The organism is Pseudoflavonifractor sp. BSD2780061688st1 E11 (genome assembly GCF_005844125.1).
Lineage (GTDB): Bacteria > Bacillota > Clostridia > Lachnospirales > Lachnospiraceae > Sellimonas > Sellimonas catena.
Window position 1 is genome coordinate 57,672 of record NZ_SPHM01000004.1, and the last position, 91,653, is coordinate 149,324.

The window sequence follows — 91,653 nt, forward strand, 5'->3', positions numbered from 1 at the left end:
AAAAGATTGTCCAATTTTTTGTCCACTTGGAAAATCTATAGAAAGAACAGAATAAACATGCTACAATAAATTTGTCTAAAGGGAGAGAGGGAGTTAGTGATTAATAATAGTGTATACCGCAGAAATGTGGTATGATGAAAACGAATCTGGCAACAAGATTCGTTTTTTGTTGTCTGTAAATATGGAGGTAGCGATGGAAATAATTATCAGAAATGCAAAAAGAGAGGAAGCGGAAATTCTCGCTCAGATAGAAAGGGAATGTTTCCCGGAGGCGGAAGCGGCGACGGAGAAAGATATTGCGGAACGGATGGATGCGTTCCTGGACTGCTTTTTCGTGGCAGAGGCAGACGGAAAGGTAGTTGGATTTATTAATGGAGCTGTGGCAAAAGAGCCGCATCTGCCGGATGAAATGTACCATGACACCGGTCTTCATGATCCGGATGGAGACTATCAGACGGTGTTTGGCCTTGATGTGCTGCCGGAGTACCGGAGACAGGGAATTGCAGGCCGTCTTCTTGAGAGGATGATTGAACATGCGCGAGAGTGCGGCAGAAAAGGTGTCGTGCTGACATGTAAAGATCATCTGGTACATTATTATGCGGGATTTGGATTTGAAGATCACGGAGTGGCAGATTCCAGCCACGGCGGAGCCAAATGGAATGATATGCAGCTGAAATTCTGATGATGGATCAGAAGCAGAAGCGATGGAAATTTCCGGACATTTAAAGAATCCGGGAAGTGTGCTATAATCAAGGTGCCTGATAAATGCAGGATTTTTGATGAAAGGGAATGGATATGGTTTACACATGGGCGGCTGACACCGCTTTGCTGATGGATGAAAAACAGTATGAGGCTTATTACCGGCAGATTCCGAAATGGAGACAGGAAAAGGCGGACCGGATCCGGATGAAGGAAGACCGGGCGCTAAGTGTCGGTGTCTGGGCATTGTATCAGAAAGCACTTCGGGAAAGCGGGCTTTCAGAAAAAATGGTCTTTAATCTGTCTCATTCCGGACATTACGTGTTGTGTTCGATTGCGGATACGGAAACGGCGAGGACCGGATGCGATCTGGAAAAGACAGGGATTCCAAGACTGAAAGTGGCCAGGAGGTTTTTCTGCCGCTCTGAATGGGATTATATTCAGAAAAAGGCGTCTGAAGATGAGAGGAAGGAAGCGTTTTATCGTTACTGGGTTTTGAAAGAAAGCTTTATGAAGGCGACGAGACTTGGAATGAAGCTTCCTCTGGATGCATTTGCAATCCGCCTGAGTGAAGGGGAAGATCCGGTGTTGACAAAAAAGCCGGATACGATAGAAGGACGGTTTTATTTCCGGGAATATCCGGAACCGGAGAGAGGATTTTTTGCTGCTGTGTGTTCGGAAGATCCGGATATGGCAGAAAATCTGAGGTGGATGACACTGTGACAGAAAGACAGAAAGGACTGCAGAATGAAAGATCAGACAAAAGAGAAGATAAGAAAACTGGAACTTCTGATACGTTACCGGATCAGGAAGATGCGCCATCCGGGAAAAGTATTTCTCGTTTCCTGTGTGTCGGTTCTTGTGGCGGGATTCTTAGGCGGGGTGGCGCTCGGACGCTATGTAGAAAGCCGGCAGGCAGCAGAGACGGTGCAGAAGAAAGACAACCAGTATGAATCCCTTGAGAAGGAATATAATTCTGTAAAGGAGCAGGCCGAGGCTCAGAATGAAGAGACAAGGCCGTGGTACCTGATGCTTGTAAATCAGTCTCATCCGATGGAAGACGGATACGTTCCTGAACTTGCCAATATTGATGATGCCCACCAGGTTGACGCAAGAGTACTGGAGCCTTTGCAGAACATGTTGAAGGCCGCCAGTGATGAAGGGTACAGCCTTTATGTCTGCTCGGCGTACCGCTCTGTAGACAGGCAGAAAGAGCTGTTTAACGAATCAATGATTGATTATGTGAATCAGGGAATGACCTACTACGAGGCAGCTATTGAGACGGCGAAGTCGATTGCGTGGCCGGGAGAGAGTGAACATGCGACAGGTCTTGCAATGGATATTGTATCTTCGGATTATGCAGGACTGGACGAAAAGCAGGGAGAGACCGATGACCAGAAGTGGCTGATGGAGCACTGCTACGAATACGGGTTTATCCTGAGATATCCGAAAGACAAGTCGGAAGACACCGGGATCATTTATGAGCCGTGGCATTACCGCTATGTCGGAGTGGAGGCGGCACTGGCGATCCGGGATCAGGGCGTGACGCTGGAAGAATATCTGAATGAAGAATATTAAAAGATGACAGTTCTCTTGGACAGGAGGAATGCCGGATGGAATGGAGCAGACTGTTGTCCCCGAAGCGGCAGCGGACAGGGAGAAAACATAAGGAGAAAAACAGAACAGATTTAAGAAGCAGTTTTGAGAAGGATTATCACAGAATTATCGGGAGCGCCTCATTTCGGCGGCTCCAGGATAAAACACAGGTATTCCCGCTTGACCGGAGTGACTTTGTGAGAACAAGACTGACCCATTCTCTGGAAGTCTCATCTTTTGGGAAATCACTTGGACAGAATATCGGGGAGTATATCCTCGCTTACGGGAAAGATCCGGAATTTACTCCTCAGATGAAAGAGGACATCTGTAATATACTTTTATGTGCCGGACTGATCCACGATATCGGGAATCCGCCGTTCGGCCATTTTGGGGAAACGACAATCCGGGAATGGTTTGAGGAGCATCTCTCAGGGATTACATACGGCGGGAAGCCTCTGACGCAAGTTCTGACTCCAAGAATGCTGGCTGATTTTTACTACTTCGAAGGAAATGCCCAGGCGTTCCGTCTCGTGACGAAGCTCCATTATCTTGTGGATGAAACCGGAATGAATCTGACCTTTGCGCTGTTAAACACGATTGTCAAGTATCCGGTTGATTCTCTGCATGTGGATCCGTACAGTGAGAAAATCCAGCAGAAAAAGCTGGGATATTATCTGGCGGATGAAGAACTGTTTTTTAAGATCAGCAGTGAGACAGGAACCGGAAACAACCGGCACCCTCTGACTTTTATTCTGGAGGCAGCCGATGATATTGCGTACAAAACAGCGGATATCGAAGACGCTTATGTGAAAGGTTTTCTGCCGTTTTCAGCTCTTTCCAGAGAACTGGAAAAGATAGATACCGGCGAGACATTTCAGGCTTATGGACACCTGATGGATCTTTACCGCGGTGCTGTCGAAAGGCAGGAAGAAGAGCCGGAAGCCTATGCGGTCAAAAACTGGATTGTGCGGGTGCAGTCGTTCCTGATCGCCTGCGCGACAGAAGGATTCACAGAGAATTACGAGGCGATCATGTGCGGAGAGTATCAGAAGGATCTGTTTGCAGGGACGAAGGCGGAAGAGCTGATGGATGTACTCGGGCATGTTGCAGAAAAATATGTGTTTATGACCGATGAAATCTATAAAATGGAAGTGGCTGAATCGAGAATTCTTTCCTTCCTGATGGAAAAATTTGTGATGGCAGCTGTCCGGTACAGTGATCCAAAGCAGAAGATGGATTCGATTGACAGGCGGATGCTTGCTTTCATTTCGGATAATTATAAGAAAGCATATCAGCATCAGTCTCAGGGAAAAGGAGATATTGAGAAGCTGTATCTTCGGATTCTGCTTGTAACGGACTACATCTGCGGAATGACGGACAGCTACGCAAAAAGGCTGTATCAGGAGTTGACAGCGAAGATATAAAAAGAAAACACGACATAAACTGACAGGGAGGGACTGCATACGGTCTCTCCTTTTTTGAGTTCGTTTCTGGTTTCCGGTTCTTTCTCTGAAAGGACGGGCATAGTATGGAAAGGAAAAGGAAACAGGCGGGAAGCAGATTTATGAAGCGTTTTATCTGTTATCTTTATGAGTATCAGGAAGGAAGACGGATCAGAAATATCGGATTTTGTAAAGTGGAATCATCGGAGGATGGATGCACGGTCAGTATTCACGGGAAAGGCTGGGGGATGAACAGTCCGAAAAAGCTGTCACTGTATCTGTTCTGGAGAGAGAATGGAAAGTGCCTTGGGGTGTATCAGGGAGAACTTGGGAATGTCAGTCCGGCACTGAATTACAGGCTTTCCTATACGGAAGAAGATGTAGGAAGCAAAGCACGGTATGACCGCGTGGAGGGAATCATTTTATGCGGAGAGAACGGGCCGCGGTATGCTGCGGTCTGGACCGATGAGGCGGTGGATATCAGCCGGATGGAGCCGGCCGGAAAAGAAGAGATGACAGAAGAAAAGGAAGAACAGCCGGAAGAACCGGAAGAGCCGAACGAGGAAGAGCCGGTGCCGGAGGAAAATGAGATGCCGGATGAACAGGAAGAACCGGCAGGTGTTTCCTATGATGTGAGGGAGATTTTGCCTGAGGAGAGCCGGGAAATGGAAGAAAAGGAGCCGGAACCGTTCTATTTTGACGAGGAAGAGGAGGATTCGAAGCCTGAGATTGCGGAACAGGAGTGTCAGACAACGTGCCGGTTTCGCTGCACCAAAATCCAGAGACAGGATCTCTCAAGACTCATCCGAAGAGAATGGCAGCTGGCAAACAACAGCTTTCTCCTGCACGGTTATTATAATTATCATCATCTTGCTTTTTTGCAGGAGGGAGAGAACCTCTACCTCGGAGTACCGGGAGTCTACAGCGAAAAAGAACGAAGAGCTGCACAGGCCTTCGGATTTCCTGGATTTGTAAATTATGAGGAGGAGATGCTGGATCTGCCGGAGGGAGAAAAAGAGGACCGGGCAGATTTCGGGTATTGGTGTCGACAGGTTCATCAAATTAGAGTATAATGAATAAGAAATTGCCGTGTTTTGGAGGACTTTCGATGAAAACGGCACAGAAGAATTTCAGTAAAAGACACAGGAGTATCGAAGATGGGACGCAGACGTTCAAAAGAAGAGAAAGAACAGGAAGAGAAACTTCAAAAAGAGCTTCAGGAAAAGCAGGATATCAAATACATGAAAGAAGCGGTGAAGCAGGCGAAGAAGGCTTATGCCCTGGGTGAGGTCCCGATCGGATGTGTCATCGTATATGAAGATAAGATTATCGGACGGGGATACAACCGCCGGACGATTGATAAAAATACACTGGCCCACGCGGAGCTTCAGGCGATCCGCAAGGCGAGCCGGAAGATGAATGACTGGAGACTTGAGGACTGTACGCTGTATGTCACCCTGGAACCGTGCCAGATGTGTTCCGGGGCGATTGTGCAGGCGCGGATCAGGCGGGTAGTCGTCGGATGCATGAATCCAAAGGCGGGCTGTGCAGGATCGATCATGAATCTTCTGCAGGTGCCGCAGTTTAATCATCAGGTGGAACTTACGACGGGGATCATGGGCGAAGAGTGCAGCCGGATGATGAAGACATTTTTTAAAGAATTAAGGCAAAAAAAATAGAGCAGTCATCTGCTCTTTTTTGTGCGCTGTGCGTCGAACGCATCTCCCAAGCGTTACTCTGGCAGTTAACTCAACCCAGGCACCCTCGCGGCACACGGGAGGTTCCGCTTAGTGCTGCTTCGTTCCCGACCTGACACGGTTCACGGAGTCCAGTTGCGCGAGACCCGAAGTATCAACGCCACTTTCCAGAGGCAGCCTCACAAGAATACGCCCTCGGCACAGCATCACCCCTACTATAGCGGATTGTAGGTACAGGGTACCGCTAACACCCCGGCTGCACGTTTCATAAGTTTACAGTGTTTTTGGGGAAATGTCAATAAAATCGGCAAAATAAAAAGGAGAAAATTACGTATGAAAACCATTCTCGCGGCAGTGAATGCCAAATATATCCATTCCAATCTGGCTGTCTATTCTCTAAGGGCTTATGCAAAAGACTATCTGAGTGAGACGAAGATTGCGGAATATACGATCAACCAGCAGATTGATGAGATCCTGATGGATCTGTACCGGGAGCAGCCGGAACTTCTGTGCTTTTCCTGCTATATCTGGAATCTGGATTATGTGGAGGAGCTGGTGCGGGAGATCAAAAAGATCCTGCCGGAGACGATCATCTGGCTTGGCGGTCCGGAAGTCTCCTACGATGCGAAAGAGGTGCTTCTCAGACTGCCGGAGGTTACCGGAGTGATGAAAGGGGAGGGCGAGCAGACGTTTGCCGCGCTTCTGGACTTTTATCACGGGAAAATAGAAAGGCTGGATGAGACTGCCGGAATCACGTTCCGGAAAGAGGACGGTGAGATCCGGGAGAATACATGGCGGGAAGTCATGGATTTAAGTCTTGTGCCGTTTGTATATGAGGACCTGAGCCTGTTTGAGCACAAAATTATTTATTATGAGACAAGCAGGGGATGTCCGTTCCGGTGCAGCTACTGTCTGTCCTCGGTTGATAAATGTCTCAGATTCCGGGATCTGGATCTGGTAAAACGGGAGCTTCAGTATTTCATGGATCAGAAAGTTCCGCAGGTAAAATTTGTGGATCGGACGTTTAACTGCCGCCACGGCCATGCGAAGGAAATCTGGAAGTATCTTCTGGAACATGATAATGGAATCACAAATTTTCATTTCGAGGTTTCGGCGGATCTTCTGGATGAGGAGGAACTGGAACTGATTTCTAGGATGCGTCCGGGACTGATTCAGCTGGAGATCGGAGTGCAGTCGACCAATCCGGATACGATCCGGGAAATTAAAAGGACGATGAATTTTGAACGGCTTTCGGAAGTGGTAAAAAGGATCAAGACAATGGGAAATACACACCAGCATCTGGATTTGATTGCGGGGCTTCCATATGAAGGATATGAGAGTTTTGGACAGTCATTTGACGATGTCTACGGCCTGATGCCGGATCAGCTGCAGCTTGGATTTCTGAAAGTGCTGAAGGGTTCTTATATGCAGGAGCATGCGGAGGAATACGGACTGGTATATAAAGGAAAACCGCCGTACGAAGTGCTTGGGACAAGCTGGCTTTCCTACGGAGAGATTGCACAGCTTAAAAAGATCGAAGAGATGGTGGAGATCTATTATAACAGCGGACAGTTTGCGAATACACTGCGCTTTCTGGTAAAGGAATTTGCATCGCCGTTTCGGATGTACGAGAAACTGAGCGGCTACTATGAGGAGAAAGGACTGTTTGGCCGGAGCCACACAAGAACCGCAAGATACAAGATTCTGCTTGACTTTATCGGGGAAAACGTAAAAGGAAAGACAGAATTTTACCGGGAACTTCTGGTGTATGATCTGTATCTGCGGGAAAATATCAAGAGCCGTCCGGAATTTGCAGGGGAGTCTCTGGCGGACAAGGAGTTTTTGAAAGCATTTTACGACAGGGAAGAAAAGGAGCCGGTATATCTGAAATCCTATGAAAAGGCGGATAGCCGGAAACTCCGGAAGATGACCCATATCGAAGTATTTGAGTTTCAGGTGGACCGGGATATGGAGCCGGGGAAAACCGTGCTGCTGTTTGACTATCAGAACCGGAATCCATTAAATTATGAAGCGGCGGTGTTCCGGATCGGAGAAAAAGAGGAGTAAGAAAAATGAAGAAACGGACAAAGGAGATTCTGGATATTCTGGATCAGCAGTTTGGAACAGAATATAAATGTTATCTGAATTATGAGACGCCGTGGCAGCTTCTGGCGGCCACCATGCTGAGCGCGCAGTGTACGGACGCGCGGGTCAATATCGTGACGAAAGATCTGTTTCAGAAGTACACATCACCGGGAGACATTGCGGCAGCGGATTTAAAAGAACTGGAAGAAGATATCCGGCCTACCGGATTTTACCATAACAAGGCGAAAAACCTGATTGCGTGCATGAAGGACATTCACGAAAAGTATCACGATGAGGTACCGTCCACGCTGGAGGAGCTGACGTCGCTTGCGGGAGTAGGGCGGAAAACCGCCAATGTGATACGGGGCAATATTTACCACGATCCAAGTGTTGTGGTAGATACCCACGTGAAACGGATTTCAAGGAGACTTGGATTTACGACAAATGAGGATCCGGAGAAGATTGAGCAGGATCTGATGAAAGAACTGCCAAAAGACCACTGGATTCTCTACAACATCCAGATTATTCAGTTTGGAAGGACGATCTGCACGGCAAGAAGTCCAAAGTGCGGGGAATGTTCCTTGCAAAAATACTGTGAAGAGTATAAAATAAAAGGAAAAGTCTGACAGGAGAAAGGATGATGGGATGAATTTCCATGATAAAAAGACACGAAGACTTGTGGCAATTGTGATTATACTGGTGATTATAGCAATGGTAGCAACGTCTATTATACCTTATCTGATTTAGGAGAAATGGTGGGAGCGCCTATGGGAGAACGGAAGAAAGAAAATCCAAAACACACGCAGAGGAGAATGAGTGCAGCACAGAAAAGAAAGTTCATAGCCCTTGCCGGGCTGGCTTTTCTATGTGCTCTTTTTGTCATTGGCATTTTTTATTCTTCTGTCTACCGTTATGTACACAGAATGGATCGGGAGCAGATTGAGCAGAATGTATTTGTTCAGGGAGTAGATGTTTCCGGTATGACAGAAAAGGAGGCGCTTGAAAAGTTAGAGGACCGGTGGACGGTTATGAAACATACGCCGGTTACACTGAAAGCAGACGGAAAGACGGCACAGGTGACAGTCTCCGAGCTTGGAATCCGGCAGGGTGATTTGGAGAGTCTTGTAAAAGAGGCGTCCGAATACGGGAAGCACGGAAATCTGTATCAGCGATACAGGAAAATACGGCAGGCAAAGAAAGAGAAAGTAGAATACGCAGACGATTATCAGATCGATGAGGAAACAGCGGAAAAAGTGCTGGAAGAGAAAACAGCAGACTTCTTTGAAGAGGCAGTGAACGCAAAGATTACAAGGGTCGGAGGCGTATTTCAGATCACCGATGAAAAAGACGGAGAGAAAGCGGCAGTTCAGGATGTTCTGGATGAGATCGTTGACAGGCTGGGCGATCTTGAGAAAGGAAAAGATGTGGAAATTGAGGTGAAATCCGAAAAGGATGAGCCGAATATCAGCCGGGACGACCTGGAAGCGGTTCAGGACGAGCTTGGCAGTGCATCTGTAGAGATCCGGAATGATGAGACGCGCCAGGAGCTTCTGACGTTGACCGGAGATCTGAACGGACAGATTGTGATGCCGGAAAAGGAACTTTCCCTTCAGAAAGTGCTGGAAGAGCATTCCGGGGAGGAGATGTCTCAGGAAGCGCTGGATCTGATGGCTACCAGCCTCTATGATGCTGCCCTGTATGCAGAGACCGGGATTTCCGAACGACATGAATCAGAAACGCTTCCGGAATATGTAGACGCGGGAATGGAAGCGGTTCTCTCGGAAGAGAAGGATCTGAAAATAGAAAATACAACAGAGTCGCCTCTTTATATTGAAGCCTATATCAATGGAGATGAAGAGCTTGTCTGTACCATTTACGGGGAAGAAACCCGTGAGAAAGAGAGAAGCATTTCTTTCAAAACCGAGACGGAAGAGAAAGAGGACTCTGAGGTGGCGACTGTCTATGAGGAGGACGCTGCGCTTGCAGCCGGAAAAACCGAAGTAAAGGAGAGCGGATCGCCGGAAAGCACAGTGACTCTTTTGAAGATTGTAAAAGAAGACGGTGAAAAATCCGATGAAGAGGAAGTCGGTGCATCCGAATACGAGGCGGTCAGCAGGATTGTGAGCGTCGGCATAAAGACAGACGATGAAAAAACAAAAGAAGCACTGAAAGAGGCGGTTGCCACACAGGATCAGGAGACCATCGAAAGGGCGGTCGAACAGGCAAGGAACAGTAAAGGACAGGAAAGATGAGAAAAGGGATTTTGACACAGGCTGCATATCAGCGGTCTGTATATAGAAAATTAAAAGATGATCATCCGGCACTTTCGCCGTACAGCTGGAAACGCTGTACGAAAATACCGCTTGGTGCCAAAGAACTGGTGGTTTCGGAGATTCTCATGACCGGAAGGGAGAAGGATCTTTTTGTCTATGCCGCGGCCAGGGCGGTGACGGCTGTCGCCGCGGAGGGCGGGCATCCGTTTGGGGTAAGGGTGTCCGTCCTCGTGCCGGAGCAGACAGAGGAAGACTCCATAAAGGAAATGTCGGAGATTCTAAAAGAAACGGCAAAAGAGCAGGGATTTCAGATTCTGAATATATTTACCGAAGTATATCCTGATGCAGATGTATTTACCGTGTCGGTTACCGGATTCGGTACATGTGAAAGTACGGACGAAGAACCGGAAAAGGGATACGACGGAAAGGATCTGGTTCTTGTCAATCCGGTTGCACTCGAAGGGAGCCTTCGGGTTCTGCACGAAAAAGAGGTGGAAATCCGGGAGCGGTTTGTGCCGGTATTTTTGCAGAAACTTCTGGATTCCAGAGGGACTCTGTTTGCAGAAAAAGCAGTCAGAAAAGCAGAAGAATATCATGCGGATTTTATCAAGCCGGTGACAGACGGCGGAGTATTTGGAGCTCTGTGGGAACTGGCGGAAGAGACGAAAACGGGATACGAGGTGGATCTGAAAACATTTCCGGTCCGCCAGGATATCATCGAGATCTGCGAGCTTTTCAGACTGAATCCATATCAGATGGCATCGGGAGGATGTCTGCTTATGATCCTTGAAGATGGACGTGGTTTTGTTGAGGCTTGTAAACGGGACCAGATAATGGCGTCCGTCATCGGAAAGATGAAAGCAGGAAAGGATAAAATCATTCTCAATGGGGAGGAGAGACGGTGTACGGACCGTCCGGCTGAGGATGAGTGGTTTCGGATCTGTAAAGGAGGAAAATAAGATGAATATGAGAACGGAAATATTGCGTTACCTGGAAAAGAACAGCCGTGTGGATTTAGGGGAGCTGGCAGTGCTTCTCGGAACAGACGAGGCAACGATCGCAAATGAGATCGCGGACATGGAGAAAGAAAAGATTATCTGCGGCTACCATACATTGATTGACTGGGACAAGACAGGGGAAGAGTCTGTGACAGCCCTGATTGAAGTCCGGGTGACACCGCAGAGAGATCTGGGATTTGACCGGATTGCGGAGCGGATCTACAATTTCCCGGAAGTTACAGCGGTCTATCTTATTTCAGGAGCATATGATTTTCTGATTATTCTGGAAGGGAAGACACTCAAGGAGGTATCCCGGTTTGTTTCAGAGAAACTTTCCCCGATCGAACCGGTGCTTTCCACGGCAACCCATTTCATTTTAAAGAAATATAAGGACCACGGAACGATTCTTGCGCCTCAGAAGAAGGCAGAAAGGATGCTGGTGATGCCGTAATGAGAAATCCATTATCCGATAAGATTGTAAATATACAGCCGTCCGGTATCCGGAAGTTTTTTGATATTGTAAATGAGATGAAAGACGCGATTTCCCTGGGAGTGGGTGAGCCGGATTTTGATACTCCGTGGAGAATCCGTGAAGAGGGAATCTACTCTCTGGAAAGAGGACGGACATTCTATACATCCAATGCGGGGCTGAAAGAATTAAAAGACGAAATTTCAAAATATCTGGAGCGGAAGATTCAGGTTTCCTACGATCCGGCATCCGAGATCGTTGTGACGGTCGGAGGAAGTGAAGGAATCGACATCGCCATGCGTGCCATGCTGAATCCGGGGGATGAGGTACTGATCCCGCAGCCAAGCTATGTCTCCTATCTGCCGTGTGCGGTGCTGGCGGACGGAGTACCGGTAGTGATTCCGCTGCAGGAGAAGAACAAATTCAAACTGACAAGAGACGAGCTGGAAGAAAAGATTACGGACAGAACGAAGATTCTTGTACTTCCATTTCCAAATAATCCGACAGGATCTATCATGACGAAGGAGGATCTTGAGCCGATTGCAGAAGCAGTCGTGGAGCATGATCTCTTTGTAATCTCCGATGAGATTTATTCGGAGCTGACTTATGGAACGGAGCATGTCTCTATCGCATCATTTCCTGGAATGAGAGAGAGAACGATTGTGATTAATGGTTTCTCCAAAGGATTTGCCATGACCGGATGGCGGCTTGGATATGCGTGCGGACCGGCTCCGATTCTGGAACAGATGTTAAAGATCCATCAGTATGCCATCATGTGCGCACCGACCAACAGCCAGTATGCGGCTGTGGAGGGACTGAGAAACTGCGAGGATGAAGTCCAGGAGATGAGAAAGGCGTATAATCAGAGAAGACGATACCTTCTGCATGAGTTTCAGCGGATGGGGCTGCAATGCTTTGAGCCGGAGGGAGCGTTCTACATGTTCCCGGGCATTCAGGAGTTCGGAATGACCTCGGAAGAATTCGCGACACGCTTTCTGGAGGAAGAGAAGGTGGCTGTCGTGCCGGGGACGGCATTTGGAGACTGCGGGGAAGGCTTCCTGCGTATTTCCTATGCGTATTCGCTGGATGACCTGAAAGTTGCGATCGGGCGTCTGGAAAACTTTATTACAAAGCTTAGAAATCAAAAGAAAGCATGATGCTGTCATATCAGGACAGCGTGTGCGGGGGAGGAATCACATGCTGAATATTGTGCTGCATGAGCCGGAAATTCCGGCAAACACCGGAAATATAGGGCGCACCTGTGTGGCGGCGGGCGCGAGGCTTCATCTGATTGAGCCTCTTGGTTTCCGCCTGACAGAGAAAAACTTAAAACGGGCCGGGATGGACTACTGGGATCAGCTGGATGTCCGGACTTATATTGATTTTCAGGATTTTCTGGAGCAGAATCCTGGAGCCAAAATCTATATGGCCACGACGAAAGCGCACCAGATTTACACGGATGTCCGCTATGAGCCGGACTGTTACATTATGTTCGGAAAAGAAAGCGCGGGAATTCCGGAGGAAATCCTTGTCGATTATGAGGATACCTGCATCCGGATTCCCATGATCGGGGATATCCGTTCCCTGAATCTTGGTAATTCGGCGGCGATTGTTCTGTACGAAGCGCTCCGCCAGAACGGATTTGCGGGAATGAACCTGGAAGGACATCTGCACAGGCTGGACTGGAAAGAATAAACAAAAGATATCTTATTTCCGCAAAGGCGGTTCTGTCTGATACAGACTGCTTTTGCGGAATTCTAATGACACATCATGTTACAGAGGGAAAATTCTCTTTCACAAAGAACTCCAAAACAGGATAAAATTTCTGAAAATGCATATTTATAGACTAAAGTACGAAAAAAACGGTACTCTTTGAGAAAAAAATAACAATTTTGAAATAGTTTTTTTCTATTATAGACAAAATATTTAGATACAGGATGTTTCAAAAGATTCATCAATAAGTAAAATATCAGCCGAAAAAGTTACGAATCGTTTCATTTGTGCAAATTGCATTATAATAAGAAGAGAAGGAACTTTTTCATTATCGGAATTGCACATTGAAAAAATTGCAGTTTAAAATATTTTATGCTAAGATAAATCTATATGGGGCAGAGATTTATAGACAAAGGTGGTGAGAAGGTGATACAGAAAACAATTCAGGCTGTACAGGAGGCGGAAGCGAAAGCAGCTGATACCTTGAAGCAGGCCGATGACAAAGCGTCTGAGGTGCTCGCCAAAGCAAATCAGAAAGCCGGTGAATTGAAAGAGGCTGTTGTCAATGAGGCACAGGAAAGAGCAGAGAAGAGGATGGAAACATTGAAAGTAAAATTGAAAGAAGAAGAAGGGGCTTTCGATGCGGATACTCAGAAAGAAGTGGATGCCTTAAGGGCAATAGCAGATCAAAGGGAAGCGCAGGCAGTGGAGATGATTCTCAGAGAGCTGTCATGACGCTTTGCAACAAGAAAGGAGGAGTTTCCATATGTCAGTATTGCAGATGCAGCGAATCAGTATCTGCGCGTTGAAAAAAGACCGGAAGGCAATACTGGAAGAACTTCAGGAACTGGGAGTACTGGAGATCGAGACTTCCAAAGTGACGGCGGACGGACTGGACAGACCGGATACAGCTGAAGAGAAACAGAGATCTGAGAAGCAGGCTCTGATGCTGGATCAGGCGCTGGATGCACTGCAGGAATATGCTCCGGAAAAAACTTCGATTTTTGCCTCCCTGGAGGGGAAGAAACTGGTGGCAAGAGACAGCTTTTTGGCTGCTGTCAAAGAGAGAGAAGCGATTCTTGAGTCTGCCGGGAAAATTCTTTCTTTAAAGAAAAAGGAGGCGGAAAACAAAGCCGAGATCGTGAAACTGCAGACACAGAAGGAAGCGCTCACACCGTGGCTGGCACTGGATATTCCGATGAACTGTGAGGGGACTAAAAAGACCAGAATTTTTATCGGCAGTATCGGAAGTGTTATGACGCAGGAGGAGATCCTGACCAGAATTGCACAGACGGCACCTGATCTGTCTGCGGTAGATGTCGAGATTATTTCTGCAGACAAAGATCAGACCTGCCTGACGGCGGTATGTCTGAGAACCGAAGCCGACAGACTGGAAGAAGCACTCAGAGCTTTCGGCTTTTCCAGACCGGCACAGTCCTGGGAGAAGATTCCGGCACAGGAGCTGGAAGAAATCGAAAAGAAAATGGAGAAGGTCCGGAGTAATATCGCGGGGATCCAGGAAGAGATCAGATCGATGGCGGATCTCAGAGAGAACCTGAAGATGCTTTCGGATTATTGCAGGACAAGAGCACAGAGATATGAAGCTCTTGCAAAGATTCCGCAGACACAGAAGACATTTCTTGTCAGCGGATATGTGGCAGCCAAGAATGCGAAAAAGCTGGCGCAGAGACTGGAGCGTCAATTTACGCTCTCTGTAGAGATTGAGGAGCTTGCAGAGGATGAAGAGGCGCCTGTACAGCTGGAAAACGGAAAGGCGGCAGCTTCGGTGGAAGGTGTTCTCGAGGCATTTGGACTTCCGGGAAAGGGAGAAGTGGATCCGACCAGAATTATGTTTGTGTTTTATGTGTTTCTGTTTGGAATGATGCTTTCCGACGCGGCGTATGGGCTGATTGTGTTCGTAGCCTGTGCGGTTCTTTTAAAGAAGTTTCCAAGAATGTCCGAAAGTATGGCGAAATCACTCAGAATGTTTATGTACTGTGGAATTTCTACAATCGTATGGGGCGTTCTGTTTGGAGGATATTTTGGAAATATTGTAGATATTGTATCTGAAAAGTTTTTTGGAGTAACAGTGACGGTACCGGCGGTATGGTTCATGCCGCTGAATGATCCGATGAAACTGCTTGTATTCTCCATGTTGTTTGGGTTGATTCATCTGTTTACAGGTCTTGGAATTAAAGGATACATGTGTCTGAGGGACAAGCGCTACATGGACTTTTTCTGTGATGTGGTTTTGTGGTACTGCCTGCTTGTCGGACTGATTTTGATGTTGCTTCCAAGCAGTATTTTTGCATCCATTGCACAGGCGCATATTGTACTGCCGGAGCCGGTGAATCTGCTTGCAAAAGTACTTGCCATTGCCGGAGCGGCAGGAATCGTACTGATGTCCGGGCGCGGAAGAAAGAATCCTGCGCTTCGGCTGGCACTTGGAGCCTATGATCTGTACAACATTACAGGGTGGCTCAGTGATGTTTTATCCTATTCCCGTCTGCTGGCACTGGGACTTGCCACGGGAGTTATTGCTTCTGTTGTAAACCAGATGGCGGGCATGCTTGGAAACGGCATTATCGGAATTATCGGATTTATTTTAATTTTTATCGTAGGTCATACGTTAAATCTTGGGATTAATCTTCTGGGTGCGTATGTGCATACAAACAGGCTGCAGTTCGTAGAGTTCTTCGGGAAGTTTTATGACGGCGGCGGAAGAGCATTTGCACCGTTTCATTCAGACACAAAATATATGGATATTATGAAGGAGGAAGAATTGTAATGAGTATTTTTGAAAATTTAGGGCTTGTTTATGCGTTATTAGGTGCTGCGCTGGCAGTTATTTTAGCAGGTATGGGTTCTGCGTATGGAGTAGGTATTGCCGGACAGGCAGCGTCCGGAGTTGTGACGGAAGATCCGTCAAAGTTCGCAAAGGTTCTGATTATTCAGCTTCTGCCTGGTACACAGGGAATTTACGGTCTGCTTGTTGCGTTCATTACACTTTCCAAGATCGGTCTTCTCGGAGGAAGTCCGGCAGATCTTGATGTGAGAACAGGGCTGCTGATTCTGATTGCCTGCCTGCCGGTTGCGCTCGTCGGACTTGTTTCCGCAAAACATCAGGGAAGAACTGCAGTGGCTGCAATCGGAATTGTGGCAAAGAAACCGGAGCAGTTCGGTAAAGCCATGCTGTTCCCGGCAATGGTTGAGACTTACGCGATCCTTTCACTTTTGATTTCCATCCTTGCTGTTACAGCAATTCAGGTATAGTATCAGGACAAAATCTAAAAGTAAAGGAGAGCTTAAGAATGACTGGATTAGATAAAATGATCAGCCAGATTCTGGAAGAAGCGGATGCCGCAGCATCACAGAAAGAAGCGGACGCCGCATCACGTGCTGAAGCGATCCTTTCGGAAGCAGAAAAAGAGGCGGAGATCCTGAAGACGGAGATTGAAGAAAAATCTGAAAAAGAACTTGCAGGATATGAGAGCCGCCACCGCCTGGCCGATGAGCAGAAGAGGCGAACAGCCCTTCTTTTGGCGAAGCAGGAGATTATTTCCGATACAATCGAAAAGGCATATCAGACATTCTGCTCGATGGAGACAGAAGCCTATTTTGAAGTGATTGCAAAAATGATTAGAAAATTTGCGCTTCCGAAGGAAGGAGAGATACTGTTTTCCGAAAAAGACCTTGGAAGGATGCCGGAAGGATTTCGGGCGGAAATCGCCCGGGCAGCAAAAGAAAAGGGCGGCAGTCTTACTGTTTCCGGTGAGACAAGACGGATGGAAGGCGGTTTTGTCCTTGTATATGGAGGAGTTGAGGAAAACTGCTCTTTCAGGGCGCTTTTTGATTCCAGAAAGGATGAGCTGCAGGATAAGGTTAATAGATTATTATTTTTTTAGACAGCGCAATTCCGCGAGAAGGAGGATTTAACCAATGGCAAAAAATCAATACACCTATGCGGTTGCGCGGATCAGGTCAATGGAAGTATCGCTGTTTTCCCAGGCGGATATTGAACAGCTCCTTGCGTGCAGGGATGAAAAACAATGTCTGCAGCTTCTTCAGGAGAAGGGGTGGGGAAATGCGGACACACCATCTGATGCTGAAGCGATATTGACATGTGAACGGGAAAAGACCTGGGCGGAAGTCGGCGGTATGATCGATGATATGTCCGTGTTTGACGTACTGTCTTACCCGGATCTTTTTCACAATCTGAAGGCTGCGATTAAAATGGTAGCTTCCGGAACAGAGATTCCGGGTATTTTCATCAGCGGGACGAGAATTCCTGCCAGAGAGATACTGGACAGTGTAAAAAACAAAGAATTCGAAAAGCTGCCCGATTACATGGCGGGGGCTGCCAGAGAAGCGTATGAGACACTTCTGCATACGCAGGATGGACAGCTTTGTGACATCATGATTGACAGGGCGGCTCTTGAGGCTGTCTATCAGGCAGGGAAAAACGCAGAGGATGACATTATCCGGGAATATGCCGAGTCCACTGTCGCGGTGGCGGATATTAAAATCGCGGTACGTTCACAGAAAACCGCAAAAAGTCTGGAATTTATGAAAAATGCGATGGCAGAGTGCGGAAGTCTGGATGTCGATGCGCTCTGCAGGGCAGCGCTTGGCGGAGTAGATACAATTGCAGAATATCTGGAAGGCACAGCATATAAAGGAGGGGCGCAGGCACTGAGAGAGTCGGCTTCCGCTTTTGAATGCTGGTGCGACAACCGGATTATCGAAACGATCCGCCCGCAGTTATACAACCCGTTTACAATCGGACCGGTTGTTGCGTATGTGCTTGCGCGGGAAAATGAAATAAAAACGGTGAGGATCATACTGACCGGAAAGCAAAATGAACTTCCGGAAGAATCCATCCGGGAAAGGGTAAGGGAGATGTATGTATAAGATAGCAGTATTAGGCGATTATGACAGCATTTACGGTTTTGCGGCCCTGGGTCTTGACATCTGTCCCGTAAACAGCCCGGAGGAGGCAAAGAAGACATTTGTACAGCTGGCGGAGGCAAAGACAGGTATCATCTATGTGACCGAAGCTCTGGCGGCTGTCTTGAAACACGAAATAGACAGATATAAGGACGCAATTGTGCCGACTGTGATCCAGATTCCTGGAATCAGCGGAAACACGGGCGCCGGAATCGAAGGGGTAAAGAAGTCTGTAGAGCAGGCCGTAGGCTCCGATATTCTGTTTGGTGGTAATTAGGAAAGCAGGTGATTGTCGAAATGAGTAAGGGAACGATAAAGAAAGTGGCAGGGCCGCTGGTTATCGCTGAAGGAATGCGTGACGCCAACATGTTTGACGTGGTTCGTGTAAGTGATCAGCGATTAATCGGAGAGATCATCGAAATCCACGGTGATCAGGCCTCTGTACAGGTTTATGAAGAAACGGCGGGACTGAAACCGGGCGAACCGGTAGAGTCCATGGATGTGCCGATGTCCGTAGAGCTTGGACCTGGACTGATCACAAGCATCTACGACGGTATCCAGCGTCCGCTTGATGATATTATGAAAGTGACAGGCGGAAACAGCCTGAAACGCGGAGTCGAAGTCCCATCCCTGAAACGGGACAAGAAATGGGAGTTCGTTCCGGTAGCTAAAGTAGGAGACGAAGTTGAGGGCGGAGACGTGCTCGGAACTGTTCAGGAGACCATTGTCGTACAGCAGAAAATCATGGTACCTCCGAATGTAAAAGGAACAGTAAAAGAGATCCGTTCCGGTTCTTTCACTGTCGAAGAAGTGGTTGCGGTACTTTCCACTCCGGAAGGAGACAAAGAGCTTACCATGATGCAGAAATGGCCGGTAAGACGTGGACGTCCGTATCAGAAGAAACTTGCTCCTGAGATGCCGCTGATCACAGGACAGCGTGTTATTGATACATTCTTCCCGATTGCAAAAGGCGGTGTGGCTGCGGTTCCGGGACCATTCGGAAGTGGAAAAACAGTTATTCAGCATCAGCTTGCAAAATGGGCGGAAGCAGATATTGTCGTATATATCGGATGTGGAGAGCGTGGAAACGAGATGACCGACGTTCTGAACGAATTCCCGGAACTGAAGGACCCGAAGACAGGCGAGTCCCTGATGGAGAGAACCGTTCTGATCGCCAATACATCGGATATGCCGGTTGCAGCGCGTGAGGCATCCATTTATACAGGAATTACGATCGCGGAATATTTCCGCGATATGGGATATTCCGTAGCTTTGATGGCAGACTCCACATCCCGGTGGGCAGAGGCGCTCCGTGAGATGTCCGGACGTCTGGAAGAAATGCCTGGTGAAGAAGGATATCCGGCTTACCTCGGAAGCCGTCTGGCGCAGTTCTATGAGCGTGCAGGCCATGTGGTTTCTCTTGGAAAAGACGGACGAGAGGGGGCTCTTTCCGTAATCGGAGCTGTATCTCCTCCGGGTGGTGATATTTCCGAACCGGTATCCCAGGCAACCCTTCGTATCGTAAAGGTATTCTGGGGGCTGGATTCCAACCTGGCTTACAAGAGACATTTCCCGGCGATCAACTGGCTGACCAGTTATTCGCTGTATCTGCAGGATATGGAAAAATGGTTCAACGAAGAAGTAGCTGCGGACTGGATGGATAACCGTCAGAAGATGATGGGACTCCTTCAGGATGAGGCAGAACTTGACGAAATCGTTAAGATGGTAGGTATGGATGCACTGTCACCGTCCGACCGTCTGAAGATGGAGGCCGCACGGTCCATCCGTGAGGACTTCCTGCACCAGAACTCCTTCCATGAGATTGACACTTATTCTTCTTTGAAGAAGCAGTATCTCATGATGAAACTTGTGCTTGCGTTCTACGAAGAGTCTTCCAGGGCTCTTTCCGAGGGAGCATCCATGAACAAGCTGATCGGCATGCCGGTACGTGAGCAGATCGGACGTTTTAAATATACTCACGAAGATGAGCTGGATGATGCTTATCAGAAAGTGACAGAAGAGCTTACGGCAGAAGTAGCGGACACATTCGGAAAGGAGGACTTCTAAATGCCAAAAGAATATAGAACAATTCAGGAAGTTGCCGGACCGCTTATGATGGTCCGCGGGGTAGAAGGCGTTGCATACGACGAACTGGGCGAGATCGAACTTGTAAACGGCGAAACCCGCCGGTGTAAAGTTCTGGAAGTAGATGGAGATACCGTACTTGTACAGCTGTTTGAAAGCGCAACAGGAATCAACCTTTCCAACAGCAAGGTACGTTTCCTTGGAAGAAGCATGGAGCTTGGCGTATCGGAAGATATGCTCGGCCGTGTCTTTGACGGACTGGGGCGTCCGATCGACGGCGGACCGGAAATCCTTCCGGATGATAGACTGGATGTTAACGGTCTCCCGATGAACCCGGCGGCGAGAAGTTATCCGGAAGAGTTTATCCAGACAGGAGTTTCTGCAATTGATGGATTGAACACTCTTGTCCGCGGACAGAAACTTCCAATTTTCTCAGCATCCGGACTTCCGCACGCGCAGCTTGCCGCACAGATTGCAAGACAGGCAAAAGTGCGGGGCACCGATGAACCGTTCGCCGTTGTATTCGCGGCAATGGGTATCACATTCGAAGAATCCAACTTCTTTGTGGAAAGCTTCCGGGAGACAGGAGCTCTGGACCGTACGGTTCTGTTCGTCAACCTTGCAAATGACCCGGCTATCGAACGTATTTCCACGCCGAAGATGGCGCTGACAGCAGCAGAGTACCTTGCGTTTGAGAAAAACATGCACGTACTTGTTATTCTGACGGATATCACAAACTACGCGGACGCGCTCCGTGAAGTATCTGCAGCCCGTAAAGAAGTTCCGGGCCGCCGTGGCTATCCGGGATATATGTATACAGACCTTGCATCCATGTATGAAAGAGCAGGACGTCAGAAAGGAAAGAGCGGAAGTATCACGATGATTCCGATCCTGACCATGCCGGAAGATGACAAGACCCATCCAATCCCGGACCTTACCGGATATATTACAGAGGGCCAGATCATCCTGAGTCGTGATCTTTATCGTAAGGGCGTTCAGCCGCCGATCGATGTACTGCCGTCTCTGTCCCGTCTGAAAGACAAGGGAATCGGTGAAGGAAAAACCCGTGCGGATCATTCCAACACGATGAACCAGCTCTTTGCGGCGTATGCACGTGGAAAAGAAGCGAAAGAACTCATGGTCATCCTCGGTGAAGCAGCGCTGACGGAAATTGACCTGATCTACGCAAAGTTTGCAGATGCATTTGAGAAGGAATACGTTTCCCAGGGATACGGAACAGACCGTTCTATCGAGGAGACACTGGAAATCGGATGGAAGCTTCTCTCTATTTTACCGAGAAGCGAGCTGAAACGTATCGATGATAAATATCTGGATCAGTATTATGGCAAATAGAAATGGGGGTGAACTGGCTTGGCATCTACACAGGTAACACCAACCCGTATGGAACTGACGAGGCTGAAGAAAAAGCTGGTAACTGCGACAAGAGGCCATAAGCTCTTGAAAGATAAACGTGATGAGCTGATGCGCCAGTTCCTTGATCTGGTCAGGGAAAATATGGCGCTTAGAGAAAAAGTGGAAGCCGGAATCAAGGCGGCAAACAAAAACTTTGTAATCGCAAGAGCCGGTATGTCCGGCGAGGTTCTGAAAACTGCTTTGATGATGCCGAAACAGTCGGTGGAACTTCAGGTGGGAGAGAGGAACGTCATGAGTGTGGACATCCCTGTTTTTGAAACAAAGACAAGGACCGCCGATGCAAATGATATCTACTCATACGGCTTTGCCTTTACGTCCGGCGATCTGGACGGAGCTGTAAAGTCACTTGCCGATATTCTTCCGGATATGTTAAAGCTGGCAGAAACCGAAAAGGCATGCCAGCTGATGGCATCGGAGATTGAGAAGACAAGACGGCGTGTCAATGCGCTGGAACATGTCATCATTCCGGAGACACAGGACAATATCCGTTATATCACGATGAAGCTGGATGAAAATGAGAGAAGTTCTCAGATCCGGCTGATGAAAGTAAAAGACATGATGCTGGAAGATGCGCATCATTATAAAGAGCGCCAGGCATAGACGGCGTGATAATGTATCAGGCAGATGAAGGAAACTGTTTCTTGACAACATTTCCGCATCTGCCTGTACTGTTTTGGACAGATATTTGGATCTTCCTAAAAGGCCAGATAGAGAACAAGAAGGAAGAAAAGATTACAGATGGTAAAGATCATGATATATTTTCCTTTTTGCTCCGGATATCCGGATGAAATCTGCCGGTAGGAAATCAGACTGGCCATGGAGGCAATCAATGTGCCAAGGCCGCCAAGATTCGTTCCGATGATCAGCTCGGAAATACGGGATGTGTAATTCGAGAGCAGCATGGCAGCCGGAACATTGCTGATGACCTGGCTTGCGAGAATGCTGACCGGCCGTTCGTGATTCTCGAGCACAGAGCGGATAAAGATGCGCAGACTTTCAAAATGATCGATATTTCCCACAAAAATAAAAAAGAATACAAAAGTCAAAAGCAGCGCATAATCAATTTTTGCAAACAAGATCCTCTTTCGAAAGAAAAGAGGGACGGCAACAAGAATCAGAAGTGCCCGGTCTGGCAGAAAGCCGGCGACAGAACACAGGCAGAAAAGGAAAAGGATCCCGAAAAACAGAAGATCTTTTCTGCTGGGAAACGAGGACTTTCCGACCTGAATACTAATTGATCCGCGTTCTGTTCCAAAGAAGGAAAAGAGAGCCAGAAGCACGGCCGCAAGTGCGGTAAAAGGCAGCATCAGCCATAAAAATTCCGGAAGACTCATTCCGGAAAGGGAATACAGGTAGAGGTTTTGCGGATTTCCGATCGGGGTGAACATGCTTCCCAGATTTGCAGCGATTGTCATCAGGACAGTCAGATAACAGATCCTGGATTCCATCTGGCCCATTTTCAGGATCAGAATACCGAACGGGACGAACGTAATCAAGGATACATCGTTGGTAATGAACATGCTGCTCAGAAAGCATAAAAATACGAGGGTAAGCGCGAGCCCTCTCCTGGAAGAAGTCCTGTTTAAAAGCAGCCCTCCGATATAGAGGAAAAAGCCTGCTTCCCTTAAACCTTCCACAATCAGCATCAGGCAGAAAAGTAAAATCAAAGTATGAAAATCGATATAGCCAAGATATGCAGGCCCGGGAGGCGTGATCAGGCAGGACAGAAGAGCCAGACACAGAGATACCAGTAGAACAATATCATTTTTAAATAAACAGATGATTTTTCTTATCATTTCTCAACATTCCTTTCGTGCGTTTTTTGCACCATTGAGATTATAGCAGAAGTGAGTCGAAACGTCACCATTTTTGCAAGGAAACTGGACGGATTTGAAAAAATAAAAGAAAACAAGGAGGCAAGCTGCAAAATTCCAGTTTTTGCATATGGTAAAGTAGATTATATCAGACAGGAAGTGCGAAAAATATGGAACATAAACTACCTTATTATATGGCCTATCCGATGGATTTAAAGGAATACGGTGAGGAAAAAAGAGACCGTCGTGATGTGGAATACATGAAGAGCATGTATCCGATGTCCGCAAAGAAAATCCTGCCGTATGTGGAAGAAGAGTGTGACCGGATGGAATATGAGGGAAGTATGATCTATGACGAATACCCGGACCGTCTGCTTCTCTATCTGATGGCAGGCCGGATTTATGACAGAATGAAAGAAGTGGAGAAGAAGGAAATTGCCATGGAGATTGAAAAAGAGCAGGTGGAAACACAGGAGCTTAAACGGAAGAAAAAGGACAGGGAAGAGACTCTCATGGATCTGGTCCAGATTCTTCTGTATCAGGAAATTGTGCAAAGAAGATGTAGGCATCGCAGAAATTGCAGGCATTATTATTAAATTTTTCGTCAGGATACAGGGTTTACGCAAAGTTTAAACCATGATAAAATATGAATGGAAATACAAATCGATACCGTTTTTTCTAAAAATGAAGAATGCGGCACGAGAAGAGAGGAAGGCAGATGAAGAAAAATCTCATTTTCATAGGTATGCCGGCATCTGGAAAAAGTACGATCGGTGTTGTGACAGCAAAGCGTCTGGGATATCGGTTTATCGATACAGATCTTATGATACAGGAGCAGGAAGGGAAGCTGCTCAGGGAGATTATTGAAGAAAGAGGAACGGATGGATTTCTGGAGATCGAAAATCAGGTTAATGCGTCTGTGCAGGCAGAAAAAGCGGTGATCGCACCGGGCGGGAGTGTCGTGTACTGCGAAAACGCGATGGAGCATTACAAAGAGATCGGGACGATTGTGTATCTGCACGTTCCGTATACAGAGATCGAGGCACGGATCCAAAATGCAAGAAACCGCGGTGTTGTGCTGAAGGAAGGACAGACGCTGCGGGAACTGTACGATGAACGCTGCAGACTTTTTGAACAGTATGCAGATGTCCGTATCAATGAAGACGGTTTATCGATGGGAGAGACGGTTGAAAAAGTACTTGCTGTTCTCAGTGATATCAGGGGAGAAAACTGAGGATAAATAGTCCGGTCTGTCTGCATCTCCGGCAGTCGGCACAAAAAGGAACGAGAAATAAAAGTTTTACAAACAGAAAATTTGTGCTATACTAATCCGGTAAGAGTGTTCTTTGTTAAATTTATATGAACATTAGTTAAAATTTAGATAGATCAGGACGAAATTACGGATACGATTAAATAGTAGTCGAGGTGTGATATGGAGCAGTATATTATTAAGGGAGGGACTCCTCTTGTTGGCGAAGTTGTCATAGGGGGAGCCAAAAACGCGGCGCTTGCAATTCTTGCAGCTGCAATTATGACGGATGAGACAGTACACATTGATAATCTTCCGGATGTGAATGATATCAATGTTTTATTAGAAGCAATGGAAGGTATCGGTGCGCAGATCAAGAGAATTGACCGTCATACGGTACAGATCAGCGGTGGAGCGGTGCATGATTTTAATATTGATTATGACTATATCAAGAAGATTCGAGCTTCCTATTATCTTTTAGGAGCCCTTCTCGGTAAGTATAAGCACGCGGAAGTGGCACTTCCGGGCGGGTGCAATATCGGAAGCAGACCGATCGATCAGCATTTGAAGGGATTCCGTGCCCTTGGAGCGGAAGTGGAGATTGAGCACGGAAAGATTCTTGCCGATGCGGACAGACTTGTGGGAAGCCATATTTATTTTGACGTTGTCAGCGTAGGAGCTACGATCAATGTGATGATGGCAGCTTCGATGGCAGAGGGTATGACGATTCTTGAAAATGTGGCAAAAGAGCCGCATGTAGTAGATGTTGCCAACTTCCTGAACAGCATGGGAGCTAATATCAGAGGCGCAGGTACGGATGTGATCAAGATCAAAGGTGTAAGCAGACTTCACGGGGCGGAGTATTCTATTATTCCGGATCAGATTGAGGCAGGTACCTTTATGTTTGGAGCAGCCGTGACAAAGGGCGACGTGACAGTACTCAATGTGATTCCGAAGCATCTGGAAGCGACCATTGCAAAGCTTGTAGAGATCGGATGCGAAGTGGAAGAGTTTGATGACGCTGTGCGTGTAGTTTCAAAAGGGAAACTGCGTCATACACAGGTGAAGACCCTTCCTTATCCGGGATTCCCGACAGACATGCAGCCGCAGATGGGAGTTGCGCTGGCATTGTGCGAAGGAACAAGTACGATTACAGAAAGCATTTTTGAAAACCGGTTTAAATATCTGGATGAGCTTGCGCGCATGGGAGCGGTTTCCAAGATTGAGGGAAATTCAGCGACAATCGAGGGCGTGGAGCGGTTCTCCGGAGCCAGAGTGAGCGCGCCGGATCTGAGAGCCGGAGCTGCGCTGGTGCTTGCAGGACTGGCTGCGGACGGTATTACGATTGTGGATGATATTGTCTACATTCAGCGTGGATATGAACGGTTTGAAGAGAAATTAAGAGAGCTCGGCGCTGAAATTGAGAAGGTTTCAAGCGAAAAAGAGATCCAGAAATTTAAACTGAAAGTCAGCTGAAAACAGTACGTGAGGAGTGGGGTGCGGAGATACCGTATCCCTGCTTTTGTTAAAAAACTCTTGACAGGATTATATGATGGTGATATGATTCCGTACAGTGACAAGTAAATCAAGTTATATTTTCTCTTATTCAGAGTGGTGGAGATACATAGGATCTGAGAAGCCACGGCAACCCCGGTCACGGAAGGTGCCAGCCTGAGCGAGTAATCGAACAATAAGAGGATTGATATATGATGTATATATAACAGTCCGCTTATGGTGGGCTGCTTTTTATTTCGCATTAATATGTTTTAGTGCAGCAGAAAAGCCCGCCAGAGAAAACAGACAGTATATGAGAGAAAAGGAAAGGCAGGAAAAGATGGAAAAATTATTATTTACTTCTGAATCAGTAACAGAAGGTCATCCGGACAAAGTCTGTGACGCGATTTCTGACGCGATTCTGGATGCTTTGATGGAGCAGGATCCGATGAGCCGTGTGGCATGTGAGACATGTACAACGACAGGTCTTGTAATGGTTATGGGTGAGATTACAACCAACGGATATGTAGATATCCAGAAGATCGTGCGCGACACGGTAAGAGAGATCGGATATACAAGAGGAAAATTCGGATTTGACGCGGACACATGCGGTGTTCTGGTAGCTATTGATGAGCAGTCATCCGATATTGCAATGGGCGTTGATAAAGCGCTGGAAGCAAAAGAAAACAAGATGTCCGATGAGGAGATCGAAGCGATCGGTGCCGGTGATCAGGGTATGATGTTCGGATATGCGTCCAATGAGACAGAAGAGTATATGCCGTATCCGATTTCCCTTGCGCACAAGCTTACAAAGCAGCTTGCAAAGGTAAGAAAAGACGGGACACTCCCGTATCTCCGCCCGGATGGAAAATCTCAGGTGACGGTAGAGTATAATGAAGAAGGAAAACCGGGACGTCTGGAGGCAGTGGTACTGTCCACACAGCATGATCCTGCAGTCACACAGGAGCAGATCCATGAAGATATCAAAAAACATGTATTTGATCCGATTCTCGATGAAAAGATGATCGATGAGAATACGAAGTTCTTCATCAATCCGACAGGACGTTTCGTTATCGGCGGACCGCACGGTGACAGTGGATTGACAGGACGTAAGATCATCGTAGACAGCTATGGCGGAATGGCACGTCACGGCGGCGGCGCATTCTCGGGAAAGGACTGCACAAAGGTAGACCGTTCGGGAGCATATGCTGCCCGCTATGTAGCAAAGAATATTGTGGCAGCAGGTCTTGCAGACAAATGTGAAGTACAGCTTTCCTATGCAATCGGAGTAGCTCAGCCGACTTCTGTTTGGGTAGATACCTTTGGTACAGGAAAGCTTTCCGATGAAGAACTGGTGAAAATCATCCGTGAAAACTTCGATTTAAGACCGGCAGGAATCATCAAAATGCTGGATCTCAGAAGACCGATCTACAAACAGACAGCAGCATACGGACACTTCGGACGTAACGATCTGGATCTTCCTTGGGAGAAGCTTGATAAGGTGGAAACACTGAAAAAGTATTTATAAAAACTTTAGAAAATTTTAGGGGCGCCTATAGTGGAGGCGCCCTTTTTCGTGATATACTGTACCTGTGATCAGAGCAGAGAAAGCAGAGAGGAAGAACTGTTTTGAAATTGAAGACAAAATTGATTATTTCATTCGTAATCATTACGATTCTGCCGGCGGTTTTGACCGGCTTTGCTGTATGGGGTGTGGCGAACTATCATATTAAAGCCATCGAACGTACCTATGGGATTTCAGGTGAGGAGTACCGGGACTTTAAGCAGTCGATCGGTACATTGAATCAAATTCCGGAAGTTCACGAATTTCTCAGCACCATGATCATTGGTGTGATCCTGATTCTTGCCCTTACGGCAATGCTGATGATTCTCTGGATTTACGGCAGCCTTCTGCGGCCGATTGAGAAGATGGAGATCGCGGTAAAGAGCATCACGGAAGGAGAGCTGGATTTTGAGCTTCATCCAGAAAAAGACGACGAGATCGGGCAGCTGTGCAAGGACATTGAGGAAATGCGAAAAAGGCTGAAGGAGAACGCGGAAGAAAAGCTGAAAAATGATAAAGACAACAAAGAATTGATCAGTAATATTTCCCATGACCTGAAGACACCGATTACAGCAATCAAAGGATATGTGGAAGGGATTATGGATGGAGTGGCAGATACGCCGGAGAAAATGGACCGTTATATCAAAACGATCTACAACAAGGCAAATGAGATGAACACACTGATTAACGAGCTGACGTTCTACACAAAGATTGATACAAACCGGATTCCATACAATTTCGCCCCCGTCCGGGTCAATGACTATTTTAATGACTGTGCGGAGAATCTGTCTTCCGAACTCACAAATCAGGGCGTGGAATTTGGATATTTTAATTATGTTGAAGACGATGTCAAGATTATTGTGGATGCCGAGCAGCTGATGCGTGTTGTCAATAATATTATCAGTAATTCCCTGAAATATATGGACAAACAGCAGCCGCGGATCAACCTGAGGGTCAAAGATGTGGGCGACTTTATCCAGGTGGAGCTGGAGGATAACGGAAAAGGAATCGACGCGAAGGATCTGCCATATATTTTTGACCGCTTTTACCGGACGGATGCTTCCAGAAATTCATCCAAAGGCGGGAGCGGAATCGGGCTTTCCATTGTAAAAAAAATTATTGAAGAACACGGCGGAAAAATCTGGGCCACAAGCAGACCGGGCACAGGGACGGTAATGTACTTTGTCATCCGAAAATATCAGGAGGTACCAATTTATGAGTAAGATTTTTATTATAGAAGATGAAGAAGCGATCGCGGATCTGGAGAAAGACTATCTGGAACTCAGTGGATTTGAGGTAGAGGTGGAAAATGACGGAAACGCAGGACTGAAAAAGGCACTGGAAGAAGACTTTGATCTTCTGATTCTGGATCTCATGCTTCCAGGAGTAGACGGATTTGAGATCTGCAGGAAAGTACGGGACGAAAAAGATGTGCCGATTATCATGGTATCCGCAAAGAAAGATGATATTGATAAAATCAGAGGACTCGGTCTTGGGGCAGATGACTATATGACCAAACCATTCAGCCCGAGCGAACTGGTGGCCAGAGTCAAGGCACACCTCGCAAGATACGAACGCCTGATTGGAAGCCACGCGGAAGAAAATAAAATCATCGAAATCCGTGGACTGAAGATTGACACCACAGCAAGACGCGTGTGGGTTAACGGAGAAGAAAAAGCATTTACAACAAAAGAATTCGATCTCCTCGCATTCCTGGCGAGCCATCCAAACCATGTATACACCAAGGATGAGCTGTTCAGTGAAATCTGGGATATGGAATCGATCGGAGACATTGCGACCGTTACAGTACATATCAAAAAAATCCGCGAAAAGATCGAGTACGACACATCCAAGCCACAGTATATTGAAACCATCTGGGGAGTTGGGTATCGCTTTAAAGTATAGTGAATTGTTTCTAAATTTTTGGGGACGTGTTCCGATGCAACGGAACACGTCCCCAAAATCGTGCAGACTTCCGGAAATTCACGGAAAACGGGGGTTGACAGGGTGTTTCGATTATAATACTCTTAAAGCTGATAATAAAATTTTTATAAATTTCAGGTTAAATAATTAATATAGTAAGGGGATCATATGAGCGGAAAGAAAAGGAAACGCAGAAGGAGAAGAACGGGGAGACTGGCGCTTGGAATCGGATGTATGCTTTTGTCGGCAGGTGCGTTTGCTGCGGTGATCTATTTTAGTAATGCCGGGCGTGATGAGGCGGAGCAGGAGGGTGCTTCGCAGCAGACAAAAGAAGATTCGGCTACACGGGAAGAAGAGACAAAGACACAGGAAAGTGAGATTGATCAGAAGCTGGAGGGGCTGACGCTGCAGGAGAAGATTGCGCAGATGTTTATGATCACACCGGATGCTCTGACAGGTGTTCAGGGAACATGGAATCCGGGAGAGGTGACGGAAACAGCCTATAAGGAGCGGCCGGTGGGCGGTCTGATCATGATGGAAAATAATCTGGTCTCTCAGGATCAGATCAAGACGTGGAATGATACGATTACAGGATTTTCCAAAGAGGTGGTCGGAGTGGAGCCGTTCCTTTCCGTGGATGAAGAGGGCGGAACAGTAGCACGGATTGCGGGAAATGCGGCTCTTGGCATTGAGAATGTAGGAAATATGTCAGAGATTGGTGCATCCGGGGACAGTCAGAAGGCGTATGATGCGGGCGAGACGATCGGAACGTATCTGAAAGAGCTTGGCTTTAATATGGATTTTGCTCCGATGGCGGATGTCTGGACAAACCAGGAGAATACGGTTGCGCAGTACCGGGCATTCGGATCGGATCCTGAGACAGTGTCAGAGATGGTATCCGAGGCGATAAAGGGATTCCACAGCCAGGGAATTTATACAGTGGCCAAGCATTTTCCGGGACACGGAGGAACGAGCGGGGATTCCCATGAGGGAACTGTATACTTAAACAGCACGAAGGAAGAGCTGGAATCATGTGAATTTCTTCCATTTCAGGCTGCGATTGATGCGGACACGGAGTTTGTGATGGTTGGACATATTTCGCTTCCGAATATTCTGGAGGATGATACTCCGGCTTCCCTGTCTGAGGAAGTAGTGACAGAGATGTTGCGTAATGATCTGGGATTTGACGGGATCGTAATTACAGACGCTATGAATATGGGAGCAATTACAAATAATTATACATCTGCTGAGGCAGCGGTACAGGCTGTTCAGGCGGGAGTTGACATGATTTTAATGCCGCAGGATTTTGAGGATGCATATCAGGGAATTTTGAGCGCGGTAAATTCCGGCACAATATCGGAAGACCGGATCGATGAATCCGTAAGACGGATTCTGGAAGTGAAAATGGGAGAATCAGGAGAGAGCGCGTCATGATTACAAGTACAGCAAATCAGAAAATCAAGCGGATACTGAAGCTGCAGAAAAAGGCAAAAGCAAGAAATGAGGAAGGAATCTTTATCGTAGAGGGGCTCCGGATGATGAAGGAAGCGCCGGAAAGCCGGATCAAAGAGCTGTATATTTCAGAGACATTTCTGCAAAAGTATCCGGATCTGCCGGAACATCTCAGAAAGAGAGCGGAGATGGTAAGTGATCCGGTATTTGCCCACATGTCGGATACAAAAACGCCGCAGGGAATTCTTGGGGTGATTCAGAGAAAGTCCTGGACGATGGACGAGCTTCTTCACGGAGAAGACGGAAAGGCACCTTTTCTGATGGTGCTGGATCATCTGCAGGACCCGGGAAATCTGGGAACGATTTTTCGGACGGCGGAGGGTGCCGGGGTGACAGGAGTGATCCTTGGTTCGAACTGCGCGGATCTTTATCAGCCCAAAGTCATCCGGTCCACGATGGGATCGATTTACCGGATGAGAGCAGTTTGTGTAGATGACATGAAAGAGACTGTTCGCCTTCTAAAACAACATGGAATTCACACGTATGCGGCACATCTGGATGACAGCCGTTTCTATGATGAGGAAGATTATACAAAACCGACGGCATTTCTTATTGGAAATGAGGGAAATGGTCTTCCGGAAGAGATCTGTGCTGAGGCGGAGCATAAAATCAAGATTCCGATGCATGGTCAGGTAGAGTCTTTAAATGCGGCCATGGCAGCGGGAATTCTGATGTATGAGGTCTGCAGGCAGAGAAGAAAATAGGACAGACAGGGAAAGAAGACAGACGATCGGCGGGTGAGAGTTTTCGGTTTGATTATGAGGAGGAGCAGGATTTTGGGCCCTGCTTCTTGATGTTGAGCGTATTGACAATGTAAATACAAAAATGTAAAATAGAATACGGGAGGTGCAGAACAATGGCGAAGACATTTTTACAGGTACGGACAGATGAGAGAGACAAAGAGCAGGCCAGCGTGATTCTGGAAGAGCTCGGAACGAATCTGTCTTCTGTAGTGAATATGCTGTTGAAACAGATCATCATGACAAAAAGTATTCCGTTTGAAGTAAAAATGCCGCAGGCCTACACAGAACAGGAAAAGGCGGAAGAAGTCAAAGCCTCCATGGAGATGGAGAGGCTGACGTTGACAGAAGAAGACCTGAAACTGTTGAACAAGTACCGGAAAGCGGCAGATAAAGACAAATTCAGGGAGGAGATCCTGGCAGAATACGCGGAGGCATAAATGAGTGATACGATTTACTGTTATCCGGATTCGGACGTACTGATCAACAAGATGGACATCCGGGATCAGGCGAAACTGGAAGAGGCTGAGAGACGGCTAACAATGTTTCGCATGAGCGATTTGCTGGATGTTCCCGTGAAAGGTGATTTTGATTTGGATCACCTAAAGAGCATTCACAGATACCTGTTCCAGGATCTCTATTCCTGGGCAGGGGAGATCCGTACGGTTGATATTTCCAAATCGGCCGTCTTTTGCAAAGCACGTTTTATTGAGGGGCAGGCCGATGAACTGTTCGGAAAATTGAAAGAGGAGCATTACCTTGCAGGGCTTCCGAAAGAGAGGCTTGTCAGACGTCTTGCCTATTATTTTTCCGAAATCAATGCCCTGCACCCGTTTCGGGAAGGCAATGGAAGGACACAGAGAGAGTTTATCCGGGAGCTTGCGCTGAAAAGAGGTTATGTAATCCGGTTTGCGCGGGTTTCCAGAGATGAGATGATGGAGGCGAGCAAGGAGTCTTTCCTGTGCAGATATGAAAAAATGGAGGCACTGTTCTGGAAGGCAGTGCAGTAAATGATAAAGGTAAAAAGGACTGCCCGGCAGAGAGAAAGATATTTCTGCCGGGCGGTCTTTTTGCAGTTATAGTTTTTTCGACAGATATAGTATGAGATCATCGTCGTTACAGCAGTCTGTATAAGGTTCACAGATATGATCTCCATACCAGACGCCGCTTCCGTCCGGAATGTATCCGCGTTTGATGTACATTCTCTGGGCGCTTCCATAGCCGCTGTGAAGCCCGACACCAAGATAGACTGTATCGGCAAATCCGGTAGCAATCTGTTCTGCGGTATCCATCAGAAGAGAGCCGATCCCATGGTTCCGGTATTTTTTCAGGACACCAAAATCAACCAGTTCCGGCAGCCCTTTTCCTGCAAAGGCGCCCCGGTCAGAATCCGGGTAGATGCTGATATAACCGGCTGTCTGCCCCTGGTATTCGGCAGCCAGTGCCACGGCTTTTCCCTCTGCCTGATCCTGAAGACGCATGTCATATTTTTCGCGGGTCACATGGTCGCCCTGGAGCTGTTCTTCCTCTGCAAGAATCTGCGCATCATCCGGGGCCAGCGTCCGGATCAGGATGATGCCGTCATCATAATAAATCATAATACTCCTCCCTGTGCGTTTGATAATCCAATTTTATCATACTATTGTGAGTTTATCACTGAAAAATCTGAAAAATATGTTATGATAATAATAAATAAAGAGGACAAACAAAAAGGAGGCGTATGATATGAAACTGAAAGATAAAGTTGCATTGATTACCGGAGGGAGCCGCGGAATCGGATTTGCTACGGCAAAACGGTTTCTGGAAGAAGGGGCAAAAGTAATTGTAGCCGCCAGCAGGCAGGAGACGGCGGATAAAGCAGTTGCCAGGTTAAAAGAGAGCATTCCGGGGGTTTCCGTGGAGGGAATCTGTCCGGATCTTTCCAGTCTGGAATCTGTACGGGAAGCTGTAAAAGGCATACATGACACATACGGACGAATCGATATTCTTGTCAATAATGCGGGAGTTTCGGACAGCGTACCGTTTACAGAATATACGGAAGACTTGTTCGACAAGGTTATGAATCTGAACGTGAAGGGCGTGTTTAATGCATCCAGAGCAGTTGTGGATTATATGGTGGAGCAGGGCGAAGGAGTGATATTATCCACCTCATCGATGGTAAGTATCTCCGGACAGGCAGCAGGAGTAGCCTATCCGACTTCCAAGTTTGCGGTAAATGGGATGACGATTTCACTGGCACGGGAACTTGGACCGAAAGGAATCCGTGTCAATGCAGTGGCACCGGGAATTACGGAGACGGATATGATGAAAGCGGTACCGAAAGAAGTGATTGAGCCACTAATTGCACAGATTCCGCTCCGCCGCCTCGGGCAGCCGGAAGATATCGCCAACGCATTTGTATTTCTGGCATCAGAAGAAGCATCCTACATCACAGGCGTTATTCTGAGTGTAGACGGCATGAGCAGGGCTTAGAAATACTGTTCTTGAAAAAACGATTGTTTTAAATCAAAGGGGCTGTCGGGAAACGAAATTCCCGGCGGCTTTGTCTGCGCATTTGCCGAAGAATGCGGATGAAAAGAGGAATTGCAGATTGTGAAAAAAAGCTGGATTTTTTTATCGATATGGATTATACTGAAAACAGTAATTATTATTTTTATCAGGCATAACCGGAGGTTAGAGAATGAAAGCACTGAAATTAAGGGAGAACTTTTACTGGACAGGGATTGTAGATGCCGATCTGCGTGTATTTGACATTATCATGTATACAGAATTCGGAACGACATACAATTCTTACGTTCTGAAAACAGGGGACAAGACCATCCTCTTCGAAACTGCAAAAGAGAAATTTTTCGATGATTATCTGGAAAAACTCAAAGAAATTACCGATGTGGAGAGCATTGACTATCTTGTTGTAGAGCACACCGAGCCAGACCATGCAGGCAGTGTGGAGCGGCTTCTGGATCTGAACCCGGGCATGAAAATCATCGCTACAGGCTGTGCCCTCGGATTTCTGAAAGAGATTGTAAACAGAGACTTTACCGGAATTCCGGCAAGAGACAACATGACAATGAAGATCGGAGACCGCACACTGCGCTTCCTCTTTGTACCGAACCTGCACTGGCCGGATACGATGTATACTTATATTGAAGAAGATCAGATTCTTGTTACCTGCGATTCCTTTGGATCACATTATGGATTTGACGATGTCCTGCTGAGTAAGGTGACAGACTGGGAAGGCTATATGAGAGCCACGAAGTATTATTACGATAATATTATCGGGCCGTTCAAGCCGTTCATGTTAAAAGCACTGGAAAGAGTGCGCGAGCTGGATATTTCCATGATCTGCACCGGACACGGACCGGTTATCGATGATAAGATTGACTTTATTTTGAATACCTACGAAGAGTGGAGCACAGTAGTCAATCCAAATCCGAAGAAAACGGTGATCATGCCATATGTCAGCGCCTACGGATATACCAAATCCCTGGCGGAAAAGATTGCAGAAGGAATCCGTGCAAGCGGGGATATCGATGTGCGGGCCTATGATATGGTAGAGGCTGATCAGGCAAAAGTACTTGAAGAGCTTGGATTTGCGGACGGTATTCTGTTCGGGTCACCAACAATTGTCGGAGAAGCCCTGAAACCGATCTGGGATCTTACAACTTCCATCTTTGCGGGAACACACGGCGGAAAACTCGCCAGCGCATTCGGAAGCTATGGATGGAGCGGAGAGGCCGTGCCGCATCTGATCGAAAGACTGAAACAGCTGAATATGAAGGTTACAGAAGGATTCCGTGTACGGTTTAAACCAGACGAAAATCAGCTTCAGGATGCCTTTGATTACGGATTTAACTTCGGATGTCTTCTTCAGGAAAAAGAGAATCCAAAGAAGAAAAAAGGAGCAAGGACACTGGTAAAATGTCTTGTCTGCGGCGCTGTTTTTGATTCCTCCATTGACATCTGCCCGGTTTGCGGAGTAGGACCGGAGAACTTTGTGGAAGTGGAGGCGGAAGAGAACGAATTTTCCAATGATACAAAGAATTTTTACGTGATTCTTGGAAATGGAGCAGCAGGACATTATGCGGCAGAAGCAATCCGGAAAAGAGACCGTACCGGAACCATTACGATGATTTCCAATGAACCTTACCGGACATACAACCGTCCGATGCTGACCAAATCCATCATGGCAGGTCTGAATGAAGAACAGATCGCAGTGGAAGACGCATCCTGGTACGAAGAAAATCATATTTACCAGATTCTTGGACACGAAGTAGTCAAAATCGATCCGGAAGCAAAAGAAGTACATCTGGATGACGGAAGCAAATATCATTATACAAAACTGATTTATGCACTGGGATCCGAATGTTTCATTCCGCCGATCAAAGGAGCGGACAAAGACGGAGTCATTGCAATCCGGAGGCTTTCCGATACAAAGAAAGTAGCAGAGAAATTAAAAGAGACAAAACACGCAGTTGTCATCGGCGGAGGCGTTCTCGGCCTGGAGGCAGCATGGGAACTCAAAAAATCCAGATGCGAAGTGACAGTGCTGGAACTGGCACCGGTACTGATGGGACGCCAGCTTGATAAAACGGCAGGAGAAATGCTCAAGAAGATCAGCGAAGGACAGGGAATCCAGATCCACACCGGCGTACAGATCGAAGCCATCGAAGGCGGCGAAAAAGCAGAAGGCGTACGCCTCGCTGACGGCACCGTGATCCCGGCTGAACTCGTTATCGTATCCTGCGGCGTAAGAGCAAACACCGCACTTGCAAAAGAAGCAGGCATTGAGACAGACCGAGCAGTGATTGTCAACGAGAAGATGGAAACAAACATTCCGGATATCTACGCATGCGGAGACTGCGCACAGTACGAAGGCATCAATTACGCCATCTGGCCGCAGGCAGTAGAAGAAGGAAAAACAGCCGGAGCACAGGCGGCAGGAGACGACAACACCTACAGCACCGTACCGGCAGCATTAAGCTTCCACGGTATGAACACCGCCCTCTTCGCAGCAGGCGATAACGGACAAAATCCGGACCTCATCTACAAAACCGTAGAATACAAAGACGAAGGAAAAAAACAGTACCAGAAATACTACTTCCTCAACAACCGCCTCTGCGGCGTCATCCTCATCGGAGACACCAGCCGCATGGCAGAAATGACCGAAGCATTAGAACATCACAGACAGTATAAAGAAATAATTAAATAATGCTAATATTGGGGACGTGTTCCGATGCACCGGAACACGTCCCCGAAACGTAAAAAAGGCCTGAAAGCCGCATAAAATAAGGGTAAACTCAAATTATCAGATTTTTTTCATTGGGGACAGGTTCCGAAACGCCGGAACACGTCCCCAAAAAATTAACCAAAAAAACATCAAATCAGCTTCTTCTTTTTGAATATAATGATGCATAGTATGATGATGAGAATGCAGAGTATGACGACGTTTCCATAGCCGTTGTCGAGCCCCGGCATGTTTTTGAAGTTCATTCCAAACCATCCGGTGATGAGGGTGAGCGGGAAGAAGATGGTGGAAATTACGGTCAGGAACTGCATGTTGTTGTTCTGCCGGGCATCGATCTGGGACTGGTAGGCTTCTTTAATCTGCTGTGCGTAATCTAACAGATGGTTTGTTTTACTCAGCAGCCGGTCGGCCCGGTCTCCGATCGTGCCAAAATACTTGAGATGCTTCTTGATAAAAAAGCCATTTTCATTCTCTTCAAGTGCGCGTCCAAGATCCATGATTTCATCATAATAGCTGCGGAATGTGAGCAGTTCGCGCCGCAGGGGAATCAGTTCGTGCTGAAAGTTTTTTACTTTTTCCTGTATGACATCCTCTTCCATTTGAAACAGTCGTTTTTCATAATTGCTCAGAATTTCCGGATCCAGACTGATAAACTCAGAAATATAATTATAGAGGAACCGTTCTTTTGTCTCCCCCTGATGTGCTTTCTTCTGCTGTATTCGATATATCAGCCGGTCGGAGAATCCATCATCATCTACGATTACGATATTATGACGATTGACAAAGAGGTAAATGCGGTATCTGCTTCCGAGGACATCTGCCAGTTTGGGAATGCAGAAAGTGCTTACGAGACATTCCTGCTGGGTTTCCAGTTTGCAGAACCGGATTTTGGATAAGGAAATTTCATTTTCATATATGATATTTGCCTGCTCCAGAATATCCGGAGCATGTTTGGAGTCTGTTACAAATATTGCAGGCTCCCGCGCTGTTTCCCATTCGGAAAATGGAATGGGAAGGAGTTGTTCTCCATATTGATAAATCATAAAATCACCTGTATTTCCTGTTTTGTTGTTTGATTATAAAAGTAACCTGTAAATAAAGTGCAAATATTATGTTAGATCTGTGTAAATCATTCCGAATCCTGATCCGGCTGCGGGCGATGGCTCCGGTCTGCCATGGCCTTGATGGATGAGGCGTACTCGGAAGGTGTCATTCCGGTTACCTTTTTAAACTGCCTGGAAAAATAGTGGATGGAGGTGTAACCGAGTTTTTCTGATATCTGTGTAAAATTCATCTGTTCGGTGCGTATCAGTTCCTTTGCAGCTTCGATCTTCATATTGGAAAAGTATTCGATGATGCCAAGACCGGATTTTTTGCTGAATATTTTCTGGAGCTGAGATCTTCCGATCAGATTGTCTTTGCAGATTGTTTCGATCGTGACCCTTCCGGAGAGGTGCTGGCCGAGGTAGGCAACGACCCGGTTAAAGACCTCTGTATCGATATTTTCTTTCATGGTCTTGTCCGGCTTGTCCGGCTTTTCGTCTGCCGGGGTGGAAAGATCGGAATATTTCCGGTAGAAATAGATCATCAGTTCCTCCAGATAAAGCTGAATCAGCTGGGCGGAAGCAGGAGGCTGAGAAGACTTTGGACGGAGCACTGTCTGATATGGATCGTCAAGCCGGCCCTCCAGAAAATTGCCGGCTTCTGTAATGATCCGGGCAAGCAGACTTCTGGCAAAGTCGTCGGTTCGTAAAATCTTTTTCCGGAAAAAGTTCATTATCGGGCTTTTTGAGGAAAAGGAGATAACGATCAGATTTGGCGCAATGCTTCCATTTGCCTTTACCCAGTGAAATTCATTCGGCTCGTGAAAAGCAATGTCCCCCTTTTTCAGTGTGTAGATCTGATCACCGGCGCCGATGGTGACTTCCCCTTTATCCACACAGACAAATTCCCAGAAATTATGAGATTCTCCAGGAAAAGAAAAAGTACTCATGTATTCAAAATAATGAAGGGAAAATAACTGGTCAATAAGCAGTTCTTTTCGAAAAGAAATTCCTTTATATGTCATCGCATCCATCGCCTTTCTAATTATCATACGCTATCGGTTTCTTCCTGTCTCCATCATAGCCCATTCCGGTATAAAATGTCAAAGAAAAAATGCAGATTGTACAAATGAAATCAAATATCAGACAAAGATTTTTCCTCGGTTTTATCATACAATGATGTCAGAAACAAAAAGCGTGAAGAGGAACGGAAAAGTTCTGAAAAAAATAAGGAGGTTTCGGATATGAAAAAACCAGTTTTAGTAATTATGGCAGCAGGAATGGGAAGCAGATACGGCGGATTAAAGCAGATCGACCCTGTTGATAAAGAAGGACACATTATCATGGATTTCTCTATTTTTGATGCGAAGCGTGCAGGATTTGAGAAAGTCGTATTTATTATTAAAAAAGAGAACGAAGCTGATTTTAAAGAGGCAGTAGGAAAGAGAATGGAAGAGATCATGGATGTTGCGTATGTATTCCAGGATCTGAATAACATTCCGGAGGGCTTCGAGGTGCCGGAAGGACGCGTGAAACCTTGGGGTACTGCACATGCTGTTTTAAGCGCCATCGATGAAGTGGACGGACCGTTCGCGGTTATCAATGCGGACGACTACTACGGACGCCATGCGTTTGAAGTGATTTACAACTATCTGACAACACACGAAGATGACGATAAATACCGTTACACGATGGTTGGTTACCGTCTGAAAAATACAGTTACAGACAATGGCCACGTGGCACGAGGAATCTGCGAGCTGGATGAGAACAAACAGCTTGTTGCAATTAATGAAAGAACACGCATCGAGAAGAGAGACGGAGGCATCGCCTACTCTGAAGACGATGGGGAAACATGGGTATCTGTAGATCCGGACACACTTGTATCCATGAATATGTGGGGATTCACAAGAAGTATTCTGGACGAGATCAAGGCAGGATTCCCGGCATTCCTTGAGAGTGGCCTGAAAGAAAACCCGATGAAGTGCGAATACTTCCTCCCGGCTGTTGTAAGCAAACTGCTTGGAGAAGAACGTGCAACAGTAACTGTTCTGGAATCGGAAGACAAATGGTACGGTGTAACTTATAAGGAAGACAAACCGGTTGTTGTAGCTGCCATTCAGGCACTTAAAGACGCAGGAGTATATCCGCAGAAATTATGGGAGGACAAATAGAGATGGCGCGTGTAAATAAAGTACAGATCGATGAAGCGATTGCAAATTTTCAATACGAAGGAATGCTGATTGATGAAAGACCGTACGGAAACGGACATATCAATGATACATTTCTTCTGACATTTGAGATTGCAGAGATGGGAAAGATCAAAGTGATTCTTCAGAGAATGAATAAAGAAGTATTCACAGACCCGGTAGCTCTGATGGAAAATATTATCGGAGTAACATCCTATCTGAGAAAGAAGATCATTGAAAACGGCGGAGATCCGGACAGAGAGACACTTAATGTTATTCCGGCCGTAGACGGTAAGCCATACTTTGTTGACTATAAAGGAGAATACTGGCGTTCCTACAAATTTATCACAGATGCTTCCAGCTACGATCAGGTAGAAAAACCGGAAGACTTTTACCAGAGTGCATATGCATTCGGAAACTTCCAGAGACTTCTGGCAGATTATCCGGCAGACAGCCTGCATGAGACAATCAAAGGCTTCCATGATACAAAAGCAAGATTTGAAACATTTAAAAGGGCGGTAGCAGCGGATGTCTGCGGACGCGCAAAATATGTACAGGATGAAATCAATTTTGTTCTGGAACATGAGGACGTGGCAAATGTATTCGGAGAACTTCTGGAAAAGGGAGAAATTCCGCTTCGTGTTACACATAATGATACAAAGTTAAATAACGTTATGATTGACAACCTGACCGGAAAGGGCATCTGCGTCATCGACCTTGATACAGTAATGCCGGGTCTTGCGATGCATGACTTTGGTGATTCCATTCGTTTTGGTGCAAGTACAGCGGCAGAGGATGAACAGGATTTAAGCAAAGTATCCTGTGATATGAATCTGTTCGACGTATATGTAAACGGATATCTGGAAGGATGCGGCGGCAAGCTCACTCCAAGAGAAGTTGAGCTGCTTCCGATGGGTGCCAAAGTGATGACATTCGAGTGCGGTATGCGGTTCCTGACAGACTATCTCGAAGGCGATCATTATTTCAAGATCCACAGAGAAAACCACAATCTGGACAGATGCAGAACACAGTTTACACTGGTCAAGGATATGGAAGCAAAGTGGGATACAATGAACGAAATCGTGAAAAAGTATCAAAAATAGTTTAAAATGTGATATAATCAACCTGATAATGTAAGAAATCAATCAATTTATCAAGGAGGAAAAGGCATGTCTATTTTAGTAACAGGAGGAGCAGGCTTTATCGGAAGCCATACCTGTGTGGAACTTTTAAATGCAGGATATGAAGTGGTTGTTGTGGACAATTTATATAACTCTTCTAAAGAAGCTCTGAGAAGAGTGGAAGAAATCACAGGCAAAACCGTGAAATTCTATGAAGCAGACATCCGCGACAAAGAGGCAATGAATGAAATTTTCGATAAAGAAGAAGACATCGAATCTGTTATTCATTTTGCAGGACTCAAGGCAGTAGGAGAATCTGTTGTAAAACCGATCGAATACTATGACAATAATATAGCAGGCACACTCGTGCTGTGTGATGTAATGAGAAATCATGGAGTGAAGAACATTATTTTCAGCTCTTCTGCAACGGTTTACGGAGATCCGGCATTTATCCCGATCACTGAAGAATGCCCGAAAGGAACATGTACCAACCCATACGGCTGGACAAAATGGATGTTAGAGCAGATCCTGACGGATTTACATACAGCAGATCCGGAATGGAACGTGGTACTGCTCCGCTACTTCAATCCGATCGGTGCGCATAAGAGCGGAAAAATCGGCGAGGATCCGAAAGGAATCCCGAACAACCTGATCCCGTACATTACTCAGGTTGCTATCGGCAAATTAGAGAAACTTGGTGTATTCGGAAACGATTACGATACCCATGACGGTACAGGAGTACGTGATTACATCCACGTTGTAGACCTTGCCATTGGACATGTACGCGCAGTAGAAAAGCTGAAAGAAAAAGCAGGCGTATCCGTATACAACCTGGGAACAGGAAATGGATATTCCGTACTTGATATGGTAAAAGCATTCAGCAAGGCATGTGGAAAAGAGATCCCATACGAGATCAAACCTCGCCGTGCGGGAGACATTGCAACCTGTTACTGTGACGCTACAAAGGCGAAGAACGAACTGCACTGGGTAGCAGAACGCGGACTGGAAGAAATGTGTGAAGACTCCTGGAGATGGCAGAGCCAGAATCCGGACGGATATGGAGATAAATAATATAGCAATGAAAAACAGCAGGGAGAAACTTAAGTGTTTCTCCCTGTATCTGTTTTACGGAGCGACCGGCTGATACCCTTTACGGAGGAAGAATACTCCAGCGGAGACATTCCGGTTGCTTTTTTAAATTGTTTGGAAAAGTACTGCAGCGAACTGTAGGAAAGAAAATATGCAATCTCCGTGAAATTCATCGTGCCGTCACGAATAATATCCTTGGCGCGCTCAATTTTCATATTGTTAAAGTATTCGATAACACCGCAGCCCTTTTCTTTGTGAAACAGGGACTGCAGGGCAGAACGGCTTAGAGAATGTGCCTCGCAGATATCCGAGATTGTAAGCTGTTCGCAGATGTGAAATTCCATATATTCAATGATTTTTTCTATACGTTCACTCTTGTTCATTACGCGCTCCGGAGAAATCTTTGGCACCGGGTTTTGCGGGGAAACGCCTTGGGTGCTGGCGTGATTTCTTGCGACAGTGATCAGGAAAAGCTCCAGATAAAGAAGAATCAGCTGTTCAGAACCGAATGGAATATTGGGGCGGAGTTTGACCTGCTCGATGGACGGAAGATTCATCGGGGTGGCAAGTGTCTCGCGCGCAATACTGATCAGTTTGGATATGAGAGTGCGTTCTTCCATCGTCAAAGTACAACGTTTCTGCCTGAATATCTGCATGGCAGAAGAGTGGGTAACGAATGATACGGCAACAAGATTCGGAGATGTATTGCCGACAGATTCGATTGCATGAAATTCGTTTGGCTCGTGGAAGATGATATCACCCGCATGAAGAAGATACTGTTCCTCACCGGCCTGAATCCGGACACTTCCTTTGTCTACATAGGCAAATTCCCAGAAATCATGAGCTTCGCCGTGAAAAATAAAATCCCGCATGTATTCAAAATAATGTATGGTAATAATGGAATTAATAACAATTTCTCTTTTTAAATGTGTTTTTACATAGGTCATGAAGATGCCTCCTTATCGTTATTGTAGCAGAATATGGATAATAAAACAAGAAAATCAGATAATAAGGCAAGCGGGTTTATGCAAAACAATGTATAATTGGAAATACAATAGGGTGAAACTGAACAAAATGGACAAAAAGGAAGGAAATTGGTATGATTGAGATCACGAAAGCAGGCACAACTCTTATATTCGATGAGAATAAGCTGACCTTTGAGATGCGAAGAGATCAGGAAGTATGGAGATGGGCCGGTAATTATGTACCGAAGATGATTTGTGAAGAAGGAGAATTTCTGTTTCAGGATGCCTGCAGAATTTCACATGAAAAAGCAGAGAATGGAACGGGAAGCGGAATCCTCAGTGTTTTTGAAGGATTTTGTGTGAACGGCACAGAAGTTCCGTATACTTTTGAAACATTTGTATGGATTGAAGAGGCAACCGGAGAAGTATATTTTGAGTGGATTCCTGTAAAAGAAGAGGGGCTTCAGGTTCAGAAAGTACTCTGGCCGGGAGAAATGGAATTTGAAGAAGCGAAAGAAGACTGGTATACACTTCTGAATCAGGAGCAGGGGATGCTGATCCCGAATACATGGCCGGAGGAATTAAAACCGGTAATTTTCGATGGATTTTTCGGAACTGCCGGAGGATATATGCCGTGGTTCGGTCAGGTGCGCGGACGCTCCGGATATATTGCGATCTGCGTGACACCGTGGAATGCAGGATACCAGGCAGAGCATCCGGCAAACGGGCCATATTCTCATGTCAGTGTGAGATTTGAGCCAAGTCTTGGAAAAATGGATTACAGAAGAATTATGAAATATACTCTGTTATCTGACTGCGACTACAACGATCTTTGTAAAGTATACAGAAATTATGTCAATGAACAGGGAAGACTCAGAACTCTGGAAGAAAAAGCTGCAAGAAATCCTTCCGTAAATGATCTGATCGGATGTGCATTTGTACATAAGGGAATCAAGACGGTAGTACAGCCGGATTCCGATTTCTTTGACCCGGAAAATCCGGAGAAAAACAACCATCTGACTACATTTGAAACAAGAGAAAAAGAAATCCGCCATCTTCATGATCTCGGTGTGGAAAAGCTGTATCTGCATCTGGACGGATGGGCACAGCCGGGATATGACAACCAGCATCCGGATTACCTTCCGGCATGTAAAGAGGCCGGCGGATGGGAAGGCATGAAATCTCTGGCAGACACGATGCATGAGTGCGGATATATGTTTGGAATTCATGACCAGTACAGAGATTACTATCTGGCAGCTCCAAGTTTTGATGAGAATTATGCATGCCGCCTCACAGACGGAAGCATTCCGAAACATCAGAGATGGGCAGGTGGACCACAGTCCTATCTGTGCGCAACACAGGCCCCTTATTATGTAAAGAGAAATTTCCAGGAGATTGAGAAAAACGGAATCCGTCTGGACGGCGCTTATCTGGACGTATTTACATGCAATGAAGGAGACGAGTGCGATAATCCGATGCACAGGATGACAAGAAGAGACTGTTATGAATTCCGTGCAAAATGCTTTGAATACCTTCTTTCAAAAGGAATTCTTCCGAGTTCCGAAGAGGTAAGTGACTGGGCAGTACCAAGTCTGGTATTCTGCCACTACGCACCGTATGATTTCATGCTGCGTCAGCCGGGAGAACCAAAACAGGGAATTCCGGTACCGCTTTACAACCTTGTTTATCATGACTGTGTGATCGAACCGTGGATGATGGATAAAGTGAGTGAAGAAGAAGACTACATGCTGTATGCGCTTCTGAACGGCGGAGCGCCATACCTGATCCGCGATGCCGCTTATCCGAATTTTGACGGTGCATTTGAAGCAGGTGTGGAATTAAAGCTGGAAGAAGATATCAAACGCTGCAAAGTGGTTTCGGATCTTCATGAAAAAGTTGCAAAATGCGAAATGGTACGTCATGAGATGATAGACAACAATCCGATGATTCAGCGAACAACCTTCTCAGACGGAACACAGGTAACAGTCGATTTTGAGAAACAGACATATGAAATTGCCTAAAAAGCAAATATAAATGTAAACGGCGGAATTTATGTGGAAGCGTTGACAGCATATAAATTCCGCCGCTTTTTTAAAACGCCACTTTATTGTGCTAATATACAAAAATCAGACGGAAAAATAGGACAAGGTGTACATACAAAACAAATGATAAGAAATTGTATTATGCAATTAGACTAAAAGCAGGATGATTTGACAAGATAACAGGACAATAAGAAAAGCATTTATGCATAAAAAACTATATAATTAAGTCAATCGATAGTTGAAAAACACAATATAAAGGAAGAAAGTGAGGGGTAATGTTGAGCGGTAAGATTACAATTGCTTTGGCTGGCCTGGGAAGCCGCGGGAAAGATACTTACGCACAGGCAGTAAAAAAGTTTCCGGAGAAAATGGAAATTGTAGCAATCGCAGACATCGATCCTGCCAAGGTAGAGGAAGTGGCGGAAGAGTTCCATATTCCTCAGGAAAGATGTTTTACAAGTGCGGAGGATCTGATTGCACAGGACAAGCTTGCTGATGTGATGTTTATCACAACGCAGGATCAGCAGCATGTAAGACAGGCTATACCGGCGTTGAGAAAAGGATATCATCTGCTTCTTGAAAAGCCGATATCACCGGATCTGGATGAGTGCAGAGAATTGGTTAAAGTCGCGAAAGAATGCGACAGACAGGTTATTGTATGTCATGTGCTCCGATATACACCTATCTACTCTAAAGTAAAGGAAGTTATTGATTCGGGAGTAGCGGGTGATATTGTTTCAGTTATGTCTATTGAAAATGTTGGATACTGGCATCAGGCACATAGTTTTGTCAGAGGAAACTGGAGAAATTCCAATACGACCAGCCCTATGATTTTGCAGAAGTGCTGTCACGATATGGATTTACTGCTGTGGCTGACAGGAAAGACATGCGAGTCGGTATCTTCTTTTGGGGATACATACTTATTCAAAGAAGAATGCGCTCCGGAAGGTGCTGCTCACCGCTGTATGGATGGATGTAAAGTAAAGGACAGTTGTCCGTATGATGCAGAGAAGATTTATCTGAAACATCCGAAAATTGGCGTTGAAAATGGTCATACAGAGTGGCCGGTGAATGTACTGACGCTGCATCCTACAGTAGAGAGTGTAACAGAGGCGATCAAGACGGGACCATATGGTCGGTGCGTGTATTACTGTGACAATAATGTGGTTGACCATCAGGTCGTGAACTTAAAGATGACAGATGGTTCAACGATCAGCCATACGATGTGCGGCTTTACAGGAACTGGAAGCCGTTATGCAAAGTTTATGGGAACAAAAGGCGAGATTATCGCCGATATGACAGCTAATACAATTCAGATTACACCGTTTGGTCAAGAAACGCAGACAATCGATGTAAACAAAATTGCTACGGATTTCTCCGGACACGGCGGCGGAGATGTCAGAATGGTAGAAGAGTTTATTGATATGCTGCTCGAAGGGAAGGGCCCTTCCGGAAGAACTACAACAGTAGAGCAGTCTGTAGAAAGTCACTACTGTGCGCTTGCTGCTGAAGAGTCCAGATTACACGGTGGTGCTGTAGTGGATCTGGATACATTAAGAAATTAATGTTTGATATGTAAATGGGACACCATTTCATATATGCGAGAAACTGGCGAAAGCTAAAAAAGAAAAGGAGAGTGTTATTATGAAAAAGAACCTCAAAAAAATTACGGCTGTTGGTTTGACAGCTCTTCTCGGCGCTGGCCTCCTTGCCGGATGCGGCGGTGACGGTAAAAGCGGTGGAAGCAAAGATGGAAAAGTAGAACTGGTAATGAGTGTATGGGATTCTGACCAGCAGCCTGTAATGGAAAAAATGGCAGAAGCATACAACAAAGAGCATCCAGACGTTAATGTTACTACTCAGCTTACAACCTGGTCCGAATACTGGACAAAACTGGAAGCAAGTGCAACAGGCGGAAGTGCTCCGGACATCATCACAATGAATGTTCTTCATGTAGAAGAATATGCAGATGCAGGTATCCTTATGGATCTGACAGATGCAGAAGCAGAATCTGATCTGAAAGTTCATGAGAACTTCCCGGCTCCGCTGGTAGATGGATATACAGTAGACGGTAAACTTTACGGAATTCCAAAAGACTTCGATACCAACGCAGTATTCTATAACAAAGAAATCTTTGACCAGGCAGGCGTTGCTTATCCGCAGGACGGATGGACATTTGAAGACTTCCGCAAGACATGCGAAGATCTTCAGGCAGCAGGACTTCCGGAAGGTGTGTACCCGACAGCAATCAACAGAAACTCCGGACAGACAACATATGATGCAACTGTATATGCAAACGGCGGATATTTCCTGAGCGAAGGAAATGAGAAATCCGGATGGGGCGAACAGGCTACAATCGACGGTATCCAGCCATGGCTTGATCTTGTATTAGACGGACTGTCTCCTACACTTCAGCAGATGTCCGATACAGACCCGGATGCAATGTTCCAGGGTGGACAGCTTGCAATGTACTTCTCCGGAAACTATATGATTACATCATACAACAAGACTCTGGAAGGAAAGTACGGTATTGCTAAGAGACCTACATTCAACGGAAAAGATACAGATATCATCAACGGACTTGCATTCTCTGTATCTGCAAATACAGAACATCCAGAAGAAGCAAAAGAATTCGCTCTGTGGTTAGGAAGCGAAGAAGCTCAGAAGATTCAGGGTGAATCCGGAGTATGTATTTCTGCAAGAAATGACTGCCAGCAGTATTTTGTTGATGCACATGACGAAGTAGACTGCCAGGTATTCCTTGACAATGTAGCAAACTCCGAATTACTGCCTCACTGCAAAGTAACATCTGAGCTCAGCCAGGTTGAAAAGAAATATCTTGAACCAGCTTGGAAAGGTGAAACAAATCTTGCAGATGCATGTAAAAACATTGCAAAAGAACAGGATCCGATCCTTGAAAAAATGAATTCTAAATAATTAAGGTGATACTATGAGTAAAGCAAATACTAAGGCGGTGAAGAAAAAAGCAACCAGACGTCAGAAAAAGGACTGGGTTGCCGGATATCTCTTCATTGCACCGGTTACAATCGGATTGTTCATATTTTACGTGTTTCCATTCTTTCAGAACTTCTGGTTCAGTTTTAACGATGTAAACAAGTTTAATATGGCAACATTTAACGGAATAGAAAACTATAAACAGTTGTTTAATGAGCCGGAACTTCTTCTGGCACTGAAAAATACGTTTTTATACGCTGTTATTACTGTACCGGTTGGATTAATTATTTCGCTGGTATTGGCTACATTCCTGAATTCAAAAATCAAAGGGAAAGGGTTATACAGAACCATCTACTTCCTGCCGTCAGTTACCATGGCGGCAGCGGTAGCCCTTGTTTGGAAACTGATCTTCAATGGAGATTATGGTATTCTGAACGAAGTGCTTGGAATTTTCGGAATCGAAGGTCAAAGCTGGCTCACAAACCCGCACACGGCATTGTTCTGCGTTATGCTGGTTGGTATCTGGGGTGGTGCCGGTTATAATATGATCATTCTTCTTGCGGGTATGCAGGGAGTATCGAAATCATATTATGAAGCTGCAGAAATTGACGGCGCGGGTCCTGTGCAAAGGTTTTTTAAGATTACAATCCCGCTGGTATCTCCTACAATCTTTTTCGTAACGATCACAGGATTAATTGGTGCATTCCAGGTGTTCGATACACTCTACATGATGATAGACATGGATAAGAACCCGGCATTTAACGCAATTAAGACTGTAAACGTACTGTTCTATCAGAACGCGTTCGTATATGGATATAAAGGATATGCGGCAGCCATTTCTATCTTTATGTTCGTAATCATTATGATTATCACAGTGATTCAGCTGTGGGGACAGAAGAAATGGGTTAACTACGATTAAAAGAGAGGATGAGATATCGTGAAAACAGCGAGGGCTAGAAGCCATTTAATTATACATATTATATTGATTGCCGGTATTGCAATCACTGTATTCCCGTTTCTCTGGATGATTTTTACATCATTTAAGACATTGCCGGAATCTATGAAAATTCCTCCGACAATTCTTCCAGAAAGTTTAAATACGGAATCTTATCAGTATGTATTTGACGTATTACCATTTGCAAAGATTTATCTTAATACAGTGTTTGTTACTGTACTGACAGTATTATTTCAGGTAGCATTCTGTACAATGGCGGCTTATGGTTTTGCCAGAATCGAATTTCCGTTTAAGAATGCACTGTTCCTGATTTTGTTAGCAATTCTGATGGTTCCGGGACAGATTTTCCTGATTCCACAGTATCTGATTATTCAGAATTTAGGACTTGCCAACACAATTCCCGGCCTGTTTCTTCCAAACCTCTTTAGTGCGTTTGGTACCTTCCTTTTGAGACAGTTCTTCATGTCTCTGCCAAAGGAACTGGAAGAGGCGGCGCTGCTGGATGGATGTAACCGTTTCCAGATTTTTGGAAAGATTATGTTACCACTTGTAAAACCGGGTATTGTAGCGCTGGTAATTTTCACAGCAAGATTTGCATGGAACGACTTTATGTGGCCGTTAATTGTCAATTCAGATCCTCAGAAGATGACACTTGCACCGTCATTGTCACTTCTGAAAGGACAGTATGCGACAAATTATCCTGTACAGATGGCCGGTGCAGTACTGGCAGTTATTCCGATGATTGTTGTTTTTGTTATTTTCCAGAAGCAGTTCATTGAAGGTGTTGCACAGTCTGGTATTAAAGGCTAAAAATTACATAAGTATTTTTGGGGCGCAGAAAAATCTGCGCCCTTGCTTTTTACCGCGGATTCTGCTATGCTGAGAGAGTAATCTAATCACAAATCTATGTTCAAATCTGATTTATTTTCAATTCAAAGGAGGCTTCTGCCTATGCGTAAAAAGCAAAGAAAAACCATATCTAAAACTCACAGAAAAACCATATCTCAAAACAGCAGTGTTAATCGAAAGTACAAAGACACACTTTTCCGAATGATCTTCCGGGACAGGAAAAATCTTTTATCTCTCTACAATGCATTGAACAACTCTTCTTACACAAACCCCGATGAAATGGAAATTACAACACTGGAAGATGTTATTTATGTAGGAATGAAAAACGACGTATCTTTTCTTTTTTCCAGCATTATGAATCTGTACGAACACCAAAGCACAGTGAATCCGAATATGCCCGTACGTGGACTTTTCTATCTGGCGAGAATTTATCAAAACTATATAAAGAAAATGGACCTTAATATTTACAGCTCCGGGCAGATTCCTTTACCGGTTCCGGTATATGTGGTATTCTATAATGGAGGAAAGGCGGAAGACGAATACCAGGAATTGAAGCTTTCGGATGCGTTCATGAAATCGGAATTCACAGGGCAGGCAGCTTTGGAGTGCAATGTAATGGTGATTAATATTAACCTGGGACATAACGAAGAATTGTTGGAAAACTGCAAAATTTTGTGGGAGTACGCATACTTTGTAAACGAGGTCCGGGAGAACCAGAAGCATGGATTTTCCATAGAAGAAGCGGTTCGGAAAGCTCAGAAGAACTGTATTGAACAGGATATACTGAAAGAATTCCTGAAGAAAAACAGTGCGGAGGTGAAGGACGTGATTCTGGAAGAGTTCAATCAGGAGCAGTATGAGGAAGGACTCCGAAAAGAAGGACAGATGGAGGGCAGAAAAGAAACATTGATTAATCTTTACCGGAAACATCTTCTGACGCTGGAGCAGGCGGCAGAGGAATATGGAACGACAGTGGAAGAGTTTCAGAAACTCCTGTGATTGCTCCGGCGGGCAGCCGGATATCCTTTCCGGCCGTTATAAAGAAGATTTGAAAACCGGCCTTCTGGTGTTATAATAGTATTGTTGGGAAACATCAATTTTGAGTCAGGAGGTACATATCATGAAAGTATTGATGATCAATGGAAGTCCGAAGAAAAACGGGAATACATCGATTGCCTTGCAGGAAATGGAAAAAATTTTTGCAGAAGAGGGAATTGAGACAGAAATTCTGCATGTCGGAAACAAGCCGGTCAGAGGCTGCATAGCCTGCGGGCAGTGTTTCGAGAAAGGCAGATGTGTCTTTGATGATATTGTAAATCAGGCGGCAGAGAAGTTTGAGGAATGTGACGGACTTGTTGTAGGATCACCGGTCTATTATGCGTCAGCAAATGCAACACTGGTAGCATTTCTGACAAGACTTTTCTACAGTACACATTTTGATAAAACAATGAAAGTCGGTGCTGCGGTGGCAGTAGCCAGAAGAGGTGGACTTTCCTCTACTTTTGATGAGTTGAATAAATTTTTTACTATTTCAGGCATGCCGGTAGCATCCGGACAGTACTGGAACAGCATTCACGGAAGAGAGCCGGGAGAGGCCGCAGAGGATGCGGAAGGATTGCAGAGTATGCGCACACTTGCCAGAAATATGGCATTTCTGATGAAGAGTATTAAGCTCGGAAAAGAAACATATGGACTGCCGGAAAAGGAAGATCCGATCAGAACAAATTTTGTCCGTTAGACCATATTGTAATCGTTGACATTACATCGAAATGCGGATAAAATAGTATGCATGAAGGAGGAATTTACGATGCAGATTTCAAGTAGATTTACTCTGGCAGTACACATTTTTGCCTGTATCGATGTGTTTGGAAAAGATCATAAGGTCACAAGCAGTTTAATTGCGGAGAGTACCAATGTAAATCCGGTGATTATCCGGAAGATTCTTCTGCAGCTGAAGGCGGCGGGGCTTGTAAATGTGGCACGGGGTTCAGGAGGAACAACGGTTGCCAAACCATTAAGTGAAATCACATTTCTCGATATTTACCGTGCAGTGGAGTGTATTGAAAATGGAGAACTGTTCCACTTTCATGAGAATCCAAATGCCGACTGTCCTGTCGGGAGAAATATTCACAGAATACTGGATGATAAGCTGGAACGTGTGCAAACCGCAATGGAAAGAGAACTTGCATCCATCACTTTGGAGGATGTCAGACGGGATACGGAGAACTATATCTCCACAGGAGCCGTTGCAGACTAGATGAAAGAACATCTATGGAGCAATGGCTCCATTTTTACACCAATCTGTTTTTAAAGAGCAAATGAAAAGGAGAAAGAACGTGGAAGCGAAAGAAATCATCAAAAAAGACATGGAAGCCCTGTACCTTGGTAATCTGAATACAGTAGAGTTTAATCTGAATCTTCCCAAAAAGGGAAAGTATGGGTCAGAAATTATCTGGAAATCAGGACACGAGCGCTTCCTGGATTCTGAAGGAAATGTAAAAAGACCTCCGTACGGGACGGGAGACCGGACGATCTCACTATGGGCAACATTTTGTGCCGGCGGTGTTACAGAGGAGAAAGAGTATAAAGTCTGTATCCTGGAAGAGAAGCCTCAAATAGTGGTTGAAAGTGTAGAAGAACCGGAGCTGGAGGCACAGGCGGGGGTACAGGTTTATCTTCCGTATGTGGCTGTGATTCATACCAGAGACGGGAAGACACTGGTACACCGGATAAACTGGAAAGAGGGTGCGCAAAGAGTATATGAACGGGTCGGAAACTTTCGGGAGGAAGGCATGCTGGACGGCCTGGACTTTCCGGTTTTCTGCAAAGTGACAGTCAAAAAAGAGATTCAGAAAGTGGAAAAGAACACAGAACCGCTGATTGGCTATTTTGACCATGGAGAAGCAGTCCTGGAGGAGGGAAGCAGATTTTATACAGCACAGGAGGAGATGCAGGAATTTCTGCTTCAGATGGATGATGACAGAATGCTTTATAATTTCAGGGAGGCCAGCGGGCTGGATGTGAAAGGAGCAGAGCCGATGACCGGATGGGACGCGCCGGAATGTCATCTCAAAGGGCATACAAGCGGTCATTATCTGTCAGCGCTTGCGCTTTGCTATAAGGCAGGCGGAAACAAAACGATTAAAGAAAAAGCATGTTATATGATTGAGGAACTTGGCAAATGTCAGGATGCTTTTGAAAAAATACCGGGAATCCGGAAAGGATTTTTAAGCGGGTACCCGGAAGATCAGTTTGATAAGCTGGAGGAATACACCCCGTATCCTGAGATATGGGCTCCTTATTATACACTTCACAAGATTTTTGCAGGTCTTCTGGACTGTTATGAGTTTGTCGGAATTGACCAGGCACTTGAAATTGCCGTAAAACTTGGTGAGTGGGTATATCGCCGTCTTTCGGGGCTTCCGAGGGAAAAGCGGATGAAGATGTGGGGAATGTACATTGCGGGTGAATATGGTGGAATGAATGACGTCATGGCCAGACTGTACCGGATTACCGGAAAGAAAGAATTCCTGGAGACCGCCGGATATTTTGATAACGAAAAGCTGTTTCTGCCAATGGAAAAAGGGATTGATGCGCTGGAAAACCTGCATGCGAATCAGCATATTCCTCAGGTGATAGGGGCAATGGAAATATTCCGTGCCTCCGGAGAAAAGCGGTATTATGACATTGCTTCCTATTTCTGGAAAGCGGTAACAGAGTCGCACTTATATACGATCGGAGGAACCGGAGAAAATGAGATGTTTCACGGTCCGGGGTGCATCGGGAATCTCCTGACAAAGCATACAGCGGAAAGCTGTGCATCCTATAATATGCTGAAGCTCACAAAAGAGCTGTACCGGTATGAGAATAAAAAGGAAATGATGGATTATTATGAGAGGACAATGACCAATCATATTCTTGGAGGCAGAGAACATGGTGCAACGGGAGAAACGGTATACTTTATGCCGCTGGCTCCGGGATTCCATAAAGAATTTGAGCATGAGAATTCCTGCTGCCATGGAACGGGAATGGAGAGTCATTTCAAATATGCCGATATGATTTACGCATATCAGGGAGAGAAACTGTTTGTCAATCTGTTTGTAAAATCCAGGCTGGAATGGAAAGAGGCCGGAATCACCATCCGTCAGAAAACAGAGATGGAAGCTCCGGAATCGGTTATTCTGGAAGTGGAAAGCAAGAGAGAATTCCCGATGTATATCCGGATTCCAAAATGGAGCCGGGAAGGAAGAAAAATCTGGATGGATAGTGTGGAACAGAATGGATGGACCGAAGCGGATGGATATATCCAGATGGATGTGCCGGAAGGCAGGCATGAAATCCGCTGCCTGTTCCCGTGCGGATTTTATCTGGAAAAGACCCCGGACCGTCCGGAACTTCATACCCTGCTGTACGGACCATATGTCCTGGCGGCCTTGAGCGGTGACAAGAATTTTCTGGAACTGGATCTTGACGGTCAAAAGGCAGCTGATGAAGTACGCAAAACAGGGCTGGAATTTCAGTATCGGGATCTGACCTGGAAACCGCTGTTTGATATTGAGGAAGAAGCATTTCAGGTGTACTGGAAGAAGAAGTAACAAGGCAGCAATGTATGCAGTGAAAATTCCGGAGATGAACTTCGGGATTTTCCTGTTTATAGAAGAAATTGTTCAAAGAATTTACAACTATTGGGGAAAACACCCGTCAGGAATTGACATATTGCACAAAAAATGATACGCTATATCCAACCTATAATATAGCTTATGGCACCGGGAGGTAATATGAATCTGATTTTTGAACTGGGGCGGGCGCAAAGGCTGAGAGAAGATATCGAAAAGATGATTATTGTAGAAAAAAGAGAAATTACAGCCTATAAAAGCCTGGAAGGAAAGAAAAAGGACGGGCATGTATGTGCAATTGATGGACAATGGAAAGACTATGTAATGGGAACGGCGTGGAATCAGGTGGATGCCCACCGGTGGTTCCGTACAACAATTACGATCCCGGAATCTATGGACGGGAAGCATGTGGAGTTCCTGATTACAACAGGACGGGAAGGTGAATGGGATGCAACGAATCCGCAGATGATTTTCTATCTGGACGGACAGTTGATTCAGGGGATTGATGTGAATCATCGGGAAGTGACAATCTCAGGAAAGGCAAAGGCCGGTGACTCTTATGAAATTGCGGTTCTTGCCTATAGCGGGATGGTAGAAGGGGATCTTGTGATTCATACATACCTTATTGCAGTAGATGACCGGGTACAGAAACTGTATTATGATTTGCTGATTCCTCTTCAGAGTGCCTATGTATTGAAAAAGGCGGACGAAGAAAACTACAGAAGAGTACTTCAAAGTATGGCACCGGCGCTGGATGCACTTGATTTGCGGGATGCATACTCGGAGAAATTTTACAGTTCGATTGAAAAGGCTGAACAGATTTTAAAAGAAGCTTTCTATAGTGAAGAACGGGAGTGCCCGACAGTCAGCGCCATCGGGCATACACATATTGATATTGCATGGCTCTGGACGGTGGAGCAGACAAGGGAGAAAGTACTTCGCAGCTTTTCTACTGTACTTCGTCTCATGGAGCAGTATCCGGACTATAAATTCATGTCCAGTCAGCCGATTCTCTATCAGTTTGTAAAAGAGCAGGAGCCGGAAATGTATGAGAAAATCAAAGAACGGATCCGGGAAGGCAGATGGGAAGTAGACGGAGCCATGTGGCTGGAAGCAGACTGCAATCTGACGGGAGGAGAATCACTTGTCAGACAGATCATCAAGGGGCATCGTTTCTTTCTGGAGGAGTTTGGAAAAGAAAGTAAATCTCTGTGGCTCCCTGATGTTTTCGGTTATTCTGCCGCACTGCCGCAGATTCTGAAAAAATCCGGAATTCCATATTTCATGACAACGAAAATCGCATGGAATCAGTACGACCAGCTTCCGAATGACACATTCATATGGAAGGGAATCGATGGATCGGAAGTCTTTGCATTTATGCCGACAACAACGGATTATGATAAGGATCAGGGACTGAATATTTCTTTCTCTGATACAAGAAATACAACGACCTATACAGGAATTGTAAACCCGAATATGGCGCTTGGAACATTTAAACGGTTCCAGAACCGTGATCTGACAGAAGATACTTTGATGCTCTTTGGATTCGGCGATGGAGGCGGCGGTCCGACCAAAGAAATGCTGGAGAGTGCCGAAAGGCTGAAATACGGAATACCGGGAATTCCGAAAATCCGTCAGGAATTTGAACAGGATTATTTTGACCGGACATATGAAAAGATACACGATCTTCCGGACATGCCGACCTGGGATGGAGAACTGTATTTCGAATACCACAGGGGAACTCTGACTTCCATGGCAAGAAACAAGCGGAGTAACAGAAAGAACGAGATTCTGTACACGCAGATGGAGACGGCCTCCTGTATGGCCGGTATAGAAAAAGATGAACAGCTTCAAAATGTGCTGGACAAGGGCTGGGATATTCTTCTCATCAACCAGTTCCATGATATTGTACCGGGTTCCAGTATCAAACCGGTGTACGAACAGACAGATAAAGAATATCATGAAATTGAAGAGGCGGGAAAAGAGGAATTGAATCGGGTTGTATCCGCGGCTGTCGGCAGGCTTTCAATGGAAAAAGAAGGCGTCGTAGTGATGAATACCCAGGGATATGAGAGAGATGATCTCGTAGTGCTGGATGATGGAACAGAAATCCCGAGACTTGTAGATGAAGACGGAAGAAATGTGCCTGCGCAAAAAACGGCAGATGGCAGATATCTGCTCTATGTAAGCCATATTCCGCCGCTTGGATATAAAAAATTATATGAAACAGAGGAATTACTCGAAGAAAGTACCGGAAAAGAATGGGATTACACATTTGAGAATCCATTTATCAAGGTCTGTTTTAATGAGAAGATGGAAATTACGTCGCTCTATGAAAAAGAAGCAGAAAAAGAGCTGATTCAGGAAGGCAGGTGCGGTAACGTTCTACGGACATATGAAGACCGTCCGATGCAGTGGGATAACTGGGACATTGACGTGTTTTATCAGAGAAAACCTTATGAGGCAGACTGGTATTCTCCGGCAAGAGTTATTGAAAATGGAGAAGTCCGCATGGTAGTGGAATTTGAATGTGGATTCCTTGATTCGACAGTGACGCAGCAGGTATGTCTGTATCACCAGATCCCGAGGATTGACTTCCGGACGAAAGCAGACTGGAAAACGCATCATGTGATTTTGAAAACACATTTTTCGGTAGATGTCAATACGACAAGAGCGTCATATGAAATCCAGTTTGGAAATGTGGAACGTGAGACGACAAACAACTACAGCTGGGATACGGCGAAATTTGAAGCGTGTGGACACAAGTGGGCGGATCTTTCAGAAAACAGTTCCGGAATCAGTCTGCTCAATGACTGTAAGTATGGATATGGAATCAAAAAAGGTGATATGAGTCTGACTCTGATCAAATCCGGAACCTATCCGAACGAAGATGCTGATATCGGAGAGCATGAATTTACCTATTCCATCTATCCGCATGCGGGAAGATGGCAGGAAGCGAAAACCGTAGAGATGGCATACAACCTGAATGTGCCGATGCTGGCAAAGAGAACCGGAAGGCAGGAGGGCTGCGGCGGAGAATACGAAAGCTTTCTGAAATGCAGTCAGGAGAGCTGTTTTGTGGAAGTCATCAAAAAAGCAGAAGATGGAAACGGCGTGATTGTCAGAATGTACGAGAATAAAAATAATCGCGTCAGAGCACAGATTCAGACAGCATATCCGATTGCACATGTATATGAATGTAATCTTCTGGAAGAAAATGAAGAAGAACTTACGGCCGGCAAAAACTGTTTTGAGACCGTATTTAAACCATATGAGATTAAGACATTCCGGCTGATCTTTGAATAAATGGAACCGGGGAAAAGGAGAAAAAATGATCAAGGATTATACACAGACGTGGGGAGTAAGCGGACTGGAAAAAAATGTGTCCGACCTGATTATCAGGGAAGTCATGGATTATGCGGACGAAATTACAAGAGACGCAATGGGGAATCTGATTGTTTTAAAGCGGGGAAGCGGAGCTGACAAGAAAAAAATCATGTGTGCGGCACATATGGATGAGATCGGCCTCTGTGTAGTGAAGATTCTAGACAACGGACTTCTGAAAGTGAAGCAGATCGGAGGGGTGTCCGCACTGTGCTCCTTCATGAACAGAGTACGTTTTGAAAACGGAACTGTTGGAACAGTCGGAGTAACGGATCCGATAGATACCGTTAAGCCTAAAGAGATTGACAAACTTTATATTGATATCGGAGCGATGTCAAAGGAAGAGGCCGGAAAGTATGTCAAACCGGGCGACTGCGCGGTATTCTGCGGAGATTATGCAGAACTTGCGGGACGCAATGTGATGTCCAAAGCCTTTGATGACCGGATTGCATGCTATATTCAGACTGAAGCGTTGAAGAGAATCAAAAACTGTTATCATGATCTCTATTTTGTATACACTGTACAGGAGGAGGTCGGACTGTTCGGTTCTACAACTTCGGCAGAAACAGTAAAACCGGATCTTGGAATCGCTGTTGATATTACCGGATCTTTTGATGTCCCGGGTGATGAAAATGGGAATCCGGTACTCGGAAAAGGGGCAGCGATCAAAATCAATGACAGCAGTGTCATCTGCGACTGTGAGATGACCAAAGGGCTGATCGACTGCGCCGAAAGAAACCGGATTCCGTATCAGCGGGACGCACTTGTGGCAGGAGGTACTGATGCAGGGGCAATCAATAAGTCAGGAGGCGGTGTGAAAGTACTTGGGATTTCGATTCCGACCAGGTATGGTCATACACCGAACAGTATTGTCAATCTGGATGATGTGGAAGCATGTATCCGGCTGATGGAATGTTATCTTCAGGAGGAAATTCCGATTATCACACAGGAAAAAATCAAGTAAGGAGGAGAATGAGAGGATGAAACGATCAAAAATCAATCAGTGTATTAAAGACATGGAAGCATTGATCAAAGAGCATGGATTTGAGCTTCCGCCATTTTGTCACTGGACACCGGAAGACTGGCGGGAAAAAGGACATGAGTATGATGAGATCCGTGACAACATGCTTGGATGGGATATTACGGACTACGGGCTGGGAGATTTTGACAAGGTCGGATTTTCTTTGATTACAATCCGGAACGGAAACCAGAATAATCCGAAATATAAAAAAGTCTATGCGGAAAAACTGCTGATGCTGAAAGAAGGACAGCATTCCCCGATGCATTTCCACTGGAAAAAGTCGGAGGACATCATTAACCGGGGCGGCGGAACTCTGATCATCCATCTGTATAATGATGATGGAGAAGGAGGGCTTGCGGATACTGATGTGACAGTAAATTCGGACGGAAGGTCATATCAGGTAAAAGCCGGAACGGGAGTCAGGCTGCAGCCGGGAGAGAGCATTACCCTGTGGCCGCATCAGTATCACGATTTTGATGTAGAACCGGGAACCGGTGATGTGCTGATCGGGGAAGTTTCCATGTGCAACGATGACAATGTAGATAACCGTTTCTATGAAGAGGTCGGAAGATTTCCGGAAATTGAAGAGGATGAAGCACCATACCGTCTGCTCTGCAATGAATATCCGGAAGCAGAGGAGTAAGGAAGAATCATGGAGCAGAAAAGAGGAGATGAAACCATGGATTATACAAAATTAAGGGAAAAAATCCGGGAAATGCAGGATGAGATTATCGGAGGAATTCAGGACTGTATCCGGATTGACAGCGTAGGCGGTGAGCCGGAAGAAGGTGCACCATATGGAAAAGGCCCGAAAGAAGCGCTGGATTTTGCGCTTCAGCTGGGGAAAAAATTAGGATTTCGTACGGGCAATGTGGATAACAAGGCCGGTTACGTAGAGATGGGAGAAGGGGATGAGATGATTGCGGTTCTCGGACATCTGGACGTAGTACCGGTGGGTGATGACTGGAAATACCCTCCATTTGGAGCTGAGATCCATGATGAAATCCTTTACGGAAGAGGTGTGGCTGATGATAAAGGGCCGACGATCGGCGCTATCTATGCAATGAAAGCCATTCAGGATCTGAACCTTCCGCTGGACCGCAGAGTACGTGTGATCTTCGGAACGAATGAAGAGCGTGGATGTGACTGCATCAAACATTATGTTGAAGCCGGGGAAGAACATCCGGTGCTGGGAATCACTCCGGATGCGGAATATCCGCTTATCTTTTTTGAAAAGGGAATGACAACCGTGATCGGAGGGAAAAAACACCCGGAACAGGGAGAAATCCGTGTCCTTGAGTTCCGGGGCGGAACTGCCGGAAATATTGTGCCGCTTCATTGCAGACTTGTTCTGGAAGGAGAGCATGAGCTTGCAGATGACAGTGTTACAGTAAGCATCCGGGATGGAAATACGGTAATTGAGGCAGAAGGAGTCAGCGCGCATGGCAGCAGACCGGAACTCGGAGAAAACGCGGTTGTGAAGCTTCTTCTTGCAGTCCGGGGAATGGGAATCGGTGGAGACTTCCAGAAAATGGCTGATTTTGTATGCCAGAAAATCGGAAAGGAAACAAATGGGGAAACACTGGGAATCTGTTTCCGGGATGAGGAAACCGGTGAGACAACTGTCAATCTCGGTGTAATCGAATATACAGAGGAGGAAATGAATCTGAATCTGGATATCCGTTATCCGAAAAACGGTGATGCGGATGTGGTATATCATCAGCTGCATACGGCGCTTTCCTCCTATGGAATGGAGATTCTTGTACACAGAACAACTGATATGCTCTATGTTCCGAAAGATTCTGAACTTGTCCGGAAACTGATGGAAGTATACCGGGAGGGCACCGGCGAAGATCCTGAACCAAAGGCAATCGGAGGAGGAACGTATGCCAAAATGTTTAAAAACATGGTGGCATTCGGACCGATGTTTCCGGGAGAACCGGATGTAGCCCACCAGCCAAATGAGCAGATGCCGGTTGAAAATCTTATGAAATCTATTGAGCTGACAGCGGCAGCCATGGCGGAACTTGCAAAAAAATAATACGAAATAATCCGGACGGGAATGTGCTTCCCGTCCTTTTTTTATGAAAAAGTATACGTAAATTTTACATTGAATAACAGGAATTTTACGAAAATAAGAAAGAAAAACAGTCCGGTTTGCGCTGAAAAACCGCGGAAATAAAGGGAAAAGAAAAGGAAACAAGAGGGAAAAAATTTTTAACGACCATTTAACAAAAATTCCATCAAACATTAATGATGAATCAATATAATTTCTCGTGTTGTGAAAGAAATAAGGGAAAAAGAGAATAAAACTTCAGAAAGGGAGGAAAAAGCTGTGTCAGAAATTACATTGAGAAATGTATGCAAATCCTATGACAAAGAGCATTACGCGGTAAAGGATTTTAATCTGGAAATCCATGATAACGAATTTGTCATCTTTGTCGGACCGTCCGGCTGCGGGAAATCGACTACACTTCGTATGATTGCGGGACTGGAGGAAATTACGAGCGGAGAACTTTGGATTGACAAGCAGCTCTGTAATTATGTGGAACCGAAGGACAGAGACCTGTCCATGGTTTTCCAGAACTATGCGTTATATCCACAGATGACAGTCTATGATAATATGGCCTTTGCGCTGCAGATCCGGAAGGTTCCGAAAAATGAAATTGATCAGAAAGTGCATGAGGCTGCGGCCATTCTTGGCATTGAATCTCTTTTAAAAAGAAGACCGGGACAGCTTTCGGGAGGACAGAAACAGCGGGTTGCCATTGGAAGCGCGATTATGAGAAAACCAAAGGCATTTCTGATGGATGAACCATTGTCCAACCTGGATGCAAAGCTGAGAGCCCAGATGAGAGTAGAGCTTGCGGATTTACATAAACGGCTTGGGACAACGATCATTTATGTTACGCATGACCAGACCGAGGCCATGACACTTGGAACAAGAATTGTTGTCATGAAAGACGGATTTATTCGTCAGGCGGATGCGCCGAGAACAATTTATGAAGATCCGGCGGATCTGTTTGTTGCCGGATTTATCGGATCCCCGTCCATGAACTTCATGGAGGGTACAATCCGGAAAAACGGAAGCGGTGTAGATTTTGTGCTGGCATCCGGACAGAAACTGGAGGTTCCGCAGACGAAGGCGGCTCTGCTGGCAGGACAGTATGCAGACAAGAAGGTAATTCTTGGAATCCGTCCGGAGCATTTTTCAGAAGAAGTCAAGAAGGAACACGCAAACCTGAATCCTTCCAGATGCAGGCTGACCGGAAAAGTCGTAGTAAAAGAAATGCTCGGATCAGAGTCCATCTTCTACCTGAAAGAACAAAGGGCGGGCGAATATGCGGCACGGCTTACGGTAGATACAAAGGGAGCTCCGGGAGATGAAATGACCTTATATGTGGACATGAACCGGGTGCATTTCTTTGATGCAGATACAGAGAAAAATATTTTTTATCATGGAGGTCAGCAATGAAACAGTTGATGGAGAAAACGAAGGGCAGAAATGCTTATTTCTATTTGATTCCCTGCTTTCTGGTGTTTGCGGTTTTCCTGTTTTATCCTTTTGTGAAAACGATCTACCTGAGTCTGTTTTTGACAGACAAGCTGGGACAGGCAAAGGTGTTTGTGGGACTGGACAATTACGTGGATCTGCTCACGTCAGAATCATTTTATAACAGTCTTTTAGTAACCGTGATTTTTGTTGTAATCGTTGTAATCGGCAGCATGCTGATCGGTCTGATCGGGGCGGTGCTCTGCAGCAAGGCCTTTCCGGGAATCAGGGTGTTCAGCACATCCTATGCACTCCCGATGGCGATTGCGTCCAGTGGAGCCGCAATGATTTTCAAGATTATTCTGAACCCGACAATCGGTATTCTGAACAAACTGACCGGACTGGGTATCAACTGGATCGCAGATCCGAAATATGCGCTGATCTGTGTGGCGGTTCTTACAGCATGGCTGAACAGCGGGATCAATTTCCTGTATTTTTCGGCAGGACTTGGAAACATTGACGAGTCCATTTATGAGCGTGCTTCTGTAGACGGGGCGAACGGAATTCAAAAATTCTTCCGTCTGACGCTTCCGGGATTAAGCCCGATTATGTTCTATACACTTGTAGTCAATATCATCCAGGCATTCCAGTCCTTCGGACAGATCAAGATCCTGACGGCCGGAGGACCGGGAGAGTCCACGAATGTAATTGTATATTCAATTTACAGGGACGCGTTTTTTAACTACAAATTTGGAAGTGCGGCGGCACAGTCCGTTGTACTGTTCCTGATCATCATGGTACTGACACTTGTGATGTTCAAGATTGAAAAGAAAGGAGTCAAATATTAAGATGGCTGGAATGAATAGTACGATTTCAATAGAGCTTGATTCTTATAATGCAGAGGAAGTGGAGAAACTTCACAGACTGATGAACGCCCGCGCCTTGAGGAAAAAGAGAATCCGTAAAACGGTGCTGGTTGCTGTAAATATCATTTTTGCCCTGTTTATGCTGTTCCCGCTTTTATACTCTGTCATCGTATCTATTATGCCGGGAGATGAGCTTTTTACGATGGATCTGAACATTATTCCATCACATCCGACATTTGAAAATTATATCAGGGCATTCACACAGGTGCCGCTTGTACGGTTTATCCTGAATTCTTTCCTTGTAGCAGGATGCATTACAATCGGACAGATTATTACCTGTTCTCTTGCGGCGTTTGCGTTCTCCTTTTTGGAGTTCAAAGGGAAAAACTTTCTGTTCATGCTTGTCATGGCTACCATGATGGTTCCGGGAGAGGCGGTTATCATCTCCAACTATCTGACGGTCAGCAGCATGGGAATTCTGGATACTTATCTGGTTCTGATTCTTCCATCGCTGACATCCGCAATGGGAATCTTCCTCTTCCGCCAGTTCTATATGACATTCCCGATCTCTCTTTATGAGTCGGCGAAACTGGACGGATGCGGAAACCTGAGATTTATTGTAAAGATCCTGATTCCGCTTACAAAATCCGCAATCGGGGCAATGGCAGTGTATACATTCATCAATGCATGGAATATGTATATGTGGCCGCTTCTTGTAACGGGATCTGAAGAAATGCGGACCGTACAGATCGGTATCAGTATGCTGAACAGTGTAGATGCCCAGTCTATTACGCTGATGATGGCGGGCGTTGTGGCAATTATCATTCCGTCCATGGTGATTTTCATCGTAGGACAGAAACAGCTGATCAGCGGAATGTTTTCAGGTGCAGTCAAAGGTTAGACTGGTCTGTTTACATATATCAACATGAAGGCAGACGCCGGATGAACCCGGAAAGGGCGCCGGCGGAAAAAGAAAAGGAGAAAATATCTATGAAAAAACGAGTAATCGCAGCGATGCTCGCTGCTCTGATGGTTGTTTCTACCCTTGCTGGCTGTGGAAACGGGAAAAGCGCTTCCGAGATGAACGGGCAGACTTCAGAAGGGGAAGAAAGCACCGGGTCCGGAGTGATCACTGACAATTTTAAAAATGTTGACACAAATGGAACAACGATTACATTCTGGCATTCCATGGGCGGTGTTAACGGAGAAGCCATGGATTACCTGGTAAACAAATTTAATGAAGAAAATGAAGATGGTATCACGGTAGAAGCTGTATACCAGGGCGAATATGATGATACGATCAACAAGCTGAAAAGTGCTCAGATCGGAAACATGGGAGCGGATCTTGTACAGATCTACGATCTGGGAACCCGTTTCATGATCGATTCAGGATGGATCATTCCGATGCAGGAAATGATCGATGCGGACGGATATGATATGTCGGAGCTCGAACCGAATGTAGCCGCATATTATACAACAGAGGACGGAACGATGTACTCCATGCCGTTCAATTCTTCCACACCGCTTCTGTACTACAACAAAGATATGTTTGATGCTGCGGGTATCACAGATATTCCGACCAGCCTTCCGGAGATCGCAGAAGTAGGTGACGCATTGAAAGAGAAGGGTGGAGCTCAGGAAGTATTTGCAATCAGCATTTACGGCTGGTATTTCGAACAGTTCCTCTGCAAACAGGCTCTGAATATGGTAAATAACGGAAACGGACGTGAAAAAGCAGCTACCAAAGTGGAGTTTGATGAAAACGGCGGCGGTCTGAACATCTTAAATGCATGGTATGATCTTTTTGAAAAAGGTTATGCTCCGAACGTCGGACGTTCCGGAAGTGATACTGCGACAACAGACTTTACATCCGGAAAAGCAGCTATGATGGTTGGATCAAGTGCTTCCCTGAAACAGGTTCTGGAAGACAGCGGCGGAAAATTTGAAGTAGGAACCGCATACTATCCGGCAGTCAGCTCAGATGACAAAGGCGGAGTTTCTATCGGAGGCGCATCTCTGTGGGCACTGAACAATGAAGACGAGACAAAGGCGGCAGCAACATGGAAATTTGTTAAATTCCTGATTTCTCCGGAATCCCAGGCATACTGGAACGCACAGACAGGATACTTCCCGATTGTTACAGGAGCACAGGAAGAGCAGACGTTCAAGGATAACATTGCCAAATATCCGCAGTTCCAGACAGCTCTCGATCAGCTGCATGATTCCACACCGGAATCCGCAGGAGCACTCCTCAGTGTATTCCCGGAATCCCGCCAGATTGTTGAGACTCAGATCGAAAATATGCTGAACGGAGATGTAACGCCGGAAGAGGCAGTGGATAACATGGCAAAGGAGATCAATGATACGATTGAAGAATACAATCTTGTCAACGGCTAAAAAGTAAAAACGGATCAATTCTGTCCACAGTAATTGGAAAAGCGTGTCTGAAAGAGAATGAAATGATTTCCGGCACGCTTTTCTTTATCGCGAAAAATGTTATGATGATACAGGAGGTATAAGATCATGAAAGAAGTAAAGATTTTTGCGCACAGAGGGGCAAGCGGATATGCACCGGAAAATACACTTGCAGCATTTCGGCTCGCAGAGGAACAGGGTTCCGATGGGGTAGAACTGGATGTACAGCTTACAAAAGACGGTGAAGTGGTTGTCATCCACGATGAGAAAATTGACCGGACCAGCACCGGAACCGGATTTGTCAGAGACTATACATTGGAAGAGCTGAAAAAGTTCTCTTTCCACAATCATATGGAAGCGTATGAAGGAGAAACGATACCGACACTGGAGGAAGTGCTGAATCTCCTGAAACCTGGAAAAATGGAAGTGAATATTGAACTGAAAACCGGAATTTTCTGGTATCCGGAAATCGAAGAGAAGACAATGGAAATTGTAAAAAAGACGGGGATGGAGGACCGTGTCATCTATTCATCTTTCAACCACTACAGTATTCAGGAAGTTCGCCGGCTGAATCCGGAGGCTGAGACCGCGTATCTGTACGGGGACGTCATACTGGATGTGGAGAAATATGCAGCGGGAACAGGTGTACAGGGACTGCATCCTGCATTGTACCATCTGTATATGTCTGATTTCCTGAAACGCTGGAAGGAGAGCGGTCTGAAAGTACGTGTCTGGACTGTAAACAGGGAAGAGGATATGAAGCATTTTATCGAGGCAGGGCTGGAAGCCGTGATTACCAACTATCCGGATACAGCAATTGCGGTACGCAGGCAGGTGGAACATGCTGAAAAATAAGAAACTCTTTCTTCTCGATATTGACGGTACGGTCTGTATCGGACAGAGACTGATCAGCGGGACAAAAGAGTTTCTCGAGGATGTCAGGGACAATGGAGGCCAGTTTGTGTTCATCACAAACAATTCTACCAGAAGCATTGAAGATTATATCCATTCTTTTCAGAAGATGGGAATCATGACCGATTATTCCAACTTTATTACTGCGTCTTTTGCCACTGTGCAGTATCTGAAAAAGAATTATGAAGGAAAGCTGATCTATGTGATGGGAACAAAATCCCTGCTCAGAGAACTGAAACGTAACGGGATCAGGGTGACGGTAGACTGTCTGGATCCTGAGATTGCCTGTGTTCTGGTGTCTTATGATAATCAGCTGACTTACGAAAAGATTCAGGACACCTGCCAGATCCTGAGCACACGGCCGGAAGTGGGCTATATAGCCACAAATCTGGATTATGTCTGCCCGATCGAATTCGGCTATGTACCGGACTGCGGCGCCATCTGTCAAATGATAGAGCATGCGGTGAAAAGACAGCCGGAATATATGGGGAAACCCGGGACGGCTATGGTCGAGTACTCTCTGAAACTGAATCATTTTTCAAAAGAACAGGCTTTGATTGTGGGCGACAGGCTTTATACGGACATTCTCTGCGGACACAAAACCGGAGTGGAGACTGCTCTCGTACTGACCGGAGAGACCACGCGTCAGGAAGCAGAAGCATGCGGATATGGGCCGGACTACATTTTTTCCTCAATCGACGAACTGGCAGAGGCATGGCGGGAATCATGACCTCTGCCCTTTTGTACAATTTTAATAAAAAAAAGAAATCAGTTGACGTGGAATTGGAAGAAGTATATAATGATCCCAAGGAACATGATAGGGAGAACAGTGATGGCAAAACCGATCAAAAGAGTTTCTTTACAATCAGAAATTATTAAGTACATTCAAAGCTACATAGAGGAACATGATCTGAAAGAAGGTGACAGACTTCCTTCTCAGGGACAGTTCATTGAAATGATGCAGGTCAGCAGGACAGCGCTTAGAGAGGCAGTGAAGACTCTGGAGGCGGAAGGCATTGTGGAAGTGAAGAACGGCAAAGGCATATTTGTAGGATGCCGCGGAAGGAAAGCAACGGCACTGGAGTCTTTGATCGGTTTTACAATGGAGAGAGAGTCTCTGATCGAAGCACTGGAGGCCAGAAGAGCGATGGAGACAGAACTGATGGCCATGGTAGTGCGGAATGCCACTGATCAGGAGATGGACGAACTGGGGGAGATCACGGAGGTCCTTATGAAGAAGGTACGGGCGGATGAGCGGGATACCGAAGAGGACAAGGCATTTCATGAGAAGATCTACCTGATGTGCCACAACAAAGTGTTTTATGCAGTACTGAAAGTACTGGATGAATATACGGATAAGCTCTGGCAGTTTCCGCTGGATATTGAAGACCCGTTCAAGGCAAGCATGCCGTATCATGAAATGCTCTATCAGGCGTTGAGAGAGCGTGATATCAAGAAGGCACAGAAGATTAACAACAAGCTTTTGGACTGCGTATATGATGATATTGCAATAGCACATCAGTGAATCCGCAGAACTGATGTGCTTTTATTTTAAACAATCAAGCTATATTATAGCATATAGATGATACCTGACAGAATATAGTCTACAAATAACAAAAGGAAAGAGGAAGGAAAGCGATGAAAGAGAAAACAGGTATGATACTCGCACATGCCGGGGAGGAATACGATCAGTATTTTAATGCGATCGTTCCGCCGGTTTTTATGAATTCATTAAATATTTTTCCCACAGTGGACGAGTACTATGACTCGGATAAGCGGGATAAACACACGTACTGTTATGGACGTGTCCAGAACCCGACTGTAAGAATTCTCGAAGAAAAGATTACCGAACTTGAAAAAGGAGTAGAAAGCTACGTGTTTTCATCCGGAATGGCGGCAGCGACAGCGGCGGTTCTTACTGCATGTTCCTGCGGCGGACATGTAGTCTGCATCCGCACTGCCTATGGCCCGCTGAAAGATTTTCTTCAGAATTACTGCAGAGAGCATATGAATGTCCGGACGACTTTTATTGACGGGGATGATCCGAAAGAGATTGAAGAGGTTCTGGAGGATGATACACAGCTGCTGATGCTGGAGAGTCCCTCCTCTGTTGTATTTCGAGTTCAGGATATAAAAAAGGCGGCTGAAGCGGCTCATGCAAAAGGAGCCCTTGTATATATCGATAATACATTCTGCACACCGATTTACCAGAATCCGCTGGAACTGGGAGCTGACTTTGTAATGCATACCGCATCCAAGTATCTGGGAGGACACAGTGATATTATCGGAGGATCCCTGACGGTAAAAGATCCGGAACTGGGAAAACGGGTAAGGACAATCCGGGAACAGATCGGAAGTATTATAGGACCGATGGAAGGCTGGCTGATGATGAGGGGGCTGCGTACTCTGGATGTGAGGGTAAAGGAACACGGAAAGACAGCACTTGCTGCAGCACAGTATCTGGAACAGCATCCCAAAGTAAAGAAGGTACACTATACCGGACTTGCATCCCATCCACAGCACGAACTGATCGAAAGACAGCAGTCAGGACATACCGGACTATTGAGCTTTGAACTGGACAGTACAACGCAGGAGGCAAAAGAATTCTGCCAGGCGCTTCGGATTTTTAAAATCGGAGTATCCTGGGGAGGATTCGAAAGTCTGGTGATGATGCCTTACGCGAGGGAAGATGAAGAAACCTGTAAGAAGATGGGAGCCGGACAAAACGTAATCCGCATCCACTGCGGATTGGAAGGGACAGAAAATCTGATTGAAGATCTGGAACAGGCTTTCCAGCAGGTTTTCTGATAGAGAGGAGAAGACATGCCGATCATATTTCATAAAAATACAAAAGAGTTTCATCTTTATAATAATGAGATCAGTTACATTTTCTGTATCCTGAGAAACGGACAGCCAGGACAGATTTATTATGGAGAGAGAATCAAAGACCGGGAAAGTTTCCAGCATCTGATTGAGTATTCCCTGCGTGATATGGCGCCTTGTACTTATGAGGGTGACCGGACATTCTCCATGGAATATCTGAAACAGGAATATCCTTCCTACGGCCACGGGGATATGAGAGAACCTGCCTATGAGATTCTGCAGGAAGACGGAAGCCGTATTACAGAATTTACGTTTGAAGACTATGTGATTCTGAAAGGGAAGAGGAAACTCGAAGGGCTGCCTGCTGTTTATACAGAATCCGATGAGGAGGCAGAAACACTGGAGATCTACCTGAGAGACCGGGTGATGAATACAAAGATAATTCTCTCCTACACGATTTTTGAAAATCTGCCGGTAATTATCAGAAATACAAGATTTGTCCATGAGGGAGAGAGCAGCATTGTGCTGGAGCGTGCCATGAGCCTGAATCTGGATCTGCCGGACGACAGATATGAGATGGTCGAGCTGACCGGGGCATGGGCAAGAGAACGTTATGTGAAAACAGCACCTCTCCACGAGGGAATTCAGGCTATTTACAGTATGCGCGGGCACAGCAGCCACCAGTTCAATCCATTTTTTGCACTGAAGCGGCCGGAGACGACAGAGGATGCCGGAGAAGCAATCGGGATCAGCCTGGTTTACAGCGGAAATTTCCTGGGACAGACAGCAGTGGATACATTTGGAGTGGCAAGAGCCATGATCGGGATTCATCCGGAAGGATTTTCCTGGACACTGAAAAAGGGCGAAACTTTCCAGACTCCGGAGGCGGTACTCGTTTATTCCGGAGAGGGACTCGGAAAGATGAGCAGGACATTTCACCGGCTTTATCGCAAACGTCTTGCAAGAGGATACTGGAGAGATCGTGTCCGACCGGTGGTAATCAATAACTGGGAAGCCACCTTTATGAATTTTACAGAAGATAAAATTCTGAAATTCGCGGAAACAGCCCGGAAACTCGGGGTTGAGATGATGGTGCTTGATGACGGCTGGTTTGGACACAGAGATGACGATACTTCGTCTCTCGGGGACTGGTATCCTGATCCGAAGAAACTGCCGCGGGGAATCCGCGGACTGGCGGAGAAGATAGAAAACATGGGAATGAAATTCGGACTTTGGATTGAGCCCGAAATGGTAAATAAAGACAGCAGACTTTATGAGGAACATCCGGACTGGGTGATCAGGGTGCCGTACCGGGAAGCCTGCCACGGAAGGAACCAGTTTGTGCTGGACTTCTCAAAAGAGGAAGTGGTGGATTATATCGGTGACCGGATTTCCCGGATTTTACAGGACGCCCCTGTATCGTATATCAAATGGGACATGAACCGAAGTATCTCGGAGGCATTCTCGCAGGGAAGAAAAGCAGAGGAGCAGGGAAAACTGTTCCACCGGCATATTCTCGGCGTCTACCGCCTGTATGAACGTCTTACATCTGAATTCCCGGAGGTGTTGTTTGAATCCTGCGCGAGCGGCGGGGCCAGATTTGATCCTGGAATGCTTTACTATGCACCGCAATGCTGGACGTCGGATAATACGGATGCGGTAGAACGGCTTCGGATTCAGTACGGAACTTCTTTTGTATACCCGCTGAGTTCCATGGGATGCCATGTATCGGAGGCCCCGAATCAGCAGACATTTCGAAACACGCCGCTTTCCACAAGAGCGGAGACGGCATACTTTGGATGTTTCGGTTATGAAATGGATCTGGACACTTTGACAGAAGAGGAAAAAGAAGAGGTCAAAGAGCAGATTCAATATTATAAACGAATCCGGAAACTGGTTATGGATGGAACCTTTTACCGGTTAATCAGCCCGTTTGAAGGAGACGAGGCGGCGTGGATGGTCGTTTCAGAAGATAAAAGGCATGCACTGGCAGGATATTACCGTATGAGGCAGCCTGCCAATGCGCCGTTGAAACGGCTGACTTTGAAAGGTCTGGACGAAAACCTCTGTTACAAGATAAAGGAAACAGGCCTGGAAGCATGCGGAGATGAGTTGATGCGGGCAGGAATGGCAGTCTCGGATTATGCAAGCGGTATCCGCGAGAAAAAAGAGAGACAGGGAGATTATCAGTCACGGCTTTTTGAACTGACAGCACAGTCATAAGGAAGGGAATATGGGAAGATGAAACAGATCATTACATGTGCAATTGCAGGACTTGGAAACAGGGGAAATGATATCTATGGAAATTACCAGTTTGTAAGCCCGGAAGAAATGAAGGTTACAGCTGTTGCCGAACCACAGGAAGAAAAACGCGAAGCAGCCAGAATGCGATACGGTCTGCCGGAGAACAGATGCTTTTCGTCCGCGGAGGAAATGCTGGCGCAGCCAAAACTTGCCGATGTGATGGTGATTGCGACACAGGACCGGCAGCATGTAGAGCAGGCGGTAAATGCGATTAAAAAGAGATATCACGTACTCTGCGAAAAACCAATCTCACCGGATCCGGAGGAATGCAGGCGTCTTCAGAAGGCAGTGCATGAATATCAGAGAATTGTCGCAGTTGGACATGTACTCCGTTATACGCCATTTTATTCAAAGATTAAGGAACTGATTGCAGGCGGAGCTATTGGGGAAGTTGTTTCAATTCAGGCGATGGAGCAGGTTACCTACTGGCATCAGGCTCACAGTTATGTGAGAGGGAACTGGAGAAGGACAGACGAGACGAGTCCGATGATTCTTGCAAAGAGCTGTCATGATCTGGATATTTTTGTCTGGCTCCTTGGGAAACAGTGCAAAAAAGTTTCTTCTTATGGAGGGCTGTATCTCTTCAGGCCGGAAAAGGCACCGGAGGGCGCTGCAAAGCGATGCCTGGACGGATGCCTGGCGAAAGCTGACTGTCCGTATGATGCAGAGAAGATTTATATTACAAATGAACGCACAGGAATCCGGACTGTAGTCCGGGAAGGAAAGACCGGAGATGCAGCCTGGCCGTGTTGTGTGCTGACACCGAATGACCTTTCGGAGGCGGCAGTACGGAAAGCGCTTAAAACCGGACCTTACGGCAGATGCGTTTATGCATGCGATAACGATGTAGTTGATCATCAGGTCGTCAACATGGAATTTGAAGATGGAATTACGGTAGATTTCCAGATGACAGCCTTTACAGGAGAGGGTGGGCGGACCATCCATATCTGCGGAACAAAAGGAGACATCAAAGGAAATCTGGGAAAGAATAAAGTAATACTGACACAATTTGGAAGGACACCGGTAAGCTTTGAGGTCGCAGAAGGCGACATGAGCGGACATGCCGGAGGTGATAATCGTCTCAACCTTCTTGTCAAGCTTCAGAGAGAACTTGGCCTGACTTACCTGTTTATTGCACACGATCTGTCTATGGTGAAACATATTTCCGACCGTGTCGGCGTTATGTATATGGGACATATCGTTGAACTTGCGTCAAGTAAAGAGTTGTACGCAAACCCGCAGCACCCATACACAAAAGCACTTCTGAGCGCGATTCCGATCCCGAATCCGGAGAAGGAGAAAAACAAGGTTGTGCTCCCGCTCGAAGGAGAAGTGGGAAGCCCGATCAACTGCGGTCCGGGATGCCGATTCGCAAGCAGATGCAAATATGCTACAGAAAGGTGCAAAAACGAAACACCGGTATTAAAAGAGATCGAAAAAGAACACTTCGCAGCATGCCATCTGTTCGACTAAGGACGGACAGATGGGGCTGCAAAACCCCGACGGGAGCAGTGAAAGCTGCTCCTTTTTCTATGATAAAAAGACAAGGGATAGATTTTTTCCCGATGCGGGCTTATAATAAAGGCATAGAATTCCTCTGTATATGGAGGAAGAATATGGCGAAAAAGAAAACATTACAGGAATTGACAATCAAGGACAATTTTCTTTTCGGAGCAGTCATGGTGAATGAAGAGAACTGCAAAGAATTTCTGGAGAATATGCAGAGATTCCTAATACTTATGTGATCTTTGTATGCGATTTTGACCCATTTGGAGAGGCAAAATATCGATACAGTTTCCAGAATATATGTAAAGAAGTGCCAGACATCCAGTTACCGGACGGCAGAAAAATCATCTATTTGAGCACCTGCGGAAAGAATCCGGCGGAAGTTCCGGAAAAGCTGGTGAAATTTCTTGCGTTTGTAAAAGCAGATTTAAAAGAAAGTCAGAATAACTTTGCAGATTCATATGTACAGAAGCTACAGGAATTTATCGTGGATGTGAAGAAAAGCCGGGAAATGGAGGCAAGGTTTATGATTCTGGAAGAGATGCTGAGAGACGAAAGGAACGCCGGAAAAACAGAAGGAGTAAAGTACACTTTACTGGAAACTATAAATGCCTATGGAGAAATTCCTTCCGAACTTCAGGAAAAAATTGAAAAAGAAACAGATCTGGAAGTTTTGAAAAGCTGGTTTCAGACAGCGCTTCGAGCGGGATCTGTTGAGGCATTTGAAGAGGTAATTCAGAGCAGATAATCAGCGGTCATTCTGAGCCGCAAAAGAGATTCATTTTTGACTGTCGGTATCACAGTGAATTCATAGCTGCATATCGACAGTCTCAGATCTATGTTACATATCAAAATTGCCGAATCGGCAGAGATTCAATTAATGATACAGAGGAATTCTATTTCAATTTAAAAGCGAATTGAGTTTTCCGAAAAAGGGTATTATGATAAAAGAGGAGGAAAACTGCAAAAGAATCGGAGGTACTTGAATATGGCGAAGACAAGAAATATGTATGACGTGATTATTATCGGGGCAGGACCGTCAGGTATTTTCTGCGCGTACGAGCTGATGCAGAAAAGGCCGGATCTGAAGGTTCTGATGCTGGAAAAAGGACGTTCGATTGAGAAACGGACATGCCCAAAGAGAAAGACGAAAGTCTGCATGGGGTGTAAGCCTTGTTCCATCACGACAGGATTTGCAGGAGCAGGAGCATTTTCCGACGGGAAACTTTCTCTCTCTCCGGAAGTCGGAGGGACTCTTCCGGACATTTTAGGTTATGAAAAAGCGGAAGAGCTGATCCGGGAGGCGGACAGCATTTATCTGAAATTCGGAGCAGATGAAAAGGTTTACGGTCTGGATGATATGCAGGCGATCGAGGACATCCGTGCAAAATCCATCCGTGCAAATCTGAAATTGATTGAGTGCCCGATCCGGCATCTTGGTACAGAAGAAGGATACAAGATTTATACAAGACTTCAGAAGCATCTGGAGGAAACTAATGTAGAAATCCGGTTTATGACGATGGTTCAGGATATTCTTATAGAGGATGGAAAAGCAGTCGGAGTGGTCACAGAGAAAGGAGAAACCTTCTATGCGCCGGAGATCGTTGCAGGCGTTGGCAGGGAAGGCTCTGAATGGTTTTCGCATATCTGTCAGGAACATGGGATTGAAACGCAGAATGGAACGGTTGATGTGGGGGTCCGTGTAGAGGTCCGGGATGAGATTATGAAAGAGCTAAATGAAAAGCTCTATGAAGCGAAGCTTGTCTACTATACACCGACATTTGACGATAAAGTGCGTGTATTCTGTACAAATCCATCCGGAGAAGTAGCGACAGAATACTATGAAGGCGGACTTGCGGTTGTGAACGGGCACGCCTATAAATCAAAAGATATGAAGACAAAGAATACCAATTTCGCTCTTCTGGTGTCAAAGAACTTTACCGAACCGTTTAAAACTCCGATTGAGTACGGAAAACACATTGCGCAGCTTGGGAATATGCTCTGTGATGGAAAAATTCTCGTTCAGAGATACGGGGATTTCCGGCGCGGCAGAAGAACAACATCAGAGCGTCTCGTAAGAAACAACCTGATTCCGACTTTGAAAGATGCAGTGCCGGGAGACCTTTCATTGGTATTCCCGCACAGAATCATGGTTGATATTGATGAAATGATCAAAGCCCTTGATAAGGTGACTCCGGGAATTGCAAGTGATGAGACACTGCTCTATGGAGTGGAAGTCAAATTTTACTCCAATAAGGTTGTAACGGACAAAGAATTTGAGACAAATATAAAAGGCCTCCGTGCAATGGGAGACGGAGCAGCCATTACAAGAGGCCTTCAGCAGGCATCGGCTAACGGCCTTTATACAGCAAGGTGTATTCTGAACAAGATGGAACAGGCGGAGGAGTGATCGCATGAGGCAGGACGGCAGGCCGGTGGTGATGAATTTTACTGGCATTTATGAGAAAGAGACATTTTACCGGAGCGAAAAAATCTGCTGGATCGACTGCAGAGATATCCACGGGACAAACTGCTACTGTGATGAACAGGCGGAGCAGATTCTGGAAGAGCGGATAAGGAAACTTCCGCCGGAAGGGATTCACTTTATTGACTCCGGAAATTATCACTATATGACAAAACTTTGGACCGATAAGATCAGGGAGCCGTTTGTCCTTATTTTAATCGATCATCATCCGGATGCCCAGCCATCTCTGTTTGAAAATCTGCTTTCCTGCGGATGCTGGGCTGCGCGGGTGCTGGACGAAAATCCGCATGTAAGAAAGATCGTTCTGCTTGGAGCGGAAGAGGAACTTGTAAAAAGTCTTCCGGAAAAATACAAAGACAGAATTGCCGCCTACAATGAAGAGGCTGTGGTGCATGACCGCATCTGGGAGGAATTCCGGAAGAAACATATTGAAGTGCCGGTGTATCTTACGATCGACAAGGATATTCTGGATCCTTCGCAGGTGAAGACAAACTGGAATCAGGGGAAAATGAAACTTGCGGATTTGAAAAAGGTAATTTATCAGATTCTGCTTCATGAGCAGGTGATAGGTGTAGATATCTGTGGAGAATGTACCGGTTCTATTCTGGAAGAAGCAGGCAGGAAGGAAATGGAACAGGACGACCGGATTAATGGTAGTTTACTTCATCTGCTGGAATGCTGAGAGAAATTTGCAATTCATGCCTTATTTATAATGGAAAAAAATGTTATACTATATATAAATAGGTAACGAAAGGGATTGATTGAGCAAAGAAAGGCGTGAGCGCATGTTTAAAGTTGGAGAGTATGTTGTATATGGTCATAATGGCGTCTGTCGGATCACAAAGATCGGGCCGCTGGAGACAGTGGCAAAAGATAAGGACAGGCTGTATTATACCCTGATTCCCTTTGGGGAGACGGGAAGTACAGTATTTGCTCCCGTAGACAGCCAGAAGATACCGATGAGAAAGATTATCAGTAAAGAGGAGGCTCTGTTGCTGATTGAGGAAATGAAGGAAATTGCGGTACTTGGGATTACGGAAGAGCGGAAGCGTGAAGAGACTTATAAAAACGCACTTAAGACATGCGACTGCAAAAAGCTGGTCAGTCTGATTAAGACCATCTATCGCAGAAAGCAGGAACGGGAAGCACAGGGGAAACATCTGACAGCGGCGGACAGCCGGTATTTCCGGACAGCGGAACATGTGCTTTATGATGAGCTGGCTGCGGCTCTGGAGATCGAGAGCGGTAAGGTGAAAGATTTTATTTCAGAAAAATTAGGTGAAGAATAGTCCCGCGTTTTACACGCATTTAACGAAACAGGCGGGGTGAATTTAACCGTGTTCTCTTATACTGATAAGAAATTGTATGAAAAGAGAGCACGAATCATGGAAAAAACAATTACATTTTTTGTAAACCGGTCAACACCGGCAAAACTGGAAGAAACGATCACAATATCCAAGGCAATGAAACGAATGACAATCACTTCAAAAACAGACTGGGCCGGATATATTGTGATCAGAGATGAAAAGAACAGGATCCGGCTTTTACGTATGTGCGGATACGGAGAGGAAGACTTTACGATTGCACGACATGCTTCCCACACGTCTCCGGGCGGCGTCCCGGGACCTGTTGGAGCAGGCAGATGGAAAATCTGCCTGTATCTTTTTCCGGAATTTTTCGAGACGATTCCCGAAGGTGAGACGATACCGCTGCGGATCTGCATCAGCGGAGAAAAGCGAGAATTGCAGGAAACAATGGGATCAAAAGTCTGGGTTGACCGGCATTATCGCGAGCAGTTATGGCTTGGATATTTTAACAGCAAGGAGTTTTACAGCAACAGGACAGGGTGGTATCTCGGAGCTCTTCATACACGTACCCGGATGTCCGGCGGGGAAAATACGATCCGGGAGGCTGTAAAGAGAGCGAAAGCAGATGGCGTCGATGTCTATGTCACGACAGAGAGAAATGTGGTGGCGACAGGTTGGAAGGACAGCTCCGTCATGACAGTCCCGGGCGTGGAACTTACATCCTGTTTCGGAGACATAGGATTGATCGGAATTGATAAGATGCCGGAACGTCTGGAAGAACTGATAGAGAGCAGAGGGACAAAAGAGAGCGGACAGTATCTTTATGAGACAGTTCGGGAAGCGGTAAAGAGAGGATGGATTCTGAATCTGGAACATCCGTTTCAGAAAGGAAGCGAATGGAAAGAGGATGCCATTCCGGTTTCGTCACTGACCTGTATGGAAATCGGAAAAAGTATGGAAGAATTCGCGAAAACATCGGTACTTCTGGACAGGTTATGGGGAGAAGGATACCGGATCTGGGGGACAAAAGAAAAAGAAACTCTGATACATTGCGAGGCACTTACACCGGAAATCTTTCTGGAAAATATTAAAAAAGGTCATATGGTTCTGGCGGAAAACAGGAATTCAGAACTGAACATACGGTCAGAAGGAGAAGAGTATCTTCCGGGAGATGAACTTCCGGAACAGAACAGGAAGATTGATATTCGCATTTACATTGAATCAGCCAGGAAGCCGGAAGTTTATATCATACATAACGGAGAGAGAATCCGTATGGACGTGGTACAGACAGAGAGCGGGTGGAAAGCAGAAGAGAAAATCCGGTTCCGCAAAGGAGAGTGGAACTGGGCGAGAGTTGAGGCATTCCATCCGGAGAAAGGCCTGCTGTTTTACAGTAATCCGGTATGGCAGGGGAAAAAAGAAACTTTGTGATTAACATTCATAGATAAAAACAGTAAAAATAAAAGAACAGTTTGTTCTCAGGCACTGGGAGCAGGCTGTTTTTTTGTTTAACAGGAAACTTTGTTCCCTGTTAAATAAAAACGCTTCGCGGGATGCGCACTCGCGCAAAGCAGAAGCTTGCCTCTAAAGCGACCACGCTCGGTGCAAGAGTTCCGCAAGCGCAACTCTTTGTTATGGAAACAGGCAATATTTCTAATTGGATCATAATTATAGAAAAAACAAATAAGAAAAAAGGAAGTTATAGAAAATGTGCGAAACATACAAAAATAAAAATTGAGTTTGTAGAATAATCATGATGAAAATTTTGCGATAAAAGTTAAAATGAAGAGGTATGTAAAATATTAATTATGAAAGAGTGGAGTAAGTGCGATGTTCAAAGTAAGTTATTTTATGGAAGTGCTTCCTGTTATAGCGAGCAAGGTAAACGTTACTTTTGAGCTTACGATTGCGGCAACGATTTTTGCACTTCTGGTAGGTGTGGTGATTGCGGTCATAGGCTATTATAAAGTACCTGTTTTAAGCCAGCTTACCAGAGTGTATGTTTCGGTTATGAGAGGAACACCGGTTGTGGCACAGCTGTATTTTTTCTATTATGGAATTGCGCTGTACAGCAACTTTGTAAAAAATATGACACCTTTGGTGGCGGTAGCGGTAGTTATGAGTTTGAATATGGGGGCTTTTATGTCAGAAAGCATCCGTGGTGCACTTCTTTCTGTAGATGAAGGACAAAAAGAAGCTGCATATTCTCTGGGAATGACCAATCTTCAGCTGGTGGTCCGTATTATTATTCCACAGGCTGTGCGGATTGCGCTGCCTCCGCTTTTTAACGATGTCATCAATCTTATTAAAATGACATCACTGGCATTTATGATCGGCGTGCCGGATATTATGGGAGCCGCCAAGATTGAAGGAGCCAAAACATTCCGTTATTTTGAAATTTATGCGGCGGTTATGCTGATTTACTGGATTATTGTTTTTATACTTGGAATTGTTCACAAGTTCCTGGAGAAAAAATGCGCAAGTATGTATTAATATTCAGCTGTTTTATGGGATCTTAAACGGAGTGCCGTTGAGATAAACATGATACTTAGAAAGAAGAGGAGTAATGATTATGAAAAAACGTGTATTAGCAGCAATAATGGCAGCGATGATGGTGGTTCTTACGGCAGGCGGCTGTGGGGACGGATCGGGTTCTGATTCAGATTCCAATAAATCCTCTGATCAGAAAACGAATGATAAAAAAACAGTAACTGTTGTAACGGCCGGAACTGGAGAACCGTATTCCCTTTTGGCAGATGATGGATCATGGACAGGGATTGATTCCGATATGTGGGCCGAAATTGAGGAACGGACAGGATGGAATGTAGAAGTAAAACAGGCTGCATTCGACGCAATGTGGGGAGAACTGGATACAGAACGTGCAGACGTTGTTGCAAACTGTACAGCTGTGACAGACGAAAGAATGGAGAAATATAATGCGACAATCCCATATTATGGTGATGCACAGTGTATTATCGTAAATAATGAGAACGAAGATCTTCAGACAGTTGAGGACTTGAAAGGTCTGACTGTAGGATGTACTAATGGACAGGCGGCACAGAACATTATTCAGGGCCTCGCAGAGCAGTATGGATTTACAGTCACTCTTTATGAAGACAGCGCAGTAGGAATGAACGATCTGATGCTTGACAGAATCGATGCTTATGCGAATACGACTACAAACGTAAACCAGTTTATGCATAATAACGAAGAGGCTGATTTCCGTTTCTTTGATGAAAAGCTTTTGGCGAATAATGTTGCCTATTTCCTTCCGAAAACAGATGAAGGAAAGGAACTCTGTGATGAATTAAACGGTCTGATTCAGGAAATGCTGGATGACGGAACCATTGCGGAGATCACAGAAAAATGGATGTATGCAGACATGACACAGTTGATTCAGGAAGAGTAATATGATGGAGAAAGAAAAACAACTTGTAAAAATTGAACACCTTTATAAAGAATTTGACAGTGATACAAAAGTACTGAAGGATATCAACCTGACAATCAATAAAAATGAAGTGATTGCAATCCTTGGACCGTCCGGAACCGGAAAATCCACACTGCTTCGGTGCCTGAATTATTTGACTGAACCGACATCAGGAGTTATTTCCATCAGTGATGTTACAGTAGATGCCGCGCATCACACGAAGAAGGAGATTTTGGAACTTCGCAAACATTCTTCTATGGTATTTCAGAGCTACAATCTTTTCAAAAATAAGACAGCTCTGGAAAATGTAATGGAAGCATTGACACAGGTTCAGAAGAAACCAAAGGCCGAAGCGGAAAAAATTGCCCTGGAATTATTAGGAAAAGTAGGAATGCTGGAAAGGAAGGATTTCTATCCTTCAAAACTCTCCGGCGGTCAGCAGCAGAGGGTAGGAATTGCAAGAGCACTGGCGGTTAATCCGAATGTTCTTCTGTTTGATGAGCCGACTTCTGCACTGGATCCGGAACTGGTAGGTGAGGTACTAAATACGATTAAAAAACTTGCGGAAGAAGGCACGACTATGATTCTGGTGACACATGAGGTAGGGTTTGCCAGAGAAGTAGCTACCCGCGTCCTCTTTATGGATGGAGGGCAGATTGCTGCGGATGGAACACCGGAGGAAATTATTGATCACCCGGAAAATCCGAGGATTCGGCAGTTCCTGAATTTTGTAAATCGAAAGTAGATAGAGAGATGGCCTGCACGGATCTGGTGCAGGTCTTTTTCTAAAAGAGGAGGACGGACAGTGGAAGAAAAATTATTTGAAAAAAGTCCTGACATGGAAGAAAGGATCAAATATCTGGCGGAGAAGGAGGAACAGACACTCATACGGATCCGGAGAGAGCTGCATAAGGTGCCGGAAACAGGAGTGTATCTTCCGAAGACGTATGAAATTATCCGAAGAGAACTTCAGAAGATTCCGGGGGTGGAAGTAATCGAACATGCGGCGGAAGGATACGGACTGATTGGAATTATGCGTGGTAAACTTCCCGATGGGAAAACCGTACTTTTGAGAGCTGATATCGATGCACTGCCGGTAGAGGAGCCGGAAGGACTTCCATATCGTTCAGAACATCCGGGATGTATGCACGCATGCGGTCATGACGGCCATGCGGCCTGGCTCATTGGAGCTGCCAGAATTCTCTCAGACATCCGGGACAACTGGGGCGGATGTGTTAAGTTTGTGTTTCAGCCCGGGGAAGAGGTCGGAAAGGGAGCAACAGCATTGATTGAAAAAGATCAGGTGCTGGAAAACCCAAAAGTAGACATGGCATTTGCGGCGCATGGATGGCCGTCTGTGGAAAGCGGGAAAATAGGAATCGCGAGAAGATACGCATTCGGATGTGTGGGAGGATTTTCTATAAAAATCATGGGGAAAAAGGGGCATGCTTCCTGGCCGGAAGAGACAATAGATCCGATTGCCGCTGCCATTGAGATTTACCAGCATATGCCGTCTGTTCTGACAAAAAAAATATCCGGAACAGAAGCAAAGGTCTTTTCTGTAACCTATATGCAGGCTGGAGATGTGAAAATCCACAATGTGATTCCGGAGACATGTGAATTTGGTGGCACAATGCGTGCGGCGAATATGGATGTATTAAAGAGAATGGGGAAAGAACTGGAAAAAGAAGTCAGGGCAGTCTGCCATGTGGCAGGTGCAGAATATAAGGCGGATATCCGGATACATGGAGGAGCTGTGCACAATGCGGTAGATCTGATGGAAGGAACTGAGAAAACAGCAAAAGGAATTCTTGGAGAAGATAAAGTGTATTTTATTGAGCATGACCATCTGGGAGGAGAAAATTTTTCTGAATTCAGCAGCCGCGTTCCGGCTGTCTACCTTTTTATCGGAATTCGGCCCAAAGAAAAAGAACAGATTCCGGGACTTCACAGCGCGGAGTATCGGTTTGATGATCACGTTTTAAAAGGAGCAGCAGGAGTATTTGCGGCACTTGGCTACTATGGGTGCATGGGCATTTTACAAAAACAAGAGAAGGGTACAGGTACAGAAGAGTGGAAGAAATAAAATATGTAGACAGAAGAAATACGAATTGTAATAAATGGGATGGACAAAGCAATATGTTCGGAGAGGAAGGACTTCACGCCATGTGGGTGGCGGATATGGATTTTCAGGTCCCTCAGTGTGTGATAAATGCGCTGCGGAAGTATGTAGATCAGGGGGTATACGGATACTATAAAATTCCGGATTCCTATTATCAGGCTTTCATAGACTGGGAAGAAAAACGGCACCATTTCAGAGTAGACAAAGAATGGATCAGGTTTTCTCCGGGTGTGGTTGCCGGTTTCCATTGGCTTGTTCAGATACTAACTCGGCCGGGGGAAGCCGTGATTGTTCATACGCCGGTATATTACCCGTTTTTAAATGCAGTGAAAAATAACAACAGGACACTGATCTGCTCGGATCTGATCACTAATCAAGGGAAATACACGATTAATTACGAGGATTTTGAGAATAAAATTGTAGATAACAAGGTAAAGCTATTTATCCTTTGTTCGCCGCACAATCCTGCCGGGCGTGTGTGGAAGAAAGAAGAACTGGCAAGGCTGTTTAAGATATGCAAAAAGTACGGGGTCTATATTATCTCGGATGAAATTCATCAGGACTTGATTTTTGATGGCAGCAGACATATTCCGTCTCTGTCTGTTGAAGGGTATCAGGATCATATGATTATGCTGGCTGCCCCATCAAAAACATTCAATCTGGCAGCCGGACAGAATTCGCTTGTAATTATTCCGGATGAAAAGCTCCGAAATCTGTGGGATCAGTACACGACGGCAAACCGTGTCATTTCCGGGAATGCCTTCGGCTATATTGCGGCACAGGCAGCGTATGAAGGCGGGGAAACATGGCTCGAAGATGTTCTCAAAAAAATATGGGATAACTATCAGTATGTAAAAAATGAGCTTGCCCGGAAACTTCCGGATGCGGTTGTGACACCGCTGGAAGGAACCTATTTGTGCTGGATTGATCTTGGGGCTTATGTCAGCAGAGAGAATATGAAAGAGCTGATTCAAGGGAAATGTCGCATAGCTGTAGATTATGGAGACTGGTTTGGCGGAGAACGGTTCGGAACATATATCCGGATGAATCTTGCGACTTCCATGGAAAATGTAGAAAAAGGTGTGGATGCACTGGTTTTAAATCTTATCTGATGCATGAAAAATACATGGATTTAAAGGCTGATAGAAGCGCTCTATGGATTTCGTGGAAAAATTCAATTTGACATTCCGGGGCAGTACATTACATAATATTCCGCAAATGGAGTGAGAAACATGTATGACATTAATGACTGTTATAAGATTATTTTTGAAGCAATGGCTGAAAATCTGTCCCTGAATAATATAGCAGAACGGATTTACAGATATACGAAACAAGGAGTCGTATTTATTTCAGGGAGCGGACGGTTGATGGCAAGTGCCGGATTTGGAGGGGATAAGAACTCATTTTCCTTTTTTCGGAAAGGACATTTGTCATGGAACGGATACGAACTGTTTTTTGTAAAAAAGAAGGTCGGAAAAAGCACTCTTTATACAGAACCGATTTATGATAAAAAGAAAGTATCAGGATATGTGCTGCTCATATGCGAGGATATGAAAGACGGAGAGTTTTTTGAGAAACTGGGGCGGTTTTTAGCAAAAATCGTAGAACGTTTTTTTGCGCAGGAACAGAAAAGGTATCTGTATAATCAGTCTCTTCGAAGACATATTATTGCATGGGCAATGATGGAAGACGATATCGATACCGGGCAGGTAAAAGAATTGCAAGGCGGAAAGTATATGGCGGTCCTGTTTTTAAAAAGCGGGAATACTGCTGCCGGTCTTTCCGGATTTTTAAGAGACAATGGAAGTTCCGCATATGTATATGAGAATGAATGGGAAGTCCGGGTATTGTTCTGTAAACTGACGGACAGGAGTGCAGGGAGAATCCGGAAAAGAATGGATGAATGTCAGCTTACCGGCTGTGTGAGCGAGCTTTTTTCGGACTGGCATCTCTGCAGAGCAAAACAGCATCTTCTGGCACGTATCATACGATCCGGCAAGTCTGTACCGGGAGAACAGGGAATCAGACAGGAAAAGGAATGGTTTATTCCGGGAATATACAGTTATGCGACTCCTTTAATTGAGGAGGCCGGACTGATGGACTACTCCATTCAGCGGCTGCTGGAAGAAGATGAAGAAAAACATACGGGACTTTATCATACGCTAAAAGTATATCTGATATGTGAAAATAATATTACACTGGCAGCCAAAAAACTTCATATTCACAGAAACACACTTGTATACAGATTGAAACAGATTGAAAAATGTCTGGAAGTGGATTTGAATGACACCGAAAATTCATGGGATTTATTAGCGTTCATCATGATGCATGATATGGTAAGGCGTAAAACAGGAGAAAGAAAAGAACGATGAAAGTAATTCAGAATTTACCGGAAATATTTGAAGAATTTGGAGAACAGAGACGAAAGGCGTTTCTGGAAATCAAAGAATATAAAGATAAAAATATCCCAGTAGTAGGAATGTATTGCGCATATTTTCCGACAGAACTTGCGATGGCAGTAGGAGCGATTCCGGTAGGACTGTGCTCCTATGCTAACGAGACAGTAGCGGCAGCAGAGAGAGATCTGCCTAAAAGTATCTGTCCTCTCGTCAAATCCAGTTATGGATTTGCGGTGGAAGATAAATGTCCCTTTTTTCATTTCGCGGATCTTGTAATCGGCGAGACAACGTGTGATGGAAAGAAAAAAATGTTTGAAATGATGTCTGAATTCAAACCTGTCTATGTAATGGAGCTGCCAAACAGCCAGTCTGAGCGGGGAGTGAAATTCTGGAGAGAAGAGGTCGTCCGGACAAAAGAGTATTTTGAAGAGTTCTTTCATGTCGTGATAACGGAGCAAATGCTCAGGGATGCTGTTCATCTGAATAATCGCATCCGTACTGCTCTCAAAAATCTTTGTGATGTGATGAAACTGGATCCTGCTCCGGTTACAGGAGAGGATATTCAGAAAATGGTACAGGGCAGTAAATACCGATTTGATTTTTCTTCTACTCCCGAGGTGGTAAATGGAGTGCACGATAAGATTTTGGAGGAATATAAACAGGGTAAGCATCTGGAAAAACGACCGAGGATTCTTGTGACCGGCTGTCCGATCGGGGGAGACAGTATGAAAGTTATCCGCGAAATAGAGGAAAATGGCGGTGTAGTAGTTGCGATAGAAAACTGCAGCGGAGTCAGGACACTGGGGACCATGGTCGATGAGAATGCGGAGGATATTTATGAAGCAATTGCCCGGAAATATCTTTCCACCGGGTGCTCCATCATGACACCAAATGATCATCGTATCGATTTGATTGGAAAAATTATTGATGAGTATCATGTAGACGGAGTAGTTGAAATGATTCTGACCGGATGCCATTCGACAGGAGTAGAATCATTTTATATTCGAAAATTTGTAAACGAGGAGAAACATCTACCGTATCTGGCTGTGGAGACCGATTACTCTCAGGCGGATACAGCGCAGATCTCTACCAGAATGGCGGCTTTCCTTGAAATGATTCAGCCGGAGCGCAGAGAGACCACCGAAATGAAAGCAAATTTTGATATTAATTACTGCTATAAAATCATACTGGAAGGAATTGTAAAAAGAAAGTCTCGCAGGGAAATTCTGGAAGAAATATGGAGATATACCGGGGTTGCGCTATGTGTGTCGGATCCTGGTAATCAGGAAGTATTTTGTATAGGTGAAAAACCGGCAGATTTGAAAAGCTGCATAAGAGAGCTGCCGGAAGGAGGAAAAATAACAGGATATCTGACTTCGGAAACGGATAAAGAAAAAGTAGAAGAACTGCTGGATGTTATCATACAAAGCTATCGTGTGGACTGTGAAAGAGACAGAAACGAAGAAGAACGCCCTGACTTTATCTGGATTCTCACGGATATGGAGGAAAATGCGGATCAGATTTTCAGGATGCTGAATGAAGAACAGGACCTTTTTTTGAAAGTGCAGAGGGAAGGCAAAAAGGAACTGTTTATTTCCGGAACTGACGGAAAAGAAGATAGGGACAGAATGACTGCGAAAGTAAAAGAACTGATGAAAGAAAGGGATGGTAAAATCCTAATAGGAAACGGATTTCAGACCTTTGAGAGCAAAGAAAAGAACAGGGAACTACAAAGGTACGTATTTTCTATTATAAAAAGTAAAAAAGAACGCAGGAAAGTCTGTCTCGTGGAGGACTATTATCACGATCTGGCAGTTACTTACATTGGAAAAAGAATCGAAAAAGAAAATCTGTACGTAGATGAGCTGGAGTGTGTGGAAAAGGAGGACAAAGAAAAAGGGAAAGATCTGTATGAAACACTGTACTGGTACCTGAAGATGAAAAGAAATGCCGCCCAGACGGCAGCAAAACTCAGAATTCATCGAAATACGCTGATGCCGAGAATTGTCCAGCTGAATGATATGATTGGAATTGACGATAAAGACGGTGCAGAATGCGAGAGACTTCTGATGGTTATGGAAATGAAAAAAGTAAAAAACATGTAAGTTAGGAAAACAGACAGAAATTGTGAGGAAACTGTAAATAAATAAGGAAAAGACTTGACTTCACACTTGGCCATGTGATATTCTGATATGGCGAATGGAAGTATAGGTCTTTTTTTTATGCCTAAAATCAGGCAGCTTCGCAAACTGCCGCGTAACCAGTAAAAAAGAAGTAAAAAAAAGCGAGGTGGAAGTTGTGCGTACAAGAATTACATTAGAATGTACAGAATGTAAGCAGCGTAATTACAACATGACAAAGGATAAGAAAACTCATCCGGAGCGCATGGAAACAAAGAAATACTGCAGATTCTGCAGAACTCACACAGTACACAAAGAAACGAAATAGTCGTTTGAGAAGGAGCGGATGTTATGGGCGATTCTAAAACGAAAGCAAAGAAGCCTTCCAAAATCAAAGGCTTGAAAGCAGAGTTTAAGAAAATTATCTGGCCAGACAAGAAGACTCTTGCAAAACAAACGGTGGCAGTTGTCTCTGTTACTGTAATCTTGGGAGCGATTATCTCGGTAGTCGATGCGCTTCTAACATTCGGAATCGATTTCTTGGTTCGCTAAGAAACTGATGACCTGACAGTAAGAAAGGTGATTAATATGTCAACGGCAAAATGGTATGTAGTTCATACTTATTCAGGGTATGAAAATAAGGTAAAAGCCAACATTGATAAGACAATCGAAAACAGACACCTGGAAGACCAGATTCTGGAAGTCAGGGTTCCGATGCAGGACGTAGTGGAGCTCAAAAACGGAGTTCAGAAAGCTGCCCAGAGAAAGCTGTTTCCGGGCTATGTACTGATTCATATGATTATGAATGACGACACCTGGTATGTTGTACGTAATACACGGGGCGTAACCGGGTTCGTAGGACCGGGATCCAAGCCGGTACCGCTCACAGATGAGGAAATGGCGCCGCTTGGAATCAAGAAAGAAGATATTGTTGTGGACTTTGAGGTAGGCGATACAGTCAGCGTCGTATCAGGCGCATGGGCTGACACTGTTGGAGTCATTCAGGCGATCAATACGCCAAAGCAGAGTGTTACAATCAATGTTGAGTTATTTGGCCGTGAAACACCGGTTGAGATCGGTTTTTCAGATGTCAAGAAAATGTAACGTAAATGAAGTGGGAGGGAAATCCCCGCAAATACCACAAGGAGGTACAATATAATGGCTAAAAAAGTAGAAGGTTATATCAAATTACAGATTCCTGCTGGAAAGGCAACACCGGCTCCTCCGGTTGGTCCTGCTCTTGGTCAGCACGGAGTTAACATCGTAGAATTTACAAAGCAGTTCAACGCAAGAACAGCTGATCAGGGAGATCTGATCATCCCTGTAGTTATCACAGTTTACAATGACAGAAGCTTCAGCTTCATCACAAAGACACCGCCGGCAGCAGTTCTGATCAAAAAAGCCTGCAACATCAAATCCGGATCTGGTGTTCCGAACAAAACAAAAGTAGCTACGATCACAAAAGCTCAGGTTCAGGAAATCGCTGAACTCAAAATGCCAGACTTAAACGCTGCAAGCGTAGAAGCTGCTATGAGCATGATCGCTGGTACATGCAGAAGCATGGGTGTTACAGTAGTTGACTAATTGTAAACGTTAGAAATGTGGGAGGGCTCGCTCCCGATATTACCACTAGGAGGTTATAAGATGAAAAGAGGAAAGAAATATATCGAAGCTTCTAAACTGATTGAAAGAGGAAATCTTTACGACAGAGATGAAGCAATCGCATTAGTTAAAAAAGCTGCAACAGCTAAATTTGACGAGACAATCGAAGTTCATATCAGAACAGGCTGTGACGGACGTCACGCAGATCAGCAGATCCGTGGTGCGGTAGTACTTCCGCACGGAACAGGTAAAAAGGTTCGTATCCTTGTATTTGCAAAAGACGCTAAAGCTGAAGAAGCAAAAGCTGCCGGAGCAGATTACGTTGGAGCAGAAGATCTGATCCCGAGAATCCAGAACGAAAACTGGTTTGACTACGACGTAGTTGTAGCTACACCGGATATGATGGGTGTAGTCGGACGTCTGGGACGTGTACTCGGACCAAAAGGATTAATGCCGAACCCGAAGGCTGGTACAGTAACAATGGACGTTACAAAAGCCATCCAGGACATTAAAGCTGGTAAGATTGAATACAGATTGGACAAGACAAACATTATCCATGTACCGGTTGGAAAAGCTTCCTTCACAGAAGAACAGTTAGCGGACAACTTCCAGACGCTTATTGATGCAATCAACAAAGCAAGACCGGCAGCTGTAAAAGGTCAGTACCTGAAGAGTGTAACAATCACATCTACAATGGGACCTGGCGTAAAAGTAAATCCGGCTAAATTAGCTTAATCAGATTTGCGTAGATAAAGGGGAATCCTGCAAAAGCAGGATTCCTTTTTGTTATACAATTCTATAACTGAAATCAATTTGCGGTTTTATTTTAAAGATTTTATAATAGAATTAAAGAGTCCGACTAACCACGGACCTGGCAGCCGATGGATTGTTTATAATAGGAAGAAAGAAGGTAACAAAATGATTTACAAAGATTTTCAGGGCCTGAAACTGTCTGCCCTTGGACTTGGTACAATGCGTCTTCCGGTAATCGATGGAGACGATGCCAGAATCGATGAGAAGGCAACAGAGGAAATGGTGGCTTATGCGATGGAGCATGGTGTCAACTATTTTGATACTGCATGGGGATATCATAATGGAAACTCTGAACTGGTCATAGGAAAGATGTTAAGCAAATATCCAAGGGAAAGCTTTTATCTTGCTACGAAGTTCCCAGGTTACGATCTTTCCAACATGGACAAAGTAGAAGAGATTTTTGAAAAGCAGCTGGAAAAATGTCAGGTAGAGTATTTTGATTTTTATTTGTTCCACAATGTGTGCGAGATGAATATCGATGCCTATCTGGATCGTTCTAATGGAATCTACGAATATCTGATGAAACAGAAAGAAAACGGACGGATCCGTCATTTGGGATTCTCTGCACATGGAAGCTATGATGTCATGAAGAGATTTCTGGAAGCATATGGAGAGTGCATGGAGTTCAGCCAGATCCAGCTCAACTATCTTGACTGGTCATTCCAGGACGCCAAGGCGAAAGTAGAACTGCTGAAAGAATACAATCTTCCGGTTTGGGTTATGGAGCCACTCAGAGGAGGAAAACTTGCCAAACTGAAAGACAGGGAAGAAGAAATATTAAAATCCATGCGGCCGGATGAAGGAATCCCGGCATGGGCTTTCCGTTTCCTCCAGTCTATTCCGGAAGTGACAGTAACCCTGTCCGGTATGTCCAACATGGAACAGCTTCAGGATAATATCAGCACCTTTGAGACAGAAAAACCCCTCTCCAACGAAGAGATGGATAAGCTGTTGTGTGTGGCAAACGGAATGCTGGACGGCACACTTCCGTGTACCGCATGCCATTATTGTGTCAGCCACTGTCCACAAGGTCTTGATATCCCGAACCTGTTAAGCCTGTACAATGAACACAGCTTTACAGGAGGCGGCTTCATTGCGCCGATGGCACTGAGTGCCGTTCCGGAAGACAAACAGCCGGGCGCCTGCATCGGATGCAGAAGCTGCGAAGCAGTCTGCCCGCAGCAGATCAAAATTTCCGAGGCAATGGCAGACTTTTCGGCAAGACTGAAAGCATAAAGAAGAGAATGAAAAACCGGGAGAAATGCACGCTCATCTTGTGAATTTCTTCCGGTTTTTGAAATATGCCAAATCGTCTCTACATTACAATAAAAATTTTCGGAACTCCTCTGCTGTTGTCCCATACTCCTCTGCGGCCTGTTCCAAAGTCAGCAAATGTTTACGGTACAGATTGACCAGCAGTTCTTTCTTTTCCAAGGCTTTACCCTCTTCCATGCCGGCGATTTTGCCATCTTCCCAGCTTTCCCGCCGAAGATCTTCCTCATATTTTTCCTGATCAAATTCTTCCAGGATCACATCGCTCACCTCCGCGCTGTTTTGTTCCAGGAATTCTTTCAGGATATCCTTTTCAATACAGCTTTTCTGCGCTTCCCGGACCGCTGTTTCTATGGCAAGCCCCTGTTTCTGGTTTTCTCTTACTTCGTTTATAAAGTAGGAGTATTCCCATAGAACCTTACAGCTTTCGAGAAGTTCCTGATTATGCCCAAGATTGATGTTGAGCATCAGTGCCCGGCATTCCAGTGCCGCCTGTTCCGTAAACGCAGATTTCATAAAGGAATCTGAAAGGTTTAATTCCCGGTATTCCGATTCTTCGCTTTGTCCATTATAGAATACCAC

The 91,653-nt window shown here is 45.4% G+C and carries 83 protein-coding genes, 1 other RNA gene, 3 pseudogenes and 1 riboswitch; of the genes and pseudogenes, 80 read left to right on the plus strand and 7 right to left on the minus strand.

All coding sequences use genetic code 11. The annotated features are described in order from the left end of the window. Positions 1–193: 193 nt before the first annotated feature. From FGQ85_RS02855 to tadA, 6 genes are all read left to right on the plus strand, one after another. A complete protein-coding gene (locus FGQ85_RS02855) occupies positions 194–682 on the plus strand; it encodes a GNAT family N-acetyltransferase (protein WP_087166610.1) in 489 nt (162 codons plus the stop codon). A 113-nt stretch (positions 683–795) separates the two neighbouring features. Next, a complete protein-coding gene (locus FGQ85_RS02860) occupies positions 796–1,422 on the plus strand; it encodes a 4'-phosphopantetheinyl transferase superfamily protein (RefSeq protein WP_171027866.1) in 627 nt (208 codons plus the stop codon). Between the two features lie 24 nt (positions 1,423–1,446). Then, positions 1,447–2,277 carry a M15 family metallopeptidase gene (locus FGQ85_RS02865; RefSeq protein WP_243128471.1) on the plus strand — a complete coding sequence of 277 codons (831 nt, stop codon included), beginning with the start codon at positions 1,447–1,449 and terminating at the stop codon, positions 2,275–2,277. Between the two features lie 35 nt (positions 2,278–2,312). Beyond that, the gene (locus tag FGQ85_RS02870) at positions 2,313–3,719 is read left to right on the plus strand and encodes a deoxyguanosinetriphosphate triphosphohydrolase (RefSeq protein WP_087251851.1); all 1,407 of its coding nucleotides are present in this window, start codon (positions 2,313–2,315) and stop codon (positions 3,717–3,719) included. Between the two features lie 104 nt (positions 3,720–3,823). Further along, positions 3,824–4,810 (plus strand): DUF6128 domain-containing protein, encoded by a 987-nt coding sequence (locus FGQ85_RS02875; protein WP_138372605.1) that lies wholly within the window; start codon positions 3,824–3,826, stop codon positions 4,808–4,810. Between the two features lie 168 nt (positions 4,811–4,978). After that, positions 4,979–5,416 carry a tRNA adenosine(34) deaminase TadA gene (gene tadA, locus FGQ85_RS02880; protein WP_242958852.1) on the plus strand — a complete coding sequence of 146 codons (438 nt, stop codon included), beginning with the start codon at positions 4,979–4,981 and terminating at the stop codon, positions 5,414–5,416. 19 nt (positions 5,417–5,435) lie between these two features. Here tadA and ffs read toward each other — a convergent pair. Beyond that, positions 5,436–5,698, minus strand: an RNA gene (gene ffs, locus FGQ85_RS02885) — signal recognition particle sRNA large type. 69 nt (positions 5,699–5,767) lie between these two features. Between ffs and FGQ85_RS02890 the strand changes: the two genes are divergently transcribed. From FGQ85_RS02890 to FGQ85_RS02965, 16 genes are all read left to right on the plus strand, one after another. Beyond that, positions 5,768–7,501 carry a B12-binding domain-containing radical SAM protein gene (locus FGQ85_RS02890; protein ID WP_138372606.1) on the plus strand — a complete coding sequence of 578 codons (1,734 nt, stop codon included), beginning with the start codon at positions 5,768–5,770 and terminating at the stop codon, positions 7,499–7,501. A 5-nt stretch (positions 7,502–7,506) separates the two neighbouring features. Beyond that, positions 7,507–8,145 (plus strand): endonuclease III, encoded by a 639-nt coding sequence (gene nth / locus FGQ85_RS02895; RefSeq protein WP_087251847.1) that lies wholly within the window; start codon positions 7,507–7,509, stop codon positions 8,143–8,145. A 141-nt stretch (positions 8,146–8,286) separates the two neighbouring features. Then, positions 8,287–9,771, plus strand: coding sequence for a peptidoglycan binding domain-containing protein (locus tag FGQ85_RS02900; protein ID WP_171027867.1), 1,485 nt, complete (start codon positions 8,287–8,289; stop codon positions 9,769–9,771). Then, positions 9,768–10,751 (plus strand): AIR synthase-related protein, encoded by a 984-nt coding sequence (locus FGQ85_RS02905; protein ID WP_138372608.1) that lies wholly within the window; start codon positions 9,768–9,770, stop codon positions 10,749–10,751. Before FGQ85_RS02900 ends, FGQ85_RS02905 begins: the two co-directional genes overlap by 4 nt. A 7-nt stretch (positions 10,752–10,758) precedes the next feature. Then, entirely contained in the window at positions 10,759–11,241 is a 483-nt protein-coding gene (locus FGQ85_RS02910) for an Lrp/AsnC family transcriptional regulator (RefSeq protein WP_087166914.1), read from the plus strand. Further along, positions 11,241–12,416, plus strand: a complete 1,176-nt coding sequence (locus FGQ85_RS02915; RefSeq protein WP_138372609.1) for an aminotransferase class I/II-fold pyridoxal phosphate-dependent enzyme — start codon at positions 11,241–11,243, stop codon at positions 12,414–12,416. Before FGQ85_RS02910 ends, FGQ85_RS02915 begins: the two co-directional genes overlap by 1 nt. A 40-nt stretch (positions 12,417–12,456) precedes the next feature. Then, the gene (locus FGQ85_RS02920; protein ID WP_087166621.1) at positions 12,457–12,954 is read left to right on the plus strand and encodes a tRNA (cytidine(34)-2'-O)-methyltransferase; all 498 of its coding nucleotides are present in this window, start codon (positions 12,457–12,459) and stop codon (positions 12,952–12,954) included. A 444-nt stretch (positions 12,955–13,398) separates the two neighbouring features. Continuing rightward, a complete protein-coding gene (locus FGQ85_RS02925; protein ID WP_087166622.1) occupies positions 13,399–13,707 on the plus strand; it encodes a hypothetical protein in 309 nt (102 codons plus the stop codon). A 31-nt stretch (positions 13,708–13,738) separates the two neighbouring features. Next, on the plus strand, positions 13,739–15,760 hold the full coding sequence (locus FGQ85_RS02930) for a V-type ATP synthase subunit I (RefSeq protein WP_138372610.1): 2,022 nt from the start codon (positions 13,739–13,741) through the stop codon (positions 15,758–15,760). Then, a complete protein-coding gene (locus FGQ85_RS02935; RefSeq protein WP_087166624.1) occupies positions 15,760–16,245 on the plus strand; it encodes a V-type ATP synthase subunit K in 486 nt (161 codons plus the stop codon). The genes FGQ85_RS02930 and FGQ85_RS02935 overlap by 1 nt, the downstream gene beginning before the upstream one ends. Positions 16,246–16,283: 38 nt before the next feature. Continuing rightward, complete coding sequence (locus FGQ85_RS02940) at positions 16,284–16,877, plus strand: V-type ATP synthase subunit E (protein WP_138372611.1); 594 nt, start codon at positions 16,284–16,286, stop codon at positions 16,875–16,877. Between the two features lie 34 nt (positions 16,878–16,911). After that, complete coding sequence (locus tag FGQ85_RS02945; RefSeq protein WP_087166626.1) at positions 16,912–17,883, plus strand: V-type ATPase subunit; 972 nt, start codon at positions 16,912–16,914, stop codon at positions 17,881–17,883. Further along, a complete protein-coding gene (locus FGQ85_RS02950; RefSeq protein WP_087166627.1) occupies positions 17,876–18,196 on the plus strand; it encodes a V-type ATP synthase subunit F in 321 nt (106 codons plus the stop codon). Before FGQ85_RS02945 ends, FGQ85_RS02950 begins: the two co-directional genes overlap by 8 nt. Before the next feature lie 20 nt (positions 18,197–18,216). Next, positions 18,217–19,986: a V-type ATP synthase subunit A gene (locus FGQ85_RS02955; RefSeq protein ID WP_087166628.1), complete on the plus strand. Its 1,770-nt coding sequence runs from the start codon at positions 18,217–18,219 to the stop codon at positions 19,984–19,986. Continuing rightward, complete coding sequence (locus tag FGQ85_RS02960) at positions 19,987–21,357, plus strand: V-type ATP synthase subunit B (RefSeq protein ID WP_138372612.1); 1,371 nt, start codon at positions 19,987–19,989, stop codon at positions 21,355–21,357. Between the two features lie 18 nt (positions 21,358–21,375). Then, positions 21,376–22,038: a V-type ATP synthase subunit D gene (locus tag FGQ85_RS02965; RefSeq protein ID WP_138372613.1), complete on the plus strand. Its 663-nt coding sequence runs from the start codon at positions 21,376–21,378 to the stop codon at positions 22,036–22,038. A 95-nt stretch (positions 22,039–22,133) separates the two neighbouring features. Here the strand turns inward: FGQ85_RS02965 and FGQ85_RS02970 are convergent, their stop codons facing one another. Beyond that, positions 22,134–23,234, minus strand: coding sequence for an SLC13 family permease (locus tag FGQ85_RS02970; protein WP_138372614.1), 1,101 nt, complete (start codon positions 23,232–23,234; stop codon positions 22,134–22,136). 188 nt (positions 23,235–23,422) lie between these two features. On the opposite strand from FGQ85_RS02970, the gene FGQ85_RS02975 reads away from it, so the two are divergent. The 10 genes from FGQ85_RS02975 to FGQ85_RS03020 all read left to right on the plus strand — a co-directional run bounded on the left by FGQ85_RS02975 (position 23,423) and on the right by FGQ85_RS03020 (position 32,744). Then, a complete protein-coding gene (locus FGQ85_RS02975; RefSeq protein ID WP_138372615.1) occupies positions 23,423–23,848 on the plus strand; it encodes a hypothetical protein in 426 nt (141 codons plus the stop codon). 122 nt (positions 23,849–23,970) lie between these two features. Continuing rightward, the gene (locus FGQ85_RS02980; RefSeq protein WP_087166633.1) at positions 23,971–24,486 is read left to right on the plus strand and encodes a shikimate kinase; all 516 of its coding nucleotides are present in this window, start codon (positions 23,971–23,973) and stop codon (positions 24,484–24,486) included. Between the two features lie 198 nt (positions 24,487–24,684). Beyond that, positions 24,685–25,977, plus strand: coding sequence for a UDP-N-acetylglucosamine 1-carboxyvinyltransferase (locus tag FGQ85_RS02985; protein ID WP_087166634.1), 1,293 nt, complete (start codon positions 24,685–24,687; stop codon positions 25,975–25,977). 123 nt (positions 25,978–26,100) lie between these two features. Continuing rightward, a riboswitch (SAM riboswitch) is annotated at positions 26,101–26,198 on the plus strand. 137 nt (positions 26,199–26,335) lie between these two features. Next, complete coding sequence (gene metK, locus FGQ85_RS02990; protein ID WP_138372616.1) at positions 26,336–27,523, plus strand: methionine adenosyltransferase; 1,188 nt, start codon at positions 26,336–26,338, stop codon at positions 27,521–27,523. 101 nt (positions 27,524–27,624) lie between these two features. Next, a complete protein-coding gene (locus FGQ85_RS02995; protein WP_138372617.1) occupies positions 27,625–28,782 on the plus strand; it encodes a HAMP domain-containing sensor histidine kinase in 1,158 nt (385 codons plus the stop codon). Beyond that, entirely contained in the window at positions 28,775–29,464 is a 690-nt protein-coding gene (locus tag FGQ85_RS03000) for a response regulator transcription factor (protein WP_087166636.1), read from the plus strand. The genes FGQ85_RS02995 and FGQ85_RS03000 overlap by 8 nt, the downstream gene beginning before the upstream one ends. 186 nt (positions 29,465–29,650) lie before the next feature. Further along, complete coding sequence (locus FGQ85_RS03005; protein ID WP_138372618.1) at positions 29,651–30,916, plus strand: glycoside hydrolase family 3 protein; 1,266 nt, start codon at positions 29,651–29,653, stop codon at positions 30,914–30,916. Then, positions 30,913–31,698, plus strand: coding sequence for an RNA methyltransferase (locus FGQ85_RS03010; RefSeq protein ID WP_138372619.1), 786 nt, complete (start codon positions 30,913–30,915; stop codon positions 31,696–31,698). Before FGQ85_RS03005 ends, FGQ85_RS03010 begins: the two co-directional genes overlap by 4 nt. Positions 31,699–31,850: 152 nt before the next feature. Beyond that, entirely contained in the window at positions 31,851–32,174 is a 324-nt protein-coding gene (locus FGQ85_RS03015) for a type II toxin-antitoxin system RelB/DinJ family antitoxin (RefSeq protein ID WP_087166639.1), read from the plus strand. Continuing rightward, positions 32,175–32,744 carry a Fic family protein gene (locus FGQ85_RS03020; protein WP_138372620.1) on the plus strand — a complete coding sequence of 190 codons (570 nt, stop codon included), beginning with the start codon at positions 32,175–32,177 and terminating at the stop codon, positions 32,742–32,744. A 66-nt stretch (positions 32,745–32,810) separates the two neighbouring features. Here FGQ85_RS03020 and FGQ85_RS03025 read toward each other — a convergent pair whose 3' ends face one another. Beyond that, positions 32,811–33,332: a GNAT family N-acetyltransferase gene (locus FGQ85_RS03025; RefSeq protein WP_138372621.1), complete on the minus strand. Its 522-nt coding sequence runs from the start codon at positions 33,330–33,332 to the stop codon at positions 32,811–32,813. A 127-nt stretch (positions 33,333–33,459) separates the two neighbouring features. On the opposite strand from FGQ85_RS03025, the gene FGQ85_RS03030 reads away from it, so the two are divergent. Further along, positions 33,460–34,206: a 3-oxoacyl-ACP reductase family protein gene (locus FGQ85_RS03030; protein ID WP_138372622.1), complete on the plus strand. Its 747-nt coding sequence runs from the start codon at positions 33,460–33,462 to the stop codon at positions 34,204–34,206. A gap of 208 nt (positions 34,207–34,414) precedes the next feature. Beyond that, positions 34,415–36,943, plus strand: coding sequence for an FAD-dependent oxidoreductase (locus tag FGQ85_RS03035; RefSeq protein WP_138372623.1), 2,529 nt, complete (start codon positions 34,415–34,417; stop codon positions 36,941–36,943). A gap of 167 nt (positions 36,944–37,110) precedes the next feature. On the opposite strand, the gene FGQ85_RS03040 is transcribed toward FGQ85_RS03035, so the two are convergent. Next, positions 37,111–38,022, minus strand: coding sequence for a CorA family divalent cation transporter (locus FGQ85_RS03040; RefSeq protein WP_138372624.1), 912 nt, complete (start codon positions 38,020–38,022; stop codon positions 37,111–37,113). A gap of 86 nt (positions 38,023–38,108) precedes the next feature. Continuing rightward, a complete protein-coding gene (locus tag FGQ85_RS03045; protein WP_243128472.1) occupies positions 38,109–39,074 on the minus strand; it encodes an AraC family transcriptional regulator in 966 nt (321 codons plus the stop codon). 192 nt (positions 39,075–39,266) lie between these two features. Here FGQ85_RS03045 and FGQ85_RS03050 point away from each other — a divergent pair, with 192 nt between their 5' ends. From FGQ85_RS03050 to galE, 3 genes are all read left to right on the plus strand, one after another. Then, on the plus strand, positions 39,267–40,193 hold the full coding sequence (locus FGQ85_RS03050; protein ID WP_087166645.1) for a sugar phosphate nucleotidyltransferase: 927 nt from the start codon (positions 39,267–39,269) through the stop codon (positions 40,191–40,193). A 2-nt stretch (positions 40,194–40,195) separates the two neighbouring features. Continuing rightward, the gene (locus tag FGQ85_RS03055; protein ID WP_138372625.1) at positions 40,196–41,311 is read left to right on the plus strand and encodes an aminoglycoside phosphotransferase family protein; all 1,116 of its coding nucleotides are present in this window, start codon (positions 40,196–40,198) and stop codon (positions 41,309–41,311) included. Positions 41,312–41,377: 66 nt separating this feature from the next. Further along, positions 41,378–42,400 carry a UDP-glucose 4-epimerase GalE gene (gene galE, locus FGQ85_RS03060; RefSeq protein ID WP_087251835.1) on the plus strand — a complete coding sequence of 341 codons (1,023 nt, stop codon included), beginning with the start codon at positions 41,378–41,380 and terminating at the stop codon, positions 42,398–42,400. Between the two features lie 29 nt (positions 42,401–42,429). Here the strand turns inward: galE and FGQ85_RS03065 are convergent, their stop codons facing one another. Continuing rightward, on the minus strand, positions 42,430–43,365 hold the full coding sequence (locus tag FGQ85_RS03065) for an AraC family transcriptional regulator (protein WP_138372626.1): 936 nt from the start codon (positions 43,363–43,365) through the stop codon (positions 42,430–42,432). Between the two features lie 152 nt (positions 43,366–43,517). On the opposite strand from FGQ85_RS03065, the gene FGQ85_RS03070 reads away from it, so the two are divergent. The 43 genes and pseudogenes from FGQ85_RS03070 to FGQ85_RS03270 all read left to right on the plus strand — a co-directional run bounded on the left by FGQ85_RS03070 (position 43,518) and on the right by FGQ85_RS03270 (position 91,035). Beyond that, positions 43,518–45,404, plus strand: a complete 1,887-nt coding sequence (locus FGQ85_RS03070) for a DUF5696 domain-containing protein (protein ID WP_138372627.1) — start codon at positions 43,518–43,520, stop codon at positions 45,402–45,404. A 296-nt stretch (positions 45,405–45,700) separates the two neighbouring features. Then, complete coding sequence (locus tag FGQ85_RS03075; protein ID WP_330616764.1) at positions 45,701–46,990, plus strand: Gfo/Idh/MocA family oxidoreductase; 1,290 nt, start codon at positions 45,701–45,703, stop codon at positions 46,988–46,990. A 79-nt stretch (positions 46,991–47,069) separates the two neighbouring features. After that, positions 47,070–48,362, plus strand: a complete 1,293-nt coding sequence (locus FGQ85_RS03080) for a sugar ABC transporter substrate-binding protein (protein ID WP_138372628.1) — start codon at positions 47,070–47,072, stop codon at positions 48,360–48,362. Between the two features lie 13 nt (positions 48,363–48,375). Continuing rightward, positions 48,376–49,299 (plus strand): sugar ABC transporter permease, encoded by a 924-nt coding sequence (locus FGQ85_RS03085; protein ID WP_138372629.1) that lies wholly within the window; start codon positions 48,376–48,378, stop codon positions 49,297–49,299. Positions 49,300–49,317: 18 nt separating this feature from the next. Beyond that, entirely contained in the window at positions 49,318–50,145 is an 828-nt protein-coding gene (locus FGQ85_RS03090) for a carbohydrate ABC transporter permease (RefSeq protein ID WP_138372630.1), read from the plus strand. Positions 50,146–50,286: 141 nt separating this feature from the next. Then, positions 50,287–51,183: an Rpn family recombination-promoting nuclease/putative transposase gene (locus FGQ85_RS03095; protein ID WP_138372631.1), complete on the plus strand. Its 897-nt coding sequence runs from the start codon at positions 50,287–50,289 to the stop codon at positions 51,181–51,183. Between the two features lie 121 nt (positions 51,184–51,304). After that, positions 51,305–51,922: a flavodoxin family protein gene (locus FGQ85_RS03100; RefSeq protein WP_087166653.1), complete on the plus strand. Its 618-nt coding sequence runs from the start codon at positions 51,305–51,307 to the stop codon at positions 51,920–51,922. Positions 51,923–51,991: 69 nt separating this feature from the next. Next, positions 51,992–52,441 carry an Rrf2 family transcriptional regulator gene (locus tag FGQ85_RS03105; RefSeq protein WP_138372632.1) on the plus strand — a complete coding sequence of 150 codons (450 nt, stop codon included), beginning with the start codon at positions 51,992–51,994 and terminating at the stop codon, positions 52,439–52,441. 79 nt (positions 52,442–52,520) lie between these two features. Further along, the gene (locus FGQ85_RS03110) at positions 52,521–54,779 is read left to right on the plus strand and encodes a beta-L-arabinofuranosidase domain-containing protein (RefSeq protein WP_171027868.1); all 2,259 of its coding nucleotides are present in this window, start codon (positions 52,521–52,523) and stop codon (positions 54,777–54,779) included. Between the two features lie 183 nt (positions 54,780–54,962). Beyond that, positions 54,963–58,106, plus strand: a complete 3,144-nt coding sequence (locus FGQ85_RS03115) for a glycoside hydrolase family 38 C-terminal domain-containing protein (RefSeq protein ID WP_138372634.1) — start codon at positions 54,963–54,965, stop codon at positions 58,104–58,106. A 25-nt stretch (positions 58,107–58,131) separates the two neighbouring features. After that, positions 58,132–59,148 carry a M20/M25/M40 family metallo-hydrolase gene (locus tag FGQ85_RS03120; RefSeq protein WP_087251816.1) on the plus strand — a complete coding sequence of 339 codons (1,017 nt, stop codon included), beginning with the start codon at positions 58,132–58,134 and terminating at the stop codon, positions 59,146–59,148. A 16-nt stretch (positions 59,149–59,164) separates the two neighbouring features. Next, positions 59,165–59,848, plus strand: a complete 684-nt coding sequence (locus FGQ85_RS03125) for a D-lyxose/D-mannose family sugar isomerase (RefSeq protein ID WP_087166657.1) — start codon at positions 59,165–59,167, stop codon at positions 59,846–59,848. A gap of 9 nt (positions 59,849–59,857) precedes the next feature. Then, positions 59,858–61,246, plus strand: coding sequence for a dipeptidase PepV (pepV, locus tag FGQ85_RS03130; RefSeq protein WP_243128473.1), 1,389 nt, complete (start codon positions 59,858–59,860; stop codon positions 61,244–61,246). A gap of 294 nt (positions 61,247–61,540) precedes the next feature. Next, positions 61,541–62,680: a sn-glycerol-3-phosphate ABC transporter ATP-binding protein UgpC gene (gene ugpC, locus FGQ85_RS03135; protein WP_087166658.1), complete on the plus strand. Its 1,140-nt coding sequence runs from the start codon at positions 61,541–61,543 to the stop codon at positions 62,678–62,680. After that, positions 62,677–63,546, plus strand: coding sequence for a sugar ABC transporter permease (locus FGQ85_RS03140; protein WP_087251815.1), 870 nt, complete (start codon positions 62,677–62,679; stop codon positions 63,544–63,546). The genes ugpC and FGQ85_RS03140 overlap by 4 nt, the downstream gene beginning before the upstream one ends. Positions 63,547–63,556: 10 nt before the next feature. After that, positions 63,557–64,465 carry a carbohydrate ABC transporter permease gene (locus FGQ85_RS03145; RefSeq protein ID WP_138372649.1) on the plus strand — a complete coding sequence of 303 codons (909 nt, stop codon included), beginning with the start codon at positions 63,557–63,559 and terminating at the stop codon, positions 64,463–64,465. 89 nt (positions 64,466–64,554) lie between these two features. Next, positions 64,555–65,961: an ABC transporter substrate-binding protein gene (locus FGQ85_RS03150; protein WP_087166921.1), complete on the plus strand. Its 1,407-nt coding sequence runs from the start codon at positions 64,555–64,557 to the stop codon at positions 65,959–65,961. Positions 65,962–66,087: 126 nt separating this feature from the next. Then, positions 66,088–66,834: a glycerophosphodiester phosphodiesterase gene (locus FGQ85_RS03155; RefSeq protein ID WP_087166660.1), complete on the plus strand. Its 747-nt coding sequence runs from the start codon at positions 66,088–66,090 to the stop codon at positions 66,832–66,834. Next, on the plus strand, positions 66,821–67,621 hold the full coding sequence (locus tag FGQ85_RS03160) for an HAD-IIA family hydrolase (RefSeq protein ID WP_087166661.1): 801 nt from the start codon (positions 66,821–66,823) through the stop codon (positions 67,619–67,621). Before FGQ85_RS03155 ends, FGQ85_RS03160 begins: the two co-directional genes overlap by 14 nt. A 102-nt stretch (positions 67,622–67,723) precedes the next feature. Then, entirely contained in the window at positions 67,724–68,416 is a 693-nt protein-coding gene (locus tag FGQ85_RS03165; RefSeq protein ID WP_087166662.1) for an FCD domain-containing protein, read from the plus strand. A gap of 113 nt (positions 68,417–68,529) precedes the next feature. Next, positions 68,530–69,699: a PLP-dependent aspartate aminotransferase family protein gene (locus tag FGQ85_RS03170; RefSeq protein WP_138372635.1), complete on the plus strand. Its 1,170-nt coding sequence runs from the start codon at positions 68,530–68,532 to the stop codon at positions 69,697–69,699. Between the two features lie 15 nt (positions 69,700–69,714). Next, positions 69,715–71,937, plus strand: coding sequence for an alpha-galactosidase (locus FGQ85_RS03175; protein ID WP_138372636.1), 2,223 nt, complete (start codon positions 69,715–69,717; stop codon positions 71,935–71,937). A gap of 18 nt (positions 71,938–71,955) precedes the next feature. Beyond that, a pseudogene (locus FGQ85_RS18695) lies at positions 71,956–72,996 on the plus strand (Gfo/Idh/MocA family oxidoreductase); the annotation flags it as partial. 102 nt (positions 72,997–73,098) lie between these two features. Next, positions 73,099–73,491: pseudogene (locus tag FGQ85_RS18700) on the plus strand (oligopeptide/dipeptide ABC transporter ATP-binding protein); the annotation flags it as partial. 143 nt (positions 73,492–73,634) lie between these two features. Further along, positions 73,635–73,763, plus strand: a complete 129-nt coding sequence (locus FGQ85_RS19085) for a hypothetical protein (protein ID WP_330677541.1) — start codon at positions 73,635–73,637, stop codon at positions 73,761–73,763. After that, complete coding sequence (locus tag FGQ85_RS03185; protein WP_347563038.1) at positions 73,760–74,272, plus strand: hypothetical protein; 513 nt, start codon at positions 73,760–73,762, stop codon at positions 74,270–74,272. The genes FGQ85_RS19085 and FGQ85_RS03185 overlap by 4 nt, the downstream gene beginning before the upstream one ends. Positions 74,273–74,506: 234 nt before the next feature. Beyond that, entirely contained in the window at positions 74,507–75,934 is a 1,428-nt protein-coding gene (locus FGQ85_RS03190; RefSeq protein WP_255396370.1) for an NAD(P)/FAD-dependent oxidoreductase, read from the plus strand. A 4-nt stretch (positions 75,935–75,938) separates the two neighbouring features. Continuing rightward, positions 75,939–76,691, plus strand: coding sequence for an arginase family protein (locus FGQ85_RS03195; RefSeq protein ID WP_087166666.1), 753 nt, complete (start codon positions 75,939–75,941; stop codon positions 76,689–76,691). A gap of 103 nt (positions 76,692–76,794) precedes the next feature. Further along, entirely contained in the window at positions 76,795–77,298 is a 504-nt protein-coding gene (locus FGQ85_RS03200; protein WP_087166667.1) for a CarD family transcriptional regulator, read from the plus strand. Between the two features lie 96 nt (positions 77,299–77,394). Continuing rightward, positions 77,395–78,747, plus strand: coding sequence for a hypothetical protein (locus tag FGQ85_RS03205; protein ID WP_138372638.1), 1,353 nt, complete (start codon positions 77,395–77,397; stop codon positions 78,745–78,747). Between the two features lie 399 nt (positions 78,748–79,146). Then, positions 79,147–79,809: an amino acid ABC transporter permease gene (locus FGQ85_RS03210; RefSeq protein ID WP_087166670.1), complete on the plus strand. Its 663-nt coding sequence runs from the start codon at positions 79,147–79,149 to the stop codon at positions 79,807–79,809. Between the two features lie 79 nt (positions 79,810–79,888). Then, entirely contained in the window at positions 79,889–80,725 is an 837-nt protein-coding gene (locus tag FGQ85_RS03215) for a transporter substrate-binding domain-containing protein (RefSeq protein ID WP_087251808.1), read from the plus strand. A gap of 1 nt (position 80,726) precedes the next feature. Continuing rightward, positions 80,727–81,488 (plus strand): amino acid ABC transporter ATP-binding protein, encoded by a 762-nt coding sequence (locus FGQ85_RS03220; protein WP_330680088.1) that lies wholly within the window; start codon positions 80,727–80,729, stop codon positions 81,486–81,488. Positions 81,489–81,548: 60 nt separating this feature from the next. Further along, positions 81,549–82,829, plus strand: coding sequence for a M20 family metallopeptidase (locus tag FGQ85_RS03225; protein WP_138372639.1), 1,281 nt, complete (start codon positions 81,549–81,551; stop codon positions 82,827–82,829). Continuing rightward, the gene (locus FGQ85_RS03230; protein WP_138372640.1) at positions 82,817–83,977 is read left to right on the plus strand and encodes a MalY/PatB family protein; all 1,161 of its coding nucleotides are present in this window, start codon (positions 82,817–82,819) and stop codon (positions 83,975–83,977) included. The genes FGQ85_RS03225 and FGQ85_RS03230 overlap by 13 nt, the downstream gene beginning before the upstream one ends. A gap of 120 nt (positions 83,978–84,097) precedes the next feature. Next, positions 84,098–85,237 (plus strand): helix-turn-helix domain-containing protein, encoded by a 1,140-nt coding sequence (locus tag FGQ85_RS03235; RefSeq protein WP_138372641.1) that lies wholly within the window; start codon positions 84,098–84,100, stop codon positions 85,235–85,237. Further along, a complete protein-coding gene (locus FGQ85_RS19090) occupies positions 85,234–87,369 on the plus strand; it encodes a double-cubane-cluster-containing anaerobic reductase (protein WP_087166675.1) in 2,136 nt (711 codons plus the stop codon). The genes FGQ85_RS03235 and FGQ85_RS19090 overlap by 4 nt, the downstream gene beginning before the upstream one ends. Before the next feature lie 193 nt (positions 87,370–87,562). Further along, positions 87,563–87,712 (plus strand): 50S ribosomal protein L33, encoded by a 150-nt coding sequence (gene rpmG, locus FGQ85_RS03245; protein ID WP_087166676.1) that lies wholly within the window; start codon positions 87,563–87,565, stop codon positions 87,710–87,712. Positions 87,713–87,735: 23 nt separating this feature from the next. Beyond that, a complete protein-coding gene (gene secE, locus FGQ85_RS03250; protein WP_087166677.1) occupies positions 87,736–87,936 on the plus strand; it encodes a preprotein translocase subunit SecE in 201 nt (66 codons plus the stop codon). 36 nt (positions 87,937–87,972) lie between these two features. Beyond that, the gene (nusG, locus tag FGQ85_RS03255; RefSeq protein ID WP_087166678.1) at positions 87,973–88,488 is read left to right on the plus strand and encodes a transcription termination/antitermination protein NusG; all 516 of its coding nucleotides are present in this window, start codon (positions 87,973–87,975) and stop codon (positions 88,486–88,488) included. A gap of 54 nt (positions 88,489–88,542) precedes the next feature. Beyond that, positions 88,543–88,968: a 50S ribosomal protein L11 gene (gene rplK / locus FGQ85_RS03260; RefSeq protein WP_024731653.1), complete on the plus strand. Its 426-nt coding sequence runs from the start codon at positions 88,543–88,545 to the stop codon at positions 88,966–88,968. 60 nt (positions 88,969–89,028) lie between these two features. After that, positions 89,029–89,721: a 50S ribosomal protein L1 gene (rplA, locus tag FGQ85_RS03265; protein ID WP_087166679.1), complete on the plus strand. Its 693-nt coding sequence runs from the start codon at positions 89,029–89,031 to the stop codon at positions 89,719–89,721. 183 nt (positions 89,722–89,904) lie between these two features. Continuing rightward, the gene (locus FGQ85_RS03270) at positions 89,905–91,035 is read left to right on the plus strand and encodes an aldo/keto reductase (RefSeq protein ID WP_138372642.1); all 1,131 of its coding nucleotides are present in this window, start codon (positions 89,905–89,907) and stop codon (positions 91,033–91,035) included. Between the two features lie 84 nt (positions 91,036–91,119). On the opposite strand, the pseudogene FGQ85_RS18270 reads toward FGQ85_RS03270, so the two are convergent. After that, positions 91,120–91,653: pseudogene (locus FGQ85_RS18270) on the minus strand (hypothetical protein); the annotation flags it as partial.

Excerpts from the sequence above, each read along its gene's own strand:
- FGQ85_RS02855 (WP_087166610.1), top strand. The coding sequence starts at position 194 with ATGGAAATAATTATCAGAAATGCAAAAAGAGAGGAAGCGGAAATTCTC.
- FGQ85_RS02860 (WP_171027866.1), top strand. The coding sequence starts at position 796 with ATGGTTTACACATGGGCGGCTGACACCGCTTTGCTGATGGATGAAAAA.
- FGQ85_RS02865 (WP_243128471.1), top strand. The coding sequence starts at position 1,447 with ATGAAAGATCAGACAAAAGAGAAGATAAGAAAACTGGAACTTCTGATA.
- FGQ85_RS02870 (WP_087251851.1), top strand. The coding sequence starts at position 2,313 with ATGGAATGGAGCAGACTGTTGTCCCCGAAGCGGCAGCGGACAGGGAGA.
- FGQ85_RS02875 (WP_138372605.1), top strand. The coding sequence starts at position 3,824 with ATGGAAAGGAAAAGGAAACAGGCGGGAAGCAGATTTATGAAGCGTTTT.
- tadA (WP_242958852.1), top strand. The coding sequence starts at position 4,979 with ATGAAAGAAGCGGTGAAGCAGGCGAAGAAGGCTTATGCCCTGGGTGAG.
- FGQ85_RS02890 (WP_138372606.1), top strand. The coding sequence starts at position 5,768 with ATGAAAACCATTCTCGCGGCAGTGAATGCCAAATATATCCATTCCAAT.
- nth (WP_087251847.1), top strand. The coding sequence starts at position 7,507 with ATGAAGAAACGGACAAAGGAGATTCTGGATATTCTGGATCAGCAGTTT.
- FGQ85_RS02900 (WP_171027867.1), top strand. The coding sequence starts at position 8,287 with ATGGGAGAACGGAAGAAAGAAAATCCAAAACACACGCAGAGGAGAATG.
- FGQ85_RS02905 (WP_138372608.1), top strand. The coding sequence starts at position 9,768 with ATGAGAAAAGGGATTTTGACACAGGCTGCATATCAGCGGTCTGTATAT.
- FGQ85_RS02910 (WP_087166914.1), top strand. The coding sequence starts at position 10,759 with ATGAGAACGGAAATATTGCGTTACCTGGAAAAGAACAGCCGTGTGGAT.
- FGQ85_RS02915 (WP_138372609.1), top strand. The coding sequence starts at position 11,241 with ATGAGAAATCCATTATCCGATAAGATTGTAAATATACAGCCGTCCGGT.
- FGQ85_RS02920 (WP_087166621.1), top strand. The coding sequence starts at position 12,457 with ATGCTGAATATTGTGCTGCATGAGCCGGAAATTCCGGCAAACACCGGA.
- FGQ85_RS02930 (WP_138372610.1), top strand. The coding sequence starts at position 13,739 with ATGTCAGTATTGCAGATGCAGCGAATCAGTATCTGCGCGTTGAAAAAA.
- FGQ85_RS02935 (WP_087166624.1), top strand. The coding sequence starts at position 15,760 with ATGAGTATTTTTGAAAATTTAGGGCTTGTTTATGCGTTATTAGGTGCT.
- FGQ85_RS02940 (WP_138372611.1), top strand. The coding sequence starts at position 16,284 with ATGACTGGATTAGATAAAATGATCAGCCAGATTCTGGAAGAAGCGGAT.
- FGQ85_RS02945 (WP_087166626.1), top strand. The coding sequence starts at position 16,912 with ATGGCAAAAAATCAATACACCTATGCGGTTGCGCGGATCAGGTCAATG.
- FGQ85_RS02950 (WP_087166627.1), top strand. The coding sequence starts at position 17,876 with ATGTATAAGATAGCAGTATTAGGCGATTATGACAGCATTTACGGTTTT.
- FGQ85_RS02955 (WP_087166628.1), top strand. The coding sequence starts at position 18,217 with ATGAGTAAGGGAACGATAAAGAAAGTGGCAGGGCCGCTGGTTATCGCT.
- FGQ85_RS02960 (WP_138372612.1), top strand. The coding sequence starts at position 19,987 with ATGCCAAAAGAATATAGAACAATTCAGGAAGTTGCCGGACCGCTTATG.
- FGQ85_RS02970 (WP_138372614.1), bottom strand. The coding sequence starts at position 23,234 with ATGATAAGAAAAATCATCTGTTTATTTAAAAATGATATTGTTCTACTG.
- FGQ85_RS02975 (WP_138372615.1), top strand. The coding sequence starts at position 23,423 with ATGGAACATAAACTACCTTATTATATGGCCTATCCGATGGATTTAAAG.
- FGQ85_RS02980 (WP_087166633.1), top strand. The coding sequence starts at position 23,971 with ATGAAGAAAAATCTCATTTTCATAGGTATGCCGGCATCTGGAAAAAGT.
- FGQ85_RS02985 (WP_087166634.1), top strand. The coding sequence starts at position 24,685 with ATGGAGCAGTATATTATTAAGGGAGGGACTCCTCTTGTTGGCGAAGTT.
- metK (WP_138372616.1), top strand. The coding sequence starts at position 26,336 with ATGGAAAAATTATTATTTACTTCTGAATCAGTAACAGAAGGTCATCCG.
- FGQ85_RS03000 (WP_087166636.1), top strand. The coding sequence starts at position 28,775 with ATGAGTAAGATTTTTATTATAGAAGATGAAGAAGCGATCGCGGATCTG.
- FGQ85_RS03005 (WP_138372618.1), top strand. The coding sequence starts at position 29,651 with ATGAGCGGAAAGAAAAGGAAACGCAGAAGGAGAAGAACGGGGAGACTG.
- FGQ85_RS03010 (WP_138372619.1), top strand. The coding sequence starts at position 30,913 with ATGATTACAAGTACAGCAAATCAGAAAATCAAGCGGATACTGAAGCTG.
- FGQ85_RS03015 (WP_087166639.1), top strand. The coding sequence starts at position 31,851 with ATGGCGAAGACATTTTTACAGGTACGGACAGATGAGAGAGACAAAGAG.
- FGQ85_RS03020 (WP_138372620.1), top strand. The coding sequence starts at position 32,175 with ATGAGTGATACGATTTACTGTTATCCGGATTCGGACGTACTGATCAAC.
- FGQ85_RS03025 (WP_138372621.1), bottom strand. The coding sequence starts at position 33,332 with ATGATTTATTATGATGACGGCATCATCCTGATCCGGACGCTGGCCCCG.
- FGQ85_RS03030 (WP_138372622.1), top strand. The coding sequence starts at position 33,460 with ATGAAACTGAAAGATAAAGTTGCATTGATTACCGGAGGGAGCCGCGGA.
- FGQ85_RS03035 (WP_138372623.1), top strand. The coding sequence starts at position 34,415 with ATGAAAGCACTGAAATTAAGGGAGAACTTTTACTGGACAGGGATTGTA.
- FGQ85_RS03040 (WP_138372624.1), bottom strand. The coding sequence starts at position 38,022 with ATGATTTATCAATATGGAGAACAACTCCTTCCCATTCCATTTTCCGAA.
- FGQ85_RS03045 (WP_243128472.1), bottom strand. The coding sequence starts at position 39,074 with ATGATAATTAGAAAGGCGATGGATGCGATGACATATAAAGGAATTTCT.
- FGQ85_RS03050 (WP_087166645.1), top strand. The coding sequence starts at position 39,267 with ATGAAAAAACCAGTTTTAGTAATTATGGCAGCAGGAATGGGAAGCAGA.
- FGQ85_RS03055 (WP_138372625.1), top strand. The coding sequence starts at position 40,196 with ATGGCGCGTGTAAATAAAGTACAGATCGATGAAGCGATTGCAAATTTT.
- galE (WP_087251835.1), top strand. The coding sequence starts at position 41,378 with ATGTCTATTTTAGTAACAGGAGGAGCAGGCTTTATCGGAAGCCATACC.
- FGQ85_RS03065 (WP_138372626.1), bottom strand. The coding sequence starts at position 43,365 with ATGACCTATGTAAAAACACATTTAAAAAGAGAAATTGTTATTAATTCC.
- FGQ85_RS03070 (WP_138372627.1), top strand. The coding sequence starts at position 43,518 with ATGATTGAGATCACGAAAGCAGGCACAACTCTTATATTCGATGAGAAT.
- FGQ85_RS03075 (WP_330616764.1), top strand. The coding sequence starts at position 45,701 with ATGTTGAGCGGTAAGATTACAATTGCTTTGGCTGGCCTGGGAAGCCGC.
- FGQ85_RS03080 (WP_138372628.1), top strand. The coding sequence starts at position 47,070 with ATGAAAAAGAACCTCAAAAAAATTACGGCTGTTGGTTTGACAGCTCTT.
- FGQ85_RS03085 (WP_138372629.1), top strand. The coding sequence starts at position 48,376 with ATGAGTAAAGCAAATACTAAGGCGGTGAAGAAAAAAGCAACCAGACGT.
- FGQ85_RS03095 (WP_138372631.1), top strand. The coding sequence starts at position 50,287 with ATGCGTAAAAAGCAAAGAAAAACCATATCTAAAACTCACAGAAAAACC.
- FGQ85_RS03100 (WP_087166653.1), top strand. The coding sequence starts at position 51,305 with ATGAAAGTATTGATGATCAATGGAAGTCCGAAGAAAAACGGGAATACA.
- FGQ85_RS03105 (WP_138372632.1), top strand. The coding sequence starts at position 51,992 with ATGCAGATTTCAAGTAGATTTACTCTGGCAGTACACATTTTTGCCTGT.
- FGQ85_RS03115 (WP_138372634.1), top strand. The coding sequence starts at position 54,963 with ATGAATCTGATTTTTGAACTGGGGCGGGCGCAAAGGCTGAGAGAAGAT.
- FGQ85_RS03120 (WP_087251816.1), top strand. The coding sequence starts at position 58,132 with ATGATCAAGGATTATACACAGACGTGGGGAGTAAGCGGACTGGAAAAA.
- FGQ85_RS03125 (WP_087166657.1), top strand. The coding sequence starts at position 59,165 with ATGAAACGATCAAAAATCAATCAGTGTATTAAAGACATGGAAGCATTG.
- pepV (WP_243128473.1), top strand. The coding sequence starts at position 59,858 with ATGGAGCAGAAAAGAGGAGATGAAACCATGGATTATACAAAATTAAGG.
- FGQ85_RS03140 (WP_087251815.1), top strand. The coding sequence starts at position 62,677 with ATGAAACAGTTGATGGAGAAAACGAAGGGCAGAAATGCTTATTTCTAT.
- FGQ85_RS03145 (WP_138372649.1), top strand. The coding sequence starts at position 63,557 with ATGAATAGTACGATTTCAATAGAGCTTGATTCTTATAATGCAGAGGAA.
- FGQ85_RS03150 (WP_087166921.1), top strand. The coding sequence starts at position 64,555 with ATGAAAAAACGAGTAATCGCAGCGATGCTCGCTGCTCTGATGGTTGTT.
- FGQ85_RS03155 (WP_087166660.1), top strand. The coding sequence starts at position 66,088 with ATGAAAGAAGTAAAGATTTTTGCGCACAGAGGGGCAAGCGGATATGCA.
- FGQ85_RS03160 (WP_087166661.1), top strand. The coding sequence starts at position 66,821 with ATGCTGAAAAATAAGAAACTCTTTCTTCTCGATATTGACGGTACGGTC.
- FGQ85_RS03165 (WP_087166662.1), top strand. The coding sequence starts at position 67,724 with ATGGCAAAACCGATCAAAAGAGTTTCTTTACAATCAGAAATTATTAAG.
- FGQ85_RS03170 (WP_138372635.1), top strand. The coding sequence starts at position 68,530 with ATGAAAGAGAAAACAGGTATGATACTCGCACATGCCGGGGAGGAATAC.
- FGQ85_RS03175 (WP_138372636.1), top strand. The coding sequence starts at position 69,715 with ATGCCGATCATATTTCATAAAAATACAAAAGAGTTTCATCTTTATAAT.
- FGQ85_RS19085 (WP_330677541.1), top strand. The coding sequence starts at position 73,635 with ATGGCGAAAAAGAAAACATTACAGGAATTGACAATCAAGGACAATTTT.
- FGQ85_RS03195 (WP_087166666.1), top strand. The coding sequence starts at position 75,939 with ATGAGGCAGGACGGCAGGCCGGTGGTGATGAATTTTACTGGCATTTAT.
- FGQ85_RS03200 (WP_087166667.1), top strand. The coding sequence starts at position 76,795 with ATGTTTAAAGTTGGAGAGTATGTTGTATATGGTCATAATGGCGTCTGT.
- FGQ85_RS03205 (WP_138372638.1), top strand. The coding sequence starts at position 77,395 with ATGGAAAAAACAATTACATTTTTTGTAAACCGGTCAACACCGGCAAAA.
- FGQ85_RS03210 (WP_087166670.1), top strand. The coding sequence starts at position 79,147 with ATGTTCAAAGTAAGTTATTTTATGGAAGTGCTTCCTGTTATAGCGAGC.
- FGQ85_RS03215 (WP_087251808.1), top strand. The coding sequence starts at position 79,889 with ATGAAAAAACGTGTATTAGCAGCAATAATGGCAGCGATGATGGTGGTT.
- FGQ85_RS03220 (WP_330680088.1), top strand. The coding sequence starts at position 80,727 with ATGATGGAGAAAGAAAAACAACTTGTAAAAATTGAACACCTTTATAAA.
- FGQ85_RS03235 (WP_138372641.1), top strand. The coding sequence starts at position 84,098 with ATGTATGACATTAATGACTGTTATAAGATTATTTTTGAAGCAATGGCT.
- FGQ85_RS19090 (WP_087166675.1), top strand. The coding sequence starts at position 85,234 with ATGAAAGTAATTCAGAATTTACCGGAAATATTTGAAGAATTTGGAGAA.
- secE (WP_087166677.1), top strand. The coding sequence starts at position 87,736 with ATGGGCGATTCTAAAACGAAAGCAAAGAAGCCTTCCAAAATCAAAGGC.
- nusG (WP_087166678.1), top strand. The coding sequence starts at position 87,973 with ATGTCAACGGCAAAATGGTATGTAGTTCATACTTATTCAGGGTATGAA.
- rplK (WP_024731653.1), top strand. The coding sequence starts at position 88,543 with ATGGCTAAAAAAGTAGAAGGTTATATCAAATTACAGATTCCTGCTGGA.
- rplA (WP_087166679.1), top strand. The coding sequence starts at position 89,029 with ATGAAAAGAGGAAAGAAATATATCGAAGCTTCTAAACTGATTGAAAGA.
- FGQ85_RS03270 (WP_138372642.1), top strand. The coding sequence starts at position 89,905 with ATGATTTACAAAGATTTTCAGGGCCTGAAACTGTCTGCCCTTGGACTT.